General features: G+C 33.8%; 84 protein-coding genes, 6 pseudogenes and 2 riboswitches. Of the genes and pseudogenes, 64 read left to right on the forward strand and 26 right to left on the reverse strand.

Going from position 1 to position 92559, the window contains the following annotated elements:
* Positions 1-18: 18 nt before the first annotated feature.
* The 11 genes from cysI to HMPREF2737_RS03350 all read left to right on the forward strand — a co-directional run bounded on the left by cysI (position 19) and on the right by HMPREF2737_RS03350 (position 12931).
* Entirely contained in the window at positions 19-1740 is a 1722-nt protein-coding gene (gene cysI, locus HMPREF2737_RS03300) for an assimilatory sulfite reductase (NADPH) hemoprotein subunit (RefSeq protein WP_037551515.1), read from the forward strand.
* A gap of 35 nt (positions 1741-1775) precedes the next feature.
* Complete coding sequence (gene cobA, locus HMPREF2737_RS03305) at positions 1776-2540, forward strand: uroporphyrinogen-III C-methyltransferase (protein WP_037551516.1); 765 nt, start codon at positions 1776-1778, stop codon at positions 2538-2540.
* Between the two features lie 43 nt (positions 2541-2583).
* Positions 2584-3195: an NAD(P)-binding protein gene (locus HMPREF2737_RS03310; RefSeq protein WP_037551517.1), complete on the forward strand. Its 612-nt coding sequence runs from the start codon at positions 2584-2586 to the stop codon at positions 3193-3195.
* Between the two features lie 20 nt (positions 3196-3215).
* Positions 3216-4085 (forward strand): sulfite exporter TauE/SafE family protein, encoded by an 870-nt coding sequence (locus HMPREF2737_RS03315; protein ID WP_011274744.1) that lies wholly within the window; start codon positions 3216-3218, stop codon positions 4083-4085.
* Positions 4086-4136: 51 nt separating this feature from the next.
* The gene (sat, locus tag HMPREF2737_RS03320; protein WP_037551519.1) at positions 4137-5315 is read left to right on the forward strand and encodes a sulfate adenylyltransferase; all 1179 of its coding nucleotides are present in this window, start codon (positions 4137-4139) and stop codon (positions 5313-5315) included.
* 16 nt (positions 5316-5331) lie between these two features.
* A complete protein-coding gene (cysC, locus tag HMPREF2737_RS03325) occupies positions 5332-5931 on the forward strand; it encodes an adenylyl-sulfate kinase (protein ID WP_037551520.1) in 600 nt (199 codons plus the stop codon).
* A 404-nt stretch (positions 5932-6335) separates the two neighbouring features.
* Positions 6336-7706 carry a CitMHS family transporter gene (locus HMPREF2737_RS03330; RefSeq protein ID WP_037551521.1) on the forward strand — a complete coding sequence of 457 codons (1371 nt, stop codon included), beginning with the start codon at positions 6336-6338 and terminating at the stop codon, positions 7704-7706.
* 517 nt (positions 7707-8223) lie between these two features.
* Positions 8224-9003, forward strand: coding sequence for a CHAP domain-containing protein (locus HMPREF2737_RS03335; RefSeq protein WP_037551522.1), 780 nt, complete (start codon positions 8224-8226; stop codon positions 9001-9003).
* Positions 9004-9180: 177 nt separating this feature from the next.
* Positions 9181-9447 carry a hypothetical protein gene (locus HMPREF2737_RS03340; protein ID WP_037551523.1) on the forward strand — a complete coding sequence of 89 codons (267 nt, stop codon included), beginning with the start codon at positions 9181-9183 and terminating at the stop codon, positions 9445-9447.
* A 202-nt stretch (positions 9448-9649) separates the two neighbouring features.
* On the forward strand, positions 9650-10942 hold the full coding sequence (locus tag HMPREF2737_RS03345; RefSeq protein ID WP_037551524.1) for an anaerobic C4-dicarboxylate transporter family protein: 1293 nt from the start codon (positions 9650-9652) through the stop codon (positions 10940-10942).
* 363 nt (positions 10943-11305) lie between these two features.
* On the forward strand, positions 11306-12931 hold the full coding sequence (locus HMPREF2737_RS03350; protein WP_037551525.1) for a BCCT family transporter: 1626 nt from the start codon (positions 11306-11308) through the stop codon (positions 12929-12931).
* A 59-nt stretch (positions 12932-12990) separates the two neighbouring features.
* Here the strand turns inward: HMPREF2737_RS03350 and HMPREF2737_RS03355 are convergent, their stop codons facing one another.
* Entirely contained in the window at positions 12991-13545 is a 555-nt protein-coding gene (locus HMPREF2737_RS03355; protein WP_037551526.1) for a choline uptake/conversion transcriptional regulator CudC, read from the reverse strand.
* Between the two features lie 263 nt (positions 13546-13808).
* Here HMPREF2737_RS03355 and betB point away from each other — a divergent pair, with 263 nt between their 5' ends.
* From betB to mbcS, 6 genes are all read left to right on the forward strand, one after another.
* A complete protein-coding gene (betB, locus tag HMPREF2737_RS03360; protein WP_037551527.1) occupies positions 13809-15299 on the forward strand; it encodes a betaine-aldehyde dehydrogenase in 1491 nt (496 codons plus the stop codon).
* A gap of 141 nt (positions 15300-15440) precedes the next feature.
* Positions 15441-17147 carry a choline dehydrogenase gene (betA, locus tag HMPREF2737_RS03365; RefSeq protein ID WP_037551528.1) on the forward strand — a complete coding sequence of 569 codons (1707 nt, stop codon included), beginning with the start codon at positions 15441-15443 and terminating at the stop codon, positions 17145-17147.
* A 783-nt stretch (positions 17148-17930) separates the two neighbouring features.
* Positions 17931-19112 (forward strand): amidohydrolase, encoded by a 1182-nt coding sequence (locus tag HMPREF2737_RS03375; protein ID WP_037551530.1) that lies wholly within the window; start codon positions 17931-17933, stop codon positions 19110-19112.
* A gap of 117 nt (positions 19113-19229) precedes the next feature.
* On the forward strand, positions 19230-19442 hold the full coding sequence (locus tag HMPREF2737_RS03380) for a YozE family protein (RefSeq protein ID WP_037551531.1): 213 nt from the start codon (positions 19230-19232) through the stop codon (positions 19440-19442).
* A 71-nt stretch (positions 19443-19513) separates the two neighbouring features.
* A complete protein-coding gene (locus tag HMPREF2737_RS03385; RefSeq protein WP_037551532.1) occupies positions 19514-19987 on the forward strand; it encodes an antibiotic biosynthesis monooxygenase family protein in 474 nt (157 codons plus the stop codon).
* Between the two features lie 166 nt (positions 19988-20153).
* Positions 20154-21749, forward strand: a complete 1596-nt coding sequence (gene mbcS, locus HMPREF2737_RS03390; protein ID WP_037551533.1) for an acyl-CoA synthetase MbcS — start codon at positions 20154-20156, stop codon at positions 21747-21749.
* Positions 21750-21866: 117 nt separating this feature from the next.
* On the opposite strand, the gene HMPREF2737_RS11655 is transcribed toward mbcS, so the two are convergent.
* The 3 genes from HMPREF2737_RS11655 to HMPREF2737_RS11660 are packed head-to-tail and all read right to left on the reverse strand — an operon-like array spanning position 21867 to position 22639.
* On the reverse strand, positions 21867-22037 hold the full coding sequence (locus HMPREF2737_RS11655) for an SDR family oxidoreductase (RefSeq protein WP_256277612.1): 171 nt from the start codon (positions 22035-22037) through the stop codon (positions 21867-21869).
* Positions 22006-22512 (reverse strand): SDR family NAD(P)-dependent oxidoreductase, encoded by a 507-nt coding sequence (locus tag HMPREF2737_RS11960; protein WP_218085480.1) that lies wholly within the window; start codon positions 22510-22512, stop codon positions 22006-22008. Before HMPREF2737_RS11960 ends, HMPREF2737_RS11655 begins: the two co-directional genes overlap by 32 nt.
* A complete protein-coding gene (locus HMPREF2737_RS11660) occupies positions 22499-22639 on the reverse strand; it encodes a hypothetical protein (RefSeq protein WP_218085300.1) in 141 nt (46 codons plus the stop codon). Before HMPREF2737_RS11660 ends, HMPREF2737_RS11960 begins: the two co-directional genes overlap by 14 nt.
* A gap of 120 nt (positions 22640-22759) precedes the next feature.
* Between HMPREF2737_RS11660 and HMPREF2737_RS11205 the strand changes: the two genes are divergently transcribed.
* The 10 genes from HMPREF2737_RS11205 to HMPREF2737_RS11575 all read left to right on the forward strand — a co-directional run bounded on the left by HMPREF2737_RS11205 (position 22760) and on the right by HMPREF2737_RS11575 (position 31038).
* Complete coding sequence (locus tag HMPREF2737_RS11205) at positions 22760-22939, forward strand: helix-turn-helix domain-containing protein (protein WP_070440913.1); 180 nt, start codon at positions 22760-22762, stop codon at positions 22937-22939.
* A 9-nt stretch (positions 22940-22948) separates the two neighbouring features.
* Complete coding sequence (locus HMPREF2737_RS03400; RefSeq protein ID WP_037551534.1) at positions 22949-23641, forward strand: LysR family transcriptional regulator substrate-binding protein; 693 nt, start codon at positions 22949-22951, stop codon at positions 23639-23641.
* 206 nt (positions 23642-23847) lie between these two features.
* Entirely contained in the window at positions 23848-26475 is a 2628-nt protein-coding gene (gene ppdK, locus HMPREF2737_RS03405; RefSeq protein WP_037551535.1) for a pyruvate, phosphate dikinase, read from the forward strand.
* Position 26476: 1 nt separating this feature from the next.
* Positions 26477-27307: a pyruvate, water dikinase regulatory protein gene (locus HMPREF2737_RS03410; RefSeq protein ID WP_037551536.1), complete on the forward strand. Its 831-nt coding sequence runs from the start codon at positions 26477-26479 to the stop codon at positions 27305-27307.
* A gap of 309 nt (positions 27308-27616) precedes the next feature.
* Positions 27617-29110, forward strand: coding sequence for an L-lactate dehydrogenase (quinone) (gene lqo / locus HMPREF2737_RS03415; protein ID WP_037551537.1), 1494 nt, complete (start codon positions 27617-27619; stop codon positions 29108-29110).
* A 408-nt stretch (positions 29111-29518) separates the two neighbouring features.
* Positions 29519-29803 (forward strand): hypothetical protein, encoded by a 285-nt coding sequence (locus HMPREF2737_RS11730; protein ID WP_011274771.1) that lies wholly within the window; start codon positions 29519-29521, stop codon positions 29801-29803.
* Positions 29804-29821: 18 nt separating this feature from the next.
* Complete coding sequence (locus HMPREF2737_RS11735) at positions 29822-29974, forward strand: hypothetical protein (protein ID WP_011274772.1); 153 nt, start codon at positions 29822-29824, stop codon at positions 29972-29974.
* Positions 29971-30369, forward strand: coding sequence for a hypothetical protein (locus HMPREF2737_RS11740; RefSeq protein ID WP_229664816.1), 399 nt, complete (start codon positions 29971-29973; stop codon positions 30367-30369). The genes HMPREF2737_RS11735 and HMPREF2737_RS11740 overlap by 4 nt, the downstream gene beginning before the upstream one ends.
* Positions 30370-30381: 12 nt before the next feature.
* Entirely contained in the window at positions 30382-30699 is a 318-nt protein-coding gene (locus tag HMPREF2737_RS03430; RefSeq protein WP_011274774.1) for a YciI family protein, read from the forward strand.
* 174 nt (positions 30700-30873) lie between these two features.
* Entirely contained in the window at positions 30874-31038 is a 165-nt protein-coding gene (locus HMPREF2737_RS11575) for a hypothetical protein (protein ID WP_011274775.1), read from the forward strand.
* A gap of 325 nt (positions 31039-31363) precedes the next feature.
* On the opposite strand, the gene HMPREF2737_RS03435 is transcribed toward HMPREF2737_RS11575, so the two are convergent.
* Complete coding sequence (locus HMPREF2737_RS03435; protein WP_037551538.1) at positions 31364-32254, reverse strand: fructose bisphosphate aldolase; 891 nt, start codon at positions 32252-32254, stop codon at positions 31364-31366.
* A gap of 172 nt (positions 32255-32426) precedes the next feature.
* Between HMPREF2737_RS03435 and HMPREF2737_RS03440 the strand changes: the two genes are divergently transcribed.
* From HMPREF2737_RS03440 to HMPREF2737_RS03450, 3 genes and pseudogenes are all read left to right on the forward strand, one after another.
* Entirely contained in the window at positions 32427-32909 is a 483-nt protein-coding gene (locus HMPREF2737_RS03440) for an AAA family ATPase (protein ID WP_037551539.1), read from the forward strand.
* A 196-nt stretch (positions 32910-33105) separates the two neighbouring features.
* Positions 33106-33866: pseudogene (locus tag HMPREF2737_RS03445) on the forward strand (HAD family hydrolase).
* 318 nt (positions 33867-34184) lie between these two features.
* Complete coding sequence (locus tag HMPREF2737_RS03450; protein WP_070650043.1) at positions 34185-35510, forward strand: putative glycoside hydrolase; 1326 nt, start codon at positions 34185-34187, stop codon at positions 35508-35510.
* Positions 35511-35549: 39 nt separating this feature from the next.
* Here the strand turns inward: HMPREF2737_RS03450 and HMPREF2737_RS03455 are convergent, their stop codons facing one another.
* Complete coding sequence (locus HMPREF2737_RS03455; protein WP_229664819.1) at positions 35550-36176, reverse strand: cell surface protein; 627 nt, start codon at positions 36174-36176, stop codon at positions 35550-35552.
* Between the two features lie 199 nt (positions 36177-36375).
* A complete protein-coding gene (locus HMPREF2737_RS03460) occupies positions 36376-36801 on the reverse strand; it encodes a hypothetical protein (protein WP_011274782.1) in 426 nt (141 codons plus the stop codon).
* Positions 36802-36948: 147 nt separating this feature from the next.
* Positions 36949-37055: riboswitch (SAM riboswitch) on the forward strand.
* A gap of 112 nt (positions 37056-37167) precedes the next feature.
* Here HMPREF2737_RS03460 and HMPREF2737_RS03465 point away from each other — a divergent pair.
* Together HMPREF2737_RS03465 and HMPREF2737_RS03470 are read left to right on the forward strand one after the other, a co-directional pair.
* Complete coding sequence (locus tag HMPREF2737_RS03465) at positions 37168-37983, forward strand: MetQ/NlpA family ABC transporter substrate-binding protein (RefSeq protein WP_011274783.1); 816 nt, start codon at positions 37168-37170, stop codon at positions 37981-37983.
* 242 nt (positions 37984-38225) lie between these two features.
* Positions 38226-39563 carry an aspartate aminotransferase family protein gene (locus HMPREF2737_RS03470; protein ID WP_037551541.1) on the forward strand — a complete coding sequence of 446 codons (1338 nt, stop codon included), beginning with the start codon at positions 38226-38228 and terminating at the stop codon, positions 39561-39563.
* A 57-nt stretch (positions 39564-39620) separates the two neighbouring features.
* On the opposite strand, the gene HMPREF2737_RS03475 is transcribed toward HMPREF2737_RS03470, so the two are convergent.
* Positions 39621-41072: an APC family permease gene (locus tag HMPREF2737_RS03475; RefSeq protein ID WP_037551542.1), complete on the reverse strand. Its 1452-nt coding sequence runs from the start codon at positions 41070-41072 to the stop codon at positions 39621-39623.
* A gap of 740 nt (positions 41073-41812) precedes the next feature.
* Between HMPREF2737_RS03475 and alsS the strand changes: the two genes are divergently transcribed.
* The 3 genes from alsS to HMPREF2737_RS03490 all read left to right on the forward strand — a co-directional run bounded on the left by alsS (position 41813) and on the right by HMPREF2737_RS03490 (position 45244).
* On the forward strand, positions 41813-43477 hold the full coding sequence (gene alsS / locus HMPREF2737_RS03480; RefSeq protein WP_037551543.1) for an acetolactate synthase AlsS: 1665 nt from the start codon (positions 41813-41815) through the stop codon (positions 43475-43477).
* Between the two features lie 34 nt (positions 43478-43511).
* On the forward strand, positions 43512-44216 hold the full coding sequence (gene budA / locus HMPREF2737_RS03485) for an acetolactate decarboxylase (RefSeq protein WP_037551544.1): 705 nt from the start codon (positions 43512-43514) through the stop codon (positions 44214-44216).
* Between the two features lie 140 nt (positions 44217-44356).
* Complete coding sequence (locus tag HMPREF2737_RS03490; RefSeq protein ID WP_037551545.1) at positions 44357-45244, forward strand: zinc ribbon domain-containing protein; 888 nt, start codon at positions 44357-44359, stop codon at positions 45242-45244.
* Between the two features lie 134 nt (positions 45245-45378).
* Here HMPREF2737_RS03490 and HMPREF2737_RS11745 read toward each other — a convergent pair.
* A pseudogene (locus tag HMPREF2737_RS11745) lies at positions 45379-45573 on the reverse strand (acyl esterase); the annotation flags it as partial.
* A gap of 55 nt (positions 45574-45628) precedes the next feature.
* On the opposite strand from HMPREF2737_RS11745, the gene HMPREF2737_RS03495 reads away from it, so the two are divergent.
* The 4 genes from HMPREF2737_RS03495 (at position 45629) to HMPREF2737_RS03510 (ending at position 48565) form a co-directional block, all read left to right on the forward strand.
* The gene (locus HMPREF2737_RS03495) at positions 45629-46204 is read left to right on the forward strand and encodes a TetR/AcrR family transcriptional regulator (protein WP_229664820.1); all 576 of its coding nucleotides are present in this window, start codon (positions 45629-45631) and stop codon (positions 46202-46204) included.
* 572 nt (positions 46205-46776) lie between these two features.
* Positions 46777-47289 (forward strand): DUF3278 domain-containing protein, encoded by a 513-nt coding sequence (locus tag HMPREF2737_RS03500; RefSeq protein ID WP_037551546.1) that lies wholly within the window; start codon positions 46777-46779, stop codon positions 47287-47289.
* Positions 47261-47785, forward strand: coding sequence for a hypothetical protein (locus HMPREF2737_RS03505; protein ID WP_229664818.1), 525 nt, complete (start codon positions 47261-47263; stop codon positions 47783-47785). The genes HMPREF2737_RS03500 and HMPREF2737_RS03505 overlap by 29 nt, the downstream gene beginning before the upstream one ends.
* 63 nt (positions 47786-47848) lie before the next feature.
* Positions 47849-48565, forward strand: a complete 717-nt coding sequence (locus HMPREF2737_RS03510) for an epoxyqueuosine reductase QueH (RefSeq protein WP_037551547.1) — start codon at positions 47849-47851, stop codon at positions 48563-48565.
* Positions 48566-48617: 52 nt separating this feature from the next.
* On the opposite strand, the gene HMPREF2737_RS03515 is transcribed toward HMPREF2737_RS03510, so the two are convergent.
* Complete coding sequence (locus HMPREF2737_RS03515) at positions 48618-48911, reverse strand: hypothetical protein (protein ID WP_037551548.1); 294 nt, start codon at positions 48909-48911, stop codon at positions 48618-48620.
* A gap of 72 nt (positions 48912-48983) precedes the next feature.
* Positions 48984-50051 (reverse strand): quinone-dependent dihydroorotate dehydrogenase, encoded by a 1068-nt coding sequence (locus HMPREF2737_RS03520; RefSeq protein ID WP_037551549.1) that lies wholly within the window; start codon positions 50049-50051, stop codon positions 48984-48986.
* A 230-nt stretch (positions 50052-50281) separates the two neighbouring features.
* Here HMPREF2737_RS03520 and HMPREF2737_RS03525 point away from each other — a divergent pair, with 230 nt between their 5' ends.
* A complete protein-coding gene (locus HMPREF2737_RS03525; RefSeq protein ID WP_037551550.1) occupies positions 50282-51136 on the forward strand; it encodes a fructosamine kinase family protein in 855 nt (284 codons plus the stop codon).
* A gap of 52 nt (positions 51137-51188) precedes the next feature.
* On the opposite strand, the gene HMPREF2737_RS03530 is transcribed toward HMPREF2737_RS03525, so the two are convergent.
* The 4 genes from HMPREF2737_RS03530 to HMPREF2737_RS03545 all read right to left on the reverse strand — a co-directional run bounded on the left by HMPREF2737_RS03530 (position 51189) and on the right by HMPREF2737_RS03545 (position 54357).
* Positions 51189-51995, reverse strand: a complete 807-nt coding sequence (locus HMPREF2737_RS03530) for an EamA family transporter (protein ID WP_083303060.1) — start codon at positions 51993-51995, stop codon at positions 51189-51191.
* Between the two features lie 393 nt (positions 51996-52388).
* Positions 52389-52625 carry a DUF896 domain-containing protein gene (locus HMPREF2737_RS03535; RefSeq protein WP_037551551.1) on the reverse strand — a complete coding sequence of 79 codons (237 nt, stop codon included), beginning with the start codon at positions 52623-52625 and terminating at the stop codon, positions 52389-52391.
* Positions 52626-52637: 12 nt separating this feature from the next.
* Positions 52638-53582 (reverse strand): LLM class oxidoreductase, encoded by a 945-nt coding sequence (locus HMPREF2737_RS03540; RefSeq protein ID WP_037551552.1) that lies wholly within the window; start codon positions 53580-53582, stop codon positions 52638-52640.
* A gap of 208 nt (positions 53583-53790) precedes the next feature.
* A complete protein-coding gene (locus HMPREF2737_RS03545) occupies positions 53791-54357 on the reverse strand; it encodes a TetR/AcrR family transcriptional regulator (RefSeq protein WP_037551553.1) in 567 nt (188 codons plus the stop codon).
* Positions 54358-54669: 312 nt separating this feature from the next.
* On the opposite strand from HMPREF2737_RS03545, the gene HMPREF2737_RS03550 reads away from it, so the two are divergent.
* The gene (locus tag HMPREF2737_RS03550; RefSeq protein WP_037551554.1) at positions 54670-55233 is read left to right on the forward strand and encodes a M23 family metallopeptidase; all 564 of its coding nucleotides are present in this window, start codon (positions 54670-54672) and stop codon (positions 55231-55233) included.
* Positions 55234-55496: 263 nt separating this feature from the next.
* Here the strand turns inward: HMPREF2737_RS03550 and HMPREF2737_RS11750 are convergent, their stop codons facing one another.
* Entirely contained in the window at positions 55497-55628 is a 132-nt protein-coding gene (locus HMPREF2737_RS11750; RefSeq protein WP_256277614.1) for a hypothetical protein, read from the reverse strand.
* Here HMPREF2737_RS11750 and HMPREF2737_RS03555 point away from each other — a divergent pair.
* The 10 genes and pseudogenes from HMPREF2737_RS03555 to HMPREF2737_RS03600 all read left to right on the forward strand — a co-directional run bounded on the left by HMPREF2737_RS03555 (position 55573) and on the right by HMPREF2737_RS03600 (position 67444).
* Positions 55573-56548, forward strand: a pseudogene (locus HMPREF2737_RS03555) (PTS transporter subunit IIC). The gene HMPREF2737_RS11750 and the pseudogene HMPREF2737_RS03555 overlap by 56 nt on opposite strands.
* Before the next feature lie 156 nt (positions 56549-56704).
* Complete coding sequence (locus HMPREF2737_RS03560) at positions 56705-58129, forward strand: phosphate--AMP phosphotransferase (RefSeq protein ID WP_037551555.1); 1425 nt, start codon at positions 56705-56707, stop codon at positions 58127-58129.
* A gap of 452 nt (positions 58130-58581) precedes the next feature.
* Positions 58582-59292, forward strand: coding sequence for an aggregation-promoting factor C-terminal-like domain-containing protein (locus HMPREF2737_RS03565; protein WP_037551556.1), 711 nt, complete (start codon positions 58582-58584; stop codon positions 59290-59292).
* A 504-nt stretch (positions 59293-59796) separates the two neighbouring features.
* Entirely contained in the window at positions 59797-59973 is a 177-nt protein-coding gene (locus HMPREF2737_RS11760) for a glycosyl-4,4'-diaponeurosporenoate acyltransferase CrtO family protein (protein ID WP_256277611.1), read from the forward strand.
* A pseudogene (locus HMPREF2737_RS03575) lies at positions 59946-61453 on the forward strand (phytoene desaturase family protein). The gene HMPREF2737_RS11760 and the pseudogene HMPREF2737_RS03575 overlap by 28 nt, the downstream one beginning before the upstream one ends.
* A 13-nt stretch (positions 61454-61466) precedes the next feature.
* A pseudogene (locus HMPREF2737_RS03580) lies at positions 61467-62594 on the forward strand (glycosyltransferase family 2 protein).
* Positions 62595-62614: 20 nt separating this feature from the next.
* Positions 62615-63472: a phytoene/squalene synthase family protein gene (locus HMPREF2737_RS03585; RefSeq protein ID WP_037551557.1), complete on the forward strand. Its 858-nt coding sequence runs from the start codon at positions 62615-62617 to the stop codon at positions 63470-63472.
* A 9-nt stretch (positions 63473-63481) separates the two neighbouring features.
* Positions 63482-64986, forward strand: a pseudogene (locus HMPREF2737_RS03590) (phytoene desaturase family protein).
* A gap of 79 nt (positions 64987-65065) precedes the next feature.
* Positions 65066-65173: riboswitch (SAM riboswitch) on the forward strand.
* A 79-nt stretch (positions 65174-65252) separates the two neighbouring features.
* Positions 65253-66413, forward strand: coding sequence for an aminotransferase class I/II-fold pyridoxal phosphate-dependent enzyme (locus tag HMPREF2737_RS03595; RefSeq protein WP_037551558.1), 1161 nt, complete (start codon positions 65253-65255; stop codon positions 66411-66413).
* A gap of 32 nt (positions 66414-66445) precedes the next feature.
* Complete coding sequence (locus HMPREF2737_RS03600; RefSeq protein WP_037551559.1) at positions 66446-67444, forward strand: D-lactate dehydrogenase; 999 nt, start codon at positions 66446-66448, stop codon at positions 67442-67444.
* A 168-nt stretch (positions 67445-67612) separates the two neighbouring features.
* On the opposite strand, the gene copZ is transcribed toward HMPREF2737_RS03600, so the two are convergent.
* The 3 genes from copZ to HMPREF2737_RS03615 form a co-directional block, all read right to left on the reverse strand.
* Entirely contained in the window at positions 67613-67819 is a 207-nt protein-coding gene (gene copZ / locus HMPREF2737_RS03605) for a copper chaperone CopZ (RefSeq protein ID WP_029376679.1), read from the reverse strand.
* Positions 67820-67907: 88 nt separating this feature from the next.
* On the reverse strand, positions 67908-70295 hold the full coding sequence (locus HMPREF2737_RS03610) for a heavy metal translocating P-type ATPase (RefSeq protein ID WP_037551579.1): 2388 nt from the start codon (positions 70293-70295) through the stop codon (positions 67908-67910).
* A 203-nt stretch (positions 70296-70498) separates the two neighbouring features.
* On the reverse strand, positions 70499-70705 hold the full coding sequence (locus HMPREF2737_RS03615; protein ID WP_011274822.1) for a hypothetical protein: 207 nt from the start codon (positions 70703-70705) through the stop codon (positions 70499-70501).
* A 233-nt stretch (positions 70706-70938) separates the two neighbouring features.
* Between HMPREF2737_RS03615 and HMPREF2737_RS03620 the strand changes: the two genes are divergently transcribed.
* From HMPREF2737_RS03620 to HMPREF2737_RS03630, 3 genes are all read left to right on the forward strand, one after another.
* Entirely contained in the window at positions 70939-71808 is an 870-nt protein-coding gene (locus HMPREF2737_RS03620; RefSeq protein ID WP_037551560.1) for an SDR family oxidoreductase, read from the forward strand.
* A gap of 143 nt (positions 71809-71951) precedes the next feature.
* Positions 71952-72527 (forward strand): sugar O-acetyltransferase, encoded by a 576-nt coding sequence (locus HMPREF2737_RS03625; RefSeq protein ID WP_037551561.1) that lies wholly within the window; start codon positions 71952-71954, stop codon positions 72525-72527.
* A gap of 248 nt (positions 72528-72775) precedes the next feature.
* Positions 72776-75280: a glycosyltransferase gene (locus HMPREF2737_RS03630; protein WP_037551562.1), complete on the forward strand. Its 2505-nt coding sequence runs from the start codon at positions 72776-72778 to the stop codon at positions 75278-75280.
* A 179-nt stretch (positions 75281-75459) separates the two neighbouring features.
* Here HMPREF2737_RS03630 and HMPREF2737_RS03635 read toward each other — a convergent pair whose 3' ends face one another.
* On the reverse strand, positions 75460-76410 hold the full coding sequence (locus HMPREF2737_RS03635) for an NAD-dependent epimerase/dehydratase family protein (protein WP_037551563.1): 951 nt from the start codon (positions 76408-76410) through the stop codon (positions 75460-75462).
* A 277-nt stretch (positions 76411-76687) separates the two neighbouring features.
* Between HMPREF2737_RS03635 and pruA the strand changes: the two genes are divergently transcribed.
* Positions 76688-78232 carry an L-glutamate gamma-semialdehyde dehydrogenase gene (gene pruA, locus HMPREF2737_RS03640; protein WP_037551564.1) on the forward strand — a complete coding sequence of 515 codons (1545 nt, stop codon included), beginning with the start codon at positions 76688-76690 and terminating at the stop codon, positions 78230-78232.
* Between the two features lie 705 nt (positions 78233-78937).
* Here pruA and HMPREF2737_RS03645 read toward each other — a convergent pair.
* Together HMPREF2737_RS03645 and HMPREF2737_RS03650 are read right to left on the reverse strand one after the other, a co-directional pair.
* Complete coding sequence (locus tag HMPREF2737_RS03645; protein WP_037551565.1) at positions 78938-79384, reverse strand: VOC family protein; 447 nt, start codon at positions 79382-79384, stop codon at positions 78938-78940.
* A gap of 112 nt (positions 79385-79496) precedes the next feature.
* A complete protein-coding gene (locus HMPREF2737_RS03650) occupies positions 79497-80045 on the reverse strand; it encodes a TetR/AcrR family transcriptional regulator (protein ID WP_037551566.1) in 549 nt (182 codons plus the stop codon).
* A gap of 320 nt (positions 80046-80365) precedes the next feature.
* Here HMPREF2737_RS03650 and HMPREF2737_RS03655 point away from each other — a divergent pair, with 320 nt between their 5' ends.
* Positions 80366-80836 carry a hypothetical protein gene (locus HMPREF2737_RS03655; RefSeq protein WP_037551567.1) on the forward strand — a complete coding sequence of 157 codons (471 nt, stop codon included), beginning with the start codon at positions 80366-80368 and terminating at the stop codon, positions 80834-80836.
* Positions 80837-81011: 175 nt separating this feature from the next.
* Positions 81012-81962, forward strand: a complete 951-nt coding sequence (locus tag HMPREF2737_RS03660) for a CorA family divalent cation transporter (RefSeq protein ID WP_037551568.1) — start codon at positions 81012-81014, stop codon at positions 81960-81962.
* Between the two features lie 74 nt (positions 81963-82036).
* Here HMPREF2737_RS03660 and HMPREF2737_RS03665 read toward each other — a convergent pair whose 3' ends face one another.
* The gene (locus HMPREF2737_RS03665) at positions 82037-82336 is read right to left on the reverse strand and encodes a YrhK family protein (RefSeq protein WP_037551569.1); all 300 of its coding nucleotides are present in this window, start codon (positions 82334-82336) and stop codon (positions 82037-82039) included.
* A gap of 90 nt (positions 82337-82426) precedes the next feature.
* On the opposite strand from HMPREF2737_RS03665, the gene HMPREF2737_RS03670 reads away from it, so the two are divergent.
* On the forward strand, positions 82427-82948 hold the full coding sequence (locus tag HMPREF2737_RS03670) for a methylated-DNA--[protein]-cysteine S-methyltransferase (protein WP_037551570.1): 522 nt from the start codon (positions 82427-82429) through the stop codon (positions 82946-82948).
* 89 nt (positions 82949-83037) lie between these two features.
* On the opposite strand, the gene HMPREF2737_RS03675 is transcribed toward HMPREF2737_RS03670, so the two are convergent.
* On the reverse strand, positions 83038-84204 hold the full coding sequence (locus tag HMPREF2737_RS03675) for a hydroxymethylglutaryl-CoA synthase (protein ID WP_037551571.1): 1167 nt from the start codon (positions 84202-84204) through the stop codon (positions 83038-83040).
* A gap of 294 nt (positions 84205-84498) precedes the next feature.
* Between HMPREF2737_RS03675 and HMPREF2737_RS03680 the strand changes: the two genes are divergently transcribed.
* Positions 84499-85650, forward strand: coding sequence for a thiolase family protein (locus HMPREF2737_RS03680; protein ID WP_037551572.1), 1152 nt, complete (start codon positions 84499-84501; stop codon positions 85648-85650).
* Between the two features lie 4 nt (positions 85651-85654).
* A complete protein-coding gene (locus HMPREF2737_RS03685; RefSeq protein ID WP_037551573.1) occupies positions 85655-86932 on the forward strand; it encodes a hydroxymethylglutaryl-CoA reductase, degradative in 1278 nt (425 codons plus the stop codon).
* 101 nt (positions 86933-87033) lie between these two features.
* Here HMPREF2737_RS03685 and HMPREF2737_RS03690 read toward each other — a convergent pair whose 3' ends face one another.
* Positions 87034-87468, reverse strand: a complete 435-nt coding sequence (locus HMPREF2737_RS03690) for a CHAP domain-containing protein (protein ID WP_037551574.1) — start codon at positions 87466-87468, stop codon at positions 87034-87036.
* Positions 87469-88008: 540 nt separating this feature from the next.
* On the reverse strand, positions 88009-88224 hold the full coding sequence (locus tag HMPREF2737_RS03695; RefSeq protein WP_016931242.1) for a sterile alpha motif-like domain-containing protein: 216 nt from the start codon (positions 88222-88224) through the stop codon (positions 88009-88011).
* Positions 88225-88416: 192 nt separating this feature from the next.
* On the opposite strand from HMPREF2737_RS03695, the gene HMPREF2737_RS03700 reads away from it, so the two are divergent.
* The 4 genes from HMPREF2737_RS03700 to HMPREF2737_RS03715 all read left to right on the forward strand — a co-directional run bounded on the left by HMPREF2737_RS03700 (position 88417) and on the right by HMPREF2737_RS03715 (position 92465).
* The gene (locus HMPREF2737_RS03700; protein ID WP_016931243.1) at positions 88417-89301 is read left to right on the forward strand and encodes a cidABC operon transcriptional activator CidR; all 885 of its coding nucleotides are present in this window, start codon (positions 88417-88419) and stop codon (positions 89299-89301) included.
* 297 nt (positions 89302-89598) lie between these two features.
* Positions 89599-89985 (forward strand): CidA/LrgA family protein, encoded by a 387-nt coding sequence (locus HMPREF2737_RS03705; protein WP_029376681.1) that lies wholly within the window; start codon positions 89599-89601, stop codon positions 89983-89985.
* A 1-nt stretch (position 89986) separates the two neighbouring features.
* Positions 89987-90673, forward strand: a complete 687-nt coding sequence (locus HMPREF2737_RS03710; protein WP_037551575.1) for an LrgB family protein — start codon at positions 89987-89989, stop codon at positions 90671-90673.
* A 52-nt stretch (positions 90674-90725) separates the two neighbouring features.
* Entirely contained in the window at positions 90726-92465 is a 1740-nt protein-coding gene (locus HMPREF2737_RS03715; RefSeq protein WP_037538548.1) for a pyruvate oxidase, read from the forward strand.
* The last annotated feature ends 94 nt before the right edge of the window (positions 92466-92559 follow it).

A 92559-nucleotide genomic window follows, 5' to 3' on the forward strand; every position in this document is an offset into this window, starting at 1 on the left:
TAGAAAGGGTGGTACTTAATGGCTAAGACAAATAAGCAAATGTCAGAAGAACTTGATAAGAAGCTAGATGCTTTAGAGTATTTAAAAGACGAAAGTAATTATTTACGTGGGACAATTGAGCAAGGCTTAGCAGACCCACTTACTGGTGCTATTTCAGATGATGACACTAAATTATTGAAATTCCATGGTAGCTACCAACAAGATGATAGAGATTTACGTGACGAACGTCGCAAGCAGAAATTAGAACCAGCTTACAGCTTTATGATTCGCGTGCGTCTACCAGGAGGAACAGCTACACCTGAACAATGGATTGCCATGGATGACATTTCTAATAATTATGCCAACCAAACGTTGAAATTAACAACACGTCAGACTTTCCAATTTCACGGCATTTTAAAAAGAAATTTAAAAACATCTATGAAGAAAATTAATGAGTCTGTACTCGATACGATTGCGGCATGTGGGGACGTGAATCGTAATACAATGTGTAATCCTAATCCATATCAATCTCATATTCATAAAGAGATTAATGATTATGCAACTAAAATCAGTGACCATCTATTACCTAAGACAAATGCCTATCATGAAATTTGGTTAGATGGAGAGAAAGTATTAGATTCTTCAGAAGAAATTGAACCAATGTACGGTAAGAAATATTTACCACGTAAGTTTAAAATTGGTATCGCCTTACCACCATCTAATGATATTGATGTCTATTCACAAGACATCGGACTTATCGGTATCGTTGAAGATGAAACACTTGTCGGATTTAATGTCACAGTTGGTGGCGGTATGGGTATGACGCACGGAAATACAGATACGTACCCACAAGTTGGTCGTTTAGCTGGTTTCGTTCCTAAAGAACAAGTCGTTGATGTTTGTGAGAAAATCTTAACAATTCAACGTGATTATGGTAATCGTGAGAACCGCAAGAACGCACGATTCAAATATACAGTTGACCGCTTAGGTGTGGATAAAGTTGTAGAAGAACTAAATACACGTTTAGGATGGGAAATTGAAGAACCACGTGATTTTGAATTCGAACATAATGGCGATCGTCTAGGTTGGATTGAGGGCGACGAAGGTGTTTGGAATTATACTTTATTCATTCAAAATGGACGTGTTAAAGATACAGAAGATTATCAATTGAAAACGGCATTACGAAAAATTGCAGAAACACATACGGGTGACTTCAGATTATCTCCTAACCAAAATTTAATTATTGCAAATGTAACTCCAGAGAAAAAAGAAGAAATTCAAAGTCTTATCGATCAGTATGGTTTAACAGATGGTAAAAATTATACGGGATTAAGACGTAATTCAATGGCATGTGTCGCGTTCCCAACATGTGGATTAGCGATGGCTGAGTCAGAACGTTATTTACCATCATTAATCTCTAAGATTGAAGACTTATTAGATGAAGCGGGTGTGGATGATGAAGAAATCACAATCCGTATGACTGGATGCCCAAATGGTTGCGCTAGACCAGCACTTGCAGAAATTGCATTTATAGGTAAAGCACCTGGCAAATATAATATGTATTTAGGCGGTGGCTTCAAAGGTGAACGTTTAAATAAATTGTACAAAGAGAATATTGGAGAACAAGAAATTCTTGAAAGTCTACGTCCAATTCTTATGGATTATGGTAAAGAACGTCTTGAAGGTGAGCATTTTGGTGACTTTGTCATACGTTCGGGCGTTGTTGCTAAAGTTCATGGAGGACAAGACTTCCATAGTTAAAGTTTGAGATAAGTTATTTTAAACGGGGTGACAACATGGGGAAAGTGTATTTAGTAGGAGCAGGACCTGGTGATCCTGATTTATTAACTATCAAAGGTATGAAAGCCATTCAAATGTCAGATGTGATTTTATATGATCGCCTAGTCAATAAAGACATTTTAGATTTAGCTAAACCAGGGACAAAGTTCTTTTATTGTGGTAAAGACCCGAATAGACATTCATTACCGCAAGAAGAAACGAATCGGATGTTGGTTAATTTAGCAAAAAAAGGACATGTTATTACTCGTTTAAAAGGTGGTGACCCGTTTGTCTTTGGCCGAGGTGGTGAAGAGGCAGAAATATTGGCACAACATCAGATTGCATTTGAAATTGTGCCTGGTATCACTTCGGGCATTGCTGCACCAGCTTATGCAGGCATTCCTGTCACGCACAGAGATTATAGTTCGTCAGTTGCTTTTGTGACAGCAGTTAATAAACCTGGTATGTCTAAAGATGATTATTGGGCACATTTAGCGCATGGTCCAGAAACACTTTGTGTTTATATGGGTGTTAAACGATTACCAGAAATTTGTGACCTACTTATTGAACATGGTAAATCAATTGACACGCCTGTCGCACTTGTTAATTTAGGAACGACGACTTCTCAAAAAACAATTGATGGTACGTTAGGTAACATCGTTGAAAAAGCGTCAGAAATAAAAAATCCTGCTATGATTATTATTGGCGATGTTGTCCAAATGCGACAAAAAATTAGTTGGTTTAAAGAACAAACTACGGATTTAGAAATGACCTTACCTTAATTATTAATAATAAAAAAGAATAATCATAAAAGGAGGATACAATATGAGCAACATGCCACTTATGATTGATTTACAAAATAAAAAGATTGTCATTGTTGGTGGTGGGAAGGTAGCAACTCGACGAGCAAAGTCATTAGTTGAATACTGTTCTCATGTTCATATTGTTAGTCCTTCAATCACCAAAGAATTACATACTTTATTTCAGCAACAGCGATTGACTTGGGCTGAAAAAATGTTTGAACCACAAGATATTAGTCACGCATTTCTAGTTATTATTGCGACAAATCAACCAGAGGTAAATCAACATGTTAAAGATAGTTTGCCAGAAGGTACATTGTTAAATCACGTTGCAGATGCTTCTGCGGGGAATGTGACGTTTCCTAGTATGCTTAGACGTGGCAAATTGACTATTAGTGTATCTACAGATGGTGCAAGTCCTAAACTAGGTCGACAAATTATATCGACATTGCAAGACACTTACGATGAACGTTATGAAAGTTATATCGATTTTTTATATGAAAGTAGACAACTTATTAAAGCATCAACGATAGAGCCATCTAGAAAGCAAGCGTTATTACAACATGTATTATCTGAGGACTATTTGGATGAGGAGAAACAAAAAGAATTCAAGCGATGGCTTCAATCACAAGTTTAATGTCAGGGGGGATGTGATATATGAGAAAATTATTTATATTTGCATTAGCTGGTTTTTTAGCCCAACTTGTTGATGGTTCACTTGGCATGGGATTCGGTGCCTCATCATCATCAATATTATTAACTTATGGGATTGCACCAGCCATTGTATCGGCAACTGTACATTTTTCAGAAATAGCTACAACTGCTGCATCAGGAACATCACATTGGAAATTTGAGAATGTGCATAAGCCCACCATGTTAAAGTTAGCTATTCCAGGTGCTATAAGTGGATTTATTGGTGCAGGTCTACTTACACAAATACATGGAGATTATATTAAGCCATATATCGCATTGTTCTTACTTTCAATGGGTATATATATTTTGTATCAATTTTTATTTAAAAGAAATAGAGAAATTCATACACATGTTGGTAAGTTGAGTGGTTTCAAACTTGTGCCTCAAGGTGCTATTGCCGGATTCTTAGATGCGATTGGTGGAGGTGGCTGGGGACCAGTAAATACACCTTTGTTATTAGCTAGTCATAAGATTCAACCACGATATGCAATTGGTACTGTATCGGCGAGTGAGTTTTTTGTAACGTTATCAACGTCATTGAGTTTCATCATCTTCTTAGGTATTACTCAGATTAATTGGTGGTTTGTTATTGCGTTAAGTGTCGGCGGTATGATTGCAGCACCTATCTCTGCATATTTAACAAAAATATTACCAATTAATATTTTAGCCATTTGTGTTGGTGGCTTAATCATCTTCACAAATAGCAATGCATTAATGACTTATTTCGTACATGATGACACAATTTCAAATATTGTAAGATTCGCAATTATTTGTGCGATTGTGATACTTGTTATTATCACTGTGATTCGCAACAAAAAATTGTCTTTTTCTTGAAAATAAAACCGAGTAAACTAATCTAATTAATTGGAAAAGGAGTTATCAAAAATGACAACACATGAACAGATTATTAATTATACGATTAAACCACATGGTGGTACATTAATTAACCGCGTAGTAGAAGGTGAAGAAAGAGATCATCTTTTAGAAGCAGCACAATCATATAAAGTGATTACTTTAAATCCTTGGTCAATTTCTGACTTAGAATTAATCGGTATTGGTGGTTTTAGTCCGTTAACAGGATTTATGGGTGAGGCTGACTACACTAAAGTTGTTGAAGATACACATCTTGAAAATGGATTAGTGTGGAGTATTCCGATTACACTACCAGTTACTGAAGAAGAAGCGGATAAATTAGAAATCGGTGATGACATCGCATTATATGGTGAAGATGGCGAATTATATGGCACATTGAAATTAGAAGAAAAGTACACATATGATAAGAAAAAAGAAGCTCAAAATGTGTATGGTACGACTGACGAGGCACATCCAGGTGTTAAAAAGGTTTATGACAAAGGGAATGTTTACCTTGCTGGACCAATTCAATTAATTAATCGACCTAAACATGATGAGTTCTCTGATTTCCATTTAGACCCAGCAGAAACACGTCAATTATTCCATGATTTAGGGTGGAAGACTGTCGTTGGATTCCAAACAAGAAATCCTGTACATCGTGCGCATGAATATATTCAAAAATCTGCATTAGAAATTGTAGATGGTCTTTTACTTAATCCGTTAGTAGGAGAAACGAAATCAGATGATATTCCAGCGGACGTTCGTATGGAAAGTTATCAAGCTATCTTAAAGAACTACTTCCCTAAAGATAGAGCGCGTTTAGTCATTTATCCTGCGGCAATGCGTTATGCTGGTCCACGTGAAGCAATTCTACATGCCACAGTACGTAAAAACTATGGTTGTACACATTTCATTGTTGGACGTGACCATGCAGGAGTGGGCGATTATTATGGCACATATGAAGCACAAGAATTAATTTCTCAATTTGAAGATGAACTAGATATTCAAATATTGAAATTTGAACATGCATTTTATTGTGAGAAATGTGGCAACATGGCTACTGCTAAAACATGCCCACACGACGCATCAGAGCATGTACATTTAAGTGGTACTAAAGTAAGAGAAAAACTAAGAAATGGTGAATCATTACCTACAAAATTCTCTAGACCTGAAGTAGCTGAAGTCTTAATCAAAGGGTTAAAACAAAATTAATTCGGAGGGATTTAGCATGAGTCAATCAAGTAATATTACATGGCATGATTCTGAAGTTACTAAGTCAGATAGACAACAACAAAATGGTCATAAAAGTGTAGTGATATGGTTTACAGGATTATCAGGATCTGGAAAATCAACTGTATCAGTAGAACTTGAAAAAGCTTTGTTCCAATTAGAAAAACATTCTTATCGATTAGACGGCGATAATGTAAGACATGGTTTAAATAAGAATTTAGGCTTTAGTCCAGAAGATCGTAAGGAAAATATTCGACGCATTGGTGAAGTAAGTAAATTACTTGTAGATGCGGGAACAATTGCTATAACAGCATTTATTTCGCCTTACAGAGCTGATCGTGATGAAGTTCGTGAAATTTTAGAAGATGGAGAATTCATTGAAGTTTACACAGAGTGTAGCGTGGAAGCATGTGAACAACGTGATCCTAAAGGTCTTTATAAAAAAGCGCGCTCTGGTGAAATAAAAGAATTTACTGGTATAAGTGCGCCGTATGAAGCACCACATCAACCAGAAATTACGATTAATACAGAACATCAAAGTGTAGAAGAATCAGTAAGTACTATTATTGAATATTTGAAGAATAAAGAAATTATTTAAAATTATTATGCGTGTGAGGCTGGGACAAAATAAAATGTCTCAGCCTATTTTATCATTTTGTTAGTAGCTGACTGATTTGAAAATGTACTTGAATCAAGCTTTTTTCAAACCTAGTCATCCTTGCCTGGTAGGCGGGGCTCCAGCAAAGAGAATTTCCTAAAGAAATTCTACAGGCTAAGCAAGTTGGGGTTCGGGGCCCCAGCAAAGAGAATTTCCTAAAGAAATTCTACAGGCTAAGCAAGTTGGGGATACAACGAAATAAATTTTGAGAAAATATTATTTCTGTCCCACTCTCATACTCTTTTTTTGCATATCGTCTTAAATTAAAGTCAGATTTCTGATAAAATTATGAAAACGTTTTCTATATAAGTGAAAAGCGTACTTCGAAATAAGGGGGAATTCACATGCAAGGGGATAGTATGTGGTTAACAATAATGGGGATAATCATTATCGGCTCAATTGTTGGACTTTTAATTGCAAAAAAGATTAGTCCGGTCGTTGGTATGATTTTAATTCCTAGTATTGGTGCTTTGCTATTAGGATACGGCATTAAAGATTTAGTTAAATTCTTTAATAGTGGTTTAGAATCTGTGATGAGCGTAGTCATCATGTTTATCTTCGCAATTATATTCTTTGGCATTATGACTGACAGTGGACTGTTCAAACCTATTGTCAAACGACTTATATTAATGACTCGCGGTAATGTAGTCATTGTTTGTATTGTCACAGCATTGATTGGTATGTTTGCACAATTAGATGGTGCAGGTGCTGTCACTTTCTTATTATCAATTCCTGCATTATTACCACTATATAAAGCTTTAAACATGAACAAATACTTATTAATTCTTTTACTAGCAATTAGTGCTGCGATTATGAATATGGTGCCTTGGGGCGGACCAATGGCTCGTGTTGCTTCTGTATTGAAAGTGAAAAGTGTTAACGAATTATGGTATGGCATCATTCCAGTACAATTGATTGGCTTCGTGTTAGTACTTATCTTCGCAACTTATTTAGGGTTTAGGGAAAAGAAACGAATTAAGAAGGCAATCGATAACGGTGAAGTAGAACCTACATTAAACATTGATATTCATCGACTTGTGAAAAATTACGAACGAGATCAAGACATTAAGTTTCCTGTAAGAGGACGCGCGCTCAAACATGGTTGGGTAATTTGGGCCAATGTATTGTTGACGATTATCGTATTAGTTATGATGTTAGCTAACATTGCACCGCCAGAATTTGCCTTTATGATTGGTGTTGCAATTGCATTAGTGATTAACTTCCCAAATGTGGATGAACAAATGAACCGTCTAAAGGCACATGCACCAAATGCATTAATGATGGCTGCAGTTATTATAGCAGCAGGTATGTTCTTGGGTGTTTTAGAAGAGACAGGTATGTTAAAGTCAATTGCTTTAAATTTCATTAAGATCATTCCTGATGCAGTTGGACCATTTTTACATATCATTGTTGGTTTCTTTGGTGTTCCACTTGATTTACTTACAAGTACAGATGCGTATTATTTCGCGTTACTTCCTATAGTAGAACAAACTGCAAGTCAATTTGGTATTAATCCAGTTTCAACAGCATATTCAATGGTAATCGGTAATATTGTAGGAACATTTGTAAGCCCATTCTCTCCTGCATTATGGTTAGCTATTGGTCTCGCTGAGGCAAATATGGGTACATATATTAAGTATGCATTCTTTTGGATTTGGGGATTTGCGATTGTGTTATTAGGCATAGCAGTATTAATTGGTACAGTTACAATCTAAATTACTAGATACAGTACGTTGTTAAAAGATTTAAATTGAATAATTAAACTCATATTCCTCCTTATAAGTATGTCGCTGATGTCTTATAAGGGGGGATTTGATTTTTATCATTACTATTATAAAAAATACTTCCAAAATATCCTCGCCAAACCTTGAAAACGATTCATATTTCCCACTGTTCATGAAATAAAACATCTTTAAAATTATCAGATATTTTACAAGTCGGGTATATACATTGTTGATTAATATAGTATAAGCACTGTCATAGAAGTGTTTTTATAATTGTAATATAAGTCTATGTTTATTACATGAAACGTAAAATTATTATGATTCATTTACAAACCCTTAACATTCCACACAAACCCTTGTGTGTCTGTTAGAGTATGTCTTGTCGTTATTTAACGAGGAAAAATTTTTAAAACTATTTTGAATCAAATGATTTAAAATTTCTGATATGTCAATTGCAGGTAGCCACGAGAAAAAATAAGCTTTAAACATTCTAGGAGGATATTTTATTATGAAAAAGATCGCTACAGCTACAATCGCAACAGCAGGTATTGCAACATTCGGATTAGCACATCAAGATGCAGACGCAGCGGAAAACAATAATGGATATAACCCTAATGACCCATATTCATATAGTTACACTTACACAATTGACCAACAAGGTAATTATCATTATGAATGGCAAGGTAACTGGAGCCCATCTCAAGCTCAACAAGGTGGTCAACAAAACACTGGCAACCAAGCAGTAAACAATACTCAATCAAACAATAACTACAACTATAATTACAATAACAATCAATCAAACCAATACACTCAATCATACACAGCAAACAATAATGCTGGCGGTGGTTTAGGTGCTAGTTATTCAACTTCAGATCGTAACGTTAAAGTCACAACTCAAAACGCACCAACTACACAATCAACTAGTTCAAGTTCTAGTAGCGAAGCATTAGCTGGTAAATCAAGTGGAGGTTCTAACCTTTACACTGCAGGTCAATGTACGTATTATGTATATGACAAAGTAGGCGGTAAAATTGGTAGTACTTGGGGTAACGCAAATAACTGGGCAACTGCAGCAGCTGCAGATGGCTACACAGTTAATAACACACCTAAAGCAGGTGCAGTAATGCAAACATCTCAAGGTGCATACGGTCACGTTGCATATGTTGAAAGTGTAAACGATGATGGTTCAGTTAAAGTTTCAGAAATGAACTATAATGGTGGACCTGGTGTCGTTTCATCACGTACAATCTCAGCTAGCCAAGCTGGTTCATACAACTACATTTCATAATTTGAAATCACTTTTAACCACGATTCCTTATCATACGGAGTCGTGGTTTTTTTGAGAAAAGACTGTGACAAGATAGGTCTTCGTGTGATTGAAGCTCAAGCATAAAGGGAAACATAATATAAAGATGAATAATGCTTAAAGAATATTATGTTTAATTGTGAAGGAGGGTGAGTAGAGATGACGTTTGATGTGATTAAGTGGATTATATTAGCTCTAATTGCTATTGTAACTATTGCGATTATTTGTGGCCTCATTTGGGGTTCATTATTAGAAGAACGAGCATATGATAAACGCTCTAAAAAAGAAAAACGAAAAGAAACTGAGAAAAATTTAGAAATGGCAAAAGGTCATACTGATAATAAAGGTGTAGATGGTGACTATGAAGAGGCACCAACTAAAGAAGGAACGCTCAAAGATGAGCATATTAATCATCGTGAGAAATAATGATTATAAAACCCTTGGAAGATGCTATATCAAGCATACTTTCAAGGGTTTTTAAATTGAATAGTAAGGTTGAATGTTCACATTTTATTTACATTTAATATCTCAATTTTTCTTCATTTCTATACTTTTAACATCTGCAAGTGATAAACTATGTATGTTAAAAAAATCACAATAATTTTCAGAAAAGTTAGGAGCTTTCATCATGCTACTGTTTGTAGTAGAAATCATCATAATGATACTGGCTATTATATTAGGGCTTCGCACAGCTGGTGCATTAGGGTGTGGTATCTTCGCCATTGTGGCACAACTCATTATGATTTTTGGTTTTCAATTGCCTCCAGGTTCAGCGCCTGTCACTGCAGTTTTAATCATTTTATCTATTGGTATCGCAGGTGGTACTTTACAAGCTACAGGAGGAATAGACTATTTAGTCTTTCTTGCTTCTAAAATTATCGAGCGTTTCCCGAAATCCATTATTTTTATCGCACCAATGATTGTCTTTCTGTTTGTATTTGGTGTAGGTACCGCAAATATTGCGTTATCTTTAGAACCTATTATTGCTAAGACTGCTGTTAGAGCAAATATCCAACCTAAACGACCACTCACCGCATCTGTTTTGACTGCAAATTTAGCTTTATTATGTAGTCCTGCAGCATCAGCAACAGCTTACATCATATCAGTAATGGCTGGTTATCACATTTCAATGGGACAATATTTAAGTATTGTATTACCTACAGCGATTATTACGATGTTAATGTTAAGTGTCTTTTGTACATTTGTTGGTCGTAAGACAACGGTCACTGTAAGTGAAATTGCACATACGCCTGAAGTGACAGTCAAACAATCATTTACAATGAAAACCAAATTAGGCGTAGTTGGATTTTTATTATGTGTTGTAGGTATATTAACTTTTGGTATTTTTCCAAATTTAATGCCTTCATTTAATGTTGATGGTGAACAAGTTAAAGTAACTATGACGGAAATCGTCCAATTCTTTATGTATTTGAGTGTCGCAATCAATTTATTAATGATGAAGATTAACACGAGTGATATATTGTCATCTAATATTGCGCAATCAGCTATTGGTGCACTCTTTGCAGTACTTGGCCCAGGTTGGTTAGGTGCTACTGTATTTAATGCGCCGCAAAATTTAAAAATTATACAAGACGATATTGGACAAACAATTCAATCTATACCTTGGCTAGTCATTGTCTTAGTTGCCATAGTAGCAATGATCGTTATCTCGCAAACTGCAACAGCCTCCATTATGGTGCCGATTGTCATGAGTATGGGTATTCCACCAATGTATTTCATTGCAATGGTCCAAACGCTTAATGTCAATTTCGTCATTCCAGCACAGCCAACATTATTATTTGCAGTTAATCTAGATGAGACTGGACGCACACGTGCAACAAGTTTTATTATTCCAGGATTCTTTGCGATTGGTGTATCGATCGTGGTTGGATTTCTAATTAAATTTTTATTGGGATTATAGATTGTAAGGCCACTAATTTTGGGTAAATACTCAAAGTTTAGTGGTCTTTTCTTTTGAAAATGAACAGGTATTTTAAAAGAATTCAAATAAATATAAATTCATAATAACAGTATTATTATGCGAAATTAATGCAATATAAAATTTGTTAAATACGTTAAGTTTAAATTTAACACTGTTGTTATGGCAATTTTTAAAGCTTTAAAATATGTCTGAAATATATATTTATTCAATAAACAGAAAAGTATAATTTGAATGGAATTTGCATTTTTATTTAATTTTAGATATCGTCATTATGTGAATAAACCGTGACAAGAAAGTGGTTTTTAATTTTTATCGAAACAACAATTTTGAGGAGGAACATAATTGAAACGAGAAAAAATTATGGATTGGCCGACTTTTATAGGGACGGTAATCGTATTACTTGTAGCTGTTACACCGATGATGGTATTTCCTAAAGCTAGTGAAAAAGTAATTACCGATATCAATAGCGCAATTTCCAATTCAATTGGATCCGTGTATTTATTTATGGGATTAATCATTCTATTCTTTGTACTATATATTGCATTCGGTCGTTATGGCAATGTAACACTTGGAAAGGCGACTGATAGACCAGAATTCAATAACTTTAGTTGGGCATCTATGCTCTTCTGTGCAGGTATTGGATCGGATATTTTATATTGGGGTGTCATTGAGTGGGCATTCTATTATCAAATACCACCGAATGGTGCGAAAGCGATGTCTGATGAAGCACTTACATATGCAACACAATATGGGATGTTCCATTGGGGACCAATCGCTTGGGCAATCTATGTGTTGCCAGCGTTACCTATTGGTTATTTAGTATTTGTTAAGAAACAACCAATTTATAAAATCAGTCAAGCATGTCGTCCAGTTTTAAAAGGACAAACGGATAAATTCTTAGGGAAATTAGTGGATATATTATTTATTTTTGGTTTACTAGGAGGCGCAGCAACATCACTTGCTCTTGGAGTGCCAATGATTTCTGCTGGTATAGAGAAACTTACAGGAATCGATGGAGAGAATATGGTTGTGCGTTCAATCATTTTATTAACAATCACAGTAGTATTCGCAGTCAGTTCGTATTCTGGCTTGAAAAAGGGAATTCAAAAATTAAGTGATGTTAACGTATGGCTATCATTCTTATTATTAGGCTTTGTATTTATTGTTGGGCCTACTGTATTTATTATGGAAACAACGATTACAAGCTTTGGTAATATGTTGAGAGATTTCTTCCATATGGCCACTTGGATGGAACCTTTTGGTGGCATTAAGGGACGTAAAGAAACGAATTTCCCACAAGACTGGACAATATTCTATTGGTCATGGTGGTTAGTATATGCACCGTTTATCGGTCTATTCATCGCACGTATTTCAAAAGGACGTCGTCTTAAAGAAGTCATTCTAGGTACTATTATTTATGGTACACTAGGCTGTCTATTGTTCTTTGGTATATTTGGAAACTATGCTGTGTATTTACAAATTACAGGTGAATTTAATGTGATTAACTTTTTAAATACACACGGCACTGAAGCAACGATTATTCAAGTAATGCATCAATTACCATTCTCATCATTAATTGTTGTATTGTTCTTGATTTCTGCTTTCTTATTCTTGGCGACAACATTTGATTCAGGTTCATATATTTTAGCTGCCGCATCTCAGAAAAAAGTTGTTGGAGAACCATTAAAGGCTAACCGTCTATTCTGGGCATTTGCGTTATGTCTTTTACCGTTCTCTCTTATGTTAGTTGGTGGTGAACGTGCGCTAGAAGTATTAAAAACAGCATCCTTACTGGCGAGTGTACCGTTAATTGTCATATTTATTTTTATGATGATATCGTTTATTATTACGCTTAATACAGATCGGATTAAACTGGAGACAAGAGCGGATAAACATAAAGAAATTGAGAGACGTTCATTACGTATTGTGCAAGTTAAAGAAAAATCAGATGATGATGACAACTTATAAATAAAAAAGAGCTAGCAGATTCTTCAAAGTTTTACACTTTAGAAAATCTGCTAGCTTTTTTAAATATCTTCTTTTTCTGGAATTGGGTAATGTTCGAATATCTGTCCACTTTCAATGGCATTACTTAAGTTTTCTAACCATTTACAATATTGCTTTGTGTGGTCTAATTGAGCTTGGATTTTATCGACTTCTGCTTTAGCATGTTCGTCTAAGTCAGCATTTTTTAATGTTTCGTCTAACAGTAATTGTGCTTTTTCGACCGCTTCTAAATTAGTATCAACTTCACGTTCCCACTTTTGTGTAAAGAAATTTCGGAAAAAATGGAAGAAGTTTTTTTCTGCAATGAAATGTTGTTTTCTGCTACCACGCGTAAATTGTTGTTTTACGATGTCGAATTCTTGTAATTTCTTGACACCAGCACTCATGCTAGGTTTGCTCATTTGTAAATGCTCACGCATCTCATCAAGCGTCATGCTTCCTTCGAAGACCATTGTGCCGTATAAATTGCCAACGCTACGATTCGTACCGTACAAATCCATCGTTTCACCGATTGAGTTAATCACAAGGTCTTTTGCTTCTTCAATTTTTTGATCATAATTCGTTGAACGTGCCATAGTGCACCTCCATTGTTACTTAGTAATTTTTCAAAAGAGAAATAAACGATGATGTTTATTTTTTCGATTCTAAATCATTATAAAGTGTTTGATGAAAAGTTTCAAAATCGCATATTCATTATTAGCACTTTTGATACTAAAATTTCAAGTTTATGTAAAAAATGTGCAGATATGTGTCGTTTGCAAGACTGTAAAAAGTGTGATAACCTAGTTTTGTAAAATTCGTTAAATAAAAATTTAACAAACTTAACGGAGGTCGTTTGATGGAACTTGTAGAGAAATTGTCTAATCGTCAATATATCGATGGTGAATGGGTAGAAAGTTCAAATAAAAATACAAGAGATATTATTAATCCTTATAACCAAGAAGTTATCTTTACGGTTGCAGAAGGTACTGCTGAAGATGCAGAAAGAGCAATACTTGCAGCACGTCGCGCATTTGAAGATGCCGAGTGGTCACTAGAAACAAGTGAAGTCAGAGGTAAAAAAGTAAAAGCAATTGCGGATAAAATAACAGAAAACCGTGATGAATTAGCCAAATTAGAAACTTTAGATACTGGTAAAACGTTAGAAGAATCATATGCGGATATGGATGATATAGCTAATGTATTTACTTACTTTGCAGGTTTAGCAGATAAAGATGGTGGTGAAATGATAAATTCACCAATTCCTAACACTGAGAGTAAAGTAGTTAAAGAACCTGTAGGTGTAGTTACTCAAATCACACCTTGGAACTATCCGTTACTTCAAGCTTCATGGAAGATCGCACCAGCTTTAGCAACAGGATGTTCACTCGTTATGAAACCAAGTGAAATTACGCCATTAACTACCATTCGTGTATTCGAATTAATGGAGGAAGTTGGCTTCCCTAAAGGCGTTATCAACTTAGTATTAAGTAGCGGTGAGGAAATTGGAGATACGTTATCAGGTCATGAAGAAGTAGACTTAGTTTCATTCACAGGCGGAATTGAAACAGGTAAACATATCATGAAGAATGCGGCCAATCATGTAACTAACATCGCTTTAGAACTTGGTGGAAAGAACCCTAATATCATTTTTGATGATGCTGACTTTGAAGTTGCAGTAGATCAAGCGTTAAATGGTGGTTACTTCCACGCAGGTCAAGTATGTTCGGCAGGTTCACGTATATTAGTACACAACGATATTAAAGCTGACTTTGAAAAGGCATTAATCGATCGTGTCGGCAAAATTAAACTTGGTAATGGTTTCGATGATGATACAGAAATGGGACCAGTGATTTCTACGGAACATCGCAATAAGATTGAAGGTTACATGGAAATTGCAAAAGAAGAAGGCGCTACAATCGCGATTGGTGGTAAACGTCCAGAACGAGAAGATTTACAAGCTGGTTTGTTCTTTGAACCAACAGTGATTACAGATTGTGATACTTCAATGCGTATCGTTCAAGAAGAAGTCTTTGGACCAGTTGTGACAATTGAAGGATTTGATAGTGAAGAAGAAGCAATTAAATTAGCTAATGATTCTATTTATGGTTTAGCCGGTGCAGTATTCACTAAAGATATCGGTAAAGCACAACGTGTAGCTAATAAATTAAAACTTGGTACAGTTTGGATTAATGATTTCCATCCATACTTTGCACAGGCACCTTGGGGTGGCTATAAACAATCAGGTATTGGACGTGAACTAGGTAAAGAAGGCTTGGAAGAGTACTTAACTAGTAAACACATCTTAACTAACACAAACCCAGAACCAGTCAACTTCTTTAGTAAATAACAAGTCCATGCTAGAACTTTAGAGTCGTTATATTGATTAACTATGCGACTCTATTTATTTGAGTTATAAAGTTGTACGTATCGAACTTAAAACATGAAATAAAAAGACATAATAATCAATTTAAGGGAGGACGAATTTATAATGAGTAAAAAGAATTCATATGATTACGTCATTATTGGTGGCGGTAGTGCAGGATCAGTATTAGGTAATCGTTTAACAGAAGATAAAGATAAAGAGGTATTAGTGTTAGAGGCAGGACGTAGTGACTATCCTTGGGATTTATTCATTCAAATGCCAGCAGCATTAATGTTCCCATCAGGTAATCGTTTTTACGATTGGATTTATCAAACGGAAGAAGAACCGCATATGGGACGTAAAGTAGACCATGCACGTGGTAAAGTGCTTGGTGGCTCTAGTTCAATTAATGGTATGATTTACCAAAGAGGGAATCCAATGGACTATGAAGGATGGGCTGAACCAGAAGGTATGGAATCATGGGACTACGCACATTGTTTACCATACTTTAAACGTCTAGAGAAAACATACGGTGCTACACCATTTGATCAATTCAGAGGACATCACGGTCCAATTAAATTAAAACGTGGACCTGCAACAAATCCTTTATTCAAATCATTCTTTGATGCCGGTGTAGAAGCAGGTTACCATAAAACAAAAGATGTGAACGGATATAGACAAGAAGGGTTTGGACCGTTTGATAGCCAAGTGCATAATGGTCGTCGTGTTTCAGCATCAAGAGCTTACTTACACCCAGCAATGAAACGTAAAAACTTAACTGTTAAGACTCGTGCATTTGTCACTAAAATTCATTTTGATGGTAACAAAGCAACAGGGGTAACATTTAAACGTAATGGTAGATATCATACTGTTGAGGCTGGTGAAGTTATCTTATCTGGTGGAGCGTTCAACACGCCTCAATTATTACAATTATCAGGCATTGGTGACGCAGAATTCTTGAAATCTAAAGGTATAGAACCACGTATGCATTTACCAGGTGTTGGTGAAAACTTCGAGGACCACTTAGAAGTATATATTCAACACGAATGTAAAGAGCCTGTGTCACTTCAACCTAGCTTAGATGTTAAACGTATGCCATGGATTGGTTTACAATGGATATTCGCGCGTAAAGGTGCAGCAGCATCAAATCACTTTGAAGGTGGTGCTTTCGTAAGATCAAATAATCAAGTTGCATACCCTAACTTAATGTTCCACTTCTTACCAATTGCTGTAAGATATGATGGACAAAAAGCACCAGTAGCACATGGTTACCAAGTTCACGTAGGTCCTATGTATTCCAATTCACGTGGTAGCTTGAAAATTAAATCAAAAGACCCGTTTGAAAAACCAAGTATTGTCTTTAATTACCTTTCAACTAAAGAAGACGAACAAGAGTGGGTAGAAGCTATTCGAGTAGCCAGAAATATATTAGCACAAAAAGCAATGGATCCATTTAATGGTGGTGAAATTTCACCAGGACCATCAGTACAAACAGACGAAGAAATCTTGGATTGGGTACGTAGAGATGGTGAAACAGCATTGCATCCATCTTGTAGTGCTAAAATGGGACCTGCCTCAGATCCAATGTCTGTTGTTGACCCATTAACAATGAAAGTTCACGGTATGGAAAATTTACGTGTTGTTGACGCTTCGGCTATGCCTCGTACAACAAACGGTAATATTCATGCACCAGTTTTAATGCTTGCTGAAAAAGCAGCAGATATCATCCGTGGTAAGAAACCATTGGAACCGCAATATGTAGATTATTATAAACATGGCGTAAGCGATGAAAACGCTGGCGCAATGGAATTTGATCCATATTACCAACACTAATTATAAAATACTATATTAATAATCTAGAACCAGTATAATTAATAAATCAATGTTACTTTACAAATTTGCAGTAGCTGACTGAATTGAGAAGGCGTTTAAATTAAGCTTTTATTAGTTCTAGTTATCCCTGAAGGGGGAGTGGGACAATGAATTCAAAATGAATTCTGACTCACTCCCCCTTTTCTATTTAACTTTTGATTTTAAACATTCAGAACAATATCACGTTATTAAAACCTTCTTAGTCATCAAAGTTTGATATTATAGATAGAAAGAAGTGATTGAGAAGGGCGGATGAATACCTCTTGAATACTAATTATGAAATCACGTTTGACACTAAGAAGGATGATATAGCCTCTGATTATTTATCACTTAATTTAATTTTAAAAGGTAACGTCACATGTCAATGTGAAAATCAAAATAAGCACTATCATGTTGGAGATTTAATATTAATCAATAGCTATCAAAACTTTTTGATTTTAGAAGATTCAGATGTAATTTATATGTCGCTCCGACTGTCTAATAATTATTTTTCTCATTACATTGAAGATAAGAATATTTATTTTCATTTTGAATCGGTTCCTAAACAACAATCTAAATAATTAACGATAATCATTTTACAGAGGCGTATACAAGCATTTATCAAAGCTTGCATATGCTTCTTTTTTTCGGGAAAAGCAGACTATAAAATGGATGTAACATTTAATCATGTTTGGAACATATGAAACCGTGACACAACATTGTTAAAAGAGAAAAGCATATAATGAGGAAAAAGGAGTGGATATAATGATGAAAGAACTAGTAAAACGTCTACAAGAGAAAGAAGAAAAGATGATTGAAATTCGTAGACACTTACATGAACATCCAGAATTATCATTCCAAGAATCAGAAACACCTAAATATATTGCTGATTTCTATAAAGACAAAGATTGTGAAGTTAAAACAAATGTCGGTGAAAATGGTGTGAAAGTGACTATCGATAGCGGTAATCCTGGAAAAACAATTGCGATTAGAGCAGACTTTGATGCTTTACCAATCCAAGAAGATACTGGATTGTCATTTGCGTCTAAAAATGATGGTGTGATGCATGCATGTGGTCATGATGCGCATACCGCGTATATGTTAATATTAGCTGAAACGTTAATTGAAATGAAAGATCAATTTAATGGTAAAGTGATTGTTATTCACCAACCAGCTGAAGAAATGCCTCCAGGCGGTGCCAAAGGCATGATTGAAGATGGTGTGCTAGATGGAGTCGATCATGTTCTAGGTACACATGTAATGACAAATATGGAACCGGGTAAAGTGTTTTATCGTCCTGAAAATGTTCAAACAGGACGCTCATACTTTAAGTTAACGATACAAGGTGAAGGTGGTCATGGTTCATCACCTCATACAGCAAACGATGCGATTGTCGCTGGTGCTAACTTTGTTACTACTGCACAAACAATCGTTTCACGTCGCCTTAACCCGTTTGAAACAGGTGTTGTAACAATTGGCTCATTTGATGGTAAAGGTCAATTTAATGTCATTAAAGATAAAATCGAGCTTGAAGGTGATGTGCGTGCATTAACTGATGCTACACGTGATAAAATTGCTGACGAATTACAACAAATGGTCAAAGGTCTTGAAGTAACATTTGGTGTTAAATGTGACTTTGAGTTTAGTAAAGACTATCCAGCATTATATAATGACCCTGATTTTACAAATTATGTTGCAGAAACTATTAAAAAAGCTGATTTAGATGATGTAAAAGGGGTAGAAGAATGTGAAGCACAACCGCCATCAGAAGATTTCGCATTTTATGCTAAAACATTGCCAAGCACATTTATTTATTCAGGTGCTGCGCCTCAAGATGGAAAAGCGTATCCTCATCATCATCCTAAATTTAAAATTGATGAGAAAAGTATGTTAGTCGCAGCAGAAGCTGTGGGTGCAGTTGTGTTAGATTACTTAAATTCTAAATAAAAAATGCTTATCTCAACCTTAGCCAACAAAACTTCAGAAATTGTTGTCTTTCCAGTACTAGTGTAAAGCTATGTATCATGATAGTATTAGCGTATATCTAAACACTGGGGTGAGATAATGAGTTTTTACGAATTTATGCAAGGATTTATTGGTGACCAAACCCCTTTAGGAGAACTTGCACATCGGATTAACCAAGATCAGCATTTTCCTAAGTACGAACGAGTTTCTGATAACATACTTAGTTATTTTACGAAAATTACAAAATTGGACCACGAATTTTTAGAAATCGTAAAGCGTTCTATCTCGCTTTATGAACAAAGCCAATTATAATGACAGAACGCATATAGATATACAAATTTAATAGTAGCTCAGTGCTAGTTTAGAAATGAAGGATAAGAATCATGATTTTAAATGATAGTTACAAAACTTATGTAGTAGAAGAAAAAAGCGATAACACGATTTCAATAAAGAAAAATAATGATGAACATCAATATGATGTGTTAGAAGTGATTGATGATTTATCAAATGATTCTTTTTGTGTGTTAAATCATTTATTTATTAATGAAGGTATGGAAGATGAATTCGAGAAGAAATTCTTAGAACGTCCTAAATACTTACAAAATGTTCCAGGATTTAAAGCTTTAAGATTTTTACGTCCACAAGTAGCAAGACGACACTATATTATTTTAACTTTATGGGAAGAACGTCAGGCATTTTATGATTGGCAGAATTCTAATGAATATAGTCAAACCCATAAACATAGAGGCACTGAACGTGGTGTTGATCGCAACATTGTTAATCGTGATTTATCTTATAATGTGCGTATTGAGCTATCTGGTTTAGAGTCAAAATTAGATTTAAGTCATATTTTCTAGTACAGATATAAAGATTAAGCCAATGTCATTGTTATCGACATATGTGCTTAATCTTTTTCAATTTCAAACCAAATTGTAAAAACGTTTACATAAATTATTTTGATTTCATCAGACTAAAGCGTTTGATAAGATAATAAATAAGGTCGAACTGAAAGGGAGTATAGTAATGGATAATTCAAGTTTATTAGCACCAGAGACTTACAATATTGTTTCAGAAATAGAGAAACATGCTTCTAATACATCGAAGAAAGCCCTAATTTATGAAAATGGGGTAGACGAACCAATTACAGTGACATATTCAGAATTAATTAAAAATGCCAATAAAGTGGGACATGTCTTATTAAATCACGGACTTAAAAAAGGTGATAAAGTATTAATCATGATGCCGAGAGCAATTATGACATATGAACTATATCTTGCTGCATTAAAACTGGGTATTGCGATTATTCCTAGTTCAGAAATGCTAAGAACTAAAGATTTACAATATCGAATTACACATGGTGAGATTAAAGCAGTAATTGCTAAATCTGATTTTATTGAAGAGTTCAAAGGCGTTAAAGAGTATGACGCATTAACGAAATTTATTATTGACGGACACGAAACGGACTGGATTAATATTGAAGATGAAAAAACATCACAAAGTGATACGTTAGATATTGAAAAAACTTCAAGAGACGATTTAGCCATCTTATCATATACATCTGGAACGACAGGAAATCCTAAGGCTGTTACACATTCTCATGGTTGGGGCTTTGCACACATGAAAATGGCGCCGGAACATTGGTTATGTATTAAAGAAGACGACTTAGTGTGGGCGACAGCTGCACCAGGTTGGCAAAAATGGGTATGGAGTCCGTTCTTATCAATTATGGGTTCAGGCGCAACAGCATTTGTTTATAATGGTAAATTCAACCCTTCTCGTTATCTTGAATTACTACAAGGCTTTGAAATCAATGTCTTATGTTGTACACCAACAGAATATCGTATGATGGCGAAATTAGACAATTTACAAGAATATAACTTAGAACACCTTCACAGTGCTGTATCAGCAGGAGAGCCATTAAACCGTGAAGTTGTAGAACAATTCCGTAGTAACTTTAATTTAACGGTGCGTGATGGTTATGGACAAACAGAGAGTACTTTATTAATCGGGTTCCTAAAAGACACTAAATCACGACCAGGTTCAATGGGTAAAGAAATCCCAGGTAGCCGTGTTACTATTGTTGATGATGAAGGACAACCGGTTGAAACAAATGTTAAAGGAAATATTGCTTTGCCACTTGATTTCCCTGGTTTGTTTAAAGGTTATTATAAAGATGAAGAACGTACGAAAGCAGCTCAAGCAGGTGACTATTACATTACTGGAGACTTAGCGCATATAGATGAAGATGGCTATTTCTGGTTTGAAGGTCGACGAGATGATATTATCATCAGTTCAGGCTATACAATTGGACCGTTTGAAGTTGAAGATGCCTTAACAAATCACCCGGTCGTTAAAGAATGTGCTGTTGTAGCAAGTCCTCATGAAATTCGAGGCAACATTGTTAAAGCATTCGTTATTTTACAAGATAATTATCAAGGTAATGATGACCTTGTTAAAGAATTACAAACTTTTGCGAAGAATGAAGTAGCACCATATAAATACCCACGTGCAATTGAATTTGTAGACTCATTACCTAAAACAAATTCAGGTAAAATCCGTCGTGTTGAATTACGCGATGCTGAACGTGAGAAATATAATAAAGAAAATGGATTTAAATAATATCGATTTCAATGTATAAAAGACACCTCGTTAAATGCTTTGGTCATCTAACGAGGTGTTATTTTTGTGTATCAGTTTGTATTTGATTGAGTAATCGATACCAATTGATGAAGCATATTATCTTGCAGTATATCCACCGTCTACAGTTAATGTCGCACCTGTAATAAATCGAGCTTCATCACTTGCTAAGAATAATACTGCATTGGCAACGTCTACAGGTTCACCTAAATAGCCAATAGGATGGCGTTCAGACATTTTAGCAGTATAGGACTCTAAACCACCTTCTATTTCTGCATCGAGTTTTTTTCACTAAAGGTGTTAATATTGTACCTGGATGTACAGAGTTAACACGAATGTGATTTTTACAAAAGCTGATGGCATCTTGTCGTGTCATATTTGTAACATCACCTTTAGCAGCTGCGTATGGTGCGAGTTCATCTGTACCCACTAAACCTAAGATAGATGAGAAGTTGATGGTTGAACCGCCACCGTTTTCACGTGAGAGTGGTACAGCATGTTTAGTACAGAAGAATACGCCTTTTACATCGATTGCAAATACTTGATCCCATTCTTCTTCAGTGAGTTGGTCTGTCGTTTTATCTGCACCAGTTATACCCGCACAATTAATGAGTATGTCTAATTGACCAATATCACGCTTAATATGTGTAAATGTTTCATCAATACTAGCTTCTTTAGAAACGTCTAAAACATAACCATATACCTTTTGATTAGTTTCTTTAGAAAGTGTGTCAACCCGCTTGATTGACTACATCTTCTTTAAGGTCTGAAATGGTAACTGTTGCACCCTCTTCAACAAAACGCTTAGCAGTTTCGAAGCCCATGCCATCACCTGAATCAGTAATTAAAGCTACTTTGTTTTCTAGTCTCATAATAATCCTCTTTTCAAAAATAGTCTCATCACAATTTGATGGTATCATCGGAAATATATAATGTATAATGCATAATAATTATATTTTTATAACTTAAAGTTATGGTTTGAGGTGTAGCGTTTGGAGATTATAAAGCTCAAATATTTTAAAGTGGTAGCTAATATGAATAATATTACAGAGGCAGCAAAGCGACTGAATATTTCTCAACCAGCACTTAGTAAGGCGATTACATCAATTGAAGATGAGTTTGGTGTGGCATTATTTGACCGGAAAGATAGACATATCTACTTAAACCGATAGGGTGAATTAATGCTGAATTATATCGATAGTGCATTTAGGGAATTAAATGAAGGTGAACGTATAATCAAAGAATTAACAGGTATCGGAAGTGGTCAAATTACTTTTGCAGTAACATTTCCACATGTCATGCCATTACTCATTCAAAATTACGTGTCACGACATCCCAATATTAAAATTAAGCAATATCAAGCAATATCTGAACGGGCACCTCATTTGATTTTAAATAACGAAGTAGATTTTGCTATATCATCTTTTAAAATTGAACATCGCGATATTAGTTGGGAACCTATCATACAAGATGATATTTATTTAACTGTTAGTAAAGAACATCCTCTCTCTCAATGTACTTCTCTTGAATTAACACAAATTAAAGATGAACGATTGATAGGTCAAATTGAAGGTTATGGTTTTCGAGATACGATAGATCACATTTTAAAACAAGAAGGGATTGTTCCTAATTATCAAGTAGAGGTTGAGGATTCGAGCGCTATCTTAAAACTAGTACCTATGAATATAGGCATCTCATTCACACCTAAACAAGCCTTAAGAAATTTGGATAAGCAAATTGTAGCAATACCTATTAACAATGAACATTGTTATAGGGAGATTGGTTTAGCTTATAAAAAATCTCATTACTTTACAGAAGTAGCGTGGTCATTTAAGACATTTGCGACTAATTATTTTCAAAATCATATCACTTAAACTGAATAATATATAAATAGTATGACACAATTAAAGCGTGCAAAACAGACTTTTAGTTATTCTTATAAGGCCGTTTTATGCTTTAATTGTGTCTTTTTTATAAATATTGAAACTAAATGTGATGTTTTTAATTGTATTTATTTCGATTTTATGACATACTCAATAATAATTAGTATGACATAATAATTAATTGAGGTGACATTATAATGACGAAATATATTTATGCTTTTGATGAAGGACAAAAATCGATGAAAGATTTACTTGGAGGTAAAGGTGCTAACCTATCTGAAATGAAACGTTTAGGTTTACCTGTGCCAGACGGTTTTACAATAACAACTGCCGCTTGTATTGAATACTTAAGACAAGGCAAATCATTATCAACTGATGTAAAAACACAATTAATTGATCATCTTGTTGACTTTTCAGAGAGAACTGGGAAAGCATTCTCATCAGATGCTAACTTATTACTTGTATCTGTACGAAGCGGTGCAAAAATATCGATGCCTGGTATGATGGATACAATTCTTAACTTGGGATTAAATGACGATAACGTAAAGAAACTTGCAGATAAAACAGGTGATGCTCGCTTTGCATATGACTGTTACCGTCGCTTACTACAAATGTTCGGTGAAGTGGTATACAACGTTCCGATGCAAGCATTTGATACATATTTTGAAGATTATAAACAACGTCACAACTTTGAAAATGACGCTGCAATTACAGCTGAAGGTTTACAAGAAATTTGTGAACGTTTCAAAGACATTTATATGGAAGAAGTTTATAAACCGTTCCCTCAAGAACCTTTGAAACAATTAGAAGAAGCAATCGAAGCGGTCTTTAAGTCTTGGGATAATGACCGTGCACGAATTTATCGTGATTTAAATGATATTCCACATGACATAGGTACTGCTGTTAATATCCAAGAAATGGTATTTGGTAATAGTGGTAATAATAGTGGAACAGGTGTTGCATTTACTCGTAATCCTGTGAGCGGAGAAAATAAATTATTTGGTGAATATTTATTAAATGCACAGGGTGAAGATGTCGTAGCTGGTATTCGTACACCAAAAGACATTTCAACTTTACACGATCAAATGCCTGACGTACATCGAGAATTTGTTGAAGTAACGAAACAACTTGAACAGCATTATAAAGATATGCAAGATATTGAATTTACAATTGAAAATGGAAAGTTATACTTATTACAAACTCGTAATGGTAAACGTACGGCACGTGCAGCAATTAAAATAGCAGTAGATTTAGTAGATGAAGGTGTCATTAAAAAAGAAGAAGCGATGTCAAATGTTGATGTGAAATCAATCGACCAATTATTACATCCTAATTTTGATGAAAAAGCATTAAAACAAGCAACTGAAATTTCAAAAATAGGTTTACCTGCAAGTCCAGGGGCAGCTACAGGGCAAATTGTATTTTCAGCTGAAGATGCTAAGGCACAAGTTGATGCAGGTAAGAAAGTTATCTTAATGCGTCCGGAAACGTCTCCTGAAGATATAGAAGGTATGATTGCGAGTGAAGCAATCGTAACAACACACGGAGGTATGACATCTCACGCAGCAGTTGTAGCTCGTGGTATGGGTAAATGTTGTGTGACAGGTTGTTCGGATTTAGAAATCAATACTGTAGCAAAGACAGTTTGCTATGATGGTGGGGAACTTCATGAAGGCGATACAATTTCAGTTGATGGTACTAAAGGTGACATCTACATAGGTGAGATTGAAACAGTCAGTGCTGAACACAGTGAAGAGTTCACTCAATTTATGGAATGGTCAGAGGATATTGCACGCTTGAATGTTCGAATGAACGCAGAGACGCCTCAAGATATTAAAGCGGGTTATGACTTTGGTTCTAAAGGTATTGGTTTAGTTCGTACGGAGCATATGTTCTTCGGATCGGAACGTTTAGTTGAAATGCGACGATTTATTCTTTCATCTTCATATGAACAACGAGTAGAAGCTTTGAATAATATTCGTAAGTATCAAGTAGAAGACTTTGAAGCAATATTCCGATTATCTGGAGAGCGTCCTACAATTGTCCGTTTGCTTGATCCACCTTTACATGAGTTTTTACCTAATTCTGATGAAGATGTTGAAAATGTAGCACGACAACTCAACATTCCTAAAGAAGTATTGAATAAACGCATTGTAGATCTTCATGAAGTGAATCCAATGCTAGGACATCGTGGTTGTAGACTTGCAATCACATACCCTGAGTTATATGAAATGCAAGTTGAAGCGATTATGGGAAGCGTATTAAAACTTAAAAAAGAGGGTATAACATGTAAACCTGAAATTATGATTCCGCTAGTATCAACTGTGGAAGAATTCACAACGCTTAAAGAGAAATTGGTTAAAACCATTGAACAATTAGAGGATGAACAAGGTGACAGCGTACCATATTTAATTGGTACAATGATTGAAACACCGCGCGCATGTTTAGTAGCAGATGAATTAGCAAAACATTGTGATTTCTTTAGTTTCGGTACAAATGATTTAACGCAATTGACATTTGGTTTCTCAAGAGATGATGCAGGTAAATTTATAAATGTGTATACTGAAAGTAATATATTGAAGCTTGACCCATTCCAAACGTTAGATAGAGACGGTGTCGGAAAATTAATCGAAATTGCAGTTGAACAAGCTAAAAAAGTAAATCCGAAAATCAAAATCGGTGTATGTGGTGAATTAGGTGGAGATGCTAAGTCTATTCGTCGTTTCAATCAATTAGCGATAGACTATGTTTCATGCTCACCATTCCGAGTTCCAGGTGCAATTTTAGCAACAGCTCAGAGTCAAGCGGAGGAAAGCGAGCAGTAAAGTGAACGAAACTCAATCAAATGAACAAATTCTAAAGTTATTTATCGTATCAGATTCCATTGGCGAAACAGCACAACGAATGATTCATGCAACATTAACACAATTCCCTGATTTGCATAATGTTGAAATTAAGAAATTTCCATATATTAAAGATGAAGAGGAATTCTTAAATATTTTAAATTTAGCACGTGAACAACATGCGATTGTAGCGACGACGTTAGTAAGTGAATCCTTTAATGCATTGGGACATCAATTTGCACATGAACATGATATTCCTTATGTTGACTACATGTCTGATTTAATCAGCATTATTAAGAAGATAACACACAGTCAACCGCTTATGGAGAGCGGTGCGTTACGTAAATTAAATGATGAATATTTCAAGCGTATTGAAGCGATTGAATACTCTGTTAAATACGATGATGGTAAACATTTTACTGATATAGGTGAAGCGGATGCATTAATTGTTGGTGTGTCACGAACATCTAAAACACCATTAAGTATGTATTTAGCTAACAAAGGTTATAAAATAGCTAATATTCCATTGGTACCTGAAATTGAAATTCCTGATAATGTTTATAAACAAAAAGGGTTAAAAGTATTTGGATTAACTGCGAGTCCACAGTATATTGCAAACATACGAAAGAATCGTGCGGAAACGTTAGGTTTATCTAGTGAATCACGATACAATAACTTGGATCGTATTAAGAAAGAACTTGTATATGCTGAGGAAGTCTTTAAGAAATTAAATGCGACTGTTATCAATACGGAATATAAATCGATTGAAGAGTCAGCATTCTATATTGAGAAATTTTTACAACCTAAATTGTAATTGCAAGAAGAAAGAAGTCTTTGATTGCAGTTTAGATAGTAGAAAGTCGATAAATAAAAACACTTAGTTGCATATTTGTAACTAAGTGTTTTTATTTTAAAATTAGGTAGCGTTAATGCTTTCAATTTTATATAAAAAAATAATTTTAATTAAGGTTCTCCGATTTACAATTTACCATATTTGTTTTAACATAGAAATGAAAGGCTTAACAATCTTAATATGAAAAGATATTACTTTATATTAGGGAGAAAGAATAGTAAGTAATAACTTTTTAGTTGTTAACTAATAAATTTGGAGAGGTGTACAACCATGTCAGAATCAAAAGACGTCATTTTAATTGGTGCGGGTGTCTTAAGTACAACATTTGGTTCTATGTTAAATGAGCTTGAGCCTAATTGGAATATCAAGCTTTATGAACGTATGGATCGACCAGGTCTAGAAAGTTCTAATGAACGCCATAACGCTGGTACTGGTCATGCTGCACTTTGTGAATTGAACTATACTGTTCAACAACCTGATGGTTCAATTGACATTGATAAAGCGAAAGAAATCAACGAAGAATTTGAAATTTCAAAACAGTTCTGGAGTCACTTAGTGAAAGCAGGACATATCGAGAATCCAAGAGAATTTATTAATCCTCTTCCACACATTAGTTTTGTTAGAGGCGTTAACAATAAAGAATTCTTGAAGAAACGTTACGAAGCAATGAAACAATCACCAATGTTCGATAACATCGAATATACTGAAGACATTGAAGTAATGAGAAAATGGATTCCATTAATGATGCAAGGTCGCGTTGATGACGGCAAAATGGCCGCTAGTAAAATCGACGAAGGTACTGACGTTAACTTTGGTGAATTAACACGTAAAATGTCACGTCACTTAGAATTAGACGAGCATGTTGAAGTTAAATATAGTCACCAAGTACTTGACTTTGAACGTTTATCAAATGGTAAATGGCAAGTTAAAATCAAAGATCTTAAAACTGGTAACGTATTTGAAGAAGTTACTGACTATGTATTCATTGGTGCAGGCGGTGCTGCAATTCCATTACTACAAAAAACAGGTATCCCTGAAAGTAAACATTTAGGTGGATTCCCTATTACTGGTCAATTCTTAACATGTACTAATCCACAAGTGATTGAAGCACATGATGCGAAAGTATATGGTAAAGAACCACCAGGCACACCACCAATGACAGTACCTCACCTTGATGCACGTTACATCGAAGGTAAACGTACTTTATTATTTGGACCATTTGCGAACGTTGGACCTAAATTCCTTAAAAATGGCTCAAACTTAGATTTATTTAAATCTATTAAACCTTATAATATTACAACGATGTTAGCTGCTGCAGTTAAAAACTTACCATTGATTAAATATTCATTTGATCAAATTATCATGACTAAAGAGGGCTGTATGAACCACTTACGTACATTCTACCCTGAAGCTCGTGATGAAGATTGGGAATTATACACAGCAGGTAAACGTGTACAAGTAATTAAAGACACTGAAAAAGAAGGTAAAGGATTTATTCAATTCGGTACAGAAGTGGTTAACTCTGAAGACCATTCAGTAATTGCTTTACTTGGTGAATCACCAGGGGCATCAACTTCAGTATCAGTAGCTTTAGAAGTTCTTGAGAAAAACTTCCCAGAACAAATCGGCCAATGGAATGCTAAAATTAAAGAAATGATTCCCTCATACGGTCAATCATTAATTGAAGATGTTGAATTAATGAGAAAAATACGTCGTCAAACGTCTAAAGATCTTGAATTAGGATACTATGAAGACGCTAAGTAAGATGTTTTAATAAATAAGAGTCGCTTGAGAGTTTATAGCTTAAGCGACTCTTTTTCTAACTTTCTATAGGGATAAAGAAGTTAGCATATTCATAATGGTAAACAATCTTCGAATAATCGAATGCTATCCCTTTATTAGTGTAAATGGTCAAATCATGACGCATACAAGGATCATTTGGATTGAGATCCAATTGCGGCGCTTCACCTTCAGTAAGAAAATCAATATATAAACTGTAACTTTTGAAATTATTAGGAATAACAGAATACAACATAAGCTTTCAATCATTTTCAAAGCGTAGCTAACTTGCTTTGGATTGGTTGAAAGCTTTTTTTAATGAGAATGTGCATTAGTTTATGAACTATACAAGAGTGGTTAAGATGAGGGTATCAAATAAAAAGGAGATTACTTATGACAAAAGATAGATTTAGTAATCAATATTGGGAGAAAGCGTGGGAAGCTGACCCTAATACTCAGGATAAAAGGATGAAACGTGCAGGTTTAGGTAATCCATCGGCACCAGGTTTTGAAAAGTGGGCAGAAAACTTTAATAAAAATTCTTTTACTGAAGAAAGCCAGCAACGTACGAAATGGATTATGAATTGGATTGAGCAACAAACAGGTCGATTTAGTAATTTAAGTGTATTAGACATAGGGGTTGCGTCAGGAGTGTTTAGTGTCCCGTTTGCTAAATAAGGTGCTAAAGTTACAGCGTTGGAAGCATCGCCAATTTTACATGACATGTTAAAAAATAATGCAAATCATTACGGTGTAGCACTTAAAACATTAAATCAATCGTTTGAAGATGCTCGGCTAGAAGAATTAGGGCAGCATGAATTAGTTTTGCGTCAATGTGTCCAGCAGTGACGACGTGGGAAGCGGTTAGCAAGGCAATCGATATTGCACAGAAATATGTTTATGTCAGTTTAATTGCAGGACCTAAGGAAAACTCAATTGTCGATGAAGTCGTGGCATTTTTAGATGAAGAAAGTCAACCTATGACGGCGGATATGTGTTATTTATTACAGTTGTTATACTTTAATGATTATACTTATGAAACATTAATCGAACGCCATACTCAACATAATGACAAACCAATTGAAGATGTGATGCAACAATTGCCACAATGGTTAAAAGAAGTAGAAGTGGAACTAGATGAACAGCAACTTGCAAACGTAGAACACTATTTACGAGATAAATATGGCAATACCATACCTGTTATCACTGGGGGTAAATTTGGTAAAGTATTGATTCACGTTTAGAGGAGACATTCGATGAAACACTACCTCGTAAAATTTGAACGCACTGATTTAAAAAGATGGAAAAAGTATGTTGTTCCACATGTTTTATATTTGAAGAAATTAATCAAACAAGGACATTTAATCGTTTCTGGTCCTACAGTGAATGCGCGGAAAGATAAGAAGGAAGCTTATTTAATATTTAAAGTTAAAAATCGAAACGTCTTAATGACATTACTTGAAAAAGATCCATTTTGGTATAAGGGATTGATTTCGAATTATACCATTGAAGAGTGGAAACCGTTATTCGGTAATCTCGATCAACTCACAAACGAAGAATTTAATAATGAATAATAATCGTAAATACTATTCTGACAGAGTTTGTTGGGGTAGTATTTATTTTCATTAAAATTATTTCGATATATCGCTTTACTTATAACGATATATCGAAAAAGTGATTAATTAAATATAAAAGAAAAGGTGATTTTAATAATGTTTAGAAGACATATGCAAGATATAAGATAAGGAATGGATCATTTTGAACAAATGAAAGCATCTCGTGAACAATTACAAGGATTATTCCATGGATTTATGAAAGCAAGTCAAAGCGCATTACAAGATGAAGAAAAACAAAAAGAATTAAATGTATTTATTGAGGAAACTAAACAAAAATTAGAACGTTTCTATAAATAATAAATATTAGAAAAGCCGGCTGGTTGAAATAACCAGTCGGCTTTTAAATATTCGAGTGAAGTTGTAGAGCACTTCGCCGGAATGATAAACGGGCTGCAGTGAGCAGGTTTTTCGGCAGAAATACTCAAAGTTCGACAAAACTTGAAGAACAGTTTTGCTCACTTTTCGATTCTGCTCAAAACCTAAACGCTCACTTTCGCACCTGGTGATAAACGGGCTACGAAAAGCAGGTCGTTCGATAATAATACGCTAATCGCTAAAATCAAAGAGCGATTTTTGCTCATAGCTCGTTATTGCTCACGATCTGAACGCTTTTCTTCGCACCTTAGTTTTTATTTACTGATGCGTCGTAGATTGAATCTACTGCGTCACCTAATGCTTTATCAAATTCTTCTTGTGATTGGCTAGCGCGTAAGTCACTTGCTAATGCACGTGAGAAGCTTGCGATTAATTCATCATTGTCTTTCAATAATTTGTTAGCTTCGTCTCTGCTGTAACCACCTGATAATACAACCACGCGTACAACATTTGGATGATCTGCTAATTCTTTGTATAAGTTAGCTTTAGTTGGGATAGTTAATTTTAACATTACTAATTGATCATCGTTTAAAGCATTTAAGCCTTTTTTAATTTCAGCTTTTAATACTTCTTCAATTTCAGCTTTATCTTTAGCGTTAATGTTAACTTCAGGTTCAATGATTGGTACTAAACCTTTAGCGATGATTTTTTTAGCGAATTCAAATTGTTGTTCAACAACATCTTTAATACCTTGTTCATTTAATTCTAAGATATTAGAACGCATTTTAGTACCGAAGATATGACGTTCAACCGCACGGTCTAAAGTATCGTCTAAATCATCGATAGGTTTCATTAATTGAACACCGTTTTGTTGTTCAGCTAAACCTTTGTCGACTTTTAAGAAAGGTACAACACCTTTGTCTGCTAAGTAGTCACCAGTGTATTTGCCTTCAACTTCACGATCCATAGTTTGTTCGAAAAGGATAGCACCTAAAATTTTGTCTGGAGAGAATGAAGGTGAAGTTACAACTCTAGTACGCATATCGTGCACAAGTTGGAACATTTCGTCATCATTGCTATATTCGTCCTCGTTTACACCATACTCTTTTAATGCTTTAGGAGTACTACCGCCACTTTGGTCTAATGCTGCGATAAAACCTTTCCCATTTGTCATTTTTTCTAATTGTTCTTTATTCATTACTCTTTCCACTCCTTTAATTAACTTTCATATTTATTATGATAAAAATAAAGCTCATTCTCAAGTTATAAAACTTATATTTATTGAAAATTCATATTTTACAGTTTATAGTTTCATAAATTAGACGCATTTAGCGATAATAAAGTTAATTAATCTTATTAAGTGAGGGAAAATGGAAAAACGTATTTTAATTATTGGAAGTCCAGGCTCTGGTAAATCGACATTAGCTCATCATTTACATAAAACGTATGGCATACCTTTATATCACATGGATAACATCAATTGGATTGATAACAAAACGATGATTAGTCAAGAAGAATTAATTGAACAGCTTAATCAAATTATTGCTAAAAATACTTGGATTATTGATGGCAATTATTCGGACACACTATCTTTAAGGTTGAAGAGAGCAACTGTCGTTATATGGTTAAAAGAACCTAGATGGAAGTGTATTTACCGTGTCATAAAAAGGGTGATTATTCACAATTTGAAACGACATCGCATTGGGGGTAATCCAAATACAATTAGTTTTGAATTTATAAAATATGTGTGGCAATTTCCTGAAAATAATAATGAATTCATCAAGTTACAACAACTGAAAACGCAAGGTCATATTAAATGGATTATAAGTAATTCACGTCTCAAAAACATATAACATAATCATCAAGATGGTCATTAGTTAAAAAATACCTACAAATATTTAACATAATTTCTTATTATTAACGATATAAAAACCTGGTATAAAACGAACTATTTATATTAAAAGTGAATAATAGTTCGTTTTATGTTATCTTTTATTTTAAAGGTAGGGAGTTTTTTAACCTTCATTCATTTAAAAAGGCGTGTGAGTAATGATTAAAAAAGTTAAATTGGTTATTTTTGATTTAGATAATACGCTATTTTCTTTTAATAAGTTATGGATAAAAGCGAATAAAGATACGTTTGAAGCGTATACGTTATTTAAAGATATAGATTATAGTGACTTTATGAAATTATTTAAAAAATATGATTTATATTTTTGGAAACAGCATGATGAAGGGGTTATTACCTTAGATGAATTACGAGAGTTAAGGCTAATTAAAACTTTACAGCATTTTGATATAAATATTTCTCGAGAAGAAGCCAACGAGTATTTCGAATCCTTTTTTACTAAGCTACTGTCTAGTATAACTGTTAATAGAAAAATGAATGATTTACTTATGTCACTAAAAGAAAATGTAAACATCGCCATACTTACCAATGGAAAGCTTAAAGAACAGAACACTAAAATTGATAATCTCGATATTAGATCAATTTTTGAAAAGAATATTTTTATATCTGAAAATATAGGTTGCGAAAAGCCTGATCCTAAAGCATTTTTAAATGTCACGTCTAGACTAAACGTTAATCCTGAAGAGTGCTTGTTTATAGGAGATTCTTATAGAAATGACATCACGGGAGCATTAAATGTTAATATGGCTACCATTTGGTTAACGAATTCTGATAAAGATACAGAAATAAATATAAAAGATGGACTTTATTATTGCGAAGATAATATTGCGAAGATAATATTGAAGTTCTACTAAAAAAGCTCCTTGATGATGAATATAAAGATTTAACAATTTATAACTAGTTTAATACGAAAATTAGAGTGTATAGAAAAAGTAATCATTTTCTGTACACTCTATTTTTATGCGTGATAGACAATTCTCATCTCAGAACTCTTGTAACATAATCAGTGTATCATTAATTTTTAAAAATTAAATACATGCAAATATTAGATAATTTATTATATAAAATTTTGCCATATTGATTAATAGTTCATAGAGTATGCTATTCTATAAGAAAGTTAGGTTCTCTTATTTAGGATAATTAAACTATTTAAATCGCTTACTATTCTAAATAATGAGAACCTATTTATACTTATAAAGCATATTCGGAGGCTAAGGGAATGAAAAAGAACAAAATATTTGCTGTATTAACAACAAGTGCTTTGTTACTCGCTGCGTGCAGTAATGGTGATAATTCATCTAGTAGCGGGCAAAAAGGGGACAGCCAGAAGAACGAACAAACTAACAGTCAAAGCGAGAAATTGAAAAAGAATAATGACAAAAACAAGAATGAGAATAAAGTCGATTACCCTAAAGATGGCGTTAAGGGAATTTATGCCACAAGCAATTCGACACAAGGCGATAAGATTGATGAATTAATTAAGTTCATTAAAGATTCTAAATTAAATACAATGGTTATCGATGTTAAAGATGATGAAGGTAATATCACAATGAAACTTAACACGGGAAATAAACAAGTGGATAAGAACACATTAGATATTGTAGATGGTAAGAAATTGTTGAAAAAATTGCATGATAACAATATTTATCCAATTGCTCGTATCGTTACATTTAAGGACAGTAAATTAGCAAAAGAACATCCTGAATGGTCATTTAAAGAAAGTGATGGATCAGTTTGGGCAAATGGTAAAGGCGATAGCTTTGTTAACCCATTCATGAAGGAAGTATGGGATTATGATATTACTGTCGCTAAAGCTGCAGCTAAAGCTGGATTCCAAGACATTCAATTTGACTATGTACGTTTCCTAGAGGGCTTTGAAAATGAAGCAGACAGTTTAACTTATAGTAAGGGTGACTACAAAAATAGCAAGTTAAGTTCAGGTGATCAACGTGTTGATACAATTACAAAATTCTTAGAACATGCTAATAAAGAGTTGAAACCAATGGGTGTTAACGTATCGGCAGACGTATTTGGCTATTCTGCATTAGTTAAAAACGCACCAGGCATTGGTCAAAGTTTCCCTAAAATGTCTGAAAATGTAGATGCGATTTCATCAATGATTTATCCTTCACATTGGAGTAACGGTGACTTTGGATTAGATGCTCCGGATACAGAACCATACAAAACAGTAAATCGATACATTCAAAAAGAAAACAGTTTACTAGATTCACTTGGTAAGAAAAAACCAATTTCTCGTCCATGGATTCAAGATTTCACAGCATCATATTTAGGTAATGGTAATTATATTGATTATGATGCGAAAGCAGTATCTGAACAAGTTCAGGCTTTAAAAGATAATGGTGTGAATGAGTTCTTACTATGGAATGCGGGTAACGAATATACTGAAGGTGCAAACTATAATCCTAAAAAAGGTAGCGCGAAAGAACGTGACCCAGAAGGTGTAGAGCAAGATACAAAACAGCAAGACAATAAAGACGACAATAAAAAAGATAGTAATGAAGAGAATGGGAACAGCAATCAATAATAAAAAAGCGAGATGACTTTGAAGTCATCTCGCTTTTTTCTATGAGATTTTTTTATGAGATTGTTTAGCTACTAACGCACCGCCTAGTAATAAGAAAATGCTACCTAATAATTGAGTGGATTGTTCACTGTCTGAATGACCAGTTTCAGGTAATGAAGATTGAGAGTTAGTGCTATCATGGTTTTCTTGTTTTTTTACTGATTGAGACGAAGGCACTTCGTTGGATTTGACGTTACCTACATAATATGAATTTAATTCACGCGCACAATCTACAGAATTAATTTTAGATATTTCTTCCTTTTGATCATCTAATTCAGCAGCATTTGCAATACCGTGTTCAACATGTGTTTCTCCACTTTGAAGTTGATTAAAGTTACTATATTTATCATTTTTATATTCGACTTGGCCATTTTTATGAACTCTATAAACACCTAAACCAGCATTTGCTTTATTATGGCTTTTAATTTCAAAATAGCCCCCTTTGTCGATTACTTTTCCAAAGTTTTGTAAATCTGGATTACCTCCACTATTTGATAACGCCTCTGAAGCAACTTCTTGTGCGTTATTCTTAGTAACGATATCAGCAGCAAAAGCTTGATGTCCGCTAAACGCAGTTAATAATACTGTACTTGAAATAAGTGTTGACGCAAATAGAGAAACCTTCATCACAATGAAAACCCCATTTCATTATTTATCGTTTACAGACTCAGTGTAACACTCAGAATTAATTAAAATAGGGCTTTAAAGTAAACCATATTGAAACTTTAAATTAGCTTAAAGAATGACATATTTGTAAAGTTAGATTTACAATATTAAAGTTTTTATGAATATAAACAATCGTTATAGAAAATTCAAAGATGCTAACTTACCATTTCTTTTTAGAAAAGTAAGGGATAGACCATGCCATACAAACAGTGAAAATCAAATGTGCAATTATCCATAAACCATATTCTGTCCAACTAAATTGGAAAAATGGACGTTGTGCCAACATAATAAGTGATGGATATAATATTAGAAAAATGATGATCAGTAATAAATAACTTATTTTGTAAAAAGGTTTGAAAAATTTATAAATAAATAGAAATGTGATGTAAATTAAAAATCCAATGACAATATGAATCAATAGTTCTAAAATCAATGGTGTTTGATTTGGGTCAGCAATGAAATCGATATTGATCAATAACAAGGTTAGGTGCGTCGTGTGTGTTACGACATCCATAATAAACATTATAAGTAATAATAAAATGCTAATTAGCAATGCGCTAAGAAAGTGGTAGCCGTATCGTATCATAAATATCCATCCTTTAAGTATGTTTAACAAGCTATTCCCTATGGCAAGATGAATCACACATTTTAAAAATTTAGAATATTTTAAAAATTATATTGACCAAGACAAAATCCAATGCTAATATGGTATCAATTCAATAAAACTTGTTAACTCTTATCAAGAGTGGTGGAGGGATGTGCCCTAAGAAGCCCAGCAACCGTCGTTTAACGAAATGGTGCTAATTCACATAAAGTAGACAATACTTTAAGAGATAAGAGAAAGTCTATCGATACTTTCTCTTAAATAATAGAAAGTATTTTTTTATGTCTTCTAACTATTTAAGAGTTGAAGTGTAATTGAATCATTATTAAAAAAGAGGTGTCGATATACATGAAAAAATGGTTAAGTGTGATAAGTATTTTAGTTTTAGTTATTGTATTGGCAGGATGTGGCAAAGATAAAGAGGATAGTAAAAAAATCACGGTTGCTGCTTCACCTGCACCCCATGGAGATGTGTTGAAGAAAGCTAAAGAACAATTAAAGAAAAAAGGCTATGATTTAGAAGTTAAAGAGGTCAATGATTATAAAGTGCCAAATAAATTATTAGATAAAGGTGATGTAGATGCCAACTTCTTCCAACATGTACCTTATTTAAAAGCTGAAAAGAAAAGTCATGGATATAAAATAGAAGAATTAGGTAAAGTATTTACAACTCCAATGGGCGTATACAGTAAAAAATATAAAAATCTAAAAGATATTCCTGAAGGTTCAACGATTTATGTTTCAAATAATCCAGCGGAAGAGGGACGATTTTTATCATTCTTTGTAGATGAAGGTCTCATTAAGTTGAAAAAAGGTGTCAAAATTGAAGATGCTAAGTTTGAAGATATCGCTGAAAATAAAAAGAATTTAAAATTCAATCATCAACAAGGGGCTGAGTTTTTACCAAAGACATATAAAAATGGTGAAGGAGCAGCAGTGATTATGAATTCTAACTATGCCATCGATAATGGTTTGAAACCTTCTAAAGATGCAATTGTTATGGAAGGTAAATCATCTCCGTTTGCCAATATTATTGCTGTACAAGAAGGACATAAAAAAGATAAAAAGTTCCAAGAATTATTAAAAGTTATGCAATCGAAAGAAATTAAAGATTATATTAAGAAAGAGTATGGAGACGACGTAATTCCATACGAAAGTAAATAATTATCCATATTAAACTACCCGCAAAGTAATTGCTTTGTGGGTTCTTTTTAAAAAGAAAATAATAAATACCAAAAATTACAAACTTTAATTATTTTTGATTATTCAGAAAATATTTACAAATCTGACAATTATTAGTAATATATTGAATATTATCACTGAAATAGTGTTTATATAGAGGGCCGAAGAACTTTTCAAATAGAGGGAAGCAAAAGGGATGGTCTATCTTGGGAGGATGAGCCGATATGAGTAAAGCAGAGGAATTAATTAATGAAGATGGTAAATACTTCGCCGCATCAGGGAGAATAAAATACTATCCATTAGCCATTGACCATGGTTATGGTGCGACACTAGTAGATGTGGATGGTAAAGAATATATTGATTTATTATCAAGTGCAAGTTCACAAAATGTAGGACACGCACCTAAACCAGTTACCGAAGCGATTAAGAAACAAGCTGAGAAATTTATTCATTATACACCAGCATATATGTATCATGAACCAGCAGTGAAATTATCTAAAAAGCTATGTAAAATTGCTCCAGGTGACTATGAAAAGCGTGTAACGTTTGGATTGAGTGGGTCTGATGCGAATGATGGTATTATTAAATTTGCGAGAGCTTATACGGGACGCCCTTACATTATTAGTTTTACAAATGCATATCATGGGTCAACATTTGGGTCATTATCCATGTCTGCCATTAGTTTAAATATGCGCAAACATTATGGGCCATTATTGAATGGATTTTATCATATTCCATTCCCTGATAAATATAGAGGGATGTATGAGCAGCCAAATGCAAATACAGTTGAAGAGTATCTTGCACCATTAAAAGAAATGTTTGCGAAATATGTGCCAGCGGAAGAAGTGGCTTGTATTGTTGTAGAAACAATCCAAGGTGACGGAGGTCTATTAGAACCTGTAGATGGTTACTTTGAGGCATTAGAAACGTTATGCCGTGAACATGGTATTCTAATTGCTGTAGATGATATTCAACAGGGGTTAGGGCGAACTGGGACATGGAGTTCAATTGATCACTTTAATTTCACACCGGATTTAATTACATTTGGTAAATCACTAGCAGGTGGGTTACCGATGTCAGCTATTATTGGGCGTAAAGAAATCATAGAGACACTTGAGGCACCGGCACATCTATTTACAACTGGTGCGAATCCTGTAAGTTGTGAAGCGGCTTTAGCTACATTGGGTATGATTGAAGATGAAGATTTATTAACTGCTAGTTCTGAAAAAGGGGCTTACGTGCGTAAGCGAATGGATCAATGGGTGAATGCTTATGATTTCGTTGGAGATGTGCGTGGTAAAGGTTTATCAATTGGTATTGATATCGTATCAAATAAACAAGCTAAGACGAGAGCTTCTGAAGAAGCACTTAAAATATGTAATTATTGTTTTGATCATGGTCTTGTATTGATTGCAGTAGCTGGTAATGTATTACGTTTCCAACCTCCATTAGTTATTACGTATGAACAATTAGATTATGCGTTAAATACAATAGAGAATGCATTGCAAGCGTTACAAGATGGACAACTGGATAACTATAATATTGATGGTCAAGGTTGGTAATACGTAAAGAAGAGGCTGGGAATGATGTCCCAGCCTCTTCTAGTTTATTTGATTAAATTAATCTTTCGGTACAATGTAGTCTTCTTCTTCATTTTTCTTAGAGTGTCGAACACCATAACTTAAATAGATGATGATACCAACTACGAACCAAATTAAAGTATATAGTTTAGCATCGAAACTTAATCCCCAGAATACAAGTAATACTAAAATAAATGTGATTATTGGTAATACAGGGAAGAATGGTACTTTAAACGATGGTACTGGTAAATCTTTACCTTCACGTTTTCTTAAACGATACATTGCAAGAGACACAAACATAAATGCGACTAATGTTCCTGCAGAGATAAGTTGTGCTAAGAATGCGAATGGGAACATTGAACCAATTAATACACCGATAATTGTTAGAATTAAAAGTGCTCTGTTTGGTAAATGTTTATGGTTTAATTTTGATAACCAAGATGGTAATAAACCATCACGACCAAATGAATAAAGTAAACGTGATCCTGCTAACATCATACCAATTAAAGCAGTGAACATACCGATTACTGAAATAGCTTGGATGACAGCGGCGATAATACCGTGGCCACTTTGACGAAGTGCCCAACCTACAGGTTCAGCATTACCTGCATATCTAGAGTAATGGAACATACCAACCAATACTAGTGCTACACCTACGAATAATACTAATGCCACAGCTAATGAACCAAGAATACCACGAGGCATTGTTCTTTGTGGGTTAATGGCTTCTGCAGAGTTGGCAGCGATTGAGTCGAAACCAATGTAAGCTAAGAATATCATAGAAACCCCAGCATAAATACCTTGCCAACCACCGAAATCACCATTTTCAGTCACTTTATGTTCTGGAATAAACGGAACATAGTTTGATGCTTGGATAGCAGTTAAACCTACGATAATGAATAATACGATTGCAAATACTTTTAAGATAACTAAGACGTTTTCTACACGTGCTGTTTCAGACATACCACGTGATAAAATGATTGCTGTAATAATGATTACAACAGCAGCGATGATATCAATGACACCACCATCAGCTCCGAATGGATTCGATAATGCTTTAGGTAAGACAATACCTAATGGCGAAATGAGTCCTCTTAGATTGGCTGAGAATCCGGATGCTACAAAGGCTACGGCAATAAAGTATTCAGCTAAAAGTGCCCAACCTGCGACCCAACCTGAAAATTCTCCAAATAAAACGTTAATCCAAGAATAAGCTGAACCGGCGAAAGGCATTGTTGATGCCATTTCGGCATATGAGAAGGCAACTAAACCTGCAACAATCGCTGCAAGTAAGAATGATAATGCAACGGCAGGGCCTGCGTGTTCAGCCGCTACAACGCCAGGCAATGTGAAAATTGCAGTTGATACAATCGTACCAACACCTAATGCAAGAAAATCTCGAACGCGTAATGTACGTTTTAAATGACCATCTTTATTTTGATAGATTGTGGGATCTTCTTTTCGAGTTAAATTTTTGAAAAAACTGGCCATAATTATGAACCTCCACTTACTAATATATTGAGTTATAAGATTAGCTTGTTATCTCTAGAATATTTATTATACTAGCACAAAACTTTAAATTTTTGTCTAAAATTTCTGAAAATTTTAAGTTTTCTTACTTTTTATAAAATGACAGAGTGTAACAAGGAAATTTTAAATGATAGATTTGATTATAACAGATTAATAAGAAATAAAAACAACAAAAAAGAGTAAAATTATCCACAAAATATAAAAAGTAGTCTTTCGACTGAGAATAACATACTAAAAATACACAATAAGTCAAGTAATTAGACCTTTATTTAGTGGTATTTTACTAAAAAATTAAAGTTTGTTGACCTATTCCATTATGGAATAGGTTCTATCGAAAATATGTATTTTATTAATAGTTCGGCGCATACTATAATTAGTTATGTAATAAAGTTACATCATATTTAAATGCTTCTATTTCATGTAGTAAATCCATCCCCTTATATTGTATTAGCATAGTAGTGCTAAACTTTATGATTTATTACACCCATTGACATAGATAGAAAACTCCCATCTCGCATTTAAATATGTATCCCTAACTGAGATTACTAGCAACAATGAAATAATGAAGTAACTTTAAATATAAAGAAGCCACAACTCATGTAACTAAGTCTTTCCCTCTTTTTCCCTTAAAAAATAGACATGTAAGTGGCTTCTTTTTAATATTAAAATTTAAAACGAAACTTGAAAGGATATGAATTCAGATGACTAAAGAAAACTATTCTGCTGCAAACATGGTCATTGATACTTTAAAAAATAATAATGTAGATTACGTATTTGGTATTCCAGGAGCTAAAATAGACTATCTCTTTAATGCTCTTGAAGATGATGGTCCAGAACTTATTGTGACACGTCACGAACAAAATGCTGCCATGATGGCACAAGGTATCGGTCGTTTAACTGGTAAACCGGGTGTAGCATTAGTAACAAGTGGCCCTGGAGTAAGTAACTTAACAACTGGATTATTAACAGCGACTTCAGAAGGTGATCCAGTGTTAGCTATCGGTGGTCAAGTTAAACGTAACGATTTATTACGTATGACGCATCAAGCAGTAGATAACGCTTCTCTTTTAAGATCATCTACGAAATATAGTGCAGAAGTACAAGATCCTGAGTCTTTATCTGAGGTAATGACAAACGCTATTCGTACAGCGACTTCAGGTAAAAATGGTGCAAGCTTTATTAGTATCCCACAAGATGTTATCGAGTCTCCAGTAACATCTAATGCAATTGATTTATGTGAACAACCCCAACTAGGTGTTCCAAATTTAGAAGACATTCAAGACGTTATCAAAGCTATAAAACATGCGAAATTCCCAGTGTTGCTAGTAGGTATGAGAAGTTCAAGTGAGAAAGAAACTGAAGCAATTCGTAAATTAGTTGCTAAATCAAATTTACCAGTTGTTGAAACATTCCAAGGTGCCGGTGTACTTAACCGCGAATTAGAAAATCACTTCTTTGGAAGAGTCGGTTTATTCCGTAACCAAGTAGGTGACGAATTATTAAGAAAAGCTGACTTAGTTGTTGCAATTGGTTATGATCCAATTGAATACGAAGCAAGTAACTGGAATAAAGAATTAGATACAGAAATCATTGCTATTGATGAAGTACAGGCTGAAATCACTAACTTTTTACGGCCTAAAAAAGAATTAATTGGTAATATTGCAGGGACAATTCAACTCCTATCTGAAAATGTGCATGAACCTATTATTAATCAAAATCGTTTAGATGACTTAGAACGTTTGAGAGCAGAAGTCATTGAAGCAACAGGTATTAAGTACACACATGAAGATGGCGTAATGCATCCATTAGAAATTATTGAAACAATGCAAAAAACACTAACTGACGATACAACTGTTACTGTTGACGTAGGTAGTCATTATATTTGGATGGCACGTAAATTTAGAAGTTACAATCCAAGACATTTACTATTTAGTAATGGTATGCAAACACTTGGTGTTGCTTTACCTTGGGCAATTGCAGCTGCATTAGTGCGCCCAAATACTCAAGTTGTGTCAGTAGCTGGAGATGGCGGTTTCTTATTCTCAGGTCAAGATTTAGAAACAGCCGTACGTAAAAATTTAAACATCATCCAATTAATTTGGAATGATGGTAAATATAATATGGTAGAGTTCCAAGAAGAAATGAAATATAAACGTTCAGCTGGTGTTGAATTTGGACCAGTTGATTATGTGAAATATGCTGAATCATTCGGTGCAAAAGGGTTACGTGTTACTAATCAAGAAGAATTAGAAGCAGCTTTAAAAGAAGGCTATGCAACTGAAGGCCCTGTATTAATTGATATACCAGTGAATTATAAAGACAATATCAAATTATCAACGAATGTATTACCAGATTCTTTAAATTAATTATTAGTCAAACAAACATAGGAGTGAATATTCAATGAGTCACGTATTATATCAACATGGTACTTTAGGTACATTAATGGCAGGTCTATTAGAAGGAACTGCGTCTATCGATGAACTATTAGAACATGGTGATTCAGGACTAGCTACATTAACAGGTTCTAATGGTGAGGTTATCTTTTTAGATGGTGAAGCATTCCATGCTAACGAGCATAAGGAGTTTAAGAAACTAAATGGTGATGAAATGACGCCATATGCAACAATTACTCGTTTTGAAGCAGATCAAACATATCAAACTTCAAATAAAGATTCTGAAAAAGTGTTAAACGAAGTTAAAGAACATATGTTAAGTGATAACTTATTCTCTGCAGTGAAAATAAGTGGTACGTTTAAAAAAATGCACGTACGAATGATGCCTAAACAAGAACCACCTTACACTAGATTAATTGATTCAGCACGTAGACAACCAGAGGAAACGCGTGAAGATATTAAAGGAACAATTATTGGATTCTTTACTCCAGAATTATTCCACGGTATTGGATCAGCTGGCTTCCATATTCACTTTGCTAATGATGATCGCAACTTTGGTGGTCATGTATTAGACTTTGAAGTAGACGATGTAACTGTTGAAATACAGAATTTCGAAACATTCGAACAACATTTCCCAGTTAATAATAAAACATTTACAGAAACAGAAATTGATTATGCAGATGTAGATGCAGAGATTAGAGAAGCTGAATAATTAATAATCATACCTATAAAAGAAAGATGAATTCTCAATGAATTCATCTTTCTTTTTTTAATTTATAAAATATAATATATGACACAATATAAAATAATGGTATAATAACTTAGAATTTTATATTTATGGAGGGAGCCCTAATGCAATGTCCAAATTGTGGTCAGACATATCAACAAGGAGATCAATATTGCGGTAGTTGTGGTAATGAATTAAATGGTTCATTATCTCAATCAACGCAATCAACAACAGAATCATTCAATTCGGAGATTCAATCTACAAGTCATTCTACAGCTGTTAAGCAAGAACAAATTAATGGAGAACAGAATCATAGTGAGTACGATCGTGGTGAATTTGCACATAGATATATGTCTTATGAACATCGCTACGCTGAAGGTCCATTTACAATTAAGGTAAAATCGACCTTCAATGAAAGTAAGCAATTTTTTAAACAAGCTTTTACTTCTCATGATGCAGTGATGAAAGGGAATAAGTCATTTAGTATTACTTTGCTATTATCATTAGTCATTATTGGTTTACTTATATTGGGAATGTTTTTACACCTACTTTCAGCAAGTTTATTTGATGGTTATTTTGTTGATACTGCAACAATTATCTTGAAATTTGTATTAACTACTATGCTAGCACTTGCGTTTTTATTTATCGTAACATTCGCCGTTATTCACTTAATGATAGTAGAAAGCATTTCCTTTAAAAAGGTTTTATCTGATTATATATTAGTTAATACATTATCAGTAAGTATGTTATTTTTGGGATTTATTGTGTTTTTCCTTGAGTTGTATATTTTCAGTGGTATATTGATTGCCTTTTCAGTGATTTTACTTTTAACATCATCAGTGTATTTCATTTCAAAGTATAGTGTAAATCATACGTTACGTTTTGCGAGTTTCTATAGTGTAATGATTTTCTTTGTAATTATTGGATTTGCCTTACATTTATTTGGTTCAACTATCATTCATCGATATAATGATTTAGGTATTTTACACCAATTATTTTGGCGTTGGCTCTAATGATATCTTGAGATAAATATTAATGGTAGATGATATATAAATTTAAAAGCCAGTAAGTGAATTTTATAATTCATTTACTGGCTTTTAGGTATTGAGAAAAGGAAAATGTTTAATGTTTGTTTTACTTTAAATAATTATTCAATTACTGGAATAATTAGGTGTGAATCATAATCGCCACCAGTATAAACAAGGTGATTGCCTTTGTTTACAGTATCTTCGTGTTCATAACTTGTTTTCATATTAGGTAAAGGAGTGCTATTACCTTTGATAATTTCGTTACATTTAACAACAACTGCTAATGACTCACCTTTTTTAAATAATGTACCAGATTGTACAAAAACAAATATTTAAAGTGAGGTCTATCAAATGACTTAGGATCGTAGAATTAGAAAATCTCAACAAGCGATTAAAACAGCATTCATAGATTTATTACAAAAGTATGATTTTAATGATGTTACTGTACAACTAATTTCTGATTTAGCTGATATCAATCGTGGTACGTTTTATAGGCATTATCTAGATAAATTTGAATTGCTAGATAAGATGGAAGATGAACATGTAGATATTGTGCGTAATTTTAGTAAAGAGAGTAAAAAGAGTAGTGGTGGAAAGTTCTCAACAGAAGACTTAAGACATATAATGGAATTTCTTATTGCGCATATTGAAGAAAATATAACGTTTTATCAATTAATGTTCAAAATAGGCACGGAATCTAGATTGCATGAAAAATTATATGGCTTGCTAATGAACTATTTAAATAGTTTTACTAATTTAGATGGTGATATTAGTGGTATACCTTTCTCATATTTTATGAGCTATGTTTCAGGTGCAGGATTATCGTTCTTAAGACATTGGGTTGAGGATGGTAACCGCATCCCTAAAGAAGATTTAATTCAATACTTTTATGATATTGTTAATAATGGACCAGCTACAATTATACAAAGAGAGATTAATAAATAATGTATGGCTTCTAATTACTGATATTAGTGATTAGGAGCTTTTTAATTTTAAAAAGATTATTATAGATTGTTGAATTAAATATTATTGAGTTTTATATAATAGTATACGATGTATAATGAAACGCATAAAAATGAGGGAACCTATTACGTTGTTATGTATCTCTAACTCTATGAATCCAATTGGGAGAGAGGGGGAGAGCATGATGACAATAGATATAATGGTTCATCTCCCATTAAATGACATTATATGTATCTTGGGTTATATAATTATTTTAATATTTGAAATAAAGTATAAAAAATAACGTTTTCTTATGTCGCAATTAAGAAAACGTTAGCCCAATAATAGAAATTGGAGGTACATATTGGCTTACCTGTAAGTCAGTAATATGTCCTTTATTTTTACACCTAGTACCGAGTCACAAACGTGCTAGGTGTTTTTTATTAAAGATATTTTAGCATAACACTTGATGTTAAGCAAATTAATCAATGTGTGTGTCGGCTATATTTGACATTCATCCTGATGTCGTTTATATTTTACATAAAGAGTTATCAATAATCTTGAGGTGGTTGAGGATGACTAATTTTAGAGATAAGATGATTAATCGAATCATCGGTACAACGACTGAACTTGATGAACGTGAAAAAGAGGAATTATATGGACACGTCACTACAACATTTATTATCACTTATTTAGGCTTACTAATCTTAGCTTTTATAAGTTTAATTAATGATTATGTTGTTCAACGTGTTAATGTACCGACCATCGGTATATTTGTTTTATTCTTTATTGCTAGTATTTTCTTATCGAGGGGCATTCGAAAAAATAATTTAGATGAAAATCGAGTTTATTCTAAAGAAGCATATCAAAGATTATTAAAGAAACATAAGTTAGGCAGTATTTTCGGTGGTATTTTGTTCGGTGTAATCATGAGCCTACTTAATTTAACGCGACTATATTTTTCGGATCAAAAGATTGAATTAGGATTTTTCATAACATTTAATTTTATTTCTGCTTTAATTTTCGGCGTAGTAAGTTATTTCGTTGGTAAAGGTAAAATTGTTAAAGAATATGGTGAGAGGGATTAAGAAATGGATAAATTTATTTAATTGGTTCACTCAAAATCCCACAGGTCGTGATGAGCGTGAGCAAGGTGTGCTTGAACATAAGTTAGCGGTTATGTTTTTATTGACATATATTTCAATAGTTATCTTAGGTACAATAAGTTTGGTTATTGATATGAAGAGAGAAACAGTGAATTTTGGAACAATATGCTTATTAGCGTTGAGTGTTATTTTAACGTTTGTATCTCTTTGGATTAATAGAAGAAACCGTTTAGATGAGTTAAAAGCTCATTCAGCTGAAGAATACAAACAATGGGGGAAAAAGCTTGCAATAAAATGCTCGTTTTTCGTCGTTTATTTTGCAACGGTGATGTTTATTATTACGGGGATTATCTTCCCTTATATTTTTAATGATGGGTTTAACTTCAAAGAACAATTAATCAAATGTGCAATTTCTGGTGTGCTATTCGGCGGTATCATGTTTATTTACTATATGATTATGCTAAAAAAAGAATATTAACTATTATTCAACTCCTTAATTATTATATAATAAATGTATATAATGCTTAAGGAGTCATTTTTTATGTTAAAAGCTGATCCAATTATTGCTAAAATGAAGAATCAAAAAATTAACTACGATAAGGTATTGAAAAAATTAATTAATCAATGGGAAAGGGAAGGTTTAAGACCTAAAATCTTACTACATAGTTGTTGTGCGCCATGTAGCACTTATACGTTAGAATATTTAACGGAGTATGCTGACGTGGCAATTTATTTTGCGAATCCCAATATACATCCTAAAAATGAATATTTAAGACGTGCAAAAGTTCAGGAACAATTTATTTATAATTTTAATGAGAGAACCGGAAAGAACGTTAAATATATTGAAGCGGAATATAAACCGCATGAATTTATGAAAATGGCAAAATCACGTGGCCTCACTGAAGAATCAGAAGGAGGGTTACGTTGTACGGCATGTTTCGAAATGCGGTTGGAGCTAGTTGCTGAAGCTGCTGTGAAATACGGGTATGATTACTTTGGAAGTGCACTCACACTATCACCTAAAAAGAATGCGCAACTTATAAATGAACTGGGTATGGAAGTACAACATTTATATGACGTGAGCTACTTGCCGAGTGACTTCAAGAAAAATAAGGGCTATGAACGTTCAATAGAGATGTGTAATGACTATCATATATTTCGACAATGCTATTGTGGATGTGTCTTCGCTGCGATGGCTCAAGGTATTGATTTTAAACAAATCAATCAAGAAGCTAAAGATTTTTTACAACAATTTTAGAGAAAATGACTCCTAATTTGAAGTTTAATCATTTCAAATTAGGAGTCGTATTTTATATTGTTCGATTAATGAAACGTATAATGGCTAGAATGGCAATCACAAATGCAGATAGGATACCTGCAATTTTTAAACCTTTTTTCTGCTTCTCAGGTTCTGGATCTTCATTTTCCATCATTTCAAGTAATTCACGTTCGATTTCAAGATCAAGTGCAGTTTTCTTTTCACCATTGTAACCAATGCTATTATCGTCATCTTTTTGTACTTTATCATTTTGATTTGATGGCTGTTCTTTACTTTTAGACGGTTGGTCTGCATTTTGTTTTGTATGTTTATCTTCTGCAGTCATACGTATACCCCTCCGGTAAACTTGTTATCTTTGGCTTAAGTATAGTACTTTTTATAATTAAGTAAAGCTATATTATTTCGCGTCTAATCCAATAATATCACTCACGTTACTATAATTATGTTGCTTTAAGTAAGCAGCGATGTCTTTATTTATCTTCTTAGTCAAACCAGGACCTTCAATAACTAATGAAGAATAGATTTGAACAAGAGATGCACCATTTCGCATCATTTGAATGGCATCTTTAGCACTAAATATACCGCCTGTGCCGATAATTAAGAATTCGCCATTTGTTTGTTGATATGCCCATTTCACTAACTCTAAATTTCTTTTGAAAAGGGGTTGTCCACTTAATCCGCCATCTTCTACTTTATTAGAAGAAGTGAGACCATCACGCTTACGAGTTGTATTCGCTAGAATCATACCATCAAATGTTTCAGTGATTGCTGGTAGAATATTTTTAAAACCATCTAGTTCTAAATCAGAAGTTAATTTTAAGAAAATAGGGACATTTACTTCTGTATTGGCTTTAAATTCTTTCAAAGCTTTGCATAACATTGAAAATTCATCTTTATCATGGAAACTTTGTAAATTCTCAGTATTTGGTGAACTTATGTTAACTGTAAAAAATGAGACATCAGCTTTAAACGTATCAATTACTTTAATGTAATCTTGATAACGCTCATTATAAGGTGTCGTTTTATTTACACCAACATTTAAGCCAACAGGGATATTGTATGAATGGCGACGTAAATTCCATAACGCTCTGTTCATACCAATATTATTAAAGCCCATACGATTGATTAATGCATTATCTTCAACTAGACGATACATGCGAGGTTTTGGATTACCATCTTGAGGTTTAGGTGTAATGCCACCTAATTCAAGTGCACCGAAGCCAATATTTTCAAGTGCTTTAGGTACTTCGCAAGATTTGTCAAAGCCAGCAGCTAAACCAACTGGGTTGTTAAATGTGATACCTTTAATTGTTTGTGTTAAATAAGGATCTTCATAGTTAAAGATTTTGTGCATAATAGGTAGTAAAAAGGGGCGTTTTTGGGCAAGTTTTAAAGCATCAATGGTCATGCCATGCGCTTTTTCAGGGTCGAATTTAAATAATAGTGGTTTAATTAATTTATACATTTTAATGCTCCTGTTTCATTGTATTTGAGGCTTACTATCCTCATTTAATATCATTGAAAAAACATTCCTCTCTAAGACTAGCATGTTCAACAATAATTGCATAGTTAATTTAGAAACTGTTTAAAAATTTGCCTCAACTTAAATGTGGATATATATGCTAACGATTAAATAGTCCTATTTCAGGAAATATAATAATAAAGTGAGAAGATGTATTCGAAGGAGGAAACATCATGAAAAAAGATTGGCAAGAACAATTACCATTAAATCATATACGAGATATTAAGCCGGTGAGTGGTGGAGATGTGAACGAAGCATTCAAAGTAACTACAGAAGATGACGTGTATTTCTTATTAGTTCAACGCAATCGTGATAAATCATTCTATGCTGCTGAAATTGCTGGACTTAACGCTTTTGAGGAAGCAGGTGTTACAGCACCACATGTGATTGATAGCGGTGAAATTAATGGTGATGCTTTCTTAATATTGAGTTACTTAGATGAGGGAACGACCGGTAGTCAACGAGAACTAGGTCAATTAGTAGCCAAAATGCATAGCCAGCAACAATCTGACGGCAAATTTGGATTTGATTTACCTCATGAAGGTGGAGATATTTCATTTGATAATACTTGGTCTGATTCGTGGATTGAAATCTTTGTCGAACGTCGTATGGATCATTTGAGAGATGAACTCATGGGGAAAGGATTATGGAATGACGAAGATAATAAAGTCTATGAACAAGTACGCACAGTGATGGTAAATGAACTAGAAAATCACAATAGTAAACCGTCATTATTGCATGGAGACTTATGGGGTGGCAATTATATGTTCTTAACAGATGGTAGCCCCGCTTTATTCGATCCTGCACCGTTTTATGGCGATAGGGAGTTTGATTTAGGAATCACTACTGTATTTGGTGGATTTACCCGAGAATTTTATGACGAATATGAGAAGCACTATCCTTCAGGAAAAGGTGCTCGTAAGCGTTTAGAATTTTATAGACTATATTTATTTATGGTCCATTTACTAAAATTTGGTGGAATGTACGCTAGTAGCGTAAATCGATCAATGGATGAAATATTGGCATAAAAAATAAGCATGGGCGGTACAGGTACAGTGATACCCGTGCCGCTCAAGCTTATTAATCTTCTTTAATTGTTTTTAATAATTGTTTGCCATTATCATAGAACATTTTCTCAAGTTCATGATGTGATAATAAATCAGTTCTTTCAAGTTCATCAGCTAACATCGTAACAACTTGATCGGTTGTATAAGGTGCATCTGAACCATATATAATTTTATCCATGTCTACACATTGAGTAATATTTGGAAGCTGATAAGGTAGGGCTTTTCCAGCTAAATCAAAGTATAACTCTTTCATAAGCAACAAAGTAGAAGTCGCCCGATTGTATAGTAAGATGGTTTTAGAATCAATGTCTTTGACGGTCTTTTTAGCTAATATATTCGTTAGCGCAAAAAAGAATGTATAAGATAGGGCGACAATCACACCTAATATACTGTTAAAATCACCTGAAAAATGAGTAATCAAGAATGTACCTATAACAGCAAAAATTATAGGAAGGGTATCGTTTTTGCACAACGTTTCATTTAGAAAGAGCACTGAAAGAAACAACGCAAATATAATATAAAATCTTCCTAATAATCCAACACTAACTGGATCTAACAAACTTAAACTTACATATTGGAGTAAAATACCTATTGTATTAGTAATAACTAAGAGCCATATAAATTTGTTATGATAGATTTTTATTTTACTTTTATCGAGTAATACAGTTATTAATAATATTAAAGTTGAAAACAAAGCATTAAAAAAACTTGCTTTAATAGCTGATAAATCAGTGAGTGAAAGTTTGTTTAATATTGGGGTTAAAGACAGGATTGCTACGGAAATAATATTAAATAAATACCCTTTTTTAACCTTATTCATGGTATGCCCCTTCTTAGTTGTTTTATATATTATTATATATTTATTTTATATAATATCATAATTATTATCGTGATAAGTTATGATGTTTGATTCTATACCTGAATATATCTTATAAATAAACATTTGTGGCTCGAACTATTCTACGATAGACTATGAAATATATTTGTTGAGTGGCATAGAAAATCAGTCGCATAAACGAACATAAGTGAGCAATCACTTCATTAAGTAGTTTTAATTATTAAAATCAAAGAACTACTTTATAGTTTCCCTAGGAAAGGGTTTCAACAAAATGAGCTGTGATTCAACTAAGAATTTTACTCAAAAATATGGACATAAAAAAGCTGCCCTCAAAGTTGGAACTTTAAGGGCAGCCTAAGTCTTGATAATATGATTTTAACTTTCTTGAATGTTGCCGTATTCTTCTCTTAAGTCATACACTTTATCAGGTGTAACGTCTTGGCCAAGTGGGTCTAAAACTTTCATCGTTGAGAAAGTATGAAGTACTTGACCTCTAATCATACCTAAATATTCTTGTCTTAATTGATGTTGTTCTTGTTTTTCTTCAACACTCAAACTTTCAACTTTTTCTTTATTTGCTAATTGATTAATTCTATCTAATAATTCTCTCATTATTTATTCCTCCTAATTTGTATGCGCTGGGAAGTGGGGAACAATGTGCACACCAACTTCTTCTATTAATGCTTCGATATCACGATCATCGTTTGTAAATCTTAAGATAATATGATTTGTATTAATTGATTCATAAGCTTTTAATATTTGTAATAAATTTTTACGTCCAGTACGGAAACCACCTTTAATCGGTTTTACGGTTTCATTTGGATTTTGGGATAAATCAATCATTAGAATATTCATAAACGGTTTAAATCGGTCGGTACCACTATGCCAAGCTTGCACTAATTTCTTTTGATCTTGAAAAGGTTGTGCGTAAAATAGCCAACCATCCATATTTTCTTGAAGCCAAGCCATTGATTGTTTTGAATATCCGGTACCAAACATTGGAATTGAAGGGTGTTTTGGCAATACTTGTAACCCTGAATCTTCATATAATTCGAAAATTGAATTTGAGATTTTGGGAGAATGTGATTGCCACAGTTCTCTTAGTGAGTGAATGGTTGTTTGATAACGTTCTGTTAATTCATTTTCATCTACTTTAAATGCAGGGAATTCAAAAGAGCGATCACCGGTAGCCATACCGAGTAATAAACGTTGATTGGAGATGAGATCAAGTGAGGCAGCTGATTTAGCTAGATGAATGGGATGTCGTAAGGTTGCTACGGTACTACCAGTACCCAGTGCAATCTTTGAGGTAAAGGCACTCAGATAAGTTAAAAAGACGAATGGATCATAATTCGTAGTAACGTTGCCTAAATGAGGGCTATACAATGGATTATCTCTCACAGACAAACTTGTAAATCCCAAAGACTCTGCCTTTTGAGCGAGTCTCAATTGCTCATCAAAATCAATATTGTTTTGTTGTTTATTATCAAACGGTATGGATAAACCTAGCGTCAATTTATTATTTTTAAACGTACGTTTAAATCCCTCGTGTTCATCAATATCTGACATCTCCTTACCTCCTAACTTCATTTAGTATTTATACAACACTTATTATCTAACTAACACATGTTGTATAAATGTAATATACGCCCCATTTAAATAATATGCAACATACATGCTTATGAAATTTGTTGCTTAGACAACAATGCTCAGTATTTGTTGATTAGATTAGCTTTTTCCATAAAAAAACCTCTAAGGCAACGCCTTAAAGGTTTAATTACAAGTGTGTGATGTGATGAATTAAGAAAGGTAAATTTTTATCTATAAAAGCTTCTGCTGTAAGCGAACTGGTATCGAGCCAATGTCTAGCGAGACCACATAATCCTGAAGCTAGAAAACTAGCACTATTAACGAGAACGTCAATATCCTGTTCAGGGTAGCTATTACGAAGCATAATAGTAAAAATATCTTCTAATTCATTATTAATACGTTGATGAGCTTGGTTACAAAACGTTTCACTATTCATCTTGCAAGAGTCTTGCACTTCAACCATATAATTAGCAATAGAAATAAATAGGTTTGATATGACAGTTTCATTAATAATATCTGATACGGATAATGTATTATTTAAATCTTTCAAAATTGTTTCGGATAAAGTGTAATTGAGAATATCATATTTATCTGTAAAATGTGCGTAGAAAGTAGCACGGTTGACCGTGGCACGTTCAGTAATATCTTTAACAGTGATTTGTGACATCTTTTTCTCTCGGGAAACCTCTTGAAACGCTTCTACCAGCAGCTTCTTTGTTCTGATAATACGAGGATCCACTTTAGTCGTAGTCAATATAGGCACCTCCCTTGTTGACCTATAGCTTACATTAAATTATCTGTCGAAGTGAGATGGTTGTCAAAGTTCACGCTTACAATGATATGTAACTATCAACCTAAACTGTGGAGTAGTCAAACTTCAATTTCCTAATAAAATTTTTAATTTAATTATGGTTAAAATTAATTATGAGATGAGTTTCTACTATTATAATAGTCAATTTTGTTTATTATCTAGTCAATTAGTCTGATTATAAGCAAAGTATACACTTTCTTGTCGTGATGTTTGATAATATACAGAATAATAATGAATTAAAAAGGAGAGCGATGTTTGAAACAATTTATCAAAATAGTTATGACTATACTGATATGTGTAGGTATCGGTGTTTCCGTAACATATTTAATTCGTGAAATTGATATGCAATCATCTCAAATGTCTTTTAATGATGATAATCAATATGGTGATTGGAATAGTGATGGACGTTTGACGCATGGTTATGGCACATATAATCATGGTTTAGAGTTTGAAGGTAATGACAAACATTATGGTAATGATTATGACTTACCTGAAGATACAAAAGTGTTAGCAGCGACAGATGGTGTTGTCACAAGAATATTTGAAGATGATTTAGGTGGGAAAGTGATACAAATCTCTGAAGATAATGGCCGATATCATCAATGGTATATGCATTTAAATGATTTCAAGGTAACTCAAGGTCAACAAGTTAAAGCCGGAGATGTGATTGCTTTATCTGGTAATACAGGTGAACAGACAACTGGCTCGCATTTACATTTTCAAAGAATGAAGGATGGCATAGGCAATGATTATTCCGAAGATCCACAATCATTTATTGATCAACTACCAGAAAAAGAAAAGAGTTTATTTAATATCTGATATGAAAAACAAAATAGATAGTATTAAAAATTCATACCTATTAACCAAGAAGTAAATTTTGGAATCCAATCATTATCGTTAAATGTTACTTTTTTGAGAAAAAATAAAAATAATATTCTGAAAATTTAGAATTTATGATATAGTAAAATCTATCATTACTTATTCAAATGATTGACGTGAGTAGTTGTTTACATGTGGCATCAATCATCAGTAAGTAGGCTGATCAACATATTAAGTGTGCAGATTAAACAATAGGAGGTTTTTTATATGACATCAACACTTAGAGAAATAGGCGTTAAAGATTTTACATTTAGAGTGCTATCGGGCGTAGCCATTGGTATCGTTGTTGGATTAGTACCTAATGCCATTTTGGGAGAAATCTTTAAAGCGTTCATGCATCACCACCCATTTTTTGGAACATTGTTACATGTCGTACAAGCAATGCAATTTACAGTACCTGCTTTAATAGGAGCGCTTATTGCTTTGGACACCATTAGCAATTGCAGTTGTTGCTTGTGCATCTTATGTAGGAAGCGGGGCTGCACAATTTAAGAATGGTGCCTGGGTAATTGCCGGCATCGGAGACTTGATTAATACGATGATTACTGCAACGATTGCTGTATTATTTATTTTATTAATTGAAAAACGTGTCGGTAGCATGGCACTGATTGTGTATCCAACTATCGTAGGTGGTTTATCCGCTACAATTGGTGTACTTATATTGCCATACGTACATATGATTACAACTGGCATTGGTAATATGGTTAATAGCTTCACAGAACTACAACCTGTATTGATGTGTATGCTTATTTCTATGGTCTTTAGTTTTATTATTATTTCACCATTATCAACTGTTGCGATAGCTATTGCTATAGGGATTACAGGTCTTGCAGCAGGTTCAGCATCTATTGGTATTTCAGCTACTGAAGCAGTATTACTTATTGGGACAAGCAAAGTGAACCGAGTTGCAGTACCAATTTCTATATTCTTCGGCGGTGTGAAAATGATGATGCCAAACATGGTGAAATATCCAATTATAATGTTACCAATTCTTATAACTGCTGGAATTTCAGGAATTGCAGGTAGCTTGATTGGTATTGCAGGAACTAAAGAGTCTGCAGGATTTGGTTTCATTGGGATGATTGGACCAATTAGTGCTTTTAAATTCTTACATATAGATTCTGCAATATTAAGTATCTTACTCATTATTTTGGGATTCTTTGTTGTACCATTAGTGACTGCATTCATTTTAGATATTATTTTCCGAAAAGTATTACATCTTTATACAAACGACATATATAAATTTATGGGTTAACCATTTGTTAAATAGGAATTGATAAAGTGTTGATTATCGCATTTTATCAATTCTTTTTTTGAAAATGAGAATACATATAGAGATTAAGATAAAATATGAAATAAATAGTGTTACAATAAAAATGAAATAATACGTTACATAAAGGGTGAATGGTTAATGGCTAATAAGATCGAAAAATTAGCACTAAAGACAGCTGAACTTACAAGACATACACACGAATTAGGTATTCCAATTATGATTCTATTTGAAGGTGTCCCTGCTTCTGGAAAAACACGACTTTCAAATGAATTATTACTCAATTTTGATGCCAAATATACACATTTTATTGCGACACAATCACCACAAAAGGATGATTTGCGTTATCAGTTTTTACAAAAATATTGGAATACATTACCTAAAAAAGGTGATATCAATGTCTATTTTAGAAGCTGGTACTCTCATTATTTAGATTATAGAGAAAACGAAATTAAACACGATAGATATAAAAATTATGATGTTTTAAAAGAACAAATTACATCTTTTGAAGATATGTTAATCGAGGATGATTATGAAATCATCAAGTTCTTTATTGAAATCAATGAAGATAAAAGACAAGAACATATTAAACAAACAAAAGAAAATCCACTGATGCGTTGGAAAGTTCAAGAGTATGGAAGTGTACTATCAACAGAAACGTATTTAGAAGACATGCATCAATTTATTAAACAGGATAAACAATGGAAGATTATTGACTATACAGAACGCCAAATGGCGATTGAAAAGATGTATGAACACATTATTGAACGTTTAGAACAAGCCATAGCGAAACATCATGCGAAGGATAAAGTTTATGATGGTGAATTCTCAGAGCACTTTGCTACTGAACTGTTTGATAAAGATGTAGAAAAAGTTTCTAAAGAAGAATACAAAACATTAATTACTGAACTGCAGAAACGTATGCGCGAAATACAATTTGCTTTATATGATAGAAAAATTCCGTTAATTCTTGTATTTGAAGGAATGGATGCAGCAGGAAAAGGTGGTAATATTAAGCGTATTAGAGAAAAGCTTGATCCTACTGGTTATGAAGTTAATGGCATCAGCGCACCTACAGATGTTGAATTGAAACATCATTATTTATGGCGCTTTGCAAAGGATATGCCAAGAAGCGGTCATATCGAATTGTTTGATAGAAGTTGGTATGGACGTGTATTAGTAGAGCGAATTGAAGGATTTGCAACAATGAATGAATGGCAACGAGCCTATGATGAGATCAACGCATTTGAAAAGATGTGGACCGATGAAGGTGCGATCATCCTAAAATTCTTCCTGACATTAGATAAAGACGAACAGCTTAAACGTTTTAAAGATCGTCAAAATAATGTAGATAAACAATGGAAAATCACTGATGAAGATTGGCGTAATCGTGACAAGTGGGATTTGTACGTTGAAGCCAGCCACGACATGGTTAAAAAAACAAATACAACACATGCACCATGGCTAGTCGTACCAGCAGATCATAAGAAAACATCAAGAATAGAAATAATGAAGTATATTATTCGTAAATGCGAAAAAGTATTATGGGGCGTCAAGGATTATTAATTTATAAGACTATACTGTAATGAGTTGATTAATAAACCAAGAAACGGTTAATGATAGAGTCGTTTCTTGGTTTTTCTATGTTATATAAATAAATTGAATATATTCTAAGTTGTTAGAAATATTACGGTATTGTAACAAAACGGCAATTTGTAATATTACAGAATATGTAAAATTGTTGTAAATTTCTTAAAAGAGTATTGTAAAACCTCATTTCATAATGAAATTTTAAACGATTTGTTTAAAAAATAATATTACAGAATGAAATATAAATATTTCAATGTTACAGAATAAGTCGTTCATTGTAATTTTTTGTAAGATAAGCGTAATACTATTGGCGTTTTTTTATGATATAGTACTTATTGTCAAAAGTTAAACACAGAGCAAAACACAATAACTTAAGAATTTAACAAAACGAAAATATAAACTAAATTTTTTTGGAGGAATTTTTTATTATGAAAAAAACAGTAATCGCGTCGTCATTAGCAGTAGCTTTAGGAGTAACAGGTTATGCATTAACTACAGATAACAGTGCACATGCATCTGAATCAACTACAAACTATGCACAATTAGCTAACTTAGCTCAAAACAACCCATCTGAATTAAATGCTCACCCAGTACAAGCTGGTGCATACAACATCACATTCGTTAAAGATGGTTTCAAATACAACTTCACTTCAGACGGTCAATCTTGGTCTTGGGATTACACTTACGTTGGTGGAGCTGACACAGTAGCAACTACACAAGCTGCTCCAGCTGCTCAATCAACTGACTACTCAGCTTCTTACAGCAATGAAGCTTCAACTCAATCAGTAAGCTCAAACCAACAAGCAAGCAACACTAACGTTGAAGCAGTATCTGCACCAAAAACTACTTCATACTCAGCTTCAACTTCATCATCAGCTTCAACTGGTGGATCAGTTAAAGCTCAATTCTTAGCTAATGGTGGTACTGAAGCTGCTTGGAACGCAATCGTAATGCCTGAATCAGGTGGTAATCCTAACGCAGTTAACCCAGCTGGTTACAGAGGTTTAGGTCAAACTATGGAATCATGGGGTACTGGTTCAGTAGCTTCACAAACTAAAGGTATGATTAACTACGCTAATAGCCGTTACGGTTCATTAGATGCAGCAATTGCATTCCGTGCTAACAACGGTTGGTGGTAGGATTTACTAAGGTAACTGGATAGTACATTGAGTTATCACGAAAGAGGTCGACTTTAAGGTCGGCCTCTTTTTTGTGTTTTAATAGACACTGTAGCTTAACGTTTACCGACCGCGATTATAGGGAAGATACTATGACAATATACAAATTGAAAGTGTTGAATATCAATGACATTAAGAAAAGTATTAAAACTAGGTTTAATACATAGTGTGTTCTGGATAACCGTACAATTATCGCTATCTAATATCATGTTACGATACCCGTCCTCTTTATTTGTGAGATATGAATCAGTTTTTAAAATAAGGTCGTGGGAAAAGAGAGGCGCTTTATGGAATAAACTATTTCGTATTAATAAATGGAAACATTACATTCCAGAAGCAGCTCAATTCAATTACCGTATCTATATAAAAGGCGACTGGCTTCATTTAAATTGGAAGATATACATTTTATGATTTTAGAAATGCGCCGTGCAGAACTTGTTCATTGGTTATCAATGATACCGATTGTTGTTTTTATCAAAAGCGCCTAAATATATACTATTCATTGATGTGTGTTATGTGATTTCGGCAAATTTACCAATCATACTCACGCAACGATATAATCGTCCTAGGTTAGAACATTACTATCAACTACGAATGAAAAGAGGTGAACGTACATGTCGCAAAAGAAAATCATCATTATAGGTGGAGGATTAGGTGGGATATCAGCTGCTATTCGTCTTGCTCAAAGTGGCTTTGATGTCTCGCTTTATGAGAAGAATAGCCACATTGGTGGGAAAGTAAATCGTTTAGAGACAGAGGGATTCGGTTTTGATTTAGGTCCATCTATATTAACGATGCCATACATATTTGAAAACTTGTTTAACTATAGTGATAAGCAAATGAAAGACTATGTTACTATTGAACGATTACCTTTGCAATGGCGTAGTTTCTTCACTAATGGTAAAGTTATAGATTTATATGAAGACTTGTCTCAAATGTTAAATGCCAATACCTATCTTACCAATGACGATATTCAGCAACTTCATCAATTTTTAAATCATGCAGAAAAAATACATCGTTTTACGGAAAATGGCTACTTTGCACTAGGGCTAGATACAGTTTCTGAAATTATTAAATACCATGGACCATTGTGTTCGCTTAAAGGTGTGGATTACTTCTCGACAATGCAACAAGCTATTAATCGTTATGTTGAGAAGCAAGAATTAAGAGATATGCTTGGCTACTTTATAAAGTATGTTGGCTCTTCTTCTTATGATGCACCAGCAGTACTTTCGCTTTTAATTCACATGCAATATGAACAAGGATTATGGTACGTTAAAGGTGGTATTCATAAACTTGCACGTGCATTGGAACAAATAGCGATTGAAGAAGGCGTAACCATTCATACCGGTACGGATATACATAGTATTGATACGTATTTTAATCATGTTACAGGTGTTAGATTAGATGATGGTTTACATGTGAGTGCAGATTACATTGTTTCTAATAGAGAAGTGATACCTACATATCGTGACTTACTGCACTTTTTAAATAAAAAAATAGCGCAATTAGAGAAAGTTTATGAACCTGCAGCATCTGGCTATGTGATGCATTTAGGAGTAGACAAATTATACCCTCAATTGGCACATCATAATTTCCTATTCTCAAATGATTCTAAGCGTAATTATCGAGAAGTGTTTCATGACAAAGTATTGCCACAAGACCCAACGATTTATCTTGTTAATTCAAATAAATCGGATGCATCTCAAGCGCCAGAAGGACATGAAAATTTAAAAGTATTACCACATATTCCTTACATTCAAGACGAACCGTTTACAGAGGAACAATATCGTGACTTCCGAGAGCGTGTTTTGGATAAATTAGAGCAAATGGGGCTTACAGATTTGCGTCAACATATTATATATGAAGATATTTGGACGCCACATGATATTGAACAAACGTATGGCTCTAATAAAGGTGCCATTTATGGTGTAGTCTCAGATAAGAAAAAAATAAAGCATTCAAGTTTCCTAAGCATAGTCAATACTTTGATAACTTATTCTTTGTAGGAGGATCAGTTAATCCTGGTGGTGGTATGCCGATGGTGACATTAAGCGGACAACAAGTAGCGGATAAAATTAATGTACTTGAAAGTAAAGTTACTAATGCTTCAAGAGATTAGAGGTAATGCAACTATGACTAAATTAAAGTCACTTCTTCATGCAAGTACAGGTCTATCATTAGTCAGTGGTTATTTAATGTATAATCGTCGTCATTTACTCTCTTTTAATAGGAAACATAAGGGCGAAACAGCACAATCAATAAGTGTGATTATACCAGCGCGCAACGAGGAAATGAGATTACCCAAATTGTTAAAAAGTTTGTCTCGGCAATCAATAAGAGTTGAATATATAGTCATGGACGATGATTCAAATGATGGAACAGCTGAGATAGCACGAGAGATGGGCGCGAAAGTGTATAATGTGACGTATGACAACAATAGTAATACCTGGGGTGGTAAGTAATATGCATGTTATCTAGGTGCTTCTTATACAGCGTCAGATATTCTTGTATTTATGGATGCGGACGTAGAATTGAATAATGAACACGCCCTAGAGGCAATTATTCAGTCATATGCGCGACAACAATATCGTGGATTAATGAGTATTCAAACGTATCATGTTGTTTATAAACCTTATGAACACTTATCGGCTATGTTTAATCTTATGACAGTTGTAGGTACAAATAGTTTTTCAGCTTTATCTAAATCTAAAGGGGAGTCATTAGCATTTGGACCTGTTACAGTCATGAACAAATCCGATTATATCCTGACACAAGGAGATAAAAATGCTGCATCTCATATTATTGAAGGATTTTCTTTAGGAAAAGCGTTTCATCGTTGACATTTGCCAGTGACACAATTTGAAGGTCAGGGATTTGTTAGCTTTAGAATGTATGAATCGGGATTTAAAACAATGATAGAGGGATGGACGAAACACTTAGCGGTAGGTGCTTCGTCAACACAACCTCATATCATGATGTTAATTATCTTATGTATGGTGGGAAGTATCACCTCACATAGCGGATTAACACTTAGTTTATTTATGAAAACTTTGTCATTTAAGCGAATGGCGTTATCATATAGTTTATATACATTACAATTTATTCGTTTACATCGTCGAGTAGGACGTTTTTCAATTTTATTTTTATCTATCAACCCAATATTGTTTTTAGTTTTTGTTTTAATTTATATAAATTCATATCGTCATATTCATTACACGAAACAGGTAAAATGGAAAGGACGACAATTTAGTATTAAATAATATTTAGCAGGGGGTTCTCCATGAGCACATTAGAAGAAAATTATCAATATTGTCATCAAATTATGAAAGATTACTCTAAGAGTTTCTCATATGCGTTTGATATGTTACCAGAACAACAACGACGAGCAATCTGGGCGATTTATGCAGTTTGTAGAATCGTTGATGATAGTATCGATGTACACCAAGACGTGGAATATCTACATAAGATTAACCGTGATGTTAAAGCTATTGAACATCAAACTACAACGATATTTGAAAGTGATGACCGCATTATGATGGCATTTGCTGATGCAGCTACACATTTCCAAATGAATTTCCAAGCCCTCTATGACTTAATTGATACGGTTGAAGCAGACCAGCATTTCGAAATGTTTGAAACAGATCGTGGTCTACTAGATTATTGTTATGGTGTTGCGGGAACTGTAGGCGTATTACTGATTCCAATACTGGCAACGCCACCGTCAGATGAAGCGTATGAGTATGGAAAGCAATTAGGTGAGGCACTTCAATTAACGAACATACTACGTGATGTTGGTGAAGATTATCGTAACGGACGTATTTACTTTAGTAAAGCGCGTTTAAGTGAATTTAATGTTTCAATTGCTGATGAAATAGGACGTGATCAACCCTCTGACAATTACATTAAAATTTGGGAATTCTACGCTACACTAGCCGATAATAACTATGACATGGTTTTAAATCATCTTAATGTATACAACGAAGAAGCTCGTATGATTATTGAGTTAGCAGCCCAAGTATATCGAGGTATATTAACCGAAGTACGTAAAGCAGATTACTCATTGAAAGACCGTGCGTACGTATCTAAATGGAAAAAACATAAAATCTACCGCAATTTAAAGAAAAAATATAAAGATTAGGTGAGATATATGAATATAGCAGTAGTAGGCGCTGGTGTTACCGGCTTAGCAGCTGCAGCACGATTAGCCGCTTAGATCATCAAGTTACAATATTTGAGAAGAATGAACAAGTTGGTGGCCGTATGAGCCAATTTAAGAAAGATGGCTTTACTTTTGATATGGGACCAACCATAGTGATGGTACCGGATGTTTATAAAGCCGTATTTGAAGAAAGTGGCAAACGTTTTGAAGATTACGTTGATATGAAGCCACTTACACATATTATGGATATTTATTTTTCTGATAAAGATAAAGTGAGTGTATCAACTGATTTATCACAACTTAGTCAAACGTTAGAAGCGATAGAACCAGGTTCTACTCAAGGTTTTATGCAATTTTTAACGGATGTGTATAAACGATATGAAGTGGCACGCAAATACTTCCTTGAACGAACATTCCGTAAAGCAAGTGAATTTTATAACCCAGTGACGCTATATCGTGGATTAAAATTAAAAACATTTAATAATGCGAATCAATTAATAGATAATTATGTATCCAATGAAAAAATACGTAAGTTATTCGCATTTCAAACGTTCTACATAGGTATTGATCCTAAACAAGGGCCTTCAATTTATTCTATTTTTCCAATGAATGAAATGGTACATGGCGTTCATTATATAAAAGGCGGTATGTAAGGCTTAGCACAAGGTTTACTACAACTTGGTCAAGACCATGGTGTTAAAGTGGAACTTAATGCAGATGTACAAGAAATCATTGTTGACCCTAAATTTAAACGTGCAGATGGTCTACGTGTTAATGATGATATTCGACGTTTTGACAAAGTGCTATGTACTGCTGACTTTCCATATGTGGCACAAAACTTAATGCCTGCGCACTCACCTTTAAAGAACTATTCTCCTGAAAAAGTAGATAACATGGACTATTCATGTTCAGCTTTTTTAATTTATGCAGGTATTAATCGTCAATTACGTGATAAATTACATGTACATAATGTTGTATTTGCTAAAGATTTTAGAGGCAATATTGATGACATTTTTAGTGGTAAGATGCCTGATGACCCATCATTATATCTTTACTTCCCATCTGTAGAAGACGAAGCATTAGCGCCTAAAGATCAGACAGGGATGTATGTCTTAATGCCAGTCCCTGAGTTGAAGACAGGTGAAATTGACTGGAACAATCCTAGTATGGTTGAACAAGCGAAAGATGTCATCTATAACAAATTAGAAACGATTGAGGCACTTAAAGATATACGTCAAGATATTGTATCTGAAACAGTATTTACACCGCTTGATTTTGAGAGTCGTTATAATGCCAAATTCGGCTCAGCATTCGGACTTATGCCAACACTTACACAAAGTAATTATTATAGACCTCCAAATGTATCAAGAGATTATAAAGACTTATACTTTGCAGGAGCAAGTACGCACCCTGGTGCAGGTGTGCCAATTGTGTTGACCAGTGCTAAAATTACTGCCGAAGCAATGTTAGAGGATATAGAACACGGAATATAAAGTGGAACTTGCTATAAAACTGAAAATTATAAATATTGACAATACTCATTGAACTGATACAATAAATATTAATTCAATAGACTTATCGAGAGAAGTGAAGGGATTTGGCCCAATGAAACTTCAGCAACAGACTTAAAAGACAAAAGTACTGTGCTAATTCCAAAGAGGTATGCCTCAAAGATAAGTGTCATAGTCATAATTAAGCTATATGTCACTATCAATTGAGAGTGATATATAGCTTTTTTAATTTTAAAAGGGGGTAAATAATGACAATTTCTAATAAACTAGCCAATATTCCAGATAGTTACTTTGGTAAAACAATGGGACGTAAGGTTGAGTATGGACCACTACCGTTAATTAATATGGCAGTTGGTATCCCGGATGGCGAAACGCCTAAAGGCATCGTTGATCACTTTGCTGATGCTGTTCGAATTCCTGAAAATCAAAAATATGGTGCATTTCATGGTAAGGAATCCTTTAAAGAAGCAATTGTTAATTTCTATCAACGACAATATGGTGTTGAGCTACATAAAGATGATGAAGTGTGCATACTTTATGGTACTAAAAATGGTTTAGTGGCTTTGCCTACATGTATTGTTAATCCTGGAGAAAGTGTGCTACTTCCAGACCCAGGTTATACGGATTACCTCGCTGGTGTCATGCTTGCTGATGCCAATCCAGTACCACTTAATTTGGAGCCACCACATTATTTGCCAGATTGGAGCAAAGTAGATGCACAAACATTAGCACGTACGTCACTCGTTTATTTGACTTACCCAAATAATCCTACTGGATCAACGGCTACTAAAGCAGTGTTTGATGAAGCGATTCAGAGATTTAAAGGTACACATACAAAAATCGTTCATGATTTCGCTTATAGTGCTTTTGGATTTGATGCAAAGAACCCAAGTATACTTGCTTCTAAAGATGCAAAGGAGGTAGCAATTGAAATCTTTTCATTATCTAAAGGCTATAATATGTCAGGGTTTAGAGTAGGATTCGCAGTAGGTAACAAAGACATGATACAAGCGCTGAAGAAATATCAAACACATACTAATGCTGGTATGTTTGGTGCCCTTCAAGATGCAGCAACATACGCACTTAATCACTATGATGACTTTCTAGATCAACAAAATGAAACATTCAAACGTCGTCGTGACATGTTTGAAAAGCAATTAAAAGATGTCAATTTACCATTTGTACATTCTAAAGGTGGCATTTACTCATGGCTTCAAACACCACCAGGGTATGATAGTGAATCATTTGAACAGTATTTGTTGAAAGAACAATCGATCTTAGTGGCGCCTGGCATTCCATTTGGTGAAAATGGTCGTCATTACGTCCGTATTTCCCTAGCATTAAATGACCAATTATTAACTGAAGCGGCTAAACGATTAGCTTCTTTATCTTATTTATATAACGAGTAACAAGAAGTCACAAATAGAAAGGATGAAATTTTATGACTAAAATTAAAATAATGAGTGTACGAGATGAAGATATTCCTTACATTGAAGAGTGGGCGGAACAAAATAATGTCGAAGTAGAGTTAAATAAAGAAATATTAACAGAAGATAATGTCGATGGTGTTCAAGGAGTTGATGGCTTATCTTTATCTCAACAACACCCAATATCGGAAGATGTATTTGCCAAATTGCAACAATTTGGTATTAAACATATTGCACAACGTAGTGCTGGATTTGATACTTACGACTTAAATTTAGCTACACAATATGGCATTATTATATCTAATGTACCGTCATATTCACCGAGTTCAATTGCAGAGTTTGCAGTAACACAAGCGATTAATATTGTAAGAAATCAGAACGATATTCAACGTAAACTTCGTGAATATGATTTTAGATGGGAACCTTCAATATTGTCACGTTCAATTAGTGATTTGACCGTAGCTGTTATAGGAACAGGACGTATTGGTTCGATAGCGGCAAGCATTTTTGCAAAAGGATATGGAAGCCATGTTGTTGCATATGATCCATTTCCTAATGAAAAGGTTGGGCAATATGTTGAGTATAAGGATACGATGGAAGAAGCTTTACGTGATGCAGATATTGTTACAGTTCATATTCCAGCAACGAAATATAATCCACATCTCTTCAATAAAGATTTATTTTCAAAATTTAAAAAAGGTGCCGTATTTGTAAACGCAGCTAGGGGATCGATTGTTGATACGAGAGCATTGCTTGATGCAATTGATAGTGGTCAAATTAAAGGTGCTGCATTAGATACATATGAGCATGAACGAGGTTTATTCCCTGGAGATTACCGTGATAAAGTGATTAATGATGACTTATTAGATGAATTAATTGCTAGAGAAGATATTTGGTTAACACCACATATTGCGTTTTATACTGATGCGGCAGTTAAGAATTTAATTGTTGATGCACTTGATGCAGTCATTGATGTTATTAATACAGGTACTACTAAATTAAGAGTGAATTAAAAAATGGAGTTGAGCGTGGGACAGAATTATTTGTGAATCCATTGTCCCAGACTCAACTCCTTTAATTAGCTTTAGCGAATGCTCACATTTCATAATTTGCTTATATTTAAATCGCTTTTACCCGGGTTAGATTGACTGCCTAACAAAAGCAGGTTTCTTATCCGGATTTTATTTTACATCGTAGCCTTGATCTTCAATGGCTTCTTTCATTTGTTCAACTGATACTCTGTTTTCGTCGTAATCTACGCGAACTTGATTCTTATCTAAGTCTACTTCTGCTGAAGTCACACCATTTAATTTAGCTAATGCAGATTCCACAGCGTTTCTGCAATGGTCACAGCTCATACCTTCAACGTTAATTACTTTATTAATCATACCTTTCACCTCCGTTGTTCTTACTCATATATACCCATATTTTACTCCTTTTTAATAAACAAAGAAATAAAATAGAAATGCTTCGTAATTATAATTTCATTCGTTTTAGTCTTAAGGCATTACTTACAACACTAACTGAACTTAAGGCCATCGCAGCACCAGCTATCCAAGGTGCAAGTAATCCCATTGCCGCAATTGGGATGCCTGCAATATTGTATCCAAATGCCCAGAATAAGTTCTGTTTAATATTGCGAATTGTTTTATGACTTGCATGAATGGCCTTAGGAACTAATTGAATATCTCCTCCAAGAATGGTGATATCTGCAGCTTCTATTGCTACTTCTGTACCCGTTCCCATTGCAATGCCGATATCTGCTTTGACAAGTGCAGGAGCATCGTTAATTCCATCGCCCACCATAGCAACTCTATGTTTCTGTTCTTGTAATTGCGTTATATGTTGTGCTTTATCTTCAGGTAGAACGCCGGCAATGACTTGATCAATACCGACTTCTTTAGCAATAGCTTTTGCAGTTCGTTCATTATCACCAGTTAGCATAACCGTTCTAATATTCATAGATGATAATTGTTGGATAGCTTCTTTAGCAGATGCTTTAACAGTGTCAGCTACAGCAACCATGCCTTTTAGTTCGTCGCCATAGGCAATTAGCATAACAGTATGTCCATCAGTTTCCATATGTTCCATTTTCTGCTTAATGCTTTGTATATTGATTTGGTGTTCTGACATTAATTTTTGATTGCCAACAAGTAACTTAGTATTATTTATAACAGCTTGTATTCCGTGACCTGGTAATGTTTGATAATTTGTGACATTTACCAAGTTAACTTTATGGTGTTTGGCGTAGTTAACAATTGCAGTAGCAAGTGGGTGTTCAGAGTTATTTTCAGCTGAAGCAACTAAAGCTAAGATATCTTTGTCACCTTCAAAATAAGTTACCTCTGGTTTGCCGTGTGTAAGTGTTCCTGTCTTGTCAAACACAACTGTATCAACTTGATGTGTACGTTCGACATATTCGCCACCTTTAAACAAAATACCATTTTCAGCAGCGCGACCAGTTCCAACCATTATTGAAGTTGGTGTAGCTAAACCAAGTGCACATGGACAAGCAATCACTAGAACTGATATCGCAGCAACAAGTGCATCTTCAAATTGACCAGGATGTACAAGTGTAATCCAAATTAAGAATGTCAGTAAAGCAATCGCAATAACAATTGGAACGAAATAGCCTGATATAATATCAGCTAAACGTTGAATAGGTGCTTTAGAACTTTGAGCTTCCTCAACCACTTTAATAATATTGGATAGGGCAGTATCTTTGCCAACTTTAGTTGCCTTAATTGTAATAACACCATTCGTATTCATAGTTGAGCCTATTACTGCATCATCAACGTGTTTATCAACTGGCATTGATTCACCTGTTAGCATTGATTCATTAATAGCAGTTTCACCCTTAATAATTTGACCATCGACAGGTATCTTTTCACCGGGTTTAATTAACAAGATATCATCAACATTAACTTGATTGAGCGGTACCATTTTTTCGATACCATTGTCATCAATTAGTCGTGCCTCTTTTGCTTGTAAGTTAAGTAATTCACTTAATGCATTCGTCGTTTGTGATTTAGCACGTGCTTCTAAATATTTTCCGAAAAGAATTAATGTGATAAGTACAGCGCTTGTCTCAAAGTAAAGGTGAGGCATGTTTGTGGCACCTGTTAACCATTTAATCATCTCATAAATACTGTAAAAGTATGCAGCACTAGTGCCTAATGCAACGAGCACATCCATATTAGCTCCACCGTTACGTAAATTTTTATAAGCACCAACATAGAACTGCCAACCAATTATAAATTGGATAGGTGTCGCAAGGATAAATTGGAACCAAGGATTCATTAATATGTCGGGTAAATGCATATTAAAGAGATGGACGAGCATTGTCATTAATAGAGGTAATGACAGAATAGCAGAGATCATTAATTTATTTCGCTTATGCTTAAGTTCTTGTTGTTTTCGGTTTGCTTGATCTTCTTCGGATTGTTTAGGTTGTGCGTCGTAACCTAAGTTTCTAATTCGTCCAATTAAGGTATCTAAATCTGTTTGCCCAGGATAATACGCTACCATAGCTTGTTCAGTCGTTAAATTAACTGTCGCATCTTTAACGCCTGGTGCTTTATTTAATATTTTCTCTATACGATTTGAACATGCTGCACAGGTCATACCAGTTATGTCTAACTCAGCTTTGTCAATGACTACATCATACCCAAGCTTTTGAACCGTCGTAACAAAGTCATTTATTGCATAGTCATTAGTATCATATTCAATCGTTGCTTTTTCCGTTGTCAAATTAACTTGTGCTTTTACGTTATCCATTTTATTTAATCGTTTTTCAATACGATTTGAGCAAGCTGCACAAGTCATACCAGTAATGTTCAATGTGGCATTTTGTTTATTGCTCATTAAGACACCTCCATTGCAATTCATACATAATATACCCCCTTAGGGTATTCAAGTCAATGTTTATGTCTTACTTTTTCGCATAAAAAAGTAGGACAGAAATCTTTGTGAATTCATTGTCCTACTACTTCGAATTTGCAAAATAGTATCATTATATTATTTATGTCCTAGACTACTATTGTATTTGTAAAGATTATACAGCTAACTTAGAAAAAATCAGATGGTTTAAAATTTTCTAAATTTAAGTCTTTATAATTATTAAAATCAAAATTGGATATATTTTGAACAAGTTCACCGTTTTTGGCTTGATTATAATAATAATTTGCTTCGTTCATTACATCATGATCTTGGAATGTCTTTACAACGCCAAGAATGATAAGCAATGCAATAATACCTTTCAATAAACCTCTCATAGAATGTCGCACTCCTTTTTCTGTAATATCTCGTTAGTGGCTTTAGTTGGTTTTTTTAATAGAAGTTTAATTTAATTATATAGTCTTTCTAATAAAATTGCATGAGACTAGGGAACTGACTTTTTATCGTTCTAAAGTTGTAATAAGTAGAACTGCCCTATGCAACTCGATCCTTTGTTTCAAAAGAGTCTTTATTGGGAACGGTTAAGTAAATGGGTAAGGAGTGAAAATGAATGAATCTATTAGAATTCCATAAACAAATTAAAGGTTATACTCAAAATCGTCAACCAGGAACAGAGAAAGACATGGATCCTAGACCCATTTCAGAACTAGATGAATATAAAGCAGCTGGTAAATTGCAAGGTAAAGTTGCATTAATTACTGGTGGTGACTCAGGGATTGGTCGCTCTGTTGCAATCTTGTTTGCTAAAGAAGGCGCTAATGTAGCTATTGGTTATTATAACGAGCATGAAGATGCAGAGGAAACTGTTAATCGTCTTAAAGAGATTGGCGTAAAGGCTATAGCTTATGCTCATGATTTAAAAGATGCGCAGCAATCTAAAGAATTAGTGCAACAAGTTGTTCAAGACTTTGGTAATTTAAATATTCTAGTTAATAATGGTGCAGTTCAATATCCTCAGGATAGTTTCATGGACATTACGCCTGAACAATTTAAAGATACATTCGAAACAAATATATTTGGCATGTTCTTCTTATCACAAGCTGCCGTTCCATATTTAAGTGACAACGATACAATTATTAATACGACAAGTGTGACGGCGTATCGTGGTTCTGGTCATTTAATTGATTATGCTTCAACTAAAGGTGCGATTGTTTCATTTACACGTTCATTAGCAACTACGCTAATGGAGAAAAACATTCGAGTTAATGGCGTGGCTCCAGGTCCAATTTATACCCCATTAATTCCTGCTACTTTTGATGAGGACAAAGTAGAGAACCAAGGTGGCAATACACCAATGGGTCGACGTGGACAACCTGCTGAACTAGCGCCAGCCTACGTGTTCCTCGCGACAAACGCCGATAGTTCTTATATCACTGGTCAAATTATACATGTTAATGGTGGCGATTATATTACAACTTAAAAGTAAGCTTCTTATATTGAGCCATAAAGGTGTTGAGTGCCTTTATGGCTTATTATATGTTGAAAAATGGAGTGTTTCCGTGCGAAAACCACTTAATTTGTTTAAACTGTAATATAAATATTAAATGAAGGTGGGTAAGTACAATGACAGAAAAAGAAAAGATGTTAGCACACCAGTGGTATGATGCCAATTTTGATAAAGATTTGGAAACTGAACGAGTACGTGCAAAAGATTTATGTTTTGACTTTAACCAAACGCGTCCGAGTGATGACAGTAGAAGACAAGCAGTATTAACTGAATTATTTGGTTATACATTAGAGAATGTCGCAATTAATAGTCCGTTCGATACAGATTATGGTTGGAATGTTAAATTAGGCAAAAATGTGTTTGTTAATAGTAATTGTTATTTTATGGATGGAGGAGGCATCACAATAGGTAATGATGTATTTATAGGGCCATCTTGTGGATTCTATACTGCGCATCATCCATTAACATCTAAAGAACGTAATGCAGGATTAGAGTTAGCACAGCCGATTACGATTGGAAATAATATTTGGTTTGGTGGCAATGTCGTTGTCACGCCTGGTGTAACGATTGGAGATGGTTCAGTTATAGCAGCAGGAAGTGTCGTAACTAAGGATGTACCACCAAATAGTTTAGTTGCCGGTGTACCAGCTAAAGTAATAAGAGAGATAAATGAAAATGGCGCATCTAAATAGTCATTTCATAGGTCAGGTATAAATAACCTTTGAGTCGTCCGGTGGCTCAAAGGTTATTTGTATCTAAGAATTTAATATATAAAATAAATTAGTTATATAATATATAAGATAGATAAATGATATAATATATTTGGAGTGTATATGGGAGTTTATCTCCATACATATTTAAGAATCAAAATGTAACTCAAAACATTCATTTTATGACATCAACTTTAGAAACGAAATACAACTTAGAAAGGAAAATGAATATGAAACTGAAAACATTTTTACAAAATCAAAGTCGACGTAAATTCAAATTTATAACGACACCTTTACAAAGAAGAAATAACTCAGCTTATACACGTAAAATAATGCGTTATGCGCAAAATTATGAAGCGAATAAAGTTAAACAACACGATATTCTATACCAAGTAAGAGATGGAAAAAGTATTACAGATAGTCCTTATGCTATCTTTAAACGTTTGATTCATCATCCCAAATATCGTAAATATACGCATAAATGGGTCGTCGACACTACCGAAACGTTAGAATTTTATAAAAAGAAATTTGAGAAATACAAAAATATTGAATTCGTGATTAAAGAATCTCCAGAGTATTTAAGGGCACTAACCGAATGTAAGTATTTAATTAACAACTCAACATTTCCAGCCTATTTCATTAAAAAGCCTGATCAAATTTATGTGAACACATGGCATGGGACGCCACTCAAATATATGGGTCTAGACCTAGAAAATGGCTTACGTGGTTCGCAAAATATTATTAAAAACTTTTTATCGAGTGATTATATCATAAGTCCTAATCGCCATACGTCAGACATTTTTAAAAGGGCATTTAGATTGGATAACATTTATGGTGGGCAAATTTTAGAAATTGGATATCCAAGAATAGATCTTACATTGAATAGTGATTCAAAAATGCTCATTAATGAATTAAAATCTTACATTGATATTACTGATGAGAAAGTATTGTTATATTGTCCAACTTGGAGGGGTGATGATGTCAACACGCCTGAGGAAAGTTTAAATCATATTGTGGAAGAAGTTGAAAAGTTGAAACTTCATCTTGATTATCAAGTATTAGTAAAGGTACATCCATTTATTTATAAAAAAGCAATTAAAAATGAGGCACTAAAACCATATCTTATTCCAGATTATTTTGATACAAATGAAATATTGGCGTTTGTTGATTTAATGATAACGGATTATTCAAGTATCTTCTTTGACTATTTAGTCACAAATAAACCCATTGTCTTTTATACACCAGACTACGAAGCATATCAATTTGAAAGAGGAATGTATATCAATGCTCAGGATTTACCGGGACCGGTTGTGCATACCATTGATGATGTTGTACAAGTGATACAACAGAAAACATATCAATTAAGTAAGGTGCAACATAACTATCAAACGTTCAAAAATACGTATACGTATCTAGATGATGGAAATGTTACTGACAAGGTGATTGACCGGGTATTCACCTCAAAACATAAACGTAAAAAGGAAAAGAAATGTGCTAAAAAACGACTATTAATTTATCCTGGTGGAATGAAAAATAATGGCATTACCTCTTCTGTTATCAATTTATTAGAGAATATTGATTACAATCAATATGACGTTACACTATTTACAAATCGAAGTAATAATGATGAAATCTTGAATAATCTGAATAATGTTAACCAAAATGTAAGAATTATTTTAAGAGTTGGCCCTTTAGCAGCGTCGTTAAAAGAGACGTATAAAGTAGACTTCGTCAGACAACGAGGGCTAAAAAGTGCATTAGAACGTTTCTTATATCCAAAACATGTATATGAACGTGAGATGCGCAAAGTATTAGGTGAAAGTCAATTTGATTATGCGATAGATTTCAGTGGGTATTCTATGTTTTGGGCGAATCTTATTTTAGCTACGACTGCTAAACGTAAATTGGTCTACCTTCATAGTGATATCAAAGCGGATATGGAGAAAACCATAAATGGTGTGAAACCGCATTATCAAAATTTAAAAGGTTTGATAACACTATATAATCAATTTGATAAACTGGTATGTGTTTCTGACGCATCAAAAGAACAAAATATGCGCAATATAGCTAAAAAAGCACTAAATAAGAAATTTGTAGCGTCAAGAAACACGATTAATTTAAGTGAAATATCGCAATTCATGTTAGATGATGCTGATCAATTTGAGAAAAATAATGTACCGGTGCTCGTCAGTGTGAATAAAGGGAAAGTGACGTCGGTACCTTTTAAAGAGGATGATTTTAAAATTGTGTCGGTTGGCCGTTTATCACCTGAAAAAGGATTTGATTTATTAATTGAAGCGGTTGGCAAGGTTATCGTGCATTATCCTAATACGAAATTATATATTATAGGAGAAGGTCCATTAAGACATAAATTAGAACAACAAATTCGTAAGTTGAAGTTAGAACAGCATGTCTTTTTATTAGGACAACGAAAAAATCCATTCTATATTATGAAACAAGCAGATGTTTTATCGTTAACGTCTTATTATGAAGGCCAATCAATGGTTCTACTTGAAGCACTATCACTTGGTATGAACGTATTGACATCGGATATCATTGCGAATCGTTATGTATTAAACAATGGTAAGTATGGGATGTTAGTGAGTCATGATGTCAATGATATTAAGCACGGCTTAGAGCGTTTTATCAAACATCAAACACCACATTATGAAACGTTTAACGCTCAAGAATACAATCAATTAGCGATAGAAGAGTTCTATAAACTTCTAAAATAATCAGTAAATACAATATCAATTAAACTTAAAGAATTCTTGATCCAAAAAGCGTTTGAATGTGTATTAATATGATTGAATAATGCATGTAGTAATTCCATTGGTTAATTAAAATGATAAAAAGACAATTTCTATTGAAATTAAATAGAGATTGTCTTTTAAATTTATCTGAGTCGATTGTTTTATAATTTTACTTTATGTTCTTTATTATATGCCAAATAAGATTGAATGCCTTTGGCTATATCATATTGAGGATGATAACCCAATGATTCAAGTGGTGTAATGTCAGCACAAGAATGCTTAATATCTCCAAGTCTTGGTGCTTTAAAATGGCATGGGATACTGTACTTGAAGCCCTTCTCAAACGCTTTAAAAACTGCTTTCAGATTTGTTTGTATGCCCGTACCTATGTTGAATATTGAACCACTTGTTGTTGGGGTATTAAGCACAAGCCACATAGCGTCAATTAAATCATTAATGTAAACAAAATCACGAGTTTGTTCACCGTCACCATAGAAGGTAAATTCAGTTTGATTCGTAAATTTATGATTCATTATTGATATGACACCTGAATAATCCGAGTTAGGATTTTGTCTTGGGCCATAAACATTAAAGAATCTGAGACAAGCGCTGGGAATATCGAATAAATGATTGTAAATCTTAGCATACTGTTCTCCAGCGTATTTCTGTATTGCATATGGAGATAATGGCGACGGTTTAGAGAGAGAAACGGATTTAGGTAAACTTGGTAGATCACCGTAAATGGCTGCCGATGACGCAAATATGAATTTTTTAATTTGCTTATTATACGTTCGAATGGTTTCTAAAAGATGAACTGTGGCATCAACATTAATTTGATTAGATAATGATGGTTTCTCAATCGTTTCAACAACACTCACCATGGCTGCTAAATGAATAACATAATCAAATTGTTCTTGACGTATTAATTGCGTTACAAACTCAAAATCGGTGATATCCTTTACGTAAATATGTTCTTTATTAACAAAGGGAATATTATGTAAGTATCCGGAACTTAAATTATCTATGACATGTACCTCGATATTTTGCTTAACAAAATGTTCGGCTACATGTGAGCCAATGAATCCTGCTCCGCCTGTAATTAATGCTTTCATGTGTGAACTTCCTTTTCTTGATGTCGTTAAATTGTGTAAATTTATTATACTTTATTTTTATAAAAATATAAAATTATAATAATATAGTTCACTTGTTTCGAGAAGCAGGCCACCTCTGACTGATAATTAAAACTTTTCAGATAATATTAATGTAAGCGATTGCAAAAATAACCCAAAGCATAGTAGAATGAAATTAATGACATAAATTATCATTTTAAGTAAGTCATTGTTTTACTGATTTTTATAATTCTTACAAATACATAGGGGGTAATTAAGAATGGTAGTACCTTTCAAAAATGAACCTGGGATTGATTTTTCAGTACAAGAAAATGTAGAAAGATTTCAAAAAACGTTAGAGCAAGTTAAAAGTGAACTTGGTCAAACACTTCCAATTGTGATTGACGGTGAGCACATTACTAAAGATGATACATTTGATTCAATTAATCCAGCTAATACAAAGGAATTAATTGCTAAAGTATCTAAAGCTACTAAGGAAGATGTAGATAAAGCGTTTGAATCTTCAAACAAAGCTTATAAAACATGGCGTCAATGGTCACATAAAGATCGTGCAGAGTTATTATTACGTGTTGCAGCAATTATTCGTCGTCGTAAAGAGGAAATCTCTGCAGTCATGGTATATGAAGCAGGTAAACCTTGGGATGAAGCTGTAGGCGATGCTGCAGAAGGTATCGACTTTATCGAATACTATGCACGTTCAATGATGGAATTAGCAGATGGTAAACCGGTATTAGATCGTGAAGGGGAACATAACAAGTACTTCTATAAATCAATTGGTACTGGTGTTACAATTCCACCATGGAATTTCCCATTTGCAATTATGGCTGGTACAACATTAGCACCAGTAGTAGCTGGTAACACGGTTCTATTGAAACCTGCTGAAGATACAGTATTAACAGCGTATAAATTAATCGAAATCTTAGAAGAAGCGGGTCTTCCTAAAGGTGTTGTTAACTTTGTACCTGGTGATCCGAAAGAAATCGGTGACTATTTAGTTGATTCTGTTCATACACACTTTGTTACATTTACAGGTTCACGTGCAACAGGAACTCGTATATACGAACGCAGCGCAGTTGTTCAAGAAGGCCAAACTTTCTTAAAACGTGTTATTGCAGAAATGGGCGGTAAAGATGCGATTGTCGTTGATGAAAATATTGATACTGATTTAGCTGCAGAATCAATTGTAACGTCAGCATTTGGTTTCTCAGGCCAAAAATGTTCAGCATGTTCACGTGCTATTGTCCACAGTTCAGTTTATGATGAAGTATTAGAAAAAGCGGTGGCATTAACTAAAGAATTAACAGTTGGTAACACTGTAGATAATACATTCATGGGTCCTGTTATTAACAAAAAACAATTCGACAAAATTAAAAAATATATCGAAATTGGTGGAAAAGAAGGTAAAATTGAAATCGGTGGCGAAGCTGATGATTCTACAGGTTACTTCATTAAACCAACAATTATTTCAGGATTAAAATCATCTGATCAAGTAATGCAAGAAGAAATCTTTGGTCCAGTGGTTGGCTTTACTAAATTTGATAATTTCGAAGAAGCAATTGAAATTGCGAATGATACAGACTATGGCTTAACAGGTGCAGTTATTACAAATAATCGTGAAAACTGGATTAAAGCTGTTAATGAATTCGAAGTAGGTAACTTATATCTTAACCGTGGATGTACTTCAGCAGTTGTAGGATATCATCCATTTGGTGGATTTAAAATGTCTGGTACAGATGCTAAAACAGGTAGCCCAGATTACTTATTAAACTTCTTAGAACAAAAAGTAGTTTCAGAGATGTTCTAAGCCATTAAGATCAATATATATCATGTTCAATAAAATTTAAAATAACATTTTTAAATAAATAGTCAGTAGATGAATGCAATCCATTCATTTACTGACTTATTTTTATTTCATTAAACTTGAGATGCTTGTTAAAGGGGGTAAAGAAATTCTTAGATGAATTTTTACTTATTTTATTTGCGACGCTTTCTTGCGGGAAAGGCTCGTGCCTGTAGTCCTCTAAAGGCGTTCTTAGATAGATGATTACTCACATAAGCTGCTTCGCGTTCCTGGGATGCCGTCTCAGCCTGTAGTCTTCGACTGGCACTGCTACCCTAGGGGTCTTCGCAACTATGTTTTGTATTCTATCTTAGAACGCCTTATACAAGTGCAACAGCACTTGTGTTCAATAATTAAAACGCCAAGAGTCGTGCAACAATATTCGTAATTCATCTTTAGAATTTCTTACTTAAGTGCTCAAGCACTTAAGTTATTTTTCACTAGCTTGCTTTGTTTGTAGATTTTCTTGTTAAAAATCTCTTTGCTGAGCCCCATTCCCAAACTCTATTTATTATCTATATCAACGCTACTTTCTTAAATGAGTATGACTTTAATGTTAAATAAAAAAAGCAAATTCTATAGTACTTCAATAGAATTTGCTTCTAACTAATCTATGAATTGGATGTCATAACATCTTTGATTAGTAGTTTAATAAAATCAATGTGATTATTAATTAAGTTGTGTATAGTCTTGACCATGTAACATCCAACGTACGCCATATTTATCTGTAAAGGCGCCCATTTTTCCACCCCAGAATTGTTCTTTGAGTGGCATTTCAATGTCTAATGAGTCATGATTTTTAATTTTATCGTAAAACTGTTGAACTTTATCTGAATCGTCTTGATTGTTAACATCGAAATCAATAAGTAATGAAATTCCATTATTGATGTTCTCTACACGTCCGAATGAATCAGAGCATAAAATTTTAACACCTAGTACTTCAAATTCAGCGTGCATTGTAGCTTCTGCAGCCTGTTCTTTTGTCATGCCAAATTGTTCCGCTTGTTCTTCGCTCACTTCTAATCTTTTGACGTTTGTAGCGCCAAATACTTCTTCGTAATATGCTATTGCGTCTTTTGCTTTTTCAAAGGCTAAATATGGAAATAATTCAGTCATGATAAAACCCCTTTAGTTAGTTTGTAACCCAGTCCATTATATAATGAATAGATGTAAATAGCGATTAATATACGGTCGTGAAACTTTGAACAAAATAGATTGAGTATTCTAATTAATCATGTGCTTTGACATTGATAAGTTTATGAAAGATTTGGTCCATTTGCTTAGGTTTAATCTCGACATTTTCATTCTTTTTCCAATCGATAAATGCATTTAGTACCGAACCGAACACATAGAATACTAGGCTTTTCGGTACTACATTATCAACAGTAATACGATGCATGTTGGTTTTGAAATCCTTTTGCATTATTTCAATTAAATAATTATTGCGAACATCTTCAAACTCTTTATCGTTATATTGCTTAAGTTCAATTCGAGATATCTCTTCCTTATTGAAGGAATTAGCTAAAGTTTGAAAAGGATTATTCAAACGTTCTTTAATATTAGTCGCAAAATAGTCATCGTGTGTTAATTTTAATAGATATTTCAACAATTCGTATTTATCATAAAAATGTTTATAAAAAGTAGTGCGATGAACACTAGCATGCTTACAAATTTTATTAACCGTTAATGTTGTAAACATCTCTTGTTCGAGCAATGAATATAAGCTACCAGTTAATGCCTTTTTAGTTTTAATTACCCGTAAGTCTTTATCATTCAAAATTGTTCTCCCCTAACATAGATAGAAGAATCTAATAAATTTGGTGAAACATAATATTTAATTATAGATTATATAAATACATAAATAAACATGCACTTACATTAAAAATTTAAATTACGTATAAAAAATAAACTGATTAAAAATAAGAAATGTATTGTGTAATGAATTTGGTAAAGCGTTTTAAAGCGTTTTGAAAGGGTATATGATATCCAAATAGAAACATTGTTTAACTACTAAAAATAAAATTGTAATTTTTATAAATTTATTCTATTTTCCAAGTCTGAATTTATAAATATATTCTATATGGGAGGATTTTAATTATGAAAGGCACTAAACAATTAGATCAAATTAAAGAAGATAATAAGAAGCAACTTAAAAAATTATTCAAATATGATAAAGATAATGCATTAACATTTAGCAAAGAAGATCGTGAAAAAGTTCAAGACAAATTTGGCGTATATGTTATTTTCGATAAAAAGACGCCTATCTTCGTTGGTCAAACAGGTGGCTATTCTACAGGTTACCAACTTATTACAAAAGACTTATTTAATAAATTAGGTCAATATAATTTAAAATCAGGTGTCGGCACTACTAAATTTAAAAAAGGTTTAGCACAAAAAAAAGGTGTTAATGAAGAGAATATTAAATCAATTACAGCTGAAGATTATAATTTGAAATTCCAATATGTCAATGTTAAAGATGAACCAGCGTTTATTAATGTTTTAGAAATTTTAGCAATTGAATATGCTAAAGATAAAGGTTATGAATTATATAATTTTAACCAAAACTAATGACATCAATTGATAAGTATAAATGAATTGTTATAAGTGGTTAGGACGATTGTGGGGCTAGGACTATGAATGAATATTGAATTCTTTCCTATTCGACATGATAGTCCTAACCTTTTGTTTTCATTTTCTGAAAAGTGGTATTGATGAGTAAAACTTATCTAAAGTAGGGGATACTATGGCAATTCGTGTCCATTTTCAAGACCAAGCAAATTACTTCCATACTGCATGTATATTTTCAGCTATTCCTGAGAATGCCAAACTTGTGTGGATTGATTTTGAGAATCCGACGAAAAACGATCAAGCATTACTCACTCAACGATTCAATATTGCTAGACACCACATTGAGGAATCTGTATTTACAGTTACGAGACCTAAAGTTAGTAATCACCCACAGAAACAGCATTTATATTTAATATTGCATGCGATTAGCCATAATAATTTCTCAGCAGAACCACTGAGTATTACTGTTAAGGGTGATTGGATAATCACGGTCCATAAATATCCTATGAATGTATTATCAGATATCATTACGTCATTCAATAAGTCACCTAAAGCTATAACTGCGATTGAACTAACAACTATCATGGTTGATAAGATTACACATCAATATTTTAAATATGTGGATCATGTTGAAGACACTGTTTTCTCTTTTGAGGATCAAAATGTAGATAAAGTCAATAACCGTAAATTAATGGATGACGTATATAATATTCGTTCTGAAATTATTAAACTGAAACGTGTGCTCATTCCTATGGAGCAACTCCTAAATGAAATAATAGATGAATCACCATTAGACGTATCACACGAATATCAACTATTGATTAAACATATTCATAGTAGAATATTAAGACAAACAGATACATTGATGGCATGTGAGCACATCACAGATGATATTAAAGATAATAATGAGTCATACCGTTCTAATAGAATTAACGGTGTGATGGATGTCTTAACCATTATTTCGTCTATATTCTTTCCGCTATCATTTTTAACAGGTTGGTATGGCATGAACTTCTCTTATATGCCAGAACTTGATTGGCATTATAGTTATTTCGTCTTTATTCCTATTTCATTAGTGGTTGTTGTTTCACTCATTACTCTTTTCAAAAAGAAGGACTGGTTCTAGCGCAAACAAAATAAGCGTATGATTCTACAAGTGTTAGATTCATACGCTTATACCTATTAATGTTGCTTCTCTTCCTATAGGAGCCGTTTATATTTACGTTTGTAATATTTAGACAGTTTCATGTCATGGACAAAAGAGATCACAGGTCGTGCTGTCATTTGAATACTTCCAATCACAAATAGTATCGTGCCGGAAATCATTGTTTGGTCACTAAAAAATAGAAAACTACCTATTAAAAATATAATGCCCAGTACGATATCGTTGATTTGGTATAGGGCTTTGTAGAAGAATGAAATTTGCTTCGCATGATCATCTTCATTAAATTGACTGGTATTAAAATGTAAATCAACATCATCTTTATTTAAACCAGCCATTTTAACACCTCCATTATTTTAAGTAATAACATACTTCCCGTTGTACTTTGACATGAAACTTCTTCATAATGGTCAGAAAGGAGTGGTATGATGTCTTATTCAATGCTTTACGAATCTCCCGTACAAAATTTAGAACTCATTAGTGATGGTGAGTCACTTACACATGTACTCTATAAATATAGTGACACAACGGTTACTCATCCAACAAATCCTGATTTAGAAATTTTTAAAAAAGTGGTTGAGTGGTTAAATGAATATTTCTCAGGAAATCGTCCGCAAATTGATTTTTCAATTAAACCGGAAGGCACTGATTTTCAAAAAAGTGTGTGGCGAAAGCTACAAGAAATAGAATATGGACAATTAAAAACGTATGGTGATCTAGCGAAACGCGTAGGTGAAGAACGTAATAAGCCGAATATGTCTGCACAAGCAGTAGGTGGTGCAGTAGGTAGCAATCCGATTTCTATTATTATTCCATGCCATCGCGTGGTTGGAAAAGATGGAAGTTTAACAGGATATGGTGGCACGATTAATCATAAAATTAAATTACTTGAGCTTGAGAAAGTAGATATGACTAAATTGTATAGACCTAAAAATTCAACTAAACCATAACACCTATATATTTACCTATTAATAAAGAGGCGTTCGAGACAAGAGACTAAATTGCTCTTATTTCGAATGCCTCTTAATTAATGTCAATGTTATTGAGGAATATGATATTGACGTATATCGTCTTGAATAGCTTCTAAGTAGTAAATAGATTTGTCGTCATCTGTTTGTTCAGTAGCGTGGTCGAATTCTAAATCATCGAATCGCTTGAAGAAACTTTCATAGTCTTCAACTAAAATTTCTTGACGTTCGTTCAATAAGGCTTTATGTCCTTCAATATCTAATTGTTTTTCATAGCCTTCGACTAGCGTAGCACTAAAGAATTCTCCTACAGAACCAGATCCATAGCTAAACAATCCAATAGTTTGACCACCCTTAAGCAATCTATTCTCTAATAATGAAATTAAACTTAGATATAAAGAGCCAGTATAAATATTACCTACATAACGATTATAATATACTGCATCTTCATATCCAGATGTTAAACGTTCTTGCGTCGTTTCATCGGCATCATTGATAATTGAGTCTAAAGCTTTCTTACCCATTTTAGTGAAAGGTACGTGGAAACATAATGACTCAAAGTCAGATAATGTTTTCCCTTCACGTCGAGCATATTCGTTCCAACTTTCTTGGAATGATTTGATATATGCATCTTTAGATAATGCACCGGCAACTAATGGATATTTATGTCCAGTTGGTCTCCAGAAGTCATACACATCTTCAGTATATGCAACGGCATCATCATTCAATTCTAAGATACTTGGATTATTTGAAATCAACATAGCTACGGCACCAGCACCTTGTGTCGGTTCGCCACCAGATTGAATACCATATCGAGCTGTATCACTTGCGATAACAAGTACCTTTTCATTAGGTCGTTTCTCAATGTAGTCTTTAGCTAATTGAATTGCAGGTGTTGCAGCATAGCAAGCTTCTTTCATTTCGAAGCAGCGTGCGAATGGCTGAATACCTAGTAAATTGTGAATTTGTACTGCAGCAGCTTTTGCATTATCGATTGCAGATTCAGTTGCTACAATGACCATTCCAATATGTTTTTTATCATCATCTGTTATAATATCTTTAGCAGCATTAGCCCCCATAGATACAATATCTTGTGATACTGGACTGACTGCCATTTGAGTTTGACCAATCCCAATTAAAAATTTATTTGGATCAACTTGGCGAGCTTCTGCAAGCTTAGCCATGTCTACATAGTATTTAGGTACGTAAAAGTTAATTTTATCGATTCCTATACTCACGGGCACTACATCCTTTCGTTATTCTAATTTTATAATTCATATTAATAGTAGCATTTTGAGACAATTTCATTTAAAATGCTCACTAATAGAAAGCGTTTTCATAAGAAAAGTTAAATGCAATAACGCATGTCGTTTAATATAGTAATATAATAAAATACGTGAAACTGCATGGTATAACATTGAGTGTGAGATAACTTCTATCGGCTATTATTAATAATCATATTAATAGTTATTTTACCAAATTAAATAACTAAATTACAATTTATATATAAACTACATATAAGGAGATAAAGAATGAAAAAAATTGCTATAGTTAGTGCTAAAAGAACGCCAATCGGTAGATATAAAGGTAAATTAAGAAATTATTCTGCAGTTGAATTGGGAACGACAGCTTTGAAAGGTGCAATCGATTCAGCAAATATTGACCCTAATATAATACAACAAGTTATCTTCGGTAACGTGCTACAAAGTGGTGTAGGACAAAATCCAGCACGTCAAATTGCGATTAAAGCGGGTGTACCTGATACAACACCAGCTATGACAATTAATGAGGTATGTGGATCAGGTCTTAAAGCAATTATATTAGGGAAACAGTTAATTCAACTAGGTGAAGCGGATGTTGTTGCAGTGGGTGGAGTTGAAAGTATGACAAATGCCCCACAATTAATCTTAAAAGAAGGTCAAGAACCAGTGGAAAGCTTTATGCATGATGGTTTAACAGATGCCTTTCATTATGTACCAATGGGTGTAACAGCTGAGAACATAGCTGAAAAATATGACATTACGCGTGAAATGCAAGATGAGTTCGCAAACCATTCACAAGCTAAAGCTGCTAAAGCGACGCAAGATGGTAAATTTAATAATGAAATTATCGGTATGACTGACGCGGAAGGGGAACAAATGACTTCTGATGAAGGTGTTCGTCCAAATAGTAGTGTCGAGAAGCTTGCAACATTAAAGACAATTTTCAAAGAAGATGGAACAGTAACTGGTGGTAATGCTTCAAGTATTAACGATGGTTCATCTGCACTCATTTTAATGGAGGAATCATATGCTAAAGCGCATGGTTACGACATTTTAGGAATCGTTGGAGATTATGCGGAAGTAGGTTGTGATCCTCAATATATGGGCTATGCACCATTCTATGCTGTTGAGAAACTACTTGATAAAACGGATAGCAAAATCGATGATGTTGATATTGTAGAAATGACTGAAGCATTTGCCGCACAAAGTATACCAGTCAAAGACAATTTGCATATTCCAGATAAAAAATTAAATATCTATGGCGGTGCTATTGCACTAGGACACCCAATTGGTGCCAGTGGTGCTAGATTAGTCACTACTTTAGTGAACGCACTTGAACAAGAAAATAAACGTACGGGTATTGCTACAGCATGTATTGGTGGAGGATTAGGTATCGCTCTAATGATTGATAAAGGGGAATAATGCTATGAAGAGTTTAGATAAGACATTTCGACATTTATCTCGTGAAGATAAATTAAAACAACTTGTTGATTATGGATGGTTAACAGATGCTAATTATGATGTTTTACTAAAAAATCCATTAATTAATGAAGAAGTTGCGAATAGCTTAATTGAGAATGTAATTGGTCAAGGCACATTGCCTGTAGGTTTATTACCTAAAATCATTGTCGATGATAAAGAATATGTTGTACCGATGATGGTTGAAGAACCTTCTGTAGTAGCTGCTGCAAGTTATGGCGCTAAGTTAGTCAATAATACAGGTGGTTTTAAAACTATTAAGAGTGAACGACTAATGATTGGTCAAATTGTATTTGATGACGTAAGTGATACCGATGACTTGGCACAAGCAATTTACGATTTAGAACCACAAATTGAACATATTGCAGCTGAAGCTTACCCATCAATTATAGAACGTGGTGGTGGTTACAGACGTATTGAAATTGATACGTTCCCAGAGAATCAACTATTGTCTTTAAAAGTATTTGTAGATACTAAAGATGCAATGGGCGCCAATATGCTTAATACAATCTTGGAAGCTATAACTGCACATATGAACAATGAGTTTCCAGATCGAGATGTGCTTATGAGCATTTTGTCTAACCATGCCACAGCCTCAGTAGTACGAGTTCAAGGTGAAATTGATATCAAAGATTTAAATAAAGGTGATCGTTCTGGTGAAGAAGTAGCACAACGCATGGAGCGTGCTTCTGTACTAGCACAAGTCGATATACATCGTGCTGCAACACACAATAAAGGTGTTATGAATGGTATTCACGCCGTAGTCTTAGCAACTGGTAATGATACACGCGGAGCAGAAGCAAGTGCACATGCATATGCTAGTCGTGATGGACAATATAGAGGTATTGCGACTTGGAAGTTTGATAAAGAACGTGGTCGCTTAGTCGGAACAATAGAAGTACCGATGACATTAGCAATTGTTGGTGGTGGTACGAAAGTATTGCCAATTGCGAAAGCATCACTTGAATTATTAAATGTTCAAACAGCACAAGAATTAGGTCAAGTTGTTGCTGCTGTAGGATTGGCACAGAACTTTTCAGCATGTAGAGCCTTAGTTTCTGAAGGTATTCAAAAAGGTCATATGAGTTTACAATACAAATCATTAGCAATCGTAGTAGGTGCTCAAGGTGATGAGATTGCTTGTGTTGCCGAAGCATTGAAAACTGCGCCTAAAGCAAATACTGCTACGGCTCAACAAATTTTAAAAGATTTACGACAACAATAACAATATATAGAAAAGCCACTACTTATGAGTGAGGTACTTAATTCAATACCTCGATTCATAAATAGTGGCTTTTATTTATCATTTATATATCATTATTTATTTTAGTAGATGTAATTATAACTACGTGCAGACCATTTACTTAAGTAGCGAGTTCCGTATGCATTCGGTCTATTGTAATTGTATTCAGAAACTTTAATACTACCGTTACTATATACACGCTCAACTACAGCAACGTGGCCATAATAGCCTGCAGTAGATTGCATTACTGCGTAGCGTTTAGGCGTGTGACCAGTTCTATAACCAGAGCGTTGTGCATTGTAATACCAGTTCTTTGCATTTCCCCAACGATTTGATACAGGTTTACCTAGTTGAGCGCGTCGTTGGTATGCCCACCAAGTACATTGACCTTTCGTATAGTAGTTATATGAAGCGGCTTCAGATACGTGCATATGTTCAATATTTTGATATGTAAAAGTCCCTGCGAACATGATTCCAGTAGCGAGTAAAAGACGTGAAAATAATTTTTTAAATTTCATTTTTGTTCCCTTCAAAATATAAAAGAATTAAAAACTGTATTAATCATATTCGTTAAAAAGGTCTAATACAATATAAGAAACGAATTATACAAGTAACTGTAATATATATGAAATATAACAGTGTAATTTGTAATTTATTTTACATTAAAGTGATTTTGCACAATTTAAGATAGTAGCACGGTAATGTCTTAAAGTTCAAAGCATTACTTAATTTTAAATGTGCAATTGATTTGAAGTTTACCCTATAAAAAAAGCACCATTAAGGCGCTTAGAAATAAAAATAATATATTAAATTCACCTATTATATTCGCAATAGCTGACTGAACTGAGAAGATGCGCTAATCAGCTATTCTCAGCTCTAGTAATCTTTGCGGGGTTGTGCGGGGCCCCAGCAAAAAGAATTTCACTAAGAAATTCTACAAGCAATGCAAGCTGGGGATACAACGAATTCAAATAGAATTCTGTCCCACTCCCAAAAAAAGCGCCATAAAGGCGCTTGGTGAGATGATACGTCCATGATGTATAATAACAAGTTAGAAATCATACATTTGTGAATTGGTTAAAAACAGCCAATGCTCTTTTAACGATAGTCACGGGTATGTTTTCTGGACATGGATTATTTCGAAAATATGACAATACTTCTGCTTGGCTCTTCACTTCTCTAGGGAAATTGCTATCTTGATTAATCCAATTTACCAATTCACCTAATGGTGTGTCATCACCAACAAAATTTTGCATAAATTCGTAAAAGCTCAATGCCTCACCTCTTCAATCAATTTGAGCCTATGTGATTATAACATTTTTTTATAATGAAACATATAGGGTCTTACATTGAATTTGAATTAGACTTGTTCTCGGAAATATTTAGTTTAACTTTACATATTTTTATTTTCTCAAAAATATTTCGTGTATAATGAAATTACAATAATGAACAAAGAGGGTGAGCATTTGGACATCAAACATATGAAATATTTTATGGAAGTAGTTAATCAAGGTGGTATGACAAATGCTTCGAAATCTCTATACATAGCGCAGCCGACGATTAGTAAAGCAATTAAAGATATAGAAAATGAATTGAAAATGACATTATTTGATCGTCAAAAGCGTTACCTCGTACTCACTGATGCGGGTAAAATATTCTATAAAAAGTGCGAAGAAATTATAACGTTATATGATAATATTCCTTTCGAAATTAATGGGCTATTAGGATTAGAAACAGGTCATATCAATATAGGTATGTCTGCAGTAATGGACATGCAACAATTTATCTACATACTAGGGGAGTTTCACAAGCTCTATCCAAACGTTACGTATAATTTAAATGAAAGTGGCGGTAAATCTATAGAGACGCGACTTATTAATGATCAAATTGATATTGGAATTACTACCATTCCAATAGATGAGAACGTCTTTGACTATTTACCATTATATAGCGAAGATTTGAGATTAGTTGTAAGTAAAGAACATGACCTTGCATCACGTGATTCTGTTACAATGGCAGAACTTAAGAATGAAGATTTTATATTGTTTAACGAAGACTTTTACCTTAATGATAAAATTATTGCCGCAGCTAAAAATGCAGGTTTTCTCCCAAATACGGTTTCAAATGTCTCGCAATGGAACTTTATTGAGTATCTGTTGCTGGCACGTTTAGGTGTAAGTATCTTACCAGAGCACATCGCTAACATGCTCAAAGACAATATCAGAAGTATTAAGATTGAGGATACTGGAATGAGTTGGGAACTAGGTGCAATTTGGAAAAAGGATAAACTATTAAGTCACGCTACCTCTAAATGGATAGAATTTATGAGCAAAAGATTAAAATATGACTAAATAATACTTCATAACAACAAGCACAATAAATAGATAAATAAAAATAGAGAAGCGTTTAAACGAAACGCTTCTCTATTTTATTTGCATATGTTGGGTTCGTTCCGAACGCAATAATATTGTCATCGAAATTCAATCACACCAATACGTATAGTTATTAAAGCGATTACATAGAAATAAACTATAGGTGGTATTTAAAATGGATATTTTTCTATTTTCTTAGGTTGAATTAGAATGATGAATGTAGGTTTAAATTTCACTGTAACAATTTCGACATATTTTAGTGGGAGGTCAGTCATCTTGAAAAAAGTATTATTTATTTCAAAAGTTATCATACAAATTGCCATTATCATAGTCATTAGTTACTTAGGTAGTTTATTGCAAACATTATTGCATATACCACTAGCTGGAAGTATCGTAGGCATGATAATGTTGTACATTTTACTTGAACTGAAAGTGATACGTATGAATTGGATATCTGACGGCGCAGAATTTCTATTAGCTACAATGGTGTTTTTCTTTATACCTTCTGTAGTAGGAATAATGGATGTTGTTTCTGATATTACAAAGAGTTATATCATTTTCTTCTTATTAATTATTGTAGGTACAAGTTGCGTTGCACTAGCTTCTGGTTACATCGCTGAAAAGATGGTTAAACAACCTAACGTTAAGAGAGGTCATCAATAGTATGACATTCATTCAAGCTATCTTAATGATATTGTTGACCGTCGTTATGTATTTTTCTGCAAAAAAGCTACAACAAAAATATGATAATCCATTTTTGAACCCAGCGTTAGTAGGTTCGGTTGGTGTCATTATTGTATTATTGTTAACACATCAAAACTATCATGATTATATGACAGGTGGTAAATGGATCAATCATTTATTGAATGCCACTGTTGTATGTTTAGCTTACCCACTATATAAGAATCGACATAAAATTATTGAGAATTTAAGTATTATCTTTTCAAGCGTGATGGTTGGCGTAATACTTAATTTTGTGTTAGTGTTTACCTCGTTAAACTTATTGGGTTACGATGAGGAGACGATAGTAACAATATTACCACGTTCAATAACAGCTGCTGTAGGTATCGAAGTATCACAGGAATTAGGTGGTACTGATACGATTACAGTATTATTCATTATAACTACAGGTTTAATAGGTAGTATGATGGGATCAATGTTATTGAAAGTAGGTAATTTTAAGACCTCTATTGCCAGAGGGTTAACATATGGGAATGCATCACACGCTTTTGGTACCGCAAAAGCATTAGAACACGATAATGAATCTGGTGCATTCAGTTCAATTGGAATGATATTAACTGCTGTAATTAGTTCGATACTTATTCCAATTATGATTATTTTATTCTACTAAAGGGAATATATATATTGTACTCGTTTAAAAAGAGAAAGGAGCTATTGTAATAATGGCGAAGATAAAAGCAAACGAAGCATTAGTTAAAGCGTTAGAAGCATGGGATATTGATCACTTATATGGTATTCCAGGGGATTCAATTGACGCAGTAGTAGATAGTCTACGTACTGTTAGAGACTCATTTAAATTCTATCATGTACGTCATGAAGAAGTAGCAAGTTTAGCTGCAGCTTCATACACTAAAATGACAGGTAAAATTGGGGTGGCATTAAGTATTGGTGGTCCTGGTATCGTCCACTTATTAAATGGTATGTATGATGCAAAAATGGATCGCGTACCTCAATTAATTTTAGCAGGTCAAACAAATAGTACTTTATTAGGTACAAAAGCTTTCCAAGAAACAAACATTACTGATATGGTTTCAGATGTATCTGTATATAATCACCAAATTCAAAAAGGTGATAACGTATTTGAAATTGTTAACGAAGCTATTCGTACAGCATATGAAAAACGTGGTGTAGCAGTAGTTGTATGCCCTAATGACTTATTAACTCAAAAAATTAAAGACACAACTCACCGTGCTATAGACACTACTAAACCAAAAGCACCAACTCCAACATTACGTAGCATTAAAAAAGCTGCAAAATTAATCGATAAAAGTAAAAAACCAGTAATGATTATTGGTGTAGGTGCACAAAATGCTAAAGATGAATTACGTGAATTTGTAGAAGCGGCTAAAATTCCAGTAATTCATACGTTACCAGCTAAAACAATCATTCCTGATGATCACCCATATAGCATCGGTAACTTAGGTAAAATCGGAACAAAAACATCTTACCAAACAATTCAAGATGCCGATTTATTAATCATGGCAGGTACTAACTACCCTTACGTTGACTACCTACCTAAGAAAAATATTAAAGCAATTCAAATTGATACAAACCCAGATGTAATTGGACATCGTTTCAGTGTCAATGTTGGTATCGTTGGTGACGCGAAACTTGCTTTCCATCAATTAACTGATGTTATCAAACACGTACCACAACGCCCATTCTTAGAAAAAACATTAGAACGTAAAGCTGTTTGGGATAAATGGATGGAACAAGATATGAATCAAGAAAGCACACCAATCCGCCCAGAACGTTTAATGAAATCAATTAGTAAATATAGTGACGATGATGCTGTATTCTCAATCGATGTAGGTACATCTACAGTTTGGTCAACACGTTACCTAAACTTATCGGTAAATAATAAATTTATTATTTCTTCTTGGTTAGGTACAATGGGTTGCGGACTTCCAGGAGCAATTGCTTCTAAAATCGCTTTCCCTAAACGTCAAGCTATCTCAATTAGCGGTGACGGTGCATTCCAAATGGTAATGCAAGACTTTGCAACTGCTGTTCAATATGACTTACCAATGACAATTTTTGTTATGAATAACAAACAATTATCATTTATTAAATATGAACAACAAGCTGCAGGTGAATTAGAATATGCCATTGATTTCTCTGATATGGACCATGCTAAATTCGCTGAAGCTGCAGGCGGTAAAGGTTATGTATTAAAAGATCCTAGCCGTATCGATGAAGTAGTAGAAGCAGCGTTAAATGAAAATGTACCAACAATCGTTGATGTACATGTTGATCCAAATGCCGCACCATTACCAGGTAAAATTGTTAATGAAGAAGCAATCAACTATGGTAAATGGGCTTACAGATCAATCACTGAAGATAAAAAATTAGACTTCGACGAAATTCCACCAATTTCTGTCGCTGCTAAACGTTTCTTATAAGAAATAGATTCGACACACTGACGAAAGCAATGCTTTTGTCAGTGTTTTTTTATGAATATTTGGCTCTATAATAAATTGGACTGATGACTAAAAA

The sequence above is a fragment of the Staphylococcus sp. HMSC069D12 genome, from assembly GCF_001810405.1.
Taxonomy (GTDB): domain Bacteria; phylum Bacillota; class Bacilli; order Staphylococcales; family Staphylococcaceae; genus Staphylococcus; species Staphylococcus haemolyticus.

Excerpts from the sequence above, each read along its gene's own strand:
- HMPREF2737_RS11660 (WP_218085300.1), bottom strand. The coding sequence starts at position 22,639 with ATGAGACTAGAAAACAAAGTAGCTTTAATTACTGATTCAGGTGATGGC.
- HMPREF2737_RS03635 (WP_037551563.1), bottom strand. The coding sequence starts at position 76,410 with ATGAAAGCATTAATTACAGGCGGAGCAGGATTCATTGGCTCACATGTA.
- ppdK (WP_037551535.1), top strand. The coding sequence starts at position 23,848 with ATGACGAAATATATTTATGCTTTTGATGAAGGACAAAAATCGATGAAA.
- HMPREF2737_RS03310 (WP_037551517.1), top strand. The coding sequence starts at position 2,584 with ATGAGCAACATGCCACTTATGATTGATTTACAAAATAAAAAGATTGTC.
- HMPREF2737_RS03465 (WP_011274783.1), top strand. The coding sequence starts at position 37,168 with ATGAAAAAATGGTTAAGTGTGATAAGTATTTTAGTTTTAGTTATTGTA.
- HMPREF2737_RS03680 (WP_037551572.1), top strand. The coding sequence starts at position 84,499 with ATGAAAAAAATTGCTATAGTTAGTGCTAAAAGAACGCCAATCGGTAGA.
- HMPREF2737_RS03690 (WP_037551574.1), bottom strand. The coding sequence starts at position 87,468 with ATGAAATTTAAAAAATTATTTTCACGTCTTTTACTCGCTACTGGAATC.
- budA (WP_037551544.1), top strand. The coding sequence starts at position 43,512 with ATGAGTCACGTATTATATCAACATGGTACTTTAGGTACATTAATGGCA.
- HMPREF2737_RS03385 (WP_037551532.1), top strand. The coding sequence starts at position 19,514 with ATGATTTTAAATGATAGTTACAAAACTTATGTAGTAGAAGAAAAAAGC.
- HMPREF2737_RS03375 (WP_037551530.1), top strand. The coding sequence starts at position 17,931 with ATGATGAAAGAACTAGTAAAACGTCTACAAGAGAAAGAAGAAAAGATG.
- HMPREF2737_RS03685 (WP_037551573.1), top strand. The coding sequence starts at position 85,655 with ATGAAGAGTTTAGATAAGACATTTCGACATTTATCTCGTGAAGATAAA.
- HMPREF2737_RS03645 (WP_037551565.1), bottom strand. The coding sequence starts at position 79,384 with ATGACTGAATTATTTCCATATTTAGCCTTTGAAAAAGCAAAAGACGCA.
- HMPREF2737_RS03450 (WP_070650043.1), top strand. The coding sequence starts at position 34,185 with ATGAAAAAGAACAAAATATTTGCTGTATTAACAACAAGTGCTTTGTTA.
- HMPREF2737_RS03710 (WP_037551575.1), top strand. The coding sequence starts at position 89,987 with ATGACATTCATTCAAGCTATCTTAATGATATTGTTGACCGTCGTTATG.
- HMPREF2737_RS03535 (WP_037551551.1), bottom strand. The coding sequence starts at position 52,625 with ATGAGAGAATTATTAGATAGAATTAATCAATTAGCAAATAAAGAAAAA.
- cysI (WP_037551515.1), top strand. The coding sequence starts at position 19 with ATGGCTAAGACAAATAAGCAAATGTCAGAAGAACTTGATAAGAAGCTA.
- HMPREF2737_RS03490 (WP_037551545.1), top strand. The coding sequence starts at position 44,357 with ATGCAATGTCCAAATTGTGGTCAGACATATCAACAAGGAGATCAATAT.
- HMPREF2737_RS03530 (WP_083303060.1), bottom strand. The coding sequence starts at position 51,995 with ATGAATAAGGTTAAAAAAGGGTATTTATTTAATATTATTTCCGTAGCA.
- HMPREF2737_RS03455 (WP_229664819.1), bottom strand. The coding sequence starts at position 36,176 with ATGAAGGTTTCTCTATTTGCGTCAACACTTATTTCAAGTACAGTATTA.
- HMPREF2737_RS03625 (WP_037551561.1), top strand. The coding sequence starts at position 71,952 with ATGACAGAAAAAGAAAAGATGTTAGCACACCAGTGGTATGATGCCAAT.
- HMPREF2737_RS03525 (WP_037551550.1), top strand. The coding sequence starts at position 50,282 with ATGAAAAAAGATTGGCAAGAACAATTACCATTAAATCATATACGAGAT.
- betA (WP_037551528.1), top strand. The coding sequence starts at position 15,441 with ATGAGTAAAAAGAATTCATATGATTACGTCATTATTGGTGGCGGTAGT.
- HMPREF2737_RS03335 (WP_037551522.1), top strand. The coding sequence starts at position 8,224 with ATGAAAAAGATCGCTACAGCTACAATCGCAACAGCAGGTATTGCAACA.
- HMPREF2737_RS11575 (WP_011274775.1), top strand. The coding sequence starts at position 30,874 with ATGGATCATTTTGAACAAATGAAAGCATCTCGTGAACAATTACAAGGA.
- HMPREF2737_RS03520 (WP_037551549.1), bottom strand. The coding sequence starts at position 50,051 with ATGTATAAATTAATTAAACCACTATTATTTAAATTCGACCCTGAAAAA.
- HMPREF2737_RS11730 (WP_011274771.1), top strand. The coding sequence starts at position 29,519 with ATGACAAAAGATAGATTTAGTAATCAATATTGGGAGAAAGCGTGGGAA.
- HMPREF2737_RS03460 (WP_011274782.1), bottom strand. The coding sequence starts at position 36,801 with ATGATACGATACGGCTACCACTTTCTTAGCGCATTGCTAATTAGCATT.
- HMPREF2737_RS03475 (WP_037551542.1), bottom strand. The coding sequence starts at position 41,072 with ATGGCCAGTTTTTTCAAAAATTTAACTCGAAAAGAAGATCCCACAATC.
- HMPREF2737_RS03400 (WP_037551534.1), top strand. The coding sequence starts at position 22,949 with ATGCTGAATTATATCGATAGTGCATTTAGGGAATTAAATGAAGGTGAA.
- HMPREF2737_RS03500 (WP_037551546.1), top strand. The coding sequence starts at position 46,777 with ATGACTAATTTTAGAGATAAGATGATTAATCGAATCATCGGTACAACG.
- HMPREF2737_RS03345 (WP_037551524.1), top strand. The coding sequence starts at position 9,650 with ATGCTACTGTTTGTAGTAGAAATCATCATAATGATACTGGCTATTATA.
- HMPREF2737_RS03470 (WP_037551541.1), top strand. The coding sequence starts at position 38,226 with ATGAGTAAAGCAGAGGAATTAATTAATGAAGATGGTAAATACTTCGCC.
- HMPREF2737_RS03540 (WP_037551552.1), bottom strand. The coding sequence starts at position 53,582 with ATGTCAGATATTGATGAACACGAGGGATTTAAACGTACGTTTAAAAAT.
- sat (WP_037551519.1), top strand. The coding sequence starts at position 4,137 with ATGACAACACATGAACAGATTATTAATTATACGATTAAACCACATGGT.
- HMPREF2737_RS03355 (WP_037551526.1), bottom strand. The coding sequence starts at position 13,545 with ATGGCACGTTCAACGAATTATGATCAAAAAATTGAAGAAGCAAAAGAC.
- HMPREF2737_RS03660 (WP_037551568.1), top strand. The coding sequence starts at position 81,012 with ATGGCAATTCGTGTCCATTTTCAAGACCAAGCAAATTACTTCCATACT.
- HMPREF2737_RS03615 (WP_011274822.1), bottom strand. The coding sequence starts at position 70,705 with ATGAGAGGTTTATTGAAAGGTATTATTGCATTGCTTATCATTCTTGGC.
- lqo (WP_037551537.1), top strand. The coding sequence starts at position 27,617 with ATGTCAGAATCAAAAGACGTCATTTTAATTGGTGCGGGTGTCTTAAGT.
- copZ (WP_029376679.1), bottom strand. The coding sequence starts at position 67,819 with ATGATTAATAAAGTAATTAACGTTGAAGGTATGAGCTGTGACCATTGC.
- HMPREF2737_RS03560 (WP_037551555.1), top strand. The coding sequence starts at position 56,705 with ATGGCTAATAAGATCGAAAAATTAGCACTAAAGACAGCTGAACTTACA.
- HMPREF2737_RS03655 (WP_037551567.1), top strand. The coding sequence starts at position 80,366 with ATGAAAGGCACTAAACAATTAGATCAAATTAAAGAAGATAATAAGAAG.
- HMPREF2737_RS03595 (WP_037551558.1), top strand. The coding sequence starts at position 65,253 with ATGACAATTTCTAATAAACTAGCCAATATTCCAGATAGTTACTTTGGT.
- HMPREF2737_RS03565 (WP_037551556.1), top strand. The coding sequence starts at position 58,582 with ATGAAAAAAACAGTAATCGCGTCGTCATTAGCAGTAGCTTTAGGAGTA.
- HMPREF2737_RS03380 (WP_037551531.1), top strand. The coding sequence starts at position 19,230 with ATGAGTTTTTACGAATTTATGCAAGGATTTATTGGTGACCAAACCCCT.
- cobA (WP_037551516.1), top strand. The coding sequence starts at position 1,776 with ATGGGGAAAGTGTATTTAGTAGGAGCAGGACCTGGTGATCCTGATTTA.
- pruA (WP_037551564.1), top strand. The coding sequence starts at position 76,688 with ATGGTAGTACCTTTCAAAAATGAACCTGGGATTGATTTTTCAGTACAA.
- HMPREF2737_RS03610 (WP_037551579.1), bottom strand. The coding sequence starts at position 70,295 with ATGAGCAATAAACAAAATGCCACATTGAACATTACTGGTATGACTTGT.
- betB (WP_037551527.1), top strand. The coding sequence starts at position 13,809 with ATGGAACTTGTAGAGAAATTGTCTAATCGTCAATATATCGATGGTGAA.
- HMPREF2737_RS03315 (WP_011274744.1), top strand. The coding sequence starts at position 3,216 with ATGAGAAAATTATTTATATTTGCATTAGCTGGTTTTTTAGCCCAACTT.
- mbcS (WP_037551533.1), top strand. The coding sequence starts at position 20,154 with ATGGATAATTCAAGTTTATTAGCACCAGAGACTTACAATATTGTTTCA.
- HMPREF2737_RS03330 (WP_037551521.1), top strand. The coding sequence starts at position 6,336 with ATGCAAGGGGATAGTATGTGGTTAACAATAATGGGGATAATCATTATC.
- HMPREF2737_RS03620 (WP_037551560.1), top strand. The coding sequence starts at position 70,939 with ATGAATCTATTAGAATTCCATAAACAAATTAAAGGTTATACTCAAAAT.
- HMPREF2737_RS03670 (WP_037551570.1), top strand. The coding sequence starts at position 82,427 with ATGTCTTATTCAATGCTTTACGAATCTCCCGTACAAAATTTAGAACTC.
- HMPREF2737_RS03515 (WP_037551548.1), bottom strand. The coding sequence starts at position 48,911 with ATGACTGCAGAAGATAAACATACAAAACAAAATGCAGACCAACCGTCT.
- HMPREF2737_RS03430 (WP_011274774.1), top strand. The coding sequence starts at position 30,382 with ATGAAACACTACCTCGTAAAATTTGAACGCACTGATTTAAAAAGATGG.
- HMPREF2737_RS03510 (WP_037551547.1), top strand. The coding sequence starts at position 47,849 with ATGTTAAAAGCTGATCCAATTATTGCTAAAATGAAGAATCAAAAAATT.
- HMPREF2737_RS03585 (WP_037551557.1), top strand. The coding sequence starts at position 62,615 with ATGAGCACATTAGAAGAAAATTATCAATATTGTCATCAAATTATGAAA.
- HMPREF2737_RS03715 (WP_037538548.1), top strand. The coding sequence starts at position 90,726 with ATGGCGAAGATAAAAGCAAACGAAGCATTAGTTAAAGCGTTAGAAGCA.
- HMPREF2737_RS03440 (WP_037551539.1), top strand. The coding sequence starts at position 32,427 with ATGGAAAAACGTATTTTAATTATTGGAAGTCCAGGCTCTGGTAAATCG.
- HMPREF2737_RS03600 (WP_037551559.1), top strand. The coding sequence starts at position 66,446 with ATGACTAAAATTAAAATAATGAGTGTACGAGATGAAGATATTCCTTAC.
- HMPREF2737_RS03665 (WP_037551569.1), bottom strand. The coding sequence starts at position 82,336 with ATGGCTGGTTTAAATAAAGATGATGTTGATTTACATTTTAATACCAGT.
- HMPREF2737_RS11750 (WP_256277614.1), bottom strand. The coding sequence starts at position 55,628 with ATGAACGCTTTAAAGATTTCTCCCAAAATGGCATTAGGTACTAATCCA.
- HMPREF2737_RS03340 (WP_037551523.1), top strand. The coding sequence starts at position 9,181 with ATGACGTTTGATGTGATTAAGTGGATTATATTAGCTCTAATTGCTATT.
- cysC (WP_037551520.1), top strand. The coding sequence starts at position 5,332 with ATGAGTCAATCAAGTAATATTACATGGCATGATTCTGAAGTTACTAAG.
- HMPREF2737_RS03435 (WP_037551538.1), bottom strand. The coding sequence starts at position 32,254 with ATGAATAAAGAACAATTAGAAAAAATGACAAATGGGAAAGGTTTTATC.
- HMPREF2737_RS03630 (WP_037551562.1), top strand. The coding sequence starts at position 72,776 with ATGAAACTGAAAACATTTTTACAAAATCAAAGTCGACGTAAATTCAAA.
- alsS (WP_037551543.1), top strand. The coding sequence starts at position 41,813 with ATGACTAAAGAAAACTATTCTGCTGCAAACATGGTCATTGATACTTTA.